The sequence below is a fragment of the Pseudomonas fluorescens genome, assembly GCF_005938625.1.
In the GTDB taxonomy this organism is placed as follows: domain Bacteria; phylum Pseudomonadota; class Gammaproteobacteria; order Pseudomonadales; family Pseudomonadaceae; genus Aquipseudomonas; species Aquipseudomonas fluorescens_BD.
Map to the genome: position 1 here is coordinate 1 of NZ_VCNJ01000044.1, position 97274 is coordinate 97274.

The window sequence follows — 97274 nt, forward strand, 5'->3', positions numbered from 1 at the left end:
GGGCGACGTCGGAAGGCTGAGTGGAGGGATTGATCCGGGGGTGGGAGCGCAGCGACCGTTTGGCGCAGCCAAACACAGCGAGAGGAGGTGCAGCGAAGCAAACCGTAGGCGCTGCGCCCGGATCGATCCCGGAGCGAAGGAACCCCGAGCGTTAGCGAGCGGGCCGCACGTAGGAGCAAGCCTTTTGGGTTACCTTTTCGGCGTTTGGAAAAGGTGACCCGCCGTAAGGGCGGAACCCTAAGTGGCCGTTACCGCAGCAATGGATATGTACCCAAAAAATATGTCGTTGCTGAAATCGATCCCCCTCACCCCAGCCCTCTCCCCCAAGGGGGCGAGGGGGAAGGGAGCCGATCTTCATGCAGTTCAAAATCTCAGCCCGGCTCGGTCAGTTGCTGAGAAACTCGGCTACTTTCTGCGCGGCGCTGGCCAAATGCTGCTCATGGGTAAAACCTGAAGCCTTGAGCGGTTTCAAATCATGATCCCCGGCCACCAGCCAAAAAACCTTGATACTCGGCGATACCGTATACGCCTCAACCGCCTCCCGATTGCCCAGCGCATCCCGCTCGCCCTGCACAATCAACGTCCGTGTCTTCAAACCAGCCAAATGCTCAACCCGAGGCTTCTCCGGCTTCCCCACCGCATAAAACGGATAACCCAAACACACCAACGCATCGGCACCCAATTCGTCAGCCAAAAGACTAGCCATCCGCCCGCCCATCGACTTCCCGCCAACGGCCAAAACCCCAGTGACATGACGCCGCACCTCGGCATACACCTCACGCCAACATTCCTGCAGTTTCGCAGCAGGATTCGGCGGCCGTTTAACCCCATCCACCCGCCGCTGCGCCATATACGCAAACTCAAACCGCAACACGTTCACACCCAGTGCAGCAAGGCGCCGAGCCATATCGTTCATCCAGTCACTGTCCATCGGCGCACCAGCACCGTGGGCAAGGATCAACGTCGCGGAAGTCTCACCACTGGCGGCATCCCAAAGCCACCCATGATCACGCACGCACTGCGCCCATTGATCCCCGTCAATACTGGCCTTGTGCTGTTTGTCCATGCTTGCCTCGCTTTTAGTCTGCCTATAACTCCAGACGAAGGATTCGCCGCGTGTTTTGCGCGCGCTCACTTCGGCTGAACCGTGGATGGGGAACCATGAACACTTCTATCAGTACCGCCTACAACTACAAGGTGGTCCGCCAATTCGCCATTATGACGGTGGTGTGGGGCATCGTCGGCATGGGGCTCGGGGTTTTTCTCGCGGCCCAATTGGTCTGGCCCGAACTCAACTTCAATTTGCCCTGGACCAGTTTCGGCCGTCTGCGCCCGCTGCACACCAACGCGGTGATCTTCGCGTTCGGTGGCTGCGCGCTGTTCGCCAGTTCGTTCTACTCGGTGCAACGCACCTGCCAGACTCAGCTGTTTGCGCCGAAAATCGCCGCGTTCTGCTTCTGGGGCTGGCAACTGGTGATCCTGTTGGCGGCGATCAGCCTGCCACTGGGTTACACCAGTTCCAAGGAATACGCTGAGCTGGAGTGGCCGATCGACATCCTGATCACCATCGTCTGGGTCGCTTACGCCATCGTGTTCTTCGGCACCATCATGCAGCGCAAGACCAAGCACATTTATGTGGGCAACTGGTTCTTCGGCGCGTTCATCATCACCGTGGCGATTCTGCACATCGTCAACAACCTTGAGTTGCCGGTGAGTTTCACCAAGTCCTACTCGGTGTACGCCGGTGCAACCGACGCGATGGTGCAATGGTGGTACGGCCACAACGCCGTAGGCTTTTTCCTCACCGCCGGTTTCCTCGGGATGATGTACTACTTCGTGCCGAAACAGGCCGAGCGTCCGGTGTACTCATATCGCCTGTCGATCGTGCACTTCTGGGCCCTGATCACCCTATACATCTGGGCCGGCCCGCACCACTTGCACTACACCGCGCTGCCGGACTGGGCGCAGTCGCTGGGCATGGTGATGTCGCTGATTCTGCTGGCACCGAGCTGGGGCGGCATGATCAACGGCATGATGACCCTCTCGGGCGCCTGGCATAAGTTGCGCAGCGACCCGATCCTGCGCTTCCTCGTGGTGTCGCTGGCGTTCTACGGCATGTCGACCTTCGAAGGTCCGATGATGGCGATCAAGACCGTCAACGCCCTCTCCCACTACACCGACTGGACCATCGGCCACGTACACGCCGGCGCCCTCGGCTGGGTGGCGATGATTTCCATCGGCGCGCTGTACCACATGATCCCGAAAATCTTCGGCAAGGCGCAGATGCACAGCGTCGGCCTGATCAACGCGCACTTCTGGCTCGCGACCATCGGCACCGTGCTCTACATCGCTTCGATGTGGGTCAACGGCATCGCCCAAGGCCTGATGTGGCGCGCGGTGAACGAGGACGGCACGCTGACCTACTCCTTCGTCGAAACCCTGGTGGCCAGCCACCCAGGCTTCGTCGTGCGGCTGATTGGTGGGGCGATCTTCCTCAGCGGCATGTTCCTGATGGCTTACAACACCTGGCGCACCGTGCGGGCCTCGCAGCCTGCTGACGTCGTCGCTGCCGCGCAGATGGCCTGAGGAGTCCGCCATGAAACACGAAACGATTGAAAAGAACGTCGGCCTGTTGATGTTGCTCATGGTGTTCGCCGTGAGCATCGGCGGCCTGACCCAGATCGTCCCGCTGTTCTTCCAGGACGTCACCAACAAACCGGTGGAAGGCATGAAGCCCTACACCGCGCTGCAACTGGAAGGCCGCGACATCTATATCCGCGAAGGCTGCGTAGGTTGCCACTCGCAGATGATCCGTCCGTTCCGCGCCGAAACCGAGCGCTACGGGCACTACTCGGTAGCGGGCGAAAGCGTTTGGGATCACCCGTTTCTCTGGGGCTCGAAACGTACCGGGCCGGATCTGGCCCGGGTCGGCGCGCGCTACTCGGATGACTGGCACCGCGCGCACTTGTACAACCCGCGCAACGTCGTACCGGAATCGAAAATGCCGGCCTACCCGTGGCTGGTCACACAAGCGGTCGACAGCAGCCACACCGAAACCAAGCTCAAGACCATGCGCATCCTCGGCGTGCCGTACACCGACGACGACATCAGCGGCGCGGTGGCCAGCCTCAAAGGCAAGACCGAAATGGACGCCCTCGTTTCTTACCTGCAAGTGCTCGGCACTGCGATCAAGAGCAAGAGGTGAGCACGATGATCATTGAAATGAGTGCAGGCCTGATTCGTGGCCTCGGAACGGTCGTGGTGTTCGTCGCCTTCGTCGGTTTGACACTTTGGGTGTTCAACCGCAAGCGCACCCCGGAGTTTGCCGAAGCACGTCTGCTGCCGTTCGCCGATGAACCGCAAGCCGACATTACCCCAGCATCTGAAACAAGGAGTACCCGGCCATGACCACCTTCTGGAGTACGTGGATCTGCGTACTGACCATCGGCAGCCTGATCGGCCTGACGTGGCTGCTGATCGGCACGCGCCGGGGCGAAACCAAGGGCAGCGTCGACCAGACCATGGGCCACAGCTTCGACGGCATCGAGGAATACGACAACCCGCTGCCGCAGTGGTGGTTCATGCTCTTCGCCGGCACGCTGGTGTTTTCCGTGGGCTATCTGATCCTCTATCCGGGCCTGGGCAACTGGAAAGGCATCTTGCCGGGATACGAGGATGGCTGGACCGGTGTGCACGAGTGGGAAAAGGAAATGAACAAGGCTGATGCCAGGTTCGGCCCGATCTTCGCCAAGTTCGCCGCGATGCCGGTGGAAGAAGTGGCGAAGGATCCGCAGGCGCTGAAAATGGGTGGCCGCTTGTTCGCCTCCAACTGCTCGGTGTGCCACGGCTCGGACGCCAAAGGCGCGTTCGGTTTCCCTAACCTCGCCGACAGCGACTGGCGCTGGGGCGGCGACGCCGACACCATCAAGACCACCATCATGGGTGGCCGGATGGCGGCGATGCCGGCCTGGGGCGAAGTGTTGGGCGAGGCCGGAGTGAAGAACGTGGCCGCTTATGTGCGTCATGAACTGGCCGGCCTGCCATTGCCCGCCGACAACAAGGCTGACCTGCAAGCCGGACAGCAGGCGTTCAGCACCACGTGCGTAGCCTGTCATGGGGCAACCGGCCACGGCACTGAAGCCATGGGTGCGCCGAATCTGACGCACCCGGCCGGGTTTATCTATGGCACCAGCCTGAACCAACTTGAACAGACCATTCGCCATGGTCGTCAGGGTCATATGCCGGCGCAGAACGAGCTGTTGGGTAACGATAAAGTGCAATTGCTCGCCGCTTATGTATACAACCTTTCAAAAAATCGCGAGCAATTGAGCGACAAGTTTCAAGCTGATAGCTCCAAATAAAATCAACAGCACTGTATACAATACTGCAGGCGACTTGAATCATCTTGTCGCTTGCAGCTTTCAACTCGCAGCTGCTTCCTTTTGTCGCACCCCTTAACACCCTCACCTTTCGGTTCCCCGGATTCGGGTCTACGCTTGCTCGATGCGGACTGGCTTGTGCCGGTTCCAGGTCAACGCTGACTGCTGTGTTCCGCGAACCGGCTGACTGATGTGGCCGCAAACGCCGGTAGATACCGGCTGTCGTGCCATTCACCGTCCGTCACCCGAACCGAGCGTTTGAACACACCCCGTTACAAGCGACCTGAACCCCTCGCTTTTTTCGTCCGCTGCGACATTTTGTCCGAGGCCGATTTTGTCCTTACGCGGCGCATGGAAAGGCCGCAGAATCAGCGTTGGAAAGCATTGACCCAGGTCATGGCGCGTTGCAATGACCCCCTGCTCTCTGCATACTTGCGGCCGATTTTAATCCTAATAAAACACCCAAACCGTGGAACCTTAGAATGAGCACAGCAATCAGTCCGACTGCTTATAACTATAAGGTAGTCCGCCAGTTCGCCATCATGACGGTGGTCTGGGGGATCCTTGGCATGGGGCTCGGTGTCTTCATCGCCTCGCAACTGGTCTGGCCGGAATTGAACTTCGGTCTGCCGTGGACGAGCTTTGGACGCTTGCGCCCGTTGCACACAAACCTGGTGATTTTCGCCTTCGGTGGTTGTGCACTATTTGCCACTTCCTACTATGTCGTGCAGCGAACCTGCCAGACGCGACTGATCTCCGACAGCCTCGCGGCCTTCACCTTCTGGGGCTGGCAAGCGGTGATCGTCGGCGCAATCATTACCTTGCCGCTGGGTTACACCACCACCAAGGAATACGCGGAACTGGAATGGCCGATCGCCATTTTGCTGGCCATTGTCTGGGTCACCTACGGCCTGGTGTTCTTCGGCACCATCACCAAGCGCAAAACCAAGCACATCTACGTGGGTAACTGGTTCTACGGTGCGTTCATCGTCGTCACGGCGATGTTGCACATCGTCAACCACGCTTCCCTGCCGGTGAACCTGTTCAAGTCCTACTCCGCCTATTCGGGCGCGACCGATGCGATGATTCAGTGGTGGTACGGCCACAACGCGGTGGGCTTCTTCCTGACCACTGGTTTCCTCGGGATGATGTACTACTTCGTGCCGAAACAGGCCGAGCGTCCGATCTACTCCTATCGCCTGTCGATCGTGCACTTCTGGGCTCTGATCACCCTGTACATCTGGGCCGGCCCGCACCACCTGCACTACACCGCACTGCCGGATTGGGCACAATCTTTGGGCATGGCGATGTCGATCATTCTGCTGGCGCCAAGCTGGGGCGGCATGATCAACGGCATGATGACCCTGTCGGGCGCCTGGCATAAGCTGCGCACCGACCCGATCCTGCGTTTCCTCGTGGTATCGCTGGCGTTCTACGGCATGTCGACCTTCGAAGGACCGATGATGGCGATCAAGACCGTCAACTCGCTCTCGCACTACACCGACTGGACCATCGGCCACGTACACGCCGGCGCTCTCGGCTGGGTAGCGATGATCTCGATCGGCGCGATCTACCATATGATTCCGCGCCTGTTCGGTCGTGCGCAGATGCACAGCGTCGGCCTGATCAACGCGCACTTCTGGCTCGCGACCATCGGCACCGTGCTGTACATCGCGTCGATGTGGGTCAACGGCATCACTCAGGGCCTGATGTGGCGTGCAATCAACGACGACGGCACCCTCACCTACTCGTTCGTTGAAGCGCTGCAAGCCAGCCACCCGGGCTACATCGTCCGTGCGCTGGGCGGTGCATTCTTCGCCAGCGGCATGTTCCTGATGGCTTACAACGTCTGGCGCACCGTGCGCGCCTCGAACCCGGCTGAAGCCGAAGCCGCTGCCCAGATCGCTGTCGTTGGAGCTCACTGATGAAGCATGAAGCTGTCGAGAAGAATATTGGCCTGCTGGCCTTCTTCATGGTCATCGCCGTCAGCGTTGGCGGCTTGACCCAAATCGTTCCGCTGTTTTTCCAGGACGTCACCAACAAGCCGGTCGAAGGCATGAAGCCGCGTTCGGCGCTGGAACTGGAAGGCCGCGACGTTTACATCGCCAACGGTTGTGTCGGCTGCCACTCGCAGATGATCCGTCCGTTCCGCGCCGAAACCGAACGCTACGGCCACTACTCGGTTGCTGGTGAAAGCGTCTGGGACCACCCGTTCCTGTGGGGTTCCAAGCGTACCGGTCCGGACCTGGCCCGTGTCGGCGGTCGTTACTCCGATGACTGGCAACGTGCGCACTTGTACAACCCGCGCAACGTGGTGCCTGAGTCGAAAATGCCGGCTTACCCGTTCCTCGTGGAAAACAAGCTCGACGGCAAGGAAACCGCCAAGAAAATGGAGGTTTTGCGCACCCTCGGCGTCCCTTACACCGACGAAGACATCGCCGGTGCTCAGGATGCCGTGAAGGGCAAGACCGAAATGGACGCGCTGGTGGCCTATCTGCAAGGCCTGGGCACCATCATCAAAAGCAAACGGTGAATTAGATGGATATCGGGATGATTCGTGGCCTGGGCACCGTTGTCGTGATGGTGGCCTTCATCGGTCTGGCGTTGTGGGTGTTCAGCCCCAAGCGCAAGTCGGAGTTTGAAGACGCGACCTTGTTGCCTTTTGCGGATGATCCCGAAGCCATCAAGCACGTCGAGCAAGCTTCTAGGAGTAACAAAGAATGACTACATTCTGGAGTCTGTACGTCACAGTCCTCAGTCTCGGTACGATCTTTTCCCTGACCTGGCTGCTGCTGTCGACCCGCAAGGGCCAGCGCAGCGAACAGACGGACGAGACGGTCGGGCACTCCTTCGACGGGATCGAGGAGTACGACAACCCACTGCCGAAATGGTGGTTCATGCTGTTTGTCGGCACTATCGTTTTCGCCTTGGGTTACCTCGTGCTGTACCCGGGTCTGGGTAACTGGAAAGGCCTGCTGCCGGGCTACAACTATCTCGATAACGACAAGCAGACCGCGTTCGCCAACGGCCAGACCGGCTGGACCGGCGTGCACGAGTGGGAAAAGGAAATGGCCCGTTCGGACGCCAAATTCGGTCCGATCTTCGCCAAGTTCGCTGCCATGCCAATCGAGGAAGTCGCCAAGGATCCGCAAGCACTGAAAATGGGTGGCCGTCTGTTCGCCTCCAACTGCTCGGTGTGTCACGGTTCCGACGCCAAGGGCGCTTACGGCTTTCCTAACCTGACCGACGCCGACTGGCGCTGGGGCGGCGAGCCGGAAACCATCAAGACCACCATCATGGGCGGTCGTCACGCGGTGATGCCGGCCTGGGCTGAAGTGATTGGTGAGCAAGGCGTTGCCGACGTCGCGGCATTCGTCGTGACCAACCTCGATGGCCGCAAACTGCCGGAAGGCACCAAGGCTGACCCGGCCAACGGTGGCAAACTGTTCGCCGCCAACTGCGTGGCCTGCCACGGTCCGGCCGGCAAAGGCACCCCCGCCATGGGCGCGCCTGACCTGACCCACCCGGGTGCTTTCATCTACGGTTCGAGCTTTGCGCAACTGCAGCAGACCATCCGTTACGGCCGTCAGGGCCAGATGCCGGCGCAGGAACAACTGCAAGGCAACGACAAGGTTCACCTGCTGGCGGCGTATGTTTACAGCCTGTCCCACGGTGAAAAAGCACCGGAAGCGAACGCCGAATAAGGCCAACGCTTGAAACAAAAAAAGGCCCCGCCAACGTTGATTGGCGGGGCCTTTTTTCATGCTGGCATTCATGCCTTGAAACGTCGCCCGATCTCCTGCGCCCCTGCCCTTTGGCAGGAGCGCTTTCGCCGGTGCCGTTATTCCATGGGTTGATCAGATGAACCCCGCTGAGTTGTGAGAACCCCGGATTAGCCGCCACGCTAAAACCGTCCATACTCAACAAGTCAATTGACCTGCATCAGGCTTTGCTGCATTCGCTACACCATTCAGGTTTTTTACCCAACGCGACCAAAGGTCGCACCCTTGACCCAGAGCGACCGGCGTATCATTGCGCCACTGCGACACCCCTTTTTGACCCCGGTCGGCACGTATCGACCGAGGCATTTTTCCACTGCCGTGGGATGCAATGATGAGCAACCAGATTCCGGTACACGACGTCACACCACCGAGCAAAAACGCAAACAACAGCGTTGACCTTTACGCCTCTCGAGAAAAAATCTACACCCGCGCTTTCACCGGCCTGTTCCGCAATCTGCGGATGATGGGCGGCGCCGCCTTGTTCCTGCTGTATTTCGGCACGGTGTGGCTGAACTGGGGCGGCCATCAGGCCGTGTGGTGGAACCTGCCCGAGCGCAAGTTCTTCATCTTTGGCGCGACCTTCTGGCCGCAGGATTTCATCCTGCTGTCGGGCCTGTTGATCATTGCCGCGTTCGGCCTGTTCTTTATCACCGTGTATGCCGGGCGCGTCTGGTGCGGTTACACCTGTCCGCAAAGTGTGTGGACGTGGATTTTCATGTGGTGCGAGAAGGTCACTGAAGGCGACCGCAACCAGCGCATCAAGCTCGACAAGGCGCCGATGAGTGCCAACAAATTCCTGCGCAAAGCCGCCAAACACTCGATGTGGCTGTTGATCGGTTTTGTCACCGGCATGACCTTCGTCGGTTATTTCTCGCCGATCCGCGAACTGGTCTTCGAGTTCTTCACCGGCCAGGCGGATGGCTGGTCGTATTTCTGGGTCGGTTTCTTCACCCTCGCCACCTACGGCAACGCCGGTTGGCTGCGCGAGCAGGTGTGCATCTACATGTGTCCGTATGCGCGCTTCCAGAGCGTGATGTTCGACAAGGACACGCTGATCGTCTCTTACGACCCGCGTCGCGGCGAAAGCCGTGGCCCGCGCAAGAAAGGTATTGACTACAAAGCCCAGGGCCTGGGCGATTGCATCGATTGCACGATGTGCGTGCAGGTCTGCCCGACCGGCATCGACATCCGTGACGGCCTGCAAATCGAGTGCATCGGCTGCGCGGCGTGCATCGATGCCTGCGACAGCATCATGGACAAGATGGATTACCCGCGGGGCCTGATCAGCTACACCACCGAACACAACCTGTCCGGGCAGAAAACCCATAAACTGCGGCCACGCCTGATCGGCTATGCCGTGGTGTTGCTGGCGATGATCAGCCTGTTGGTCACCGCGTTCTTCATGCGCTCGCTGGTCGGTTTTGACGTCAGCAAGGACCGCGTGCTGTACCGCGAAAACGCTGAAGGCCGGATCGAAAACGTCTACAGCCTGAAGATCATGAACAAGGACCAGCGCGATCACACTTACGTGCTGGAAGCCGCCGGTTTGCCGGATCTGCGCCTGCAAGGCAAGCGTGAGATCAAGGTCGCGGCTGGCGACATCGTCAGCATGCCGGTCGAGTTGTCGAGCGCACCGGAACAACTGCCATCGAGCACCAACGAGGTGAAATTCCTCCTCAGGGACGCCGATGACGACAGCGTCCACGTTGAAGCCAAGAGCCGATTCATCGGCCCACAAATCCGTTGAGAGAACTGAACATGCCCGCAGCAAACGCCGCAAGTCCCTGGTACAAGCACCTTTGGCCATGGATCATCATCGGGATTCTGGCCTGTTCGGTGACCCTGACGCTGTCGATGGTGACCATTGCGGTGAACAACCCGGACAACCTGGTCAACGACAACTACTACGAGGCCGGCAAAGGCATCAACCGTTCGCTGGACCGTGAATTGTTGGCGCAGAATCTGAAGATGCGCGCGGCTGTGCATCTGGATGACGTGACCGGTGAAGTCGATTTGCGCCTGAGCGGTGACAGCCAGCCGAAGACGCTGGAATTGAACCTGATTTCGCCGACGCAGCCGGAGAAGGATCGCAAGATCGTTCTGACACGCAGCGAGACTGAAATCGGCCGTTATATCGGTCAGTTGGGCGACAAGGTCGAAGGTCGTCGGTTTGTCGAATTGCTCGGCAGTCAGGATGATCACGTCTGGCGCATGTTCGAAGAAGAGCTGGTGAGCCATGACAAGGATCTGCTGCTCGGTGATGAGCCGCTGCAAGGTGCCGAAGACCTGAAGAAATAAGCCTTACTCTGATCGTTCCCACGCTCTGCGTGGGCACGCAGCCAGGGACGCTCCGCGTCCCAGCCGAAGCGGACGCGGAGCGTCCGGAGAGGCATTCCCACGCGGAGCGTGGGAACGATATCGGAACGCCTCATGACCAGCCCACTCCCCTGCTACCACTGCGCCCTGCCTGTTCCGTCCGGCAGCCGCTTCACCGCTGTCGTACTCGGGCAGTCCCGCGAATTCTGCTGCCCGGGCTGTCAGGCCGTGGCTGAAGCCATCGTCGCCGGCGGTCTGGAAAGCTATTACCAACACCGCAGCGAAGCTTCCGCCAACCCCGAAGCATTGCCGGTGCAACTGACCGACGAACTGGCGCTGTACGACCGCGCCGATGTGCAGCAACCCTTTGTCCGCCACGAAGGCGAGCTGGCCGAAACCACCCTGCTGATGGAAGGCATCAGTTGCGCCGCCTGCGGCTGGCTGATCGAAAAGCACCTGCGCACGCTGCCCGCCGTGGCCGAAGCACGCTTGAATCTGTCCAACCATCGCCTGCACGTGCGCTGGGCCGACGCGCAATTGCCGCTCAGCCAGATCCTCGCCGAACTGCGCCACATCGGTTACGCCGCCCACCCGTATCAGGCCGACCGTGCCAGCGAACAACTGGCCAGCGAAAACCGCCTCGCTTTGCGCCAGCTCGGCGTCGCCGGGCTGCTGTGGTTCCAGGCGATGATGGCGACCATGGCCACCTGGCCGGAATTCAATATCGACCTCAGCCCTGAGCTGCACACCATCCTGCGCTGGGTCGCGCTGTTTCTGACTACACCGATCGTGTTCTACAGCTGCGCACCGTTTTTCAAAGGGGCGATGCGCGATCTGCGCACGCGCCACCTGACCATGGATGTTTCAGTGTCGCTGGCGATCGGCAGTGCCTACGTTGCCGGGATCTGGACCTCGATCACCGGGGTCGGCGAGTTGTATTTCGACGCAGTCGGCATGTTCGCTTTGTTTCTGCTCGCCGGTCGCTATCTGGAACGTCGTGCGCGCGAGCGCACCGCCGCCGCGACGGCACAACTTGTGAATCTATTGCCTGCCTCGTGTCTGCGGTTGGACAACAACGGCCAGAGCGAACGCATCCTGCTCAGCGAGCTACGCCTCGGCGAGCGGATTCTGGTGCAGGCCGGCTCGATCCTGCCGGCGGACGGCAAGATCATCGACGGCCAATCGAGCATCGACGAATCGCTGCTCACCGGCGAATACCTGCCGCAACCGCGCGTACCGGGCGACTCGGTCACCGCCGGCACACTCAACGTCGAAGGCGCGTTGACCGTGGAAGTGCAGGCGATGGGACAGGACACGCGCCTGTCGGCCATCGTTCGCCTGCTCGACCGCGCCCAGGCGGAAAAACCGCGACTGGCAGAAATCGCCGACCGTGCCGCGCAATGGTTTTTGCTGCTATCGCTGATCGCCGCAGCGGCCATCGGCCTGCTGTGGTGGGAGCTGGATTCGTCGCGGGCATTCTGGATTGTCCTCGCCATGCTTGTCGCCACCTGCCCGTGCGCCCTGTCGCTGGCGACACCGACCGCGCTCACTGCCGCCACCGGCACCCTGCACAAACTCGGTTTGCTGCTGACTCGCGGGCATGTGCTGGAAGGTTTGAATCAGATCGACACGGTGATCTTCGACAAGACCGGCACCCTCACCGAAGGCCGACTGGTGCTGCGCTCGATTCGCCCACTCGGCGCGCAGGACAGCGATCAATGCCTGAGCCTCGCCGCCGCTTTGGAAAACCGTTCGGAACACCCGATTGCCCGCGCTTTCGGGCGTGCGCCGCTGGCCGCTGAAGACGTCCACAGCACGCCGGGGCTTGGCCTCGAAGGGCTGGTGGGTGGGCAGCGCTTGCGCATTGGCCAAGCGGAATTTGTCTGCGCCCTCAGCGGCACTGCAACACCGTCAATGCCGGACGAGGCCGGCCAATGGTTGCTGCTCGGCAACACTCAAGGGCCACTGGCGTGGTTCGTCCTCGACGATCGCTTGCGTGACGACGCCCCAGCCTTGCTCGCAGCGTGCAAGGCACGCGGTTGGCGCACATTGCTGTTGTCCGGTGACAGCTCGCCGATGGTCGCCAGCGTCGCCGCCGAACTGGGTATCGACGAGGCGCGCGGTGGCCTGCGCCCGGACGACAAACTGCAAGTCCTGCAACAGCTGCACAAGGAAGGTCGCAAGGTGCTGATGCTCGGCGACGGCGTCAACGATGTGCCAGTGCTCGCGGCGGCCGACATCAGTGTCGCCATGGGTTCGGCCACCGATCTGGCGAAAACCAGCGCCGACGCCGTGCTGCTGTCCAATCGCCTCGACGCCTTGGTCCAAGCCTTCACACTGGCGCGCCGCACCCGCCGGGTAATCATCGAGAACCTGCTGTGGGCGGCGCTGTACAATGGCCTCATGTTGCCGTTCGCCGCCCTCGGCTGGATCACTCCGGTGTGGGCCGCCGTCGGCATGTCGATCAGTTCGTTGACCGTGGTGCTTAATGCCCTGCGCCTGACTCGCCTGCCGAGTCCGCCGCCCGCCAGCACCCGCTCGCAAACCCGCCCCCTGCCGGCCTGAGCCGCGCGGGCGCCTGGAGTACCGATGCCAGCTCTCTACGTGATGATTCCGGCCGCCCTGCTGATCGTGGCCATCGCCGTGTACATCTTTTTCTGGGCGGTGGACAGCGGTCAGTACGACGACCTCGACGGCCCGGCGCACAGCATCCTCTTCGACGATCAGGATCCGAACCACACCGCGGCGGTGGACGAAGCCAACTCCAACAAACCGGACGACAAGGCCCCACCCCATGCTTGAACTGGCGCCCTTGCTGGTCTCGGCATTGATCCTCGGCCTGCTCGGTGGCGGTCATTGCCTGGGCATGTGTGGCGGTTTGATGGGCGCGCTGACCCTGGCGATTCCCAAGGAACAGCGCAGCCGACGCTTTCGTTTACTGCTGGCGTACAACCTTGGGCGGATTCTCAGCTATGCCACGGCGGGATTGCTGATCGGATTGGCCGGGTGGGCGGTGGCCAACAGTCCTGCCGCGTTGTTCCTGCGCGTATTGGCCGGGTTGTTGCTGATCGCCATGGGTTTGTATCTGGCCGGCTGGTGGAGCGGGCTGACGCGCATTGAAAGCCTCGGCCGCGGTCTGTGGCGCTATATCCAGCCGGTGGCGAACCGATTGCTGCCGGTGTCGAGTCTGCCCCGTGCGCTGCTGCTTGGCGCGTTGTGGGGCTGGCTGCCGTGCGGACTGGTTTACAGCACGTTGCTGTGGTCGGCGAGTCAGGGCAATGCGCTGGACAGTGCGTTGTTGATGCTCGCGTTTGGCCTCGGCACCTGGCCGGTATTGCTCGCCACCGGCCTTGCGGCAGAACGCGTCACGGCCATTTTGCGCAAACGCAGCGTGCGCATGGCCGGTGGATTGCTGGTGATTCTGTTCGGCATCTGGACTTTGCCCGGGCCGCATCAACATTGGCTCATGGGCCATTAAGATCAAAAGATCGCAGCCTGCGGCAGCTCCTACCTTTGGAATGCGTTTCCCTGTAGGAGCTGCCGAAGGCTGCGATCTTTTGATCTTATGCTGTTGATGCAAATCAACAGCCCCATCGCCGCACCCCGATAGACTCGCTCACACTGCCAGCCTATCCGGGGGAATGCCCGCATGCTCGACGCCATTCGTTGGGACTCTGATCTGATCCGCCGCTACGACCTGGCGGGGCCGCGCTACACCTCCTATCCGACGGCCGTGCAATTTCACAGTCAGGTCGGCACCTTCGACCTGTTTCATGCCCTGCGCGACAGCCGCAAAGCCCTGCGCCCCTTGTCGCTGTATGTGCATGTGCCGTTCTGCGCGAACATTTGCTACTACTGCGCCTGCAACAAGGTCATCACCAAGGATCGCGGCCGCGCGCAGCCCTATCTGCAACGGCTGGAGCAGGAGATCCAGTTGATCGCCTGCCACCTCGACCCCGCGCAGAAAGTCGAGCAGCTGCACTTTGGCGGCGGTACACCGACCTTTCTCAGCCACGACGAACTGCGTCAGCTAATGGCGCACCTGCGCAAGCATTTCAATCTGCTGGAGGACGACTCCGGCGATTACGGTATCGAGATCGACCCGCGCGAAGCCGACTGGTCGACCATGGGCCTGCTGCGCGAACTCGGCTTCAATCGGGTCAGCATTGGCCTGCAAGACCTCGATCCGGCGGTACAGCGCGCGGTCAATCGCCTGCAGAGTCTGGAAGAAACCCGCGCGGTGATCGATGCGGCGCGCACCCTGCAGTTTCGCTCAATCAATATCGATCTGATCTACGGTTTGCCCAAGCAGACCCCGGAAAACTTCGCCCGCACCGTCGAGGAAGTGATCAGCCTGCAACCGGACCGACTCTCGGTGTTCAACTATGCGCACCTGCCGGAGCGCTTCATGCCGCAGCGGCGGATCAATAGCAATGAATTACCAGCGCCCGCGCAGAAACTGGAAATGCTCGAACGCACCATCGAACAGCTCACCGCCGCCGGCTATCGCTATATCGGCATGGATCACTTCGCGTTGCCTGACGATGAACTGGCGATTGCCCAGGAAGAGGAAACCCTGCAACGCAACTTCCAGGGTTACACCACGCACGGTCATTGCGATTTGATCGGCTTGGGCGTGTCGGCCATCAGCCAGATCGGCGACCTGTACTGTCAGAACAGCAGCGATCTCAACGAGTACCAGAACACCCTCGCCGCCGCACAACTGGCGACCAGCCGGGGCCTGGTGTGCAACGCCGATGATCGCTTGCGCCGAGCGGTGATCCAGCAACTGATCTGCAACTTCAGCCTGGAATTCGCCGAAATCGAGCAACAGTTCAACATCGACTTTCAGGGTTACTTCGGCGCGCTGTGGCCGCAACTGCAAGGCATGGCTAGCGATGGTCTGATTGAGCTTGATCGCGAACGGATTGAAGTAATGCCGGCGGGACGTCTGCTGGTGCGTTCAGTGTGCATGGTGTTCGATGCGTATCTGGAGCAGCAGAACCGCCAGCGTTTCTCGCGGGTGATTTAATTTTTCATCAGCAGCGAACCGACTTTCATATTCTGATCCGCCGTCAGGCCCGACTGCCCCACCACTTTGGACAAGGCCAGGTTGGCCGTGATCAGACCCGTATTCAACGCGGCGATGGCGCCGCGCAGAGCCGCGACCTTATTGATCTTTTCTTCGTTGGAAAGGCGCTTGTCGGCCATGACCGCTTCGATGAGCGCTTTTTTCTCGGCAATCTGTTTTTGCAACTTGCGGATCATCTTCAGCAATTGCTGGATGTTCTCTGGCAGCCCACTGTCGTCGATGTCGCTGTTTTCACCACCGACACCGGCGGATTTTTCGATCGACGCACCGGACAGCGACACTTTGACGCCCTCGACCAAGGTCGGGGTTGCCTCTTCGGTCGAGCCTGGATCGCGTGCATTGCCAGACACTGTCTTAAACGTTTCCAGCACTGCCGCAACGTCGCTGCTACCGGGGCCCAGCGTGCCAATGGCGGCCATCGAATCGTTCCTTGTATGCACTTTGATACCTGTTTATCGGCTGCTGCCCCTGTGGCTTTATGGCTGTAGGGCAAAGTCGCCCCAGACTGGCCTGAATGTCCTCCCGTGGGTTACCCTTACGGCTTATGTGTGTTTTCCCACAAGGATCTAAGAAATGTCCGAGCCAGTTAAACTGCGCGCTCACAACCAGGCCCATTGCAAGGATTGCAGCCTGGCCCCTCTCTGCCTGCCACTTTCTCTGAATCTGGAAGACATGGATGCGCTGGACGAAATCGTTAAACGCGGCCGCCCGCTGAAAAAGGGCGAGTTCCTGTTCCGTCAGGGCGACACGTTCGATTCCGTTTATGCAGTACGCTCCGGCGCTCTGAAGACCTTCAGCCTGAGCGACAGCGGCGAAGAACAGCTCACCGGTTTCCACCTGCCGAGCGAACTGGTCGGCCTGTCCGGCATGGACACCGAGAAACATCCGGTGTCGGCCCAGGCGCTGGAAACCACCTCGGTCTGCGAAATACCCTTTGAACGCCTCGATGAACTGGCCCTGCAACTGCCACAGTTGCGCCGCCAGTTGATGCGCGTGATGAGCCGCGAAATCCGCGACGACCAACAGATGATGCTGCTGCTGTCGAAGAAAACCGCTGACGAGCGCATCGCGACATTCCTGGTCAATCTGTCCGCCCGCTTCCGCGCTCGCGGCTTCTCGGCCAACCAGTTCCGCCTGGCAATGTCGCGTAACGAAATCGGTAACTACCTCGGTCTGGCCGTGGAAACCGTGTCGCGCGTGTTCACGCGCTTCCAGCAAAACGAACTGATCGCCGCCGAGGGCAAGGAGATTCACATCCTCGATCCGATCCAGCTGTGCGCGCTGGCCGGTGGCTCACTCGAAGGTTAATGTCGATCCGCGGTTGAGCGAAGCGTTTCAGCCGCGGGTATACTGCGCCGTTTGCAGCCCTGCCAGGACACCTCGACGATGGTCTTCGACTCCTTCGACATCAAATCGCTTATCCGCCCTGTGATCGACTTCCCGAAACCGGGTGTGATCTTTCGCGACATCACCCCGCTGTTCCAGTCGCCAACGGCTTTGCGCCTGGTGATGGACAGCTTCGCCCACCGCTACGTAGAAGCCGACTTCACCCACATCGGCGCGATGGATGCCCGAGGCTTCCTGATCGGTTCGGTGCTGGCTTACCAGTTGAACAAGCCGCTGGTGCTGTTCCGCAAACAAGGCAAACTGCCGGCGGACGTGCTGGCCGAAGGTTACGCGACCGAGTACGGCGAAGCGTTTCTGGAAGTGCACGCCGACAGCCTGTGCGAAGGCGATTCGGTGGTGATGTTCGATGATTTGATCGCCACGGGCGGCACGCTGATTGCCGCGGCCAACCTGATTCGCCGCATGGGCGCGCGGGTGCATGAAGCGGCAGCGATCATTGATCTGCCGGAGCTGAACGGGTCGCAGCGTCTTGAGGACATGGGTATTCCTACTTTCTGCCTGACGCAGTTTGCCCTGACTGATAAGTAAGCGGCGCCCTTCAGGCCGCCATCGCGAGCAGGCTCACTCCTACAATTTGGAATGCGTTCCACTGTAGGAGTGAGCCTGCTCGCGATGAGGCCGGTCGCCTCACCAACGAATCAAAGCCCCATCTGCTTGCTGATGATCTCGTTCATCACCTCCCGCGTCCCGCCGCCAATCGACAGGATGCGGTTATCCCGATACAACCGCTCCACCAAGCTCTCGCGCATGTAACCAAGCCCGCCAAGAATCTGCACCGCCTCGGTGGTGATCCGGTCCGAGGTGTCCGTGGCAAAGTTCTTCGCCATCGAAATCTCCTTGATCACACTCTGCCCCGCCGCCATTTTCGCCGCTTGCCGATAGGTAAATTCCCGCGACACCTCCAGCGCCGTGGCCATCTCAGCCAACCGATGTTTGATCACCTGAAACTTGCCGATCGGCTTGCCAAACGCCTCACGCTCACGCGCCCATTTCAGGCTCTGCTCCAACGCCAGTTGCGCCGTCATGTTGGCCATCAGCGCCAACGCCAGCCGTTCGCCCTGGAAGTTGCCCATGATGCAGGCGAAGCCCATGTTCTCGGCACCGATCAGGTTACCGACAGGCACGCGGCAGTCGTCGAAGAACAACTCGGCGGTGTCCGACGCCCACCAGCCCATTTTTTTCAACTGGCGGCCAACGGTGAAGCCCGGGGTGCCCTTTTCGATCAGCAACAGGCTGATGCCGCCAAACCCCGGCGCACCGGTGCGCACCGCGACGGTGTAGAAATCGGCGCGCACGCCGCTGGTGATAAAGGTTTTGCTGCCGCTTACCCGGTAGAAGTCACCGTCACGCACGGCGCGGGTTTGCAGGTTGGCGACGTCGGAACCGCCACCGGGCTCGGTAACGGCCAAGGCGCTGATTTTCTCGCCGCTGAGCACTTGCGGCACGACGCGGTCACGCACGTCAGGGCGCGCCCATTTGACGATCGGCGGCAGGCCGATATCCAGCGAGCCCAGCCCAGCCACAAGCCCGCCAGAGCCGCAGCGCATCAGCTCTTCACTGGCGGCGACCTTGGCGAACAGATCGCCTTCATGGCTGCCACCCAGCGCTTCCGGGTAACCGATACCGAGGATGCCCGCCGCGCCAGCCTTCAGGTACAGCTCGCGGGGGAAGCTTTCGGCTTCTTCCCACTGGTCGATGTCCGGCAGGATCTCCCGTTCGACGAAACGTCTGACGCTGTCGCGAACCAATTGGTGGCTGGGGTCGAAGTATTCCTGAAAGGCAGGCATGGGCGAGCTCCACGGAAAGGTTCGCCGAACTTAACCGAGCGCTTGCTTGGTTTACAAGATGCAGAAGTTCAAAAGATCGCAGCCTTCGGCAGCTCCTACATTGGAAATACGCGTTTCCCTGTAGGAGCTGCCGAAGGCTGCGATCTTTTGATTTTTATCAGAGAGAAATCGGTTTACGCCCGGCAAACGAATGCGCCAGCGTGCCGCCATCGACCAGCTCCAGCTCGCCACCCAGCGGCACGCCGTGGGCAATCCGCGAAGCGATCAGGCCTTTGTTGCTCAGCAGTTGCGCGATGTAATGCGCCGTCGCTTCACCTTCCACAGTCGGGTTGGTTGCGAGAATGACTTCGGTAAACGTCCCCGCTTCTTCGATCCGCGTCATCAACTGCGGAATGCCGATCGCCTCAGGGCCCAGGCCATCGAGCGGCGACAAATGCCCTTTGAGCACAAAATAGCGCCCACGAAAGCCGGTCTGCTCGACCGCATAGACATCCATCGGCCCTTCCACCACACACAACAACGTGTCGTCGCGGCGGGTGTCGGCGCATTGCGGGCACAGATCGTCTTCGGTCAGCGTGCGGCACTGACGGCAGTGACCGACCCCTTCCATGGCTTGGCTCAGGGCCTGGGCCAGACGCAAACCGCCACTGCGGTCACGCTCGAGCAACTGCAACGCCATGCGCTGGGCGGTTTTCTGACCCACGCCCGGCAAGGTGCGCAAGGCGTCGATCAGTTGGCGAATCAAAGGGCTGAAGCTCATGGGTAAAAAGTCCGACAAAACAACGAGACGCGGTTTATACCCGCGCCTCCGGCCAGCGTCAAATACTCAGTCCTGGGCGACCTTCACCACCAGTTTGCCGAAGTTGCGTCCCTCCAACAGACCGATAAACGCCTCGGGTGCCTGCTCCAGGCCATCGACCACGTCCTCGCGGAACTTGACCTTGCCGTCGCGTACCCACGGCACCATGTGGCTGATGAATTCCGGCTGGCGATCGCCGTAGTCGTCGAACACGATGAAGCCTTGAATCCGCACGCGTTTGGTCAGCAGTGTGCGTTGCAGCATCGGCAGACGATCCGGGCCTTGCGGCGCTTCGGAGGCGTTGTAACCGGCGATCAGACCGCACAACGGAATGCGCGCCTTGGGATTGAGCAGCGGCACCACCGCATCGAACACATGACCACCGACGTTCTCGTAATAGATGTCGATGCCATCGGGGCAGGCCTTGGCCAATTGCTCAGCAAAATCGGGCGCCTTGTGATCGATGCAGGCATCGAAACCCAGCTCTTCGACCACGTACTTGCATTTGTCGGCACCGCCGGCCACACCGACGGCGCGCAGGCCTTTGATCTTCGCCACTTGGCCGACCACCGAGCCGACCGCGCCGGAAGCCGCAGCGACAACGAGGGTTTCACCTTCTTTCGGCTGACCGATGTCCATCAGGCCCATGTAGGCGGTCATGCCCGGCATGCCCAACACACCCAGGGCCATCGAAGGGCTCGGCAGCCCGGACGGGATCGGAATGATGTTGCGCCCGTCGCTGATGCTGTGGCTCTGCCAACCGGTGGCGCCGACCACCAGATCGCCTTTATGAAACTTCGGATGACGTGAGTCCTCGACACGGCTGACAGCGCCACCGGTCATCACTTCACCGATTTGCACCGGCGCGGCGTAGGACGGCGCGTCGCTCATGCGCCCGCGCATGTAGGGGTCGAGGGACAGGTACAGGGTTTTCAGCAGCACCTCGCCGTCCGCAAGATCCGGCAGCGCTTCGCGTTCGAGGCGGAAGTTTTCCGGGGTCGGCGCACCGACCGGGCGTGAGGCGAGGACGAACCGTTGATTGAGGGTCAGAGGGTCGGACATGTCAGCGTCTCCTGTGAATAGTGAATTCAGCGGGTATAGGGAGCAGACCGTTGAGGCTTTTGCGCGTTCGATGTTTATTCAGTTGGCCGGGATTGATCGTTCCCATGCTCCGCGTGGGAATGCCGCAACGGACGCTCCGCGTTCGGCTCTGTACTTGGGACGCGGAGCGTCCCGGGCTGCATTCCCACGCAGAGCGTGGGAACGATCAGTCAGAAACAAAAATGCCAGGCGCAATGCCTGGCATTTTGTGTAGCTCATCTGCCGCCGATTGGCGAATCAGAATGGCAGCTTCATACCGGCTGGCAGGTTCATGCCGGCGGTCATGTTGCCCATTTTATCCTGGCTGTTTTTTTCGATCTGACGCACGGCATCATTGACGGCAGCAGCGACGATGTCTTCCAGCGTCTCTTTGTCAGCGTCGTCCAGGCCCGGAATCAGGCTAGGGTCGATCATTACCTTTTTCACATCATGACGCCCGGTCATGACGACGCTGACCAATTTGCCACCGGCCACACCAGTGACTTCGGCGTTGGCCAATTCTTCCTGCATCTTGGCCATTTTCTCCTGCATCTGCTGCGCCTGCTTCATCAGGCCGGCCATGCCACCTTTCATCATGGGAATCACCTCAAAAGTACTTGGATCAAAACAGCGCCCGGCCAGCGCGGCCGGGCACCTTCAGTTATTAGCCTTGGGCGACCAAGGCATCGACAGGTTCAATAGTATCGTGCCGCACCACCGCGCCGAACTGCTGAACCATCTGCTGGATGAACGGATCACCGTGGATCGATTCCTCCGCCTCGCGCTGACGGTTGGCGCGGCGACGGGATGCGGCCTGGGCCGGGGTTTCCTGCTCGGGTTTGATCAGTTCGATGGTCAGGCTCAGCGTGCGACCGTGGAACTGGTTCAACGCGTCGTTCAGACGCCGCTGCTGCGTGGCGTTGAACAGTGCACTGTGCGCCGGGTCGAGGTGCATCAGCCAATGGTCGCCATCTACCGCGATCAATGTGCAGTTGGCGGCGATGCTGCCGGTCATGCCGGAAATCGGCAGTTTCGGGAACAGCTCCAGCCATTGCAACGCCAGACCGGTGGCCGGCGCGGCAGCAGGCTCTGGCTCGGGTTCCGGGGCCGGCTCGGCGGCGTGCTCACTGGCCAGTTCGTCGAGATAGCTGTAGGCCGAATCCATGTCCGGCTCGATGTAATCTTCGTCCAGCGGCGGCTCATCGTCCATGTCCATGCCCGGGGTAGCGGCATCGACGTCGGCGACCGACGGCTCGGGAATCGGCGCGGCGGCCCACTCAGGAGCCTCCGGAACGACGCTGTCCGGAGTCGGCAGCGGCATCGGCGGCAACTCGGGTTGCTCGGCGGTGGTTTCCAGTACCGGCTCGACGGCGGGTTGCTGTGCAGGTTCGGGCTCGGCCTCGGGTTCCACCGGGTCATTCCACGGCAGGTCGACGACTTCTTCAGCGACGACAGGCGCTGGCTCAGGTTCTGGCGCGGCAACAGGAGCAACCGGCGCCGGCTCGGGAGCCGGTGCTGGTGCTGGTGCTGCCACGGGTGCCGGAGCTGGAGCCGGCGCAACAGCCGCAGCCACTACCGGCGCAGGCTTAGGCCCGGCAGCCACGGAGTTTGCGGAATCAACTGTGGCCTGGCTGATCCCCACTGGCTTTAGCGGTTGCCTCGGGGCGTCCGCGGTATCGGCGGGTCTGAAGGCGAGCATCCGCAGCAAGACCATTTCAAAACCACCGCGTGGATCCGGCGCCAGCGGCAAATCGCGGCGGCCGATCAGGCCCATCTGGTAATAGAACTGCACATCTTCGGCCGGCAAGGCCTGCGCCAATGCCAGCACGCGATCGCGGTCGCCATGGCCGTTGTCGACGCCTTCTGGCAGCGCCTGAGCGATGGCCACGCGGTGCAATACGTTAAGAATTTCCGAGAGCACGCCGTTCCAGTCCGGGCCTTGCTCAGCCAAGTGACGAACAGCTTCGAGCAACGACTTGGCGTCGCCTTCGATCAACGAATGCAGGACGTCATAGACCTGACCGTGATCGAGCGTCCCGAGCATCGCCCGCACGTCGGTAGCGAGCACCTTGCCTTCACCGAAGGCGATGGCCTGATCGGTCAGGCTCATGGCGTCACGCATCGAACCGTCAGCGGCGCGGCCGAGCAGCCACAGTGCATCGTCTTCGAACGGTACGTTTTCGGCGGTCAGTACGTGGGTCAAATGCTCGACCACGCGCTCCGGCGTCATGTTCTTCAGCGAGAACTGCAGGCAGCGCGACAAAATCGTTGCCGGAAGTTTCTGCGGGTCGGTGGTCGCGAGGATGAACTTGACGTACGGCGGCGGCTCTTCGAGGGTTTTCAGCAGCGCATTGAAGGAATGGCTGGAAAGCATGTGCACTTCGTCGATCAGGTAGACCTTGAAGCGCCCACGGCTCGGCGCGTACTGCACGTTGTCGAGCAGTTCACGGGTGTCTTCGACCTTGGTGCGGCTCGCGGCGTCGATCTCGATCAGATCGACGAAACGGCCCTCGTCGATTTCACGGCACACCGAGCACTCGCCGCACGGGCTGGAAGTGATACCTGTCTCACAGTTCAGGCATTTGGCAATGATCCGCGCAATCGTGGTTTTACCCACCCCGCGCGTACCGGTAAACAGGTACGCGTGGTGCAGCCGCTGGCTGTCCAAGGCATTGATCAGAGCCTTGAGCACATGGGTCTGGCCGACCATTTCGCGGAACGAGCGCGGACGCCATTTACGTGCAAGAACCTGATAACTCATCGAAAACCGTCGCAACGAAGGAAGCTGAAGCGGCTAATGCTAGCGGAGCAAGGGCAAAATTGCATCCGGTGTCCTCGTCTAATATGGCTAAGCTGCATCAGCAGAGGCTTTTATCGGCTCGGGATCGGGAATTACCGGAGCGTTTATGCGTTGGGCCTTGGGGGCGTTGCTGGGAATCAGCCTGAATGTGACGGCAGCGCAAGCCCCGTTGCGCTTCGCCATGCCCGACAGCTGGGCGATGCCGATGGTGCAATACGAACGCGGCCGACCGACCCAAGGCATTCTCTACGATCTGATGCTCAGCCTGGCCACGCAGGTCGGCGTACCGGCCGAGTTTCACGTCCTGCCCCGCGCCCGCGTGCAGACGTCTATGGAGCACGGCGAGATTGATGTGCGCTGCTATGCCGCACAGTCTTGGCTGCCGAATCAGTCGGGGGATTACATCTGGAGTCTTCCGCTCTTCTTCCAGCGCGATCTATTGATCAGCCGCAAGGATCAACCTGCCAGCGCCGACCCCGCGCACCTGCCCCGCCAGTCCATCGGTACCGTTCTGGGCTACACCTACCCTACCCTGCAACCGTTGTTTGATGCTGATCGACTGCAACGTGAAGATGCGCGCAATCAGGAGCAGGTGTTGGAGAAACTGCTGGCCGGGCGTTATCGCTATGCAGTGAGCAATCAGTGGACGCTGGACTGGTTTAACCAGCGCCTGATGCCTGAGCAGCAGTTGCAAGGTGTCGCGGTGTTGCAGGAGCAGAAGGTCGGCTGCTATGTGCGGAACGATCCGAAAGTACCGGTGCAGCGGATTTTGCGCACGTTGTTGCGGATGAAAATGTCGGGGGAGATTGATGAGATTATCCGGTTGTATACCGGGTCCTCTGAAGCCACCCCATAACCCCTGTTGGAGCGAGCCTGCTCGCGATGGCGTCCTGTCCCCAAAAATGAGCTGACTGACACACCGCCATCGCGAGCAGGCGAAGGCCTACAGGGGATTTGTGTCGATTTGGCAAATCGCAGACACAAAAAAACCGCAGTGGGCGAAACCCATGCAGTTCTGGTTGAAGCGTTCGATTGTTCGTTAAGGTGGTAACCCCACCAGCCACACCCCGGCACACAATGTTCCCGCTGTGGCTGCTGCCTTCCGGCTCTGACCAGGTTCACGGGTAATCGTTGCGGGGGGACCGATGGGGTCACCATAACGACGCTTGCCTGTCGGCGAGCCGCGCCATTGTACCTATCTGAGATGAAGTTACAACCGTTGGTTGCAGATTAAAAATATGAACGGGCTCAAGGACATAAAGATCGCAGCCTTCGGCAGCTCCTACAGGGCCAGAACTTCATCCGCCCTGCCGCCCGCCTGCTGGATCACCAGATGAATGAAGTGCAGCTTGGCAATCGCCGCCGCTGGCAGCACGAACGGGTAGAAATCCGGCTGGCCCATGCTGCGTGACAACTCATTGAGCATGCCCGCCAGTTCGATCCACGCGTTGACGAACGACAGAAACGCCTCGCCGCCGGGATGCTCCGGGTCGTACAGCGTGCTGGGCGGAAACGGCTGGTAGTCGAAATCCATTTCCCGAGCGCTCATGCCGAAACCCAGCGCCGTGTCCACGGCGTCCATCATGTGCAGGTAATGCGCCCAGGTCTCCGCCCAGTCTTCCCACGGGTGCATGGTTGCGTAAGCGCTGACGTATTGCTGCGGCCAGTCGAGTGGCGCGCCTTGTTGATAATGGCGATCCAGCGCCTCGGCGTAATTGGCGCGTTCATCGCCGAACAGGCTGCGGAATGAACCGAGCCATGGGCCGTTGGCGATCAGGCGATCCCAGTAGTAGTGGCCGACCTCATGACGAAAATGCCCGAGCAGTGTGCGATAGGGTTCGTGCATCGCCGCCCTGACCTGCTCGCGGTGCGCGTCGTCGGCTTCTTTGATGTCGAGGGTGATCAGGCCGTTGGCGTGGCCGGTCATCGGCGCATTGCCTTCAAGGTCGACGCCGATGAAATCGAAGGCCAGCCCGGTGTCTTCATCGACGGTTTTCGGGGTGACCTGCAAGCCGAGGGTGATCAGTTGCGCGACCAGTCGCCGTTTGGCGATTTCGACTTTGCGCCAGCGTTCGGGGTTTTCCGGGTCGGACAGGTCGGGGATGGTGCGATTGAGGCTGCAGGCGATGCACAGGCTGTCGTGGTCGCTGGCCGGCAGCAGCCAGTTGCACGCGGCGGGTGTGTCGAGGTTGGCGCAGCGGCGGAACAATCCGGCGTCCGGATCGGCATCCAGTGCCCAGGTGCCGTTTTGCGCGCCGGGCGACAGCGAAGTGATGCGGCTTTCTTCCGGTTGATAACCGAGCAAAGCGTTACACGCCAGGCACTGGCTGTTGCGAAAGAACAGCGACTGGCCGCAGCGGCACGGCCAGACTTTGCTGTTGCGTGAGGATTCGCCCATGAACGGCGCGATGATGCGGGAACTGAGCTGCTCGAAAAAGCGGTGCATGGCGATCTCTCCCTGGGGCTTGCCAAGACTAGATCATTCCCGTGACAACATCGTTCCCGAGCTTTGCTGATCGTTCCAACGCTCTGCGTGGGAATGCATCCAGTGACGCTCTGCGTCACAGCGGACGCGGAGCGTCCGGGGCGGCATTCCCACGCGGGAGCGTGGGAACGATCAAACGTTCAGGCCGTGAGTTTTTAGGAAGGCGATGAAGGTTTCTTCGTCCATCACCTTCACGCCCAGTTCATTGGCCTTGGTCAATTTGGAACCGGCGCCGGGGCCTGCAACCACACAATGAGTCTTCGCCGACACGGAACCGGCAACTTTGGCGCCAAGGCTTTCCAAATGCTCCTTGGCGACATCACGGCTCATCAATTCAACTTTGCCAGTCAGCACCCAGGTCTCGCCGGACAGCGGCAAGCCTTCAACGACCTTCTTCTCGCTCTGCCAGTGCATGCCGAAATCGCGAAGTTGCTTTTCGGATTCTTCAGCCAGTTGCCGATGCTCAGGCAGGGCGAAAAACTCGCGCACCGAATTGGCCTGCTTCTCCGGCAAAGCCTGACGCATGTCCAGCCAGTCCGCATTCATCACCGCTTCCAGCGAACCAAACTTGTCCGCCAGTTTCTGCGCGCCACCGGGGCCGACCGAAGGAATGTGCAGTTTGTCGAGAAAGCCCCCGAGCGTGGTGCTGGCGGCAAACTCGGCGCCCAGCTCACCCTGATCCTGAATCTGCAAACCATGACCGAGCAATTCGGTAATCACCTGCTGGTTATGTGCATCTTCAAAGAAGCTGTGAATCTCGTGCGCCACTTCCAGCCCCACATCCGGCAGGTAGGTCAGCACTTGCGGCAGCGCCTGCTGCACGCGCTCCAGCGAACCCAGCGAGCGCGCCAGCACCTTGGCCGTCTCCTCGCCGACATCGGGAATGCCCAGCGCATAGATGAAGCGCGCCAGCCCCGGTTTCTTGCTGTCCTCAATAGCCGCCAACAGCTTGTTGCTGGAGACTTCGGCAAAGCCTTCCAGATCGACGATGTCGTCAAACTTCAGCGCATACAGATCCGCCGGCGAACTGACCAGACCTTCATCGACCAGTTGCTCGACACTCTTGTCGCCCAGCCCTTCGATGTCCATCGCGCGACGCGAGACGAAATGAATGATCGCCTGCTTCAACTGCGCACCGCAGGCCAGACGCCCGACGCAGCGATACACCGCGCCTTCGCTGACGGTTTCCTTGCCCTTGCTGCGTTTGATCAGTTGCGTGCGTTCGACGTGCGATCCGCAGACCGGGCAGCTCTCGGGGATTTGCACCGCGCGTGCGTTTTCAGGGCGGCGATCCATGACCACTTGTACGACTTGCGGAATCACATCACCGGCACGGCGGATGATCACTGTGTCGCCGATCATCAAGCCCAGACGCGCAACCTCATCCATGTTATGCAGCGTGGCGTTGGCCACGGTGACGCCAGCAACCTTGACCGGTTTCAGCCGTGCGACCGGGGTAACAGCGCCGGTGCGACCGACCTGAAACTCGACATCGAGCAATTCGGTGAGCTCTTCCATTGCCGGGAATTTATGTGCAATCGCCCAGCGCGGCTCACGGGCGCGGAAGCCCAGTTCGCGCTGATCGGCAATGCTGTTGACCTTGAACACCACGCCGTCGATTTCATAGGTCAGCGAGTTACGCCGCTCGCCGATATCGCGGTAGTAATCAAGACACTCGTCAATGCCTTTGGCCAGTTTCAGTTCGTGACTGATCGGCATGCCCCACTTCTGTAGTTGCTTGAGGTTGCCAATATGCGTGTCGGCAATATCGTGGGAGACCTGGCCGATGCCGTAGCAGCAGAATTCCAGCGGACGGTTGGCGGTGATCTTCGAATCCAGTTGACGCAAGCTGCCGGCGGCGGCGTTGCGCGGGTTGGCGAAGGTCTTGCCGCCGATTTCCAGTTGCGAGGCGTTGAGACGCTCGAAACCAGCCTTGGACATGAACACTTCACCGCGCACTTCCAGCGTCGCGGGCCAGCCTTCGCCATGCAGCTTCAGCGGGATGTTGCGCACGGTGCGCACGTTGACGCTGATGTCTTCACCCGTGGTGCCGTCGCCGCGCGTGGCGCCGCGCACCAGCACGCCGTCCTGATAGAGCAGGCTGACCGCCAGGCCATCGAGTTTCGGCTCGCAGCTGTATTCCACCGCCGCACTGCCGCCGAACAGATCGCCGGCGGGCAGATCCAGACCTTCGGTGACGCGGCGATCAAACTCGCGCATGTCGCTTTCTTCGAAGGCGTTGCCGAGGCTGAGCATCGGCACTTCGTGACGCACCTGGGTGAACGCGGTGAGCGCCACGCTGCCAACGCGCTGGGTCGGCGAGTCGCTGGTGATCAGTTCCGGGTTGGCCGCTTCCAGCGCCTTGAGCTCGTGGAACAACCGGTCGTACTCGGCGTCCGGAATGCTCGGCTCGTCGAGGACGTGATAACGGTAGTTGTGTTGATCGAGTTCAGCACGTAGCTCGAGAATGCGGTTTTTGGCGGCGGTCATGGGGTGTTCTCTCATAAAGCAAAAGAGCAGCCGAGGCTGCTCTAATTCATCTATCTGTGGCAGCAGAAGCAAAAGATCGCAGCCTTCGGCAGCTCCTACAGAAATCGCATTCCTGTAGGAGCTGTCGAGTGAAACGAGGCTGCGATCTTTTGATCTTGGCCTTAGCGCTTCTGGGTCAGGGCGCGACGTTCGAACTCAACGATGCGCTGACGGTAGTGCTCAATCGTTTGTGCGGTCAGAACGCTGCGCTGGTCATCTTTCAGCTCGCCGTTCAGTTCCTGCGACAGCTTGCGGGCTGCCGCCACCATCACGTCGAAGGCTTGCTTCGGATGACGCGGGCCTGGCAGGCCGAGGAAGAAGCTCACCGCCGGGGTGCTGAAATGGTCGATGTCGTCCAGATCAAAGATGCCCGGCTTGACCGCATTGGCCATGGAGAACAGCACTTCACCGTTGCCGGCCATGCTTTCGTGACGATGGAAAATATCCATCTCGCCGAAACGCAGACCGCTTTCAAGAATGTTCTGCAACAGCGCCGGGCCTTTGAAGCCGGCAGCGTCGCGGCAGATCACGCTGATCACCAGCACTTCTTCAGCTTGCGGCTGGTCTTTGTCGACCACCGCCGGCGCAGGCTTGGTGTCCTCAACGAAATCGTCGTCACGGCTACTGAAGCTCGGGCTATCGTCCAGATCCAGATCCAGGTTCAAGTCGCCCTGCGCCGAACCTTTGCCGCCACGCTTGCCACGTTTCGAGCCGGATTCGCGAGGCTCGCGTGCTTCGCGGGCCGGCATGCTCACCGACGGCAGATCGTGTTCGTCCAGTTGCGGTTCTTTATGGTTGTCCAGAACACGGGCCGGGCCCAACAGCTCAGCGCTGGTGTCCTCGTCCGGCAGGTTGGACAGACTTCGGTCAAGACGGAATTTCAGTTTTCCCTTGCCGCCGCGCATACGGCGCCAGCCATCGAAAAGAATACCGGCTATCACAATGATGCCGATGACGATCAGCCACTCGCGCAGACCGATTTCCATGTAATCCCGTGCCTCTATAAAAAATGCTGAAAAATAAGGGGTTTACATTGTGCAAACCGCTTTAAAACGTGGCGCCAACTCTATGTTCTGACAGGCGTTTTGCCCACGTATACGAAAAATTGACATTAAACTAGCACGACCAAAGACAACTTTACACCGTCTGTCGAAATCGCTGCGCAAATTGTGTCGATTTGCCACTTTCATTCAAATAGTCAGCCTGTTGTCATCTTTGCGCAGCTCAGCTGCAAGTCGCGAGCTATAAGCCACAAGCTCTTCTCTTGCAGCTTGCAGCTTATCGCTCGAAGCTGCGCCGCTAGGCGTCCACCATCGCCATCGCCTCCTCGACATCCACGGCCACCAGTCGCGAACAACCCGGTTCATGCATCGTTACGCCCATCAACTGCTCGGCCATTTCCATGGCGATCTTGTTGTGGGTGATATAGATGAACTGCACGGTCTGCGACATCTCTTTGACCAAGCGTGCGTAGCGTCCAACGTTAGCGTCATCCAGTGGCGCGTCAACCTCATCGAGCATGCAGAACGGCGCCGGGTTCAATTTGAAGATGGCAAAAACCAGTGCCAGCGCGGTCAGGGCTTTTTCCCCGCCGGAGAGCAAATGGATGGTGCTGTTCTTCTTCCCTGGCGGCTGCGCCATGATCGTTACCCCTGTATCGAGTAGATCTTCGCCCGTCAGTTCCAAATACGCGCGCCCACCACCGAAAACTTTTGGGAAAAGCGCCTGTAAACCGCCATTGATCTGATCAAAGGTATCTTTGAAGCGATTACGGGTTTCCTTATCGATCTTGCGAATGACGTTCTCAAGGGTCTCCAGCGCTTCGACCAGATCGGCATCCTGCGCATCCAGATAACGTTTACGCTCGGATTGTTGCGTGTATTCGTCGATGGCCGCGAGGTTGATCGCGCCCAGGCGCTGAATCCGCGCATTGATGCGTTCGAGTTCTTCTTCGGCTTCGCGTTCACTGGCTTGCGCAGTTAATGTCGCGAGCACGCCATTGAGATCGTAGCCGTCTTCAAGCAATTGATCCTGCAAGGCCTTGCGGCGCACGGTCAGGGCTTGCCATTCCATGCGTTGCTGCTCGAGCTGACCGCGAATCAGCTGCGATTGCTGCTCGGCCTGAGTGCGGCGTTTTTCTGCATCGCGCAATTCGCGGTCGGCGTCTTCGAGGGCGATCTGCGCGGTCTTGAGTTCTTCGTCGACGGTCATGCGCTTGTCGAGCAACTCTTCGAGTTTCAGGCGCAGCTCTTCCAGCGGCGCCTCGCCCTCCTCCAGGTTCAGACTCAACTGTTCGCGTTTTTCGGTGAGGCGCTCGGCCTGCATTTCCAGACGCTCCAGCGCCTGACGCGTCGAGTCATGCTGCGCGCGTAACGAGCCAAGACGCACGGCCAATTGATGGGCGTGATCCTTGTGCTGCCGCGCTTCCTGACGCACACGGTCGAGGCGTTCGCGCAGGCTGTCGCGCTGGGCCAGCAGCAACTCGCGCTGCTCGGTATCGAGCGCCATGGCATCCAGCGCGTCCTGCAATTGCATGCGCGCTTCGCCGATCTGTTCGTGCTCGAGTTCGCGTTGTTCGCCGAGTTCGACCAGTTCTTCATCGAGACGGGTGCGGCGCAAGGTCAGCTGTTCGGCCTTGGCTTTGCCGGCGGACAACTGCGCTTTCAACTCGCCTTGCTGACGCGCTTCGTCTTGCAGCAAACGACGCAAATGTTCGCGACCGTTTTCCTGTTGGCGCTGTTGCGCGCGCAGGGTTTGCAGACGGGTTTCCATGGCCTCGACCGTGGCTTCTTTCTCTTCGCGCTCAAGGTGCAGCGCTTCGATTTCCTGACCACGGGCGAGCATGCCGCTTTCCGCTTCGCTGGCACGACGCACGCGCAGGAAATGCCGGCCGACCCAGTAACCGTCGCGACTGATCAGACTCTCACCGGCGCTCAACTGACCGCGCAAGGCCAAGGCCTGCTCAAGGCTGTCGACTGGCTTGACCTGGCCCAGCCATGGCGACAGATCGATCTGCGCATCAACCTTGTCGAGCAAGCTGCCCGCAACACGCACGCCATCGCTGGCCGGGCTGAGCAAGCGCAGATCGCCCTGAGTGAAGCCGGACAAATCGAAACCGTTGAAATCGTCGACCAGCACCGCTTGCAGATCAGCGCCGAGCACGGTTTCCACCGCCAATTCCCAACCTGCTTCAACCTTCAGGCCTTCGGCCAGACGCGGACGCTCGGCGAGGTTGTGTTCCTTCAGCCATTCGGCGGTGCCGGTGCCCGGATCGAGCGCGGCTTGCTGCAAGGCTTCGAGGGACGCGAGACGACCGTTGAGCCGCTGCAAATCGCCCTGTGCCTGTTGCTGCGCGGTCAGCGCCTGCTGCAATTCCTGACGCAATTGTTCGAGCTTTTCGACCTGCGCTTCTTCGCTGGTCTGCAAATCTTCAAGCGTCGCTTCCGACTCGGCGAGCTGCTCGTTGAGTTCCATGATCGCCGCGTCTTCCGGGTCAGCCGAAAGCAACGCGCGCTCTTCGCCGAGACGCTTTTGCCGGTCAGCCAGACGCTCCATGCTGGTTTCCAGCTGTTGGATGCGCGACTGCTGCACTTCGGCCTGACGGCGCGGTTCGGCGGCGGTCAGGTTGAAGGCGTCCCACTGCTCCTGCCAGCCGTGCATGACGGACTCGGAGTCTTCCAGCGCAGCGGCGGCTTCTTCGGCGGCGGCGCTGGTGACTTCCTGCTCGGGCACGAGCATGTCCAGCTCTTCGCCGAGGGTAAGTAGCAAGGTGCGGTCGTGGCCCAGGTGCGATTCGGTTTCGAGGCGTGCGCGCTCAGCTTCTTTCAGATCGTCCTGCAACTGACGCAGACGTTGCTGGCCGTGCTGGATGCTCTGCTCAACCCGGGCGATGTCGCCGCCGACCGAATAGAAGCGCCCCTGCACCAGATTGAAGCGTTCGGACAGGTCATGGTGACCGTCGCGCAGGCGCTCGATGGCCGCGTCGGCATTGCGCTGCTCGGCGACCAAGGCTTCGAAACTGATTTCCTGGGTGCCGATGATCGACTCGCGCTGGCCGACCTGATCGTTGAGATCCTGCCAGCGCAGCGCCGACAGTTGCGCCTTGAGCTGACGCTCTTCAGCTTTGAATTCCTGATACTTCTTCGCCGCTTCGGCCTGGCGGTGCAGGCGTTCGAGCTGACGCTCCAGCTCATCGCGCAGGTCAGTCAGACGCGCGAGGTTTTCGTGGGTGCGGCGGATACGGTTTTCGGTCTCGCGGCGGCGCTCTTTATATTTCGAGATGCCGGCGGCTTCTTCGATGAAATTACGCAGGTCTTCGGGCTTGGACTCGATCAGCTTGGAGATCATCCCCTGCTCGATGATCGAGTAACTGCGCGGGCCGAGGCCGGTGCCGAGGAAGATATCGGTAATGTCGCGACGGCGGCATTTAGTGCCGTTGAGGTAATAAGTGGTCTGGCTGTCGCGGGTGACTTTGCGGCGAATCGAAATCTCGGCGTAGGCCGCGTACTCGCCGAGCAAGGTGCCGTCGGAGTTGTCGAAGACCAGTTCGATACTGGCCTGGCTCACCGGTTTGCGGCTGGTCGAACCGTTGAAGATGACGTCGGTCATCGACTCGCCACGAAGGTTCTTCGCCGAACTCTCGCCCATCACCCAGCGTACGGCGTCGATGATGTTCGACTTGCCGCAACCATTCGGCCCGACGACCGCCGCCATGTTACTGGGGAAGTTCACCGTGGTCGGGTCGACGAAGGATTTGAATCCCGCCAGCTTGATGCACTTGAGCCGCACGCTTAGGCAACCGTCAGGGCGGATACCACCAGATCGCAACTGCGCTGGGCGTAAGCCGTCAGCACGATGCGGATCTGCGGCAAATCACGGGCGAGCACGGCGGCCAGCAGGCGTTCGAACAGTTCGAGGAACTCGCTCATTGAAGCCTTGCGCTGTTCGAGGGCGAGGAAGTAAGCACGGCTCATCGCCGGTTGCAGGTTCTCGACCGTCTCTTGCAGGTACGGATTGTTGGCAAACGGATAGGCGGCACGCATCACGCTGAAGCTGTCGTCGACGAAGCTGCGGATGTCCTGACGCTCGTAGCTGGCGGTCAAGCGCTGCTGGATCTGCACGAACGGCGCCATGTCCGACTGCACTTGCCAGCCGTTCGCCACCGAGTTGCCGAGCAGAATGTACAGCTCGCTCATCAGCGTGCACAGGCTCTGCACCTTGTGCGGCGTCAGCTCGGTGACGTGCGCGCCGCGGCGCGGCAGGATCGCGATCAGGTGACGGCGTTCGAGGATCAGCAAGGCTTCGCGGACCGAACCGCGGCTGACATTGAGGGCCAGCGTGACCTTCTGTTCCTGGATGCGCTCTCCCGGCTTCATTTCGCCACGAATGATGCGTTCGGCGAGGTGGTGAGCGATTTGCTCGGCGAGGCTGTCCGGCGCCTTGAACGTCATGGTTGTCCTTCAAACTCTATCGATCTGCACAAGCGGCGCAGTGTAGCGCAAATGCACGGTCATGGCGGAGTGCCCACTCAGCGGTTTTTGGCACGATTCCCGCAAAAAAGCAGGGTGACCAATGAAGGTCAATACTGAATAGACACGTTGTTGATCGACGAAATGCATTTTCCTGACCTTTAAGTCAGAAAACCATTGACCGAAAAGTCAGACCTGCTAAATTCGGCTCAAGTCGGTTAACAACAATAATGAGTCTGCGAGGCCTTCCGTGATCCAGTTTTTACTTAACCAGGAACTCCGTAGCGAGCACGCCCTGGACCCGAATCTGACCGTGCTCAATTACCTGCGTGAACACGTTGGTAAATCCGGCACTAAAGAAGGTTGCGCCAGCGGTGACTGCGGCGCCTGCACCGTGGTGGTCGGCGAGTTGCAAACGGATGACGAGGGTCGCGAACACATTCGCTATCGCAGCCTCAATTCGTGCCTGACCTTTGTGTCGTCGCTGCACGGCAAACAACTGATCAGCGTCGAAGACCTCAAGCACAAAGGCGAACTGCACAGCGTGCAGAAAGCCATGGTCGAGTGCCACGGTTCGCAATGCGGTTTCTGCACCCCCGGCTTCGTCATGTCGCTGTTCGCCCTGCAAAAGAACAGCGATGCACCGGATCACGCCAAGGCTCACGAAGCGCTGGCCGGCAACCTCTGCCGCTGCACTGGCTACCGGCCGATTCTGGCCGCTGCCGAGCAATCCTGCTGCGGCAAGCAACCGGATCAATTCGATGCCCGCGAAGCGGACACCATCGCCCGCCTCAAAGCCATCGCACCGACCGATATCGGCGAACTCAACAGCGGCGACAAGCGCTGCCTGGTGCCGCTGACCGTCGCCGATCTGGCTGACCTCTACGATGCTTATCCACAAGCGCGCCTGCTCGCCGGCGGCACCGATCTGGCACTGGAAGTCACCCAGTTTCACCGCACCCTGCCGGTGATGATCTACGTCGGCAACGTCGCAGAAATGAAGCGCATCGAAACCTTCGAAGACCGCATCGAAATCGGCGCCGCCACTGCCCTCTCCGACTGCTACGAAGCGCTGAACGCCGAGTACCCGGACTTCGGCGAACTGCTGCACCGCTTCGCCTCGCTGCAAATCCGCAATCAGGGCACCCTCGGCGGCAACATCGGCAACGCCTCGCCCATCGGTGACTCGCCACCGCTGCTGATCGCCCTCGGCGCGCAGGTGGTGCTGTGCAAAGGTGAAACCCGCCGCACCCTGAACCTTGACGATTACTTCATCGACTACAAAGTCACGGCCCGTCAGGAAAGTGAATTCATCGAGAAGATCATCGTGCCGCGCGCCAGCGCCGAGCAGTTGTTCCGCGCCTACAAAGTCTCCAAGCGTCTGGACGATGACATCTCCGCCGTCTGCGCCGCGTTCAACCTGCGCGTCGAAAATGGCGTGATCACCGACGCGCGCATGGCCTTCGGCGGTATGGCAGCCATTCCGAAACGCGCTGCCCATTGTGAAGCTGCGCTGATCGGCGCGCCGTTCAACAATTCCGCGGTCGAACGTGCCTGCGCCGCACTGGCGGAGGATTTCACCCCGCTCTCGGACTTCCGCGCCAGCAAGGAATATCGCCTGCTCAGCGCGCAGAACCTGCTGCGTAAATACTTCATCGAACTGCAAACACCGCACATCGAGACTCGGGTGACCGCTTATGTCTAACCATCACGGCGTAGAGAAAACTCAAGCTGAACTGGCTGAATTGTTCGCCAAGGACCTGACTTCCGGTGTCGGCCGCAGCGTCAAGCACGACAGCGCCGCCAAGCACGTGTCCGGTGAAGCGCAGTACATCGATGACCGTCTGGAATTCCCCAACCAGTTGCACCTGTACGCACGCATGTCGGACCGCGCCCACGCGAAAATCATCAGCATCGACACCAAGCCGTGCTATGCCTTCGAAGGCGTGCGCATCGCCATCACCCACGAAGACGTGCCGGGCCTGAAAGACATCGGCCCGCTGATGCCGGGCGACCCGCTGCTGGCCATCGATGACGTGCAATTCGTCGGTCAACCGGTGCTCGCCGTCGCGGCGAAAGACCTGGAAACCGCGCGCAAAGCGGCGATGGCTGCAATCATCGAATACGAAGACCTCGAACCTGTGCTCGACGTGGTTGAAGCCCTGCGCAAACGCCATTTCGTTCTCGACAGCCACACCCATCAGCGCGGTGATTCGGTTTCTGCGCTGGCAACCGCTGAACACCGCATTCAAGGCACGCTGCACATTGGCGGTCAGGAACACTTCTACCTGGAGACGCAAATCTCCTCGGTGATGCCGACCGAAGATGGCGGCATGATCGTTTACTGCTCGACGCAGAACCCGACCGAAGTGCAGAAACTGGTCGCCGAAGTGCTCGACGTGTCGATGAACAAAATCGTTGTCGACATGCGCCGCATGGGCGGTGGTTTCGGTGGCAAGGAAACTCAAGCGGCCAGCCCGGCGTGCCTGTGCGCCGTGGTTGCACACCTCACCGGCCAACCGACGAAGATGCGCCTGCCGCGCGTCGAAGACATGCTGATGACCGGCAAGCGTCACCCGTTTTACGTCGAGTACGACGTCGGCTTCGACAGCACCGGGCGCCTGCACGGGATCAACATGGATCTGGCCGGCAACTGCGGCTGCTCGCCGGACTTGTCCGCCTCGATCGTTGACCGCGCGATGTTCCACTCGGACAACTCGTACTACCTCGGTGATGCGACCATCAACGGTCACCGCTGCAAGACCAACACCGCGTCGAATACCGCTTACCGTGGTTTCGGTGGCCCGCAAGGCATGGTCGCGATCGAAGAAGTGATGGACGCGATTGCCCGTCACCTGCAACTCGATCCGCTCGCCGTGCGCAAGGCCAACTACTACGGCAAGACCGAGCGCAACGTCACCCATTACTACCAGACCGTCGAGCACAACATGCTCGAGGAAATGACTGCTGAACTGGAAGAAAGCAGCCAGTATCACGAACGCCGCGAAGCAATTCGTCGCTACAACGCCAACAGCCCGATCCTGAAAAAAGGCCTGGCGCTGACTCCGGTGAAATTCGGTATTTCCTTTACCGCCAGCTTCTTGAACCAGGCCGGTGCGCTGATCCATATCTACACCGACGGCAGCATCCACCTGAACCACGGCGGCACAGAAATGGGCCAGGGTCTGAACACCAAAGTCGCGCAGGTCGTGGCCGAAGTGTTCCAGGTCGAAATCGACCGCGTGCAGATCACCGCGACCAACACCGACAAGGTGCCGAACACCTCGCCAACGGCGGCGTCCAGCGGTGCGGACTTGAACGGTAAAGCGGCGCAGAACGCGGCAGAGATTATCAAGAAACGTCTGGTCGAATTCGCTGCCCGCCACTTTAAAGTCACTGAAGAAGACGTCGAATTCCACAACGGTCACGTTCGGGTTCGCGACCATATTCTGACTTTCGAAGCGCTGATCCAGCAGGCGTATTTCAATCAGGTGTCGCTGTCGAGCACTGGCTTCTACAAGACGCCGAAGATCTATTACGACCGCAGCCAGGCGCGTGGCCGTCCGTTCTACTACTTCGCCTTCGGCGCGGCGTGCTGCGAAGTGATCGTCGACACCCTGACCGGCGAATACAAGATGCTGCGCACCGATATTCTTCACGACGTCGGCGCCTCGCTGAACCCGTCCATTGACATCGGTCAGGTCGAGGGTGGTTTCATCCAGGGCATGGGCTGGCTGACCATGGAGGAGCTGGTCTGGAACAACAAAGGCAAGCTGATGACCAACGGCCCGGCCAGCTACAAGATCCCGGCGGTGGCGGACATGCCGCTGGATCTGCGGGTGAAACTGGTGGAAAACCGCAAGAACCCGGAAGACACGGTGTTTCATTCCAAAGCTGTCGGTGAGCCGCCGTTCATGCTCGGGATTGCGTCGTGGTGTGCGATCAAGGATGCGGTGGCGAGTCTCGGTGACTACAAGCATCAGCCGCAGATCGATGCGCCGGCGACCCCGGAGCGGGTGTTGTGGGGGTGTGAGCAGATGCGTCAGTTGAAAGCGGTGAAAGCCGTTGAAGCTGAAACCGAGGTTGTTTGATGATCGTTCCCACGCTCTGCGTGGGAATGCAGCCCGCGACGCTCTGCGTCGCATCCTGAACAGCGGACGCGGAGCGTCCAGTGATGCATTCCCACGCAGAGCGTGGGAACGATCTGAGAGGTGTGTATGTACAACTGGATCGACGCCCTCGCCGACCTGCAGAACCAGGGCGAACCCTGCGTTCTGGTGACGATCATCGAAGAACTCGGCTCGACGCCACGCAACGCCGGTTCGAAAATGGTCATCAGCGCTAACCAGAGTTTCGACACCATCGGTGGCGGGCACCTGGAATACAAAGCCATGCAGATCGCCCGCGAGATGCTCGCCAGCGGTAAGCAGGACACCCATCTGGAGCGCTTCAGCCTCGGCGCCAGCCTGGGCCAGTGCTGCGGCGGCGCCACCGTGTTGCTGTTCGAACCGATGGGCCAGGTGCAGGCGCAGATCGCTGTGTTCGGTGCCGGCCATGTTGGCCGCGCCTTGGTGCCGCTGCTCGCCAGCCTGCCCTGCCGGGTACGCTGGATCGATTCGCGCGAGGCCGAATTCCCCGAACACATCCCCCACGGCGTGCGTAAAATCGTCGCCGAAGAGCCTGTGGATGAAATCGATGAGCTGCCCGTCGGCAGTTATTGCATCGTCATGACCCACAACCATCAGCTCGACCTTGAACTCACTGCCGCGATTCTCAAGCGCAACGACTTCGCCTACTTCGGCCTGATCGGTTCGAAGACCAAACGCGCGAAGTTCGAACACCGTTTGCGTGATCGCGGTTTCGACAGCAGCGTCGTGCAACGCATGCGCTGCCCGATGGGCATCGGCGAAGTCAAAGGCAAACTGCCTGTGGAAATCGCCATCTCCATCGCCGGCGAAATCATCGCCACCTATAACGCTAACTTCGGCCAGCAGACTGCCAGCGCCGAACCGATTGCCAAACTGCTGCCGGTTTCGCGGCGCAGTCAGGCGACCAAACTCAAAGCCTCAAACTGATTAGAGAACCCTCATGCCTCTGACTCGCAAAGCCTACCGCGCTGCCATCCTGCACAGCATTGCCGACCCCGCCGAAGTCGGGATCGAAGCCTCCTACGAATATTTCGAGGATGGCCTGCTGGTGGTCGATGGCGGCAAGATCAGCGCCCTTGGCCACGCCAGTGATTTGCTGCCGACCCTGCCGGCGGACATCGAAATCGAGCATTACCAAGACGCGCTGATTACTCCGGGCTTCATCGACACCCACATTCACTTGCCGCAAACCGGCATGGTCGGCGCCTACGGCGAGCAACTGCTCGACTGGCTGAACACCTACACCTTTCCGTGCGAAAGCCAGTTCGGCGACAAGGCCCACGCCGATGACGTCGCCGACATTTTCATCAAGGAACTGCTGCGCAACGGCACCACCACCGCGCTGGTGTTCGGCAGCGTCCACCCGCAGTCGGTGAACTCGTTTTTCGAAAAGGCCGAGAAGCTCGACCTGCGCATGATCGCCGGCAAGGTGATGATGGACCGCAACGCCCCGGACTACCTGACCGACACCGCTGAATCGAGCTACGTCGAGAGCAAGGCGCTGATCGAGCGCTGGCATGGCAAGGGTCGTCTGCACTACGCGGTCACTCCGCGTTTCGCGCCGACCAGCACCCCGGAACAGCTGACCCTCGCCGGCCAACTGCTGACCGAGTATCCGGATCTGTACATGCAGACCCACATCAGCGAGAACCTCAAGGAAATCGAGTGGGTCAAGGAGCTGTTCCCGGAGCGCAAGGGTTACCTCGACGTTTACGACCACTACCAATTGCTCGGCGAGCGTTCGGTGTTCGCTCACGGCGTGCACCTGTGCGACGAAGAATGCGCGCGTCTGGCAGAAACCGGCTCGGCGATCTCGTTCTGCCCGACTTCGAACTTCTTCTTGGGCAGCGGCTTGTTCAACTTGCCGATGGCCGAGAAGCACAAACTCAATGTCGGTTTGGGTACTGACGTCGGCGGCGGTACCAGTTTCTCGCTGCTGCAGACGCTGAACGAAGCGTACAAAGTGATGCAACTGCAAGGTGCACGCCTGAGCCCGTTCAAGTCGCTGTATCTGGCGACCCTGGGCGGCGCGCGGGCGCTGCGTCTGGAAGACAAGATCGGCAACCTGCAACCGGGTTCCGACGCTGACTTCCTGGTGCTGGATTACAACGCCACGCCGCTGCTGAGCTATCGCTTGAAGCAGGCCAACAACATTGCCGAGACGTTGTTTGTGTTGATGACGCTGGGCGATGACCGCACGGTGCAGCAGACGTATGCGGCGGGTGCGCTGGTGCATCAGCGCTAATTTCCCCCGGGCCATGATCGTTCCCACGCTCTGCGTGGGAATGCAGCCCGTGACGCTCCGCGTCACTGGACGCGGAGCGTCCCCAGAGGCGTTCCCACGCAGAGCGTGGGAACGATCAGACAGGCACAAAAAATCCCCCGCAACTTTTCAGCTGCGGGGGATTTTTCTATTGGTCAGTTAGAGCTTGGCCGCTGGACGCCCAGGCTTCTTGGTCTGCAACAAATGCGAGAACACCGCATGCAGATCATCCGACGCGCCTTCCTCGTCGAGGTTGAGCTTGCTGTCGATGTGATCCATGTGATGCATCATCAAATTCACCGCCAACTCACCGTCGCGTTTCTCGATCGCGTCGATCAACTGGGTGTGTTCGTCGTACGAGCAGTGCGAACGGTTGCCGCTTTCATACTGAGCGATGATCAGCGATGTCTGCGAAACGAGGCTGCGCTGGAAGCTGATCAACGGTGCGTTCATCGCCGCTTCCGCCAGTTTCAGGTGGAACTCGCCCGACAGACGAATACCGGCGCCGCGATCGCCACGGGAGAAGCTGTCGCGCTCGTCGTTGACCATCTGCCGCAGCTCAGCGATCTGCTCGGCAGTGGCGTGTTGCACCGCCAACTCAGTGATCGCGCGCTCGACCAGACGGCGAGCGAGAAACACCTGACGCGCTTCTTCTACACTCGGGCTGGCGACCACGGCGCCACGGTTCGGCCGCAACAGCACGACGCCTTCATGGGCCAGACGCGAGAGGGCGCGGCGAATGATGGTGCGGCTGACCCCGAAGATTTCCCCCAGCGCTTCTTCGCTCAATTTTGTGCCGGGCGCCAGACGCTGTTCGAGGATGGCCTCGAAGATATGCGCGTAGACAATATCGTCCTGGGTTCCGCTGCGGCCGGCTTTGCCTGCTCGCGGTTGTTTCTTGAGGGGTTGCAACTGTTCGTTCATGGGCACTCGAGTCGGGAGAACTGCGGCGAATAGACCGTGACTGTAATACGGCACAGTAGGTCGCTGGCAAGTATCGCGTAAAAAACAGCGCGATTGTACACAATGGAAGGTGGCAACACGACTGTACGGCTGTTTGTGACTTCGGCTGTATTGCAACGATCCGTTACGATTGAGTTTAGGCTTGATCACAGAATCCGCCGCCAGAACACCACCTCCCCTGTAGGAGCTGCCGAAGGCTGCGATCTTTTGACTTTGATTTTGAGAAGCAAGATCAACAGATCGCGGCCTTCGGCAGCTCATACAAGGGTTTGCGTCATGGCGGACATCTTCATTGGTATAAGGAACACCGTTGTCATGAACGACGCCACGCACACTCGACTGCGCCCCTTGGCCGACACGTCGCCCTCAGCGATCGTCGCCGGTTTCATCGCGATGATGACCGGCTACACCAGCTCGCTGGTGCTGATGTTCCAGGCCGGGCAAGCGGCGGGTCTCACCAGCGGGCAGATCTCTTCGTGGATCTGGGCGATTTCCATTGGCATGGCAGTGTGTTCGATCGGCCTGTCGTTGCGTTATCGCACGCCGATCACCATTGCCTGGTCGACGCCCGGCGCGGCCCTGCTGATTACCAGTCTGGGCGGTGTCAGTTATGGCGAGGCCATCGGTGCCTACATTACTTGCGCGGTGCTGGTGACCATTTGCGGGCTGACCGGCAGCTTCGAACGGCTGGTGAAAAAGATCCCGGCTTCGCTCGCTGCTGCATTACTGGCAGGGATTCTGTTCAAGATCGGCAGCGAAATCTTCGTCGCCGCACAGCACCGCACCGGGCTGGTGCTGGGAATGTTTTTCACCTATTTGCTGGTCAAACGCCTGTCGCCGCGTTATGCGGTGCTCGCCGCGCTGCTGATCGGCACAGCGCTGTCAGGCTTCATGGGTTTGCTGGATTTCAGCGGCTTTCATCTGGAAGTGGCGACGCCGGTGTGGACCACGCCGCACTTCTCGCTCGCCGCGACGATCAGCATTGGCATTCCATTGTTCGTCGTCGCGATGACCTCGCAGAACATGCCCGGCATCGCTGTCCTGCGCGCAGATGGCTACAACGTACCGGCGTCGCCGCTGATCACCACCACCGGCATCGCTTCACTATTGCTGGCGCCGTTCGGCTCCCACGGCATCAACCTCGCGGCCATCAGCGCGGCGATCTGCACCGGGCCGCACGCCCATGAAGATCGCAACAAGCGCTACACCGCGGCGGTTTGGTGCGGGATTTTCTACGGGATTGCCGGGGTGTTCGGCGCCACGTTGGCAGCGTTGTTTGCGGCGTTGCCGAAGGAACTGGTGCTGTCGATTGCCGCATTGGCGCTGTTCGGATCGATCATCAATGGCTTGAGCATTGCGATGACCGAGGTCAAGGAGCGTGAGGCGGCTTTGATTACCTTTATGGTCACGGCATCGGGGCTGACGCTGTTTTCCATTGGTTCGGCGTTTTGGGGGATTGTGGCGGGGGTTTTGACGCTGGTGATTCTGAATTGGCGCAAAGCTTAAAAGATCGCAGCCTTCGGCAGCTCCTACAGGAGATCGCGCTCCTCTGTAGGAGCTGTCGAGTGAAACGAGGCTGCGATCTTTTGATCGACGAAAAAAAAACGGCGACCCTCAGGTCGCCGTTTTTTTCAGTATCACTTAGCCGCGTTGATCGGCTTTTCCGGATACCAAACGTCCAGCAACGGGCTGACTTCGTACTTGGTCAGCTCGGAGCGGGTTTTCAGCCAGGCTTCAACGGCAGCGCGCTGCTCTTCGTTGACCGAGCCACGCTTCTGCAGGCAAACCAGACCGAAGTCGTCGCCGCCAACATAACCCAGACCATTGGCTTCCATGGCTTCTTTGATGAAGGCTTCGAGGAAAGCGTCAATGGCTTCTTCGGACAAGTCTTCTTTGAAGTCCAGGTTCAGTTCGAAACCCAGCTCTTGAAATTCATCAACGCACAGTTTTTTGCGCAGACGCTGGGAACGGTTAGTCGCCATTGGAACAATCCTCATAAGTATTAACGGCCGGCACTTTACCAGTTTAAGCCGTCGATTGCCCGCCTCTCTGGCCCCTGAAGCCGACCGCCTGTAAAAAAATAACGTATTGGCCGGCCCGGACAAGGCACAAGCTGTAACACCTTGGGGCATAATGCCGACACTTTCATGACCGCTGAGGGCTTTTTCATCCATGTCCTCGTTATTTTCCCCTCGACTGTAGGGTTTTATTTCATATGATCAAATCGTTGCGTCCACTGTTGCTCGCCGGCCTTCTTCTGCCTCTGGCCCTGCCTGTTTCTGCTGCCACCATCAATACTTCCCTGACCCCCAACGTTGAAAAAGCCCTCAAGGCGAGCAAATTGCAGCCCAGCGCCCTGTCGCTGGTGATGGTGCCGCTCGACGGCCCGGGCACGCCGACCGTGTTCAATGCCGACGTTTCGGTCAACCCGGCCTCGACCATGAAACTGGTGACCACCTACGCGGCGCTGGAAATGCTCGGCCCCAACCATCAGTGGAAGACCGAGTTCTATACCGACGGTGACCTGAACGGCGGCATCCTCAACGGCAACCTCTACCTCAAGGGTGGCGGCGATCCGAAACTGAACATGGAAAAACTCTGGCTGCTGATGCGCGACCTGCGCGCCAACGGCGTTACCCAGATCACCGGTGACCTGATCCTCGACCGCAACTTCTTTGTGCAGCCGGTGCTGCCGGAATTCAATGATGACGGCAATGACGAGAACAAGCCGTTTCTGGTCAAACCGGATTCGCTGCTGGTCAACCTCAAAGCCCTGCGCTTTGTTGCCCGCAACGACAATGGCCGAGTGCTGATCTCGGTTGAGCCGCCGATTGCCAGCATCCACATCGCCAACACCGTTAAAGCCCTGCCCTCCAAGCAATGCACCGGCGGCGTGCGCTATAACCCGGTGCCAGAGGCTGACGGCAGCGTGACCGTGACCGTGGCCGGCCAGTTGGGCGAAGGTTGCAGCTCGCAGACCTACCTGTCTCTGCTCGACCACGCGACCTACACCGCTGGCGCCGTGCGTGCGATCTGGAAAGAACTGGGTGGCAGCATTCAGGGCAAGGATCGTCTCGCGTCGACCCCGGGCAATGCCAAGCTGCTGGCCCGTGCTTACTCGCCGGATCTGGCGGAGATCATCCGCGACATCAACAAATACAGTAACAACACCATGGCTCAGCAGTTGTTCCTGAGTCTTGGGCAGAAATTCCGCAATGACGCCGACGGCGACGACGCCAAGGCAGCGCAGCGCGTGGTGCGCCAGTGGATGGCGAAGAAGGGCATCACCGCGCCGCACCTGGTGATGGAGAACGGCTCCGGCCTGTCCCGTGCTGAACGGGTCAGCGCCCGTGAAATGGCGGCAATGCTGCAAGCCGCGTGGCACAGCCCGTATGCCGCCGAGTACATCAGCTCGCTGCCGATCGCCGGCACCGACGGCACCATGCGCAAGCGCCTGAAAACCACGGCGATGCGCGGTGAGGCGCACGTCAAGACCGGTACTTTGAACACCGTGCGGGCGATTGCCGGTTTCAGCCGTGATGTGAATGGCAATACCTGGGCGGTTGTGGCCATCCTCAACGACAAGGCGCCGTTCGGGGCATCGTCGGTGCTGGATCAGGTGCTGCTGGATCTGTACAAGCAGCCGAAACTGGCGCAGACCGCTTCGGTTCTGTAACGCAGTTCAGGCAACACCACAAAACCCTGTGGGAGCGAGCTTGCTCGCGAAGGCGTCAGTACAGTCGATATCTTCCTTGACTGTTCGGGCCCCTTCGCGAGCAAGCTCGCTCCCACAGGGGATGGGTGTCAGGTCTAGCTCATCTGCTCGACGCGATCGCGCCCGCGCTGCTTTGCCATATACACACCCGAATCCGCTCTGAGCAACAGCGCATCCGCGCCCTCCCCCGGTCGCCAACTGGCGATACCGAAACTCGCCGTGACCACGCCGACCACATCCACCGGCGCACTGCGCAAACCCTGCCACAACTCAACCGCCAGCGTGTGCGCATGCTCACCGTCGATGTCCGGGCACAGCACCATGAATTCCTCGCCACCCAAGCGACAGAACACATCGGTGCGCCGCAAACGATGGCCAATGCGCTCGCACACCGCTTGCAGCACCCGGTCACCGACGGCGTGGCCATACTGATCGTTGATGCGTTTGAAGTGGTCGATATCGAGCATGATCACCGACAGCTCGCCGCCACCGCGCTCGACCCGGGCCATTTCCGTGGTCAGGCGTTCCTGAAAATAGCGACGATTATGAATGCCGGTCAGCGAATCGGTCACCGACAGCGCACGCAGTTCTTCTTCCACGCGCTTGAGGTCGGAAATGTCCGAAATATAGCCATGCCAGAGCACGCCGCCGCCCGGCAGCTCTTCCGGAGTCGCCTCGCCGCGCACCCAGCGCAGACCGCGCTCAGGCAGTTGCACGCGATACTCCTCGCGCCACGGGCTGAGGCTATCTGCCGAGGCGCGAATGGAAGAGCGCACACGAGTAACGTCCTGTGGATGAATGCGCGTGAAGATCGCTTCGGCGTTGAACAGCAGCACGTCCGGCTCCAGCTCGTAGATCTCGCGGATGCCGTCGCTGGCGTAGATCACACTGAAGCGCCCGTCGAATTCCATCTTGAATTGATAGATGCCGCCGGGTACGTGCGCGCTGAGTTTCTTTAGCAGCACGTCCCGCGCCGCCAGCACTTCGTGCACGCGCTTGCGCTCGGTGATGTCGATGCAGATCGCCAGGTGCCCGACCCACAACCCCTGCTCATCCAGCACCGGCGTGGCGAGCATGTTCACCGGCAGATGACTGCCATCGCTGCGCACCAGCGTCCATTCGCGGGCCTCGTGGCCACCGACTTCGCCGCCCTCGACCAGCATCGCGTGGCAGGTCGGGATGCTTTTGCCGTAGCGCGCACTCAATTCGGCAGCACGGGCCGTCAGCTCGCGGGGCAGGTGCAGGTTTTCCAGAGTCATGTGGCCGACGACATCGGCGCTGCTGTAACCGAGCATTTGTTCGGCGCCGGGGTTGAACGTGTTGATCACCCCGCGCAGATCGGTGGCGATGATTGCCACCTGCGTCGCCGCATTCAGCACACCGCGCAACTGACCGTGGGTGCCGCGCAACTCCTGTTCGCTGGCGTGCAGTTCCTGCGTGCGCAGTTCGACCATGCGCAAGGCGCGCTGACGTTGACTGACCAACACGTAGAGCAAGGCGCTGAGCAGCAAACTGAGCAAGCTGCCCAGAATAATCACACTGCCGACCGACGAATGATTGGCCTGAACGAACGTCTCACTCGGCAGGATATCGATCTGATAATCGTGATCGGCCATGCGCACCAGGCGCGTGGCGGTCAGGTCGCTCGGTGCCGCCTCGTTGGTCGACTCGAACAACACTTCATGCTGATCATTGGTCGACATGTCGAGAATGCGCACTGACAGATAGTCATGGAAGGCATCCGGCAAACCGTCGGCCAGCAACTGGCGCATGCTGATCACCGCCATCACGTAGCCAAACGATTGGCGCTCGCCTTTGCGGCTCACTGGCGCGACGAGCAGCACACCGCGCGCATAAGACGGTTCGATGCTGACCAGGTGCATCGGTTGCGACACCGCCAGCCCGCCGAGCTTGTCGGCGCGTTGCAGGGTGTCGCGACGCAGCGGTTGCGCGAGCAAGTCATAACCCAACGGTGAGCCGAGCCGACTTTGCGTCTGGCTGTAGAGCACCGGCACGTAGGCATCGCGCACGCCAGCCAGTTGCAGCTCGCCCTGTGCATTCAATTCACGCACGGTAAAGTTGCTCAGGCCTTCGTCACGCACCCGCTGCTCGAATGCAGCTCGCCCGGCACCGCTGACCTTGAGGGCAAACGAATAGGCCTGGGTACGCATCAATAAGGGTTGGGTATAACCGTCGAATTCGGCGCGGGACACCGATTCAGAGTTGGCGAAGAAGCGGCGCAGGCCGTCGAGGCGTTGCTCCTGATCCTGAAAGCGTTCTTCGATGCGACTGTAACGTTCGTTGGCCAGCAGTTGAAAACGCTGACGGGTTTGTTGCTGAAACTGATTGAGGGTGGCCCAGGCGAGCAGCCCCGTGAGAATCCCGCCGGCGAGCAATACCAGCAGCGCGACCAGCCAGGCCGAGACGTCTTCGCTGATGAAACCCAGAATCTTTGGGCGCACGGGGTGCAACGACATAAAGACAACTCACACTACGCCAGCATTTACGGGAAAACCCCATTGACCGTGTGTGAGTTATAGCTATTAGCCACTAATTTAGCTAGCGCGGGCAGATCCACGGAGCCTTTAAAAATCAAGGCTCTGTGGATCCAATATCGCAAAGCGTCAACGAGCCGTTATTTTCCAGGCGCGGTGGATCTTGGTGTTGCGGGCAAAATCCGGATCAATGGTCTGTGCGCTGATTTCCTCGACCGCGTAACGCTCGGTGAGGTTCTCTTCCAACTGGAACTTGCGGAAGTTGTTGGAGAAATACAGCACACCGCCCGGCGCCAGACGCGCCATGGCCAGGTCAATCAACTGCACCTGATCACGTTGCACGTCGAAGATGCCTTCCATGCGCTTGGAGTTGGAGAACGTCGGCGGATCGATGAAGATCAGGTCGTACTCGTCACGGCTGCTTTCCAGCCACGCCATCACATCGCCCTGCTCCAAACGGTTCTTGTCCGAGTAGCCGTTCAGCGACAGGTTGCGGCGTGCCCAGTCGAGGTAGGTTTTCGACAGGTCAACGCTGGTGGTGCTGCGCGCGCCGCCCTTGGCCGCGTGCACGCTGGCGGTCGCGGTGTAGCAGAACAGATTGAGGAAACGCTTGCCGGCGGCCTCCTTCTGAATACGCATACGCATCGGACGGTGGTCGAGGAACAGACCGGTGTCGAGGTAGTCGGTGAGGTTGACCAGCAGCTTCACGCCGCCCTCGCTGACTTCATTGAACTTGCCCTGCGCCGCCTGACGCTCGTACTGCTTGGTGCCGCTCTGGCGCTCGCGGCGTTTGACCACCACACGGCTCTTGTCGACGTTCAGCGCCTGCGGAATGGCCGCCAGGGCATCGAACATGCGCGCCGAGGCTTTTTCCGGGTCAATGGACTTCGGCGCGGCGTATTCCTGAACGTGCACCCAATCGTGGTACAGGTCGATGGCCATCGCATACTCAGGCATGTCAGCGTCGTAGACGCGGTAGCAATCGATGCCTTCGCGCTTGACCCACTTGCCCATCGCCTTGAGGTTCTTTTGCAGACGGTTGGCAAACATCTGCCCGCCTTCGCTCAAGCGCGGCTGTTCGATCACTGGCGCCGGGGCCGGCGTCGGCTTGATCGGGTTGCCGTTCTTGTTGAACTTGCGCTCTTGCGGCTCGTCCGGGGTCTGATCGTATGCCGCTTGCTCGCGCTCGGCCTGACGCTGCTCCGGGGTACGACGCTCGCCGGTGACGAACTGATCCGGCAGCACTTTGATCAACAGCAGTTTGCACGGCAACGCGCCGTTCCAGAACGAATACTGTTTGTGGCTGCGGATGCCCATGCGCTTGCCCAGATCCGGCGCGCCGGTGAACACCGCCGCTTCCCAGTTCAGGCAGGCCTGACGCAGACGCTCGCCGAGGTTCTGGTAGAGATAGAGCAGGCTGGCTTCGTCACCGAGACGCTCACCGTACGGCGGGTTGCAGATGACCAGACCTTTCTGGTTCTGGTCCGGGCGCGGCTCGAAGGTCGCGACTTCGCCCTGGTAGATCTTGATCCACTCGCTCAGACCAGCACGTTCAACGTTGTTGCGGCCCGGTTGAATCAAACGAGGGTCAGCTTCGTAACCGCGAATCCACAGCGGTGGCTTGGCCAGACCGGCAGCGGCACGTTCAACGGCTTCTTCGTGAAGTTTTTTCCACAACGCCGGAACGTGACCGAGCCACGCGGTAAAGCCCCACTGCTCACGACGCAGGTTCGGCGCCATGTCGGCGGCAATCATGCCGGCTTCGACGAGGAACGTACCAACACCGCACATCGGGTCAGCCAGCGCGCCGCCTTCGGCAGCAATGCGCGGCCAGCCGGAACGGATCAGGATCGCCGCCGCGAGGTTTTCCTTCAGCGGCGCGGCGCCCTGCTGCAAGCGATAGCCGCGCTGGTGCAGGCTGTGCCCGGAGAGGTCGAGGGAGAGAATCGCTTCGCCGCGATCCAGACGCAGGTGAATGCGCAGGTCCGGGTTGAGCTTGTCGATCGACGGACGGTCGCCTTGCGGGGTGCGCAGTTTGTCGACGATGGCGTCTTTGACTTTCAAGGCGCCGAAGTGGGTGTTGTCGATGCCGGAACCGTGGCCGCTGAATTCAACGGCCAGGGTGCCATCGCTGAGCATGTGATCCTGCCACTCGATGTCGAGCACGCCGTGATAAAGGTCTTCAGCGTCTTTCATCGGGAAACGCTTGAGCACCAAAAGCACCCGGTTGGCCAGACGCGACCAGAGGCACAGGCGATAAGCGGTTTCCATGGACGCCATGCCACGCACGGCGGAAGTGTGCTCGCGCGCTTCTTCAAGGCCAAGCCCGACGGCTTCCTCGATGAGCAGGCCTTCAAGGCCTTTAGGGCAAGTGAGGAAGAGTTCGAAACGGTCGGACATGGTATTTCCAGAGCCTTTGGCTAGTGAATCGGCAACGCATTGCCGATCCGGTTTTCAATCAGGCGCTTTTCTAAAAGAACGCCCGCGTGGCACGAAGGTGTGCCGTTCCATCCCCGCTGCTCGGGTTAAAAGAGCTTAGATGCCGGGACAGATAAAAAAGTTGATGAAACAAAAAGTCTTAAAGCGACCCTTCGTCGCTTTATACCCCAGCGCAAACGTGGGTCATTCTCACTAAAGAATTAACCCCATCATCCAGCGCGGGGCCGATCATACCGGGGTTTGCTGAAAAACCGTGCATGAAACCCGTCGTTACTTATGGCTGTAGCACTAATTTCGTTACGTCCTTATGACAAAACGATCATTCCCTCGGTGTGACTCATTGGTTAGAACTGAACGCAGGTTGACGTCGCAACGGCGTCAACACCTTGGCTCGCCACGCCGGCAGCGAGCCGCACCATGGCAGGTTTCTTCTGCCAGACCTCAGTTGAGGTCAACGCGACACAAAACAGTCAACAAGTGAGGGAAACACCCTATGAGAAGACTTAAGCGTGATCCGTTGGAAAGAGCATTTTTGCGCGGATATCAATATGGCGTTGGTGGCAAATCCCGTGAGCTTTGCCCATTTACTCTACCGTCGGTACGCCAAGCTTGGATTAACGGCTGGCGAGAAGGACGCGGCGACAACTGGGACGGTATGACCGGCACTGCGGGAATCCACAGACTCAACGAACTTCACGCCGTCGGCTGACACAGGGCATTAATTCCGACACGACAATCTGAATTTGTAACGACTTACCATGCACGTCCTTCCCGGACGGCGGGCTGCGGCCCAGGGGCTCCTTCGAGGAGCCCTTTTTATTGCATGGATTTTTGTGCCGAGCGCATAACCTGTAGGAGTGAGCCTGCTCGCGATAGCGGTCTGTCAGTCGCTGATGAAGTGACCGAAAGAAAGCTATCGCGAGCAGGCTCACTCCTACAAGGGAACAGTGGTGTCTATGGATCAGCGCAGGGCGGCGATCGCGTCTACCGACTCACGGATCAGCGCCGGGCCTTTATAGATGAAGCCGGAGTAGATCTGCACCAGGCTCGCACCCGCCGTGATCTTCTCGGCCGCATGCTTGCCTTCAGTAATCCCGCCAGCAGCAATGATCGGCAAACGCCCAGCCAATTCACCGGCCAGCACCTTCACAGTATTGGTGCTCTTCTCACGCACCGGAGCACCGGACAAACCGCCCGCCTCGTCGCCATGTTCCATGCCTTCAACACCAACCCGGCTGAGGGTGGTATTGGTCGCAATCACCGCGTCCATGCCGGTTTCGATCAACGCCTGAGCCACCTGCGCGGTTTCTTCATCGGTCATGTCCGGCGCGATCTTGATTGCCAGCGGCACATGCTTGCCATGACGCAAGGCCAGTTCTGCGCGGCGCGTGGCCAGATCGGCGAGCAATTGCTTGAGCGAGTCGCCGAACTGCAGGCTGCGCAGGCCCGGGGTGTTCGGCGAGCTGACGTTGACCGTCACGTAGCTGGCGTGGGCGTAGACCTTGTCCAGGCAGATCAGGTAATCATCGACCGCGCGCTCAACCGGCGTATCGAAGTTCTTGCCGATGTTGATGCCCAGCACGCCTTTGTATTTCGCTGCGGCCACCCGTGCCAGCAGGTTATCGACACCGAGGTTGTTGAACCCCATGCGGTTGATGATCGCCTCGGCTTCCGGCAGACGAAAGATCCGTGGTTTCGGGTTGCCAGGCTGTGGACGCGGGGTCACGGTGCCGATTTCGACAAAACCGAAACCCAACTGCGCGAAGCCATCGATGGCTGCGCCGTTCTTGTCCAGACCGGCCGCCAAACCCACCGGGTTGGGGAATTCCAGGCCCATGACGGTCACCGGGACTTTTGCCGGCGCCTTGCACAGCAAGCCGTTGAGGCCCAAACGCCCACCCGCGCCGATCAGATCCAGCGACAGATCGTGGGAGGTTTCCGGGGAAAGTTTGAACAACAGCTGACGGGCCAGGGTGTACATGGGCGGCGATGACTCGGGCGGCGAAAAGAGGCGGCGATTATAGCCGGGCATCGACCTGCGGCGCGAGGCACATGCGCAAATCGAGGTGGCTGGCATATGCCTTGCACTTTCATCGCTATCAGCCTGCAGGCCAATGGCGGCGTGTGGGTAAGGACAATGGCGTCGTCCCGGGTTTTGCCTGCGCAAAGTCCGCGACGACGTTTTTTTTCGAGGTAGCGTTGGATGAATGAATCTTCAGCAGGGCCGCTGGCTTGGGTCAACGGTAGCGATGCCCCGGAAAAAAGTGCAATCAACCTCGGCTTCATGGCCCTGAGCGATTGCGCCTCGGTCGTCGTCGCGGCGACACAGGGCTTCGCCCAGCCTTATGGGCTGACTCTGAACCTCAAGCGCCAGAGTTCCTGGGCCAGTTTGCGCGACAAACTGGTCAGCGGCGAACTGGATGCCGCGCACAGTCTGTATGGCCTGATCTACGCTGTGCACCTGGGTATCGGCGGTGTCGCCCCGACCGACATGGCCGTGTTGATGGGCCTGAACCAGAACGGCCAGAGTCTCAACCTCTCCCACGATCTGCAAAGCCTCGGTGTGACCAGTCCTGAAGCGCTGGACCGCCACGCGCACCAAAGCCGCGCAAAACTCACCTTCGCGCAGACATTTCCCACCGGCACCCACGCGATGTGGCTCTATTACTGGCTGGCGAGTCAGGGCATTCATCCATTGCAGGATGTCGACAGCGTGGTGGTGCCGCCGCCGCAAATGGTCGCGCACCTGCAAGCCGGGCGCATCGACGGCTTTTGTGTCGGTGAGCCTTGGGCCGCCAGCGCGGTGCAGCAGGATCTCGGTTTCACCCTGGCGACCAGCCAGACCATCTGGCCCGATCACCCGGAAAAAGTCCTTGGCTGCACTCGCGAATTTGTCGAGCAATACCCGAACACCGCTCGGGCGCTGGTGATGGCGATCCTTGAAGCCAGCCGTTTTATCGAAGAAAGCCCGGAAAATCGGCGCAGCACCGCGCAGTTGCTCAGCGCGCCGGAATATCTGGACGCGCCGCTTTCGTGTATCGAACCGCGTTTTCTCGGTGATTATGCCGATGGCCTCGGCAATCGCTGGCAGGATCCGCACGCCTTGCGCTTTCACGGCAACGGCGAGGTGAATCTGCCGTATCTGTCGGACGGCATGTGGTTCATGACCCAGTTCCGTCGCTGGGGCTTGCTGCGTGAGGATCCGGACTATCTCGCTGTCGCACTTCAGGTCCAGCAACTGGATATCTACCGCGATGCAGCGACGGCTGTCGGCGTGGCGGCGTGGGGCACCGACATGCGCAGCAGCCAGTTGCTCGACGGCAAGGTCTGGGACGGCAGCGACCCGGCCGCTTACGCGCGCAGTTTCAAGCTGCATGCGTTGAACGACGACGTCGCCCTTCTCGCCCGCCGCTGACAGGAGACCGCGAACATGTTGCGCATTCTGCTGATCAACGACACGGCGAAAAAAGTCGGGCGCCTGAAAGCGGCGCTGACCGAAGCCGGTTTCGAAGTCATCGACGAGTCCGGTCTGACCATTGACCTGCCCGCGCGCGTCGAAACGGTGCGCCCGGACGTGATTCTGATCGATACCGAGTCACCGAGCCGCGATGTCATGGAGCAAGTCGTGCTGGTCAGCCGCGACCAGCCACGGCCAATCGTGATGTTTACCGATGAGCATGACCCTGGCGTGATGCGCCAGGCGATCAAGTCCGGGGTCAGCGCCTACATCGTCGAAGGCATTCACGCCCAGCGTTTGCAGCCGATTCTCGATGTGGCGATGGCCCGGTTCGAGAGTGATCAGGCGTTGCGTGCGCAGTTGCAGGCGCGTGATCAGCAATTGGCTGAGCGCAAGCGCATTGAGCTGGCCAAGGGGTTATTGATGAAGATGAAGGACTGCAATGAGGAAGAGGCTTACACCTTGATGCGACGCCAGGCGATGAGCCGGCAGCAGAAGCTGATTCAGGTGGCGGAGCAGATCATTGCCATGAGTGAGTTGCTTGGCTGAAAAGTACTGACCGCTTGAAAAGCCCCTCACCCTAGCCCTCTCCCTCTGGGAGAGGGCTAGGGTGAGGGGCTTTTGATTTTCCGGCTGTTGGCACAAATCTCGCTATGTAAACGCACAGGTAACCAACGGCGGTTGCCCCACCCACGACAAAGACGTCGCTCACCCGTTCGCCCAACCGGCGCATCAGGTAGCGACGTTTTTGCGTTTTGGCCCCACAGCTCGGGGCCGGTGGTGCGGCCGTGGCGGCGCCCCACCTGCTGTTGCATGACTCCTTTCGAGACTCTTTTCAGCTGAGGTGCGCGATGAATTCAAGCTTCTGGAAATCCGGCCACACCCCGACCCTGTTCGCGGCCTTCCTCTATTTCGACCTGAGCTTCATGGTCTGGTACCTGCTCGGCCCGCTGGCGGTGCAGATTGCTGCTGATTTGCAACTGACCACGCAACAACGCGGCCTCGTCGTCGCCACGCCGATCCTCGCCGGTGCGGTGCTGCGCTTCGGGATGGGCATGCTCGCTGATCGACTGTCGCCGAAAACCGCCGGGCTGATCGGCCAGGTCATCGTGATCTGCGCATTGTTCGGCGCCTGGAAACTCGGCATCCACAGTTATGAACAAGCGCTGATACTCGGCTTGTTCCTCGGCATGGCCGGCGCCTCGTTTGCCGTCGCCCTGCCCTTGGCCTCGCAATGGTATCCGCCGCAGCATCAAGGCAAAGCCATGGGCATTGCTGGCGCGGGCAACTCCGGCACCGTGTTCGCCGCGCTGCTCGCACCGGTACTCGCCGCCGCTTACGGCTGGAGCAATGTCTTCGGCTTCGCCCTGATCCCGCTGATCCTGACCCTGGTGCTGTTCGCCTGGCTGGCAAAAAATGCGCCTGAGCGGCCGAAAGCCAAAGCCATGGCTGACTACTTCAAAGCCCTGGGCGACCGCGACAGTTGGTGGTTCATGTTTTTCTACAGCGTGACCTTCGGTGGCTTCATCGGCCTGGCCAGCGCCCTGCCCGGCTATTTCAACGATCAGTACGGTTTGAGCCCGGTGACCGCTGGTTACTACACCGCCGCCTGTGTGTTCGGCGGCAGTTTGATGCGACCGCTGGGTGGCGCGCTGGCTGATCGCTTTGGCGGTATCCGCACGCTGCTGGCGATGTACACCGTCGCGGCCGTCTGCATCGCCGCGGTCGGTTTCAATCTGCCAAGCTCCTACGCCGCGCTGGCACTTTTCGTCTGCACCATGCTCGGTTTGGGGGCAGGCAACGGTGCGGTTTTCCAACTGGTGCCGCAACGTTTTCGTCTGGAGATCGGCGTGATGACCGGGCTGATCGGCATGGCCGGCGGCATCGGCGGTTTTGCCTTGGCGGCCGGCATGGGCGCGATCAAACAAAGCACCGGCAGCTATCAACTGGCGTTGTGGTTGTTTGCCAGCCTTGGCGTGCTGGCATGGTTTGGCCTGCACGGCGTCAAGCGTCGCTGGAGAACCACTTGGGGTTCGGCGGCAGTGACGGCGGCGCGGGTCTGAATCATCGATGGCCCTGCAACTGAGTTTTGCCGAAGCCAGCGCCACCGGCCCGCGCGCAGAGAATCAGGACGCTTTGCGCCTGGTCACCCCCGCGCCGGCGCTGGCGGCGAGCAAAGGTTATCTGTTCGCCATCGCCGACGGCGTCAGCCAATGCGCCGATGGCGGACTGGCTGCGCGTTCGACCTTGCAGGCCCTGGCGCTCGACTACTACGCCACGCCGGAAACCTGGAGCGTGGCGCAGGCGCTGGATCGCCTGCTGCTCGCGCAAAACCGCTGGTTGCAGGCAAACGGTGGTGGGCAACCATTGCTCACCACGGTCAGCGCCTTGGTCATGCGTGGTCGGCGTTTTACCCTCGCCCACGTCGGCGATTGCCGGGTGTATCGCTGGCACGGCGATAATTTGCAGCGAGTTTCTGAAGATCATGTCTGGGATCAACCGGGCATGCAGCATGTGCTCAAACGCGCGCTGGGGCTGGATCAGCATCTGGTGCTGGACTTCCTTGATGGTGAACTGCGCGACGGCGAGTGCTTTGTTTTGCTCAGCGACGGAGTCTGGTCAACGCTGGGCGATACCGCGATTGCGGCGATTCTGCGTGATCAGCCGGATCTGCACAGCGCCGCGCAAACTCTGGTCAATGCCGCGCATCTGGCGGGGAGTCAGGACAATGCCAGTGCATTGCTGGTGCGCGTTGATGCGCTGGGTGAAGCGAATATCGGCGATGCATTGATTCATTTGCAGCAATGGCCATTGCCACCGCCGCTGAAACCCGGTCAGTCATTCGAGGGCTGGCAGGTCCAGGGGATTGTCGCTCAGAGTCAGCAATCGCTGCTGTATCGGGTTGTCGATGGACAAGGCCAAACGTGGTTGCTGAAAACCCTGCCGTCGCGCAGCGCCGATGATCCTCACGCCGGGCAGGCGCTGCTGTCCGAGGAGTGGTTCCTCAAACGCGTAGCCGGCCGGCATTTTCCTGAGGTCCATGCGTGTAATCAGCGTCAGCATTTGTACTACGTGATGCGGGAATATTCGGGGACGACACTGGCGCAGCTGTTTCAGCAGTCCGGTCCATTGCCGCTGGCGCAATGGCAGGACATCGCCGAGCGCCTGTTGCGCGCGGTCGGGCTGTTGCATCGGCGGCAGATTCTGCACCGCGACATCAAACCGGAAAATCTGCACGTGGGCGACGACGGCGAACTGCGCCTGCTGGATTTTGGTCTGGCGTATTGCCCGGGCTTGTCCGAAGACGCGCCGTCGACGTTGCCCGGAACCCCAAGTTACATCGCCCCGGAAGCGTTTCGTGGCGATCCGCCGAGTGTGCAGCAGGATTTGTATGCGGTCGGTGTGACCCTGTATTTCCTGCTCACCGGGCATTTCCCCTATGGCGAGATCGAAGCGTTTCAGCGACCGCGCTTTGGTCTGCCGGTAAGTGCCAGCCGTTATCGGCCGGACCTGCCGGAATGGCTGGCGCAGAGTCTGGAGCGCGGCGTTGCGGCTGATCCGCAGTTGCGCTTTGAAACGGCTGAGGAGTGGTTGCTGGTGCTGGAACAGGGCGAGCGGCGGAGTTTGAGTGTGCGGCCCAGACCTTTATTGGAGCGTGAGCCGTTGAAGGTCTGGCGGACGATGGCGTTGGTGGCGTTGCTGGGAAATCTGGTGCTGCTGGTTTTGTTGTTTCACAGTTGAACCGCGTCGCGCCATTCGCGAGCAAGCTCGCTCCCACAGGGGATTCGTGTCGTTCGCTAACCCCCTGTGGGAGCGAGCTTGCTCGCGAAGGCGCCCGCCTGATCACCACAAACCTTCCTGTTTGAACGCTCCACGAACGGGCAGTCCGCTTCGATACGGTGCAGAAAAACCTTAATTAGCACTGACGAAACCCAGTAAAACCGCGCTTCTCGTAGTTGGCACAACCACTGCATTACCCCACCCAACACACACATAAAGCCCAGCCTTCAACGACGAAGGCTGCGCTTCCCGAGAGAACGGGACCAGGACAAAGGCGTCCTCGCTAGGCAACTAGCGGGACGCCTTTTTTTGTTTGCGCAAAATTTCTCGAGCAAGGCCTGACTGCCCATAAGAGGCCAGCCGCAGCTCCCCGGAGAACCTGATGAAAAAACTCAAACTGGTGATGATCGGCAATGGCATGGCCGGGGTTCGCACCCTCGAAGAACTGCTCAAGCTGAGCAACGAGCTGTACGACATCACCGTCTTCGGCGCCGAACCGCACACCAACTACAACCGCATTCTGCTGTCACCGGTGCTGGCCGGTGAGCAGACCTTCGAAGAGATCGTCCTCAACGACCTCGACTGGTACCTGGAAAACCACATCAAGTTGCTGCTCAACCGCAAAGTGGTGGAGATCGATCGGGTCAAACGCCGGGTGATCGCCGAGGACGGCACCGAAGCCGAATACGATCGTCTGCTGATCGCCACCGGCTCGACACCGTTCATTCTGCCAATCCCCGGCAACACCCTGCACGGCGTGATCGGCTATCGCGACATCGCCGACACCCAGGCGATGATCGACACCGCGAAAACCCACAAGCACGCGGTGGTCATCGGTGGTGGTCTGCTCGGTCTCGAAGCCGCCAACGGCCTGATGCTGCGCGGCATGCACGTCACTGTAGTGCACATCGGCGAATGGCTGCTGGAACGGCAACTGGACAAAACCAGCGGCCAACTGCTGCAAACGGCGCTCGAATCCCGCGGGCTGCACTTCCGTCTGTGCGAGCAGACCCAGGCCTTGCACGACGCCGGCAATGGCCGGGTTGGCTCGGTGCAATTCAAGAACGGCGACATCATTCCCGCTGATCTGGTGGTGATGGCCGCCGGCATTCGCCCCAACACCGAACTCGCGGAAAAGGCCGGCATCCCGTGCAATCGCGGGATATTGGTCAACGACACCCTGCAAACCTACGACCCACGCATCTATGCCATCGGCGAATGCGCCAGCCATCGCGGAATCGCCTATGGCTTGGTCGCGCCGCTGTTCGAACAGGCCAAAGTCTGCGCCAACCACCTCGCACAATTGGGTTTCGCCCGTTATCAGGGCTCAGTGACGTCGACCAAATTGAAAGTCACTGGCATCGACCTGTTTTCCGCTGGCGACTTCATGGGCGGCGAAGGCACCGAAACCATCACCCTCTCCGATCCGATCGGCGGCGTGTACAAAAAACTGGTGATCAAGGATGACGTGCTGGTCGGGGCCTGTCTGTACGGCGATACGGCAGATGGCGGTTGGTATTTCCGACAGATTCGTGAGAATCACGCCATCGGCGAGATCCGCGATCACCTCATGTTCGGAGAAAACGCTCTCGGAGACGTAGGACATCAGGGCCAGGACAAAGCCATGGTCATGGCCGACACCGCTGAAGTCTGCGGCTGCAACGGTGTGTGCAAAGGCACTATCGTCAAAGCGATTCAGGAACACGGCCTGTTCAGCGTCGATGAGGTGAAGAAACACACCAAAGCGGCCAGCTCCTGCGGCTCCTGCGCCGGGTTGGTCGAACAGATCCTGATCAACACCGTCGGCGGCGCGGCGGACGTCAAACCGAAAAGCGAAAAAGCCATCTGCGGTTGCAGCGACCTCAACCACGGGCAGATCCGCCAAGCCATTCGCGAGCAACATCTGCTGACCATCGCCGGCACCCTGAGTTACCTCAATTGGCGCACCCCGAACGGCTGCGCAACCTGCCGCCCTGCCCTCAACTATTACCTGATTTCCACCTGGCCCGGCGAAGCCAAGGACGATCCGCAATCGCGCCTGATCAATGAACGTGCGCACGCCAACATCCAGAAGGACGGCACTTACTCGGTGGTACCACGCATGTGGGGCGGCGTGACCAATCCTTCGGAACTGCGGCGGATTGCCGATGTGGCTGACAAGTATCAGGTGCCGATGGTCAAAGTCACCGGCGGCCAGCGTATCGATTTGCTTGGCATCAAGAAGCAGGATCTGCCTGGCGTCTGGAAGGATCTCGACATGCCCTCCGGCCACGCCTACGGCAAATCCATCCGCACGGTGAAAACCTGCGTCGGTAGCGAGTTCTGCCGCTTCGGCACGCAGAACTCGACGCAACTGGGCATCGAGCTTGAGCACGACCTGTTCAACATGTGGTCGCCGCATAAAGTAAAACTGGCTGTCTCCGGATGCCCACGCAATTGCTCGGAAGCGGGGATCAAAGACGTAGGAATCATCGGTGTCGACTCCGGTTGGGAGATGTACATCGGCGGTAACGGCGGGATCAAAACCGAAGTCGCCGAATTCTTCGTCAAGCTGAAAACCGCCGAAGAAGTGCGCGAATACAACGGCGCATTCCTGCAGCTGTATCGCGAAGAAGCCTTCTACCTCGAGCGCACCGTGCACTACCTGCAACGGGTCGGCATGGAGCACATCAAGAAAGCCGTGCTGGAAGACCCGGAGCGCCGCAAAGCCCTGAACGAGCGCCTGCAATTCTCCCTGTCGTTCGAACAAGACCCGTGGAAAGAACGTCTGGCGCAGCCGCAACTGAAGAAAGAATTCGACGTAATCCCTGTGAAAAATCTGGAGGTGCCAGCATGAACTGGCTGGATATCTGTGCCCTCGACGAGATCAATACCCTCGGTTCGCGGATCATTGCCGGACCGAAAGGTGACATCGCGATTTTTCGTACAAGCGACGACGAAGTTTTCGCCCTCGACGACCGCTGCCCACACAAGGGTGGGCCGTTGTCACAAGGTTTGATCTACGGCAAACGCGTGGCCTGTCCGCTGCACAACTGGCAAATCGACCTCGAATCTGGCGAAGCGCAGGCGCCGGACATCGGTTGCGCGCACCATCACCCGGCGCGGGTCGAAAACGGTCGTGTGCAACTGGCCCTGCGGGACGCCATCTGATGAACCGCCAGACGACCGCCTCGACCTGCTGCTATTGCGGGGTCGGCTGCGGCGTGCTGATCGAGCATGACGGCGAGCGCATCCTCGGCGTCAGCGGCGATCCGGCGCATCCGGCCAACTTCGGCAAACTGTGCAGCAAAGGCTCGACCCTGCACCTGACCGGCGACCTCGCGGCCCGCGCGCTGTACCCGGAACTGCGTATGGGCAAAGGCCTGGCGCGCAGCCGCACGGATTGGGACAGTGCGCTGGAACATGCCGCCAACGTGTTCGCCGAAACCATCGCCGAACACGGACCGGACAGCGTGGCGTTCTATATCTCCGGGCAGTTGCTGACCGAGGACTATTACGCTTTCAACAAGCTGGCACGGGCACTGGTCGGCACCAACAACATCGACAGCAACTCACGGCTGTGCATGTCCTCGGCAGTGGTCGGCTACAAGCGCAGCCTCGGCGCTGACGCCCCGCCGTGCAGCTATGAGGATCTGGAACTCAGCGATTGCGTGATGATCGTCGGCAGTAACATGGCCTACGCCCATCCGGTACTTTTCCGTCGGCTGGAAGAGGCAAAAGCCCGACGTCCGCAGATGAAAGTCATCGTTATTGATCCACGGCGCACCGACACTTGCGACCTCGCTGATCTGCATCTGGCGATTCTGCCCGGTACCGATGTCGCTTTGTTTCATGGGATTTTGCATCTGTTGTTGTGGGAAGACTGGATCGACCGCGATTTCGTCAAAACGCACACGGAAGGCCTTGCTGAACTGAAGAGTCTGGTGCGCGATTACACCCCGCAAATGGTTTCGCAGTTATGCGGGATCAGTGTCGAGCAATTGCAGCAGTGCGCCGAATGGGTCGGCACTTCGCCGAGTTTTTTGTCGCTGTGGTGCATGGGCTTGAACCAATCCACGGTTGGCAGCGCGAAAAACAGTGCACTGATCAATCTGCACTTGGCTACCGGGCAAATCGGTCGTCCGGGTGCAGGACCTTTCTCCCTTACCGGTCAGCCAAATGCCATGGGCGGGCGCGAAACCGGCAGTTTGTCGAACCTGCTGCCGGGCCATCGAGACGCGGCCAACCCTGAACACCGCGCCGAAGTGGCGGCTTATTGGGGTGTGGATCAACTGCCGGACAGCACTGGGCTCAGCGCCATCGAACTGTTCGAGCAAGTGCGCAGCGGCAAGATCAAGGCGTTGTGGATCGCCTGCACCAACCCTGCGCAATCGATGCCCGATCAGAACGCGGTGCGCTCGGCGCTGGAAGCTTGCCCGTTTGTGGTTCTGCAAGAAGCCTTTCGCACCACCGAAACCGCAGCGTTCGCCGATCTCCTGCTACCCGCCGCCAGTTGGGGCGAGAAGGAAGGCTCGGTGACCAATTCCGAGCGGCGTATTTCCCACGTGCGCAAAGCCATCCTCCCACCGGGCGAAGCGCGGTCGGACTGGGCGATCACGGTAGATTTCGCACAACGTCTGGAGAAACGTCTGCGCCCCGGCGAGCCGAGCCTGTTTACCTTCAGCCAACCTGCGCAGTTGTTCGATGAATTCAAAGGCCTGACGCATGGCCGCGATCTGGATATGTCCGGGATCAGTCACGTGCTGATCGACGAGATCGGACCGCAGCAATGGCCCTTCCCTGTCGGTGCGCGGCAGGGAACACCACGACTGTACGAGGACGGGATTTTCCCAACCGCCAACGGACGCGCTCAGTTCATCGCAGACCCTTATCGCGCCGCTAAAGAACAGCGTGATGCGCGTTTTCCACTGACGTTGATCACTGGACGTCTGCGTGATCAATGGCACGGTATGAGCCGCACCGGTACGGCAGCGCAATTGTTCGGGCATGTCAGCGAAGCGGTGTTGAGCCTGCACCCGGACGAACTGCGCCGGCATCGCTTGCAGGCGGGAGACCTGGTCAACCTTAAAAGTCGTCGCGGCGCAGTGATCGTCGCAGTTGGCAGCGATGACAGCGTGCGTCCGGGACAAGCGTTTCTGCCGATGCACTGGGGCGACCGCTTTCTCAAGGGTGGTGTGAACAGCCTGACCCTGCCGGCCTTTGATCCATTGTCGAAACAACCGGAACTGAAACACAGCGGTGTGCGCCTGGAACCGACCAATCTGCCGTGGCAGCTTTTCGCACTGATTGAGGGTGATGTTCAACGGCATTTCGAGGCCCTACGACCACTCTGTGAGGCATTTTCCTACGTGAGTCTCAGCCTTGTCGGACGTGAACGATCGGCATTGCTGATACGCGCAGCCAGCAGCGAGGCGCCGGATGCGCAATTGCTCAGTGAAATCGACCGATGCCTGTCACTGATCGACGGCCCGGTATTGGCTTACGACGATCCACGTCGGGCCATCGGCAAGCGCGTGCGCATTGAAAGCGGCCGGATCACCGCGATCCGACTGGCCGGCGAAACCCTCGCCCGGCATTGGCTGCAGAGGTTGTGGCTGGAGGGCCGTGCGGACGAACAACTGCGGCGCTGGTTGCTGGCACCGATGAGTGCTCCGCCGGGCAGTGCCGGGGCGCAGATCGCTGCGGATAAAACCCTGTGCAACTGCCAGAACGTCAGCCTCAACGCGGTCTGCGCCGCCATCCGCCAGGGTCTGGATCTGCAAGGTTTGAAAAACAATTTGGGCTGCGGCACGCAATGCGGCTCCTGTGTCCCGGAAATAAAACGCTTGCTGGCTGCCAACGTGCAGCCAGTCGCCGTCATCTGATGAGGAAACACCATGAATGCAAAAGTCTGGCTGGTGGGTGCAGGTCCTGGTGATCCCGAACTGCTGACCCTCAAAGCGGTGCGCGCCTTGCGCGAAGCCGATGTGGTGCTGATCGATGATCTGGTCAACGACGAAGTGCTGGAACACTGCCCTGGCGCCCGCATCATTGCGGTGGGTAAACGCGGTGGTTGCCGTTCCACACCGCAGGCATTTATCCATCGGTTGATGCTGCGCTATGCCCGCCATGGCAAGTGTGTGGTGCGGCTCAAAGGCGGCGACCCGTGCATCTTCGGTCGTGGCGGTGAAGAGGCGCAATGGTTGCGTGAACGTGGCGTTGAGGTGGAGTTGGTCAATGGCATTACCGCTGGTCTGGCCGGGGCAACGCAGTGCGATATTCCGCTGACGTTGCGCGGTGTGGCGCGCGGGGTGACGCTGGTGACTGCGCACACGCAGGACGACAGCCAATTGAACTGGCAGGCGCTGGCGCAGGGCGGTACGACGCTGGTGGTTTATATGGGTGTTGCCAAGCTGGGAGCGATTCGCGATCAGTTGCTGGCGGGCGGGATGACGGCGGATACGCCGGTGGCGATGATCGAGAATGCGTCATTGCCCGGGCAGCGGGAATGCCGGAGTGATCTGGCGAGCATGAGTGATGATGCGTGTGCGTTTGGATTGAAAAGCCCGGCGATTCTGGTGATCGGGGCGGTGGCGGCTGTTGTTGTTGAAGAGCAAAAGATCGCAGCCTGCGGCAGCTCCTACTTTGGATCTGCGTGCACCCTTTAAAGCCAAATCGCAGGCAAAGAAAAGCCCGGCCTAAGCCGGGCTTTTCTCAGAGCGGCAGCTAATTACTTAGCTTGAGCTTCAACCTGCGCTTCTACGCGACGGTTTACAGCGCGGCCAGCTTCAGTTTTGTTGTCAGCAACTGGGCGGGATTCGCCGTAGCCAACAGACTGAACGCGGGACGATTCAACACCGTACTGGTTGGTCAGAACTTGCTTAACGGCGTTTGCACGACGCTCGGACAGTTTCTGGTTGTAAGCGTCAGGACCGACGGAGTCAGTGTGACCTTCAACAGTAGTGGTGGTGGATGGGTACTGCTTCATGAAGTCAGCCAGGTTCTTGATGTCGCCGTAGCTGTTTGGCTTCACAACCGACTTGTCGAAGTCGAACTTAACGTCCAGCTCAACACGAACAACTTCAGCAACTGCTGGGCAGCCGTCAGCGTCAACAGTTACGTTGGCTGGGGTGTCCGGGCACTTGTCAACGTTGTCGCAAACGCCATCGTTGTCGCTGTCGGAGCAGACTTCAGCTGGTGCTGGAACTGGAGCAGCAGCAGGCTTGGAGCCGCCACCGAAGTTCACACCGATACCAACGCTAGGAGCCCACTCGGTGTCGCCCTGGTCGATGTTGTATTGAGCTTCAACGCCAGCACGGGCGTAGAAGTTCTCGGTGAAGTACAGCTTGGCACCAGCGCCCAGGTTGGCGAAGGTGGAACGGTCACGACCGCCGGAACCGTTCTGACCGATGCTCTGATCGGAGAAACCAGCCGATACGTATGGACGCAGCATGTCGCCTGGGTTGTTGAAGTGGTACAGAGCGTCCAGAGCGGTGTTAGCGCCCTTGATGTTACGACCGTCGTCGGAACGCACGTTGTGCACTTCGTCGTAGCCCAGACGCAGTTCAACGTCGTCGGTCAGGAAGTAACCGATCGAACCGCCGAACAGGTTGCCGTTGTTCTTGAAGTTACGAGCGCTGTCGAATTGTTCTTTCTTTGCGAAGCCTTCGATTTCAACTGCGCCTTGGCCTTGTGCCAGAGCGCCGAACGAAGTGGCGGCAATCAGAGAACCAATGGCCAAGCCCAAGGTGTTTTTCAGTTTCATCCGTTAAATCCCCATCTGGTGATTGTGAAGCAGTCCCGCAAACCGGGGGACAACTCGGCGGCAAGTCTATCAGAACTTGCCTACACGTAAGAGATATTTGCGCTGAACTAAGTTTCAGCAATGCCTGCAAATTTCTCACGCAATTTATCTAGAGCACGTTTGTAACGCATTTTTGTCGCACTCAAACCCATGTGCATGATGTCTGCGATCTCCTGAAATTCCAGCTCTGCGACAAATCGAAGCACCAGAATTTCGCGGTCAATCGGGTTCACATACACCAGCCAGCGATCAAGTCCGCCCTTCTCCTCGGGTTTCGGCGCCTTTTCTTCGGACGCTTCCTCGAGGGGGTCAAGACTCAATGCGTCCATCAAGCGACGCTTTCGCCGTTCCTTCCGATACTGCGTAATACATTCGTTGTACGTGATGCTGTAGAGCCACGTTTTGAACTTCGATTTCCCCTCGAAGTTCTTCAGGCCGTACAGCACCTTTAACATGACTTCCTGACAGACATCGTCTGCGTCGCGATCGTTCCCAAGATATCTCGCACAAACGTTAAATAATGTTCGCTGGTAACGCCGCATCAGTTCTTCATAGGCGCGCGTTACGTGAAAAAGCTCGGTATGCGAGCGCGCGACCAACTCCTCATCAGAGAGCTCGCGGGGGTCGTAGCGCGTGGATAGCGTTTGGGCTTTATTCAAAACAAGTCGTGCCGACAGTCAGGTCAATGTCCACCGCAACCAGCATCAGCTGGCATTTTGCGGCGGCATACATTAGCAGGGTTTGCCGGATTAGCGGCTACTCACATGCTGTTCCAGCAGGATCCGATTGGAAAGAGAGACTAGCTCACCCTCATCGGTCAGCAATGTGGTTTTAACCGTGCCGATCTCTTCGATCTGGCCTTCGACCTCGCCAACACGCACTTGTTGCCCAACCTGATACAACTCACGCACATAGATTCCCGCAAGAATCTGACCGGCAATTTCCCGGCTTCCCAAACCCATGGCCAGCGCAACCGCCAGACCAACGGTAATCAAAACGATGACAATCACATGGTTCAGCAGGTCGGTCTTGACCTCAAGCTGACTGATCGCGACCGAGATGCTGATGATGATCACCAGCCCCTGAGCAATTCGCCCAAGCCCCGAAGCGTAGTCCAGGCCTACACCTTCTGCCGCCCCGCGCACCAGCCCGTTGGCCAGTTGTGCGAGCAAAACACCCACCAGCAACACCAGCGCCGCGCCGAATACTTTCGGCAAATAGAGCGCCAACATATCCAGCGTAGCTGAAACTCGCTCAAGGCCAAGGGATTCTGCTGCAGAAACCAGAAAAATGAGCAGAACGAACCAGTAAACGATTTTGCCGATCAGGGTCGAGATCGGGACTTGCAGCCCCGCACGCGACATCAATTTAGTCAGGCCGGTACCGCCCATCAGGCGATCGAGACCCAGTTTGGCGAGCAATTTGGACAGCAAGGTATCGAGCAGCTTGGCCACGACGAAACCCAACAGCAGCACGACCAGTGCGCCGAACAGGTTCGGGATGAAGTTGGCTACTTTGGTCCACAACGCAGTCATTGCAGTGACGAGGCTCTGAGTCCAGAGGTCGAGTTCCATATTCAATCAGCCTTATCAGCAGTGCGAGCGGTAGGTTTACGAAGACGGGAAACCGGCGAGACATGGGCCGATCCGTTATTCAGGGCGATCATCAGCGCGGGCAGCCAGCGGCCCAGCAGGCTGAACAGATCACCGGCGCCGACCTGGCGGTTGGCGGTTTTGAGTACGCGGCCCAGGCAAGCATCGTCGTCGCGGCTGGACGGCGAAGCGTTGAGCATGTCGCGCAAAGACTGTTCAAACGGATCGTGCATACGCACCTCTCGTGATGTCTGTGAAAGACGCGGGCAGATTTGGTCGGGTCACATGCGCCATGTTCAGACCCAGCGCAAACGACGGAATAACCACCACTGACCGAAGGCCAGGGCGAGCACCGTCAAGCAGGCGATCAGGAAGCCGTAAGGGCTGCTGGAGAACGGAATTCCGCCAACGTTGATACCCAACAGACCGGTGATGAAACTCATCGGCAAAAAGATGCAGGTTATGATCCCGAAGCGGTACATCGTTCGGTTCATGCGCTCGCTCAAACGCCGGTCTTCAGCCTCCAGCACAAGCCCCACGCGCTCTCGGGTCAATTCGAGCTCTTCGAGATATCGGGTCAGGCTGTTGTTCAATTCGTTCCAGTAATCAGCATCGTCGTCGACAAACCACGGCAGTTTGATCCGCGTCAGCTGCCCGAAAATATCCCGCTGCGGCGCAAGAAAACGCTTCAGCCCGGCAGCCCTGCGACGGATGTGCAAAATGGCGCCATGCTCGGGGGTATACCGTTCGTCGGCATCCATCTTTTCCTCTTCCTCATCGGCGATTTCCGAGAGGCAAGTGACCAGATCCTGCACCTTGTTGGTGAGGAACTGCGCCAGATAAAGGATCAGTTCAGAGGAGGTTTTCGGGCCTTTGCCGTCCGCCAATTGCACCAGCAGCTCATCGGTGGCGCGCAATGGGCGCAAACGCAGGGAAATCACCCGTTGGGGTGAAGCAAAAATCCGCACCGAAACCATGTCTTCCGGCTCGGCGCCCGGATTTAGGTTGACCCCGCGCAGAAACAGCAGCAGCTCGGCATCCGGCAGCGGCAACAGGCGCGGCCGCGTGTTCTCTTCCAGCAACAAGTCGCAGGTGAATTCGTTGAGACCGCTGGATTTGCGCAGCCAGGTCTGGGTCTGCGGATGGCTGCGATCCCAATGCAGCCACAGGCTTTCATGGGCCTGCAACTGCAAATCGTCGAGCTCAGTCCGGGCTATCGAACGCGCACCGCCTTTTCCGTCCAGCACCAGGGCATGCACCAGCCCCCATTGCGCGTTTTCTTCCTCGAACATCCGCATCCCTTTGTTGAAAGCTTATTCAGGCATCTTCAGCGGACTCGGCGAAACGATCACGCCGTTGTTGTCCGCATAAATGTACTGGCCCGGGTGGAACGTCACACCGGCGAAGGTCACCGGGACGTTGAGGTCGCCGAGGCCGCGTTTTTCGGTTTTCATCGGGTGGCTGGCCAGCGCCTGCACGCCCAGATCGGTCTGCGCGATGACGTCGACGTCACGGATGCAACCGTAGATCACCAGCCCTTCCCAACCATTTTTGGCAGCCTTCTCGGCAATCATGTCGCCGAGCAATGCACGGCGCAGCGAACCGCCGCCATCAACCACCAGTACCTTGCCGTTGCCCTTGAGGTCAGCCTGTTCCTTGACCAGCGAGTTGTCTTCGAAACATTTGATGGTCACGATTTCGCCGCCGAACGAATCACGACCGCCGAAATTGCTGAACATCGGCTCCAGCACCTGCACCAGCTCCGGATAGGCGTCGCACAGGTCAGGCGTAAGGTAATGGTTCATCGAAAAACTCCTGTAACAAGGAAGACGATCAAGGATGACGCATTCTGTTGAGACGAGATCCGGCGGTCGCTGTTTACCTTAGTCCATCCCATGGTCGCTGAACGAACCTGAACAAACCCTGAAACGTAATCGCTAAACAGCCACCAAAAATGACCAGAACCGCACAATGCGTCACATCTTAACCGCAAGCCAACCCGAACGAAATGCCCTTTTCAGGGCCTCCCGCTCAGACCGCAGCAGCTAAATCCGGCTTCTCGCCCAGCAATGGCGTGTGCTGATCGTTCAACCAGCGCGCCACCAATGGCCATACCTCAGTCTGCGCCGCTTTGCTCACCAGCATCTCGACATGGCCGAAATTATCGTTGAAGCCCTGCTCGCGGCCCAGATTGACGAACTGCTTGTGCTCCGAGCCGATCTGCTCGAACAGTTTGCGACAAGCCCAGGCCGGATCCTGATGATCCCCTGCTGCAGTCACCGCCAGCACTGGCACTTGAACATCGGCCAGCCCCGCCCACCAATCCTTGTCCTTGTCGCCAAAACGGCCGAACAAGCCGTACCAGCGCATGCTTTCCAGCGCCAGACCGATCGGCTCATCTTCCGGGCCACGCTTGAGGCGCGAACCCGACAGCTGCGCGAAGCGCTTGAGAATGAAGCGCCCGCTCCACTCCACTGGCGGAATTTTCAGCGGCCAGTAAGTACGGCTGACCTGGGTGCCGAAAAACGCTGCCGAGGCCACGGCAGGCTCGCCAAGGTATTCGCCACCGAGCGCCGCGGCCAGGGTGATGCCGCCCAGCGAATGGCCGATCCAGTGCGGAATCTGCCCGCTCTGCTCACGCACGAATGCGGCAATCGCCGGCAAGTCGTAACGGGCGTAGTCGGCGACACGATTGCGCCGGTATTCCTCGTTGCGCTGCGACAAGCCGTGGCCGCGCATCTCCGGAATCCACACGTCGAAACCCAGACGCGTCAAATAGGCGCCCAGGCCCAGACCTTTGGGTGAAAACCAGAAGCGTCGATTGGAAAAACTGCCGTGCAGCAGAATCACCGGCACACCGCGAGGCGCCGAGTCATCAGCCATGCCCAAGCGGGTCACAGCGATTTCCACGGACCAGTCGGGGCTGTTGCCGGGTTTCAGTCGATACACGTCTTCGCTCAGATCGCCGCGCCGTTCGGCGCTGATCAGGGCGACAGGAAACAGGTTGCTGCTGCTTTGCATAATGCTCTTGCACAAAAAAGGGCGGCATCTACAGGAGCCCGCCCTACTTCAATCTCAAAGCCCGCTCCCACATGGGAAGCGGGCCGTTCACATACCGATCAGGCCGGCGCTTGGCCTTCGGCGAGGAAGAACCAGGTTTCCAGCACGGTGTCCGGGTTCAGCGACACGCTTTCGATGCCCTGCTCCATCAGCCACTTGGCCAGATCCGGGTGGTCCGAAGGCCCCTGACCGCAGATACCGATGTACTTGCCGGCCTTGTTGCACGCGGCAATCGCGTTAGCCAAGAGCTTCTTGACCGCCGGATTACGCTCGTCGAACAGGTGCGCGATGATACCGGAATCGCGGTCCAGACCCAGCGTCAGTTGCGTCAGGTCGTTGGAACCGATCGAGAAACCGTCGAAGAATTCGAGGAACTCTTCAGCAAGGATCGCGTTGGATGGCAGTTCGCACATCATGATCACGCGCAGACCGTTTTCGCCGCGCTTCAAGCCATTTTCGGCGAGCAGATCGACTACCTGGCTGGCTTCGCCCAGAGTACGGACGAACGGCACCATGATTTCGACGTTGGTCAGGCCCATCTCGTTGCGCACACGTTTCAGCGCGCGGCATTCGAGTTCGAAGCAGTCACGGAACGATTCGCTGATGTAACGCGAAGCGCCACGGAAACCCAGCATCGGGTTTTCTTCTTCCGGCTCGTAGAGCTTGCCGCCGATCAGGTTGGCGTATTCGTTGGACTTGAAGTCCGACAGGCGCACGATGACTTTTTTCGGCGTGAACGCTGCAGCCAGGGTGCTGATGCCTTCCACCAGTTTGTCGACGTAGAAATCGACCGGGTCGTTGTAACCGGCGATACGCTTGTCGACGCTGTCCTTGATTTCCTGCGGCAGACCGTCGTAGTTCAACAGCGCTTTCGGGTGGACGCCGATCATGCGGTTGATGATGAATTCCAGACGGGCCAGGCCCACACCGGCGTTCGGCAGTTGCGCGAAGTCGAAGGCGCGGTCCGGGTTGCCGACGTTCATCATGATCTTGAACGGCAGCTCCGGCATGGCGTCGACGGAGTTCTTCTTGATGTCGAAGCCCAGTTCGCCTTCGAAGATGTAACCGGTGTCGCCCTCGGCGCACGAAACGGTCACGCCCTGGCCATCCTTCAGCAGTTGGGTGGCGTTGCCGCAACCGACCACTGCCGGAATGCCCAGCTCACGGGCGATGATCGCCGCGTGGCAGGTACGACCGCCGCGGTTGGTGACGATGGCGCTGGCGCGCTTCATCACCGGTTCCCAGTCCGGGTCGGTCATGTCGGAAACGAGTACGTCGCCCGGCTGTACCTTGTCCATCTCGGACACGTCTTTGATGATGCGCACTTTACCGGCGCCGATGCGCTGGCCAATCGCACGACCTTCCACCAGCACGGTGCCGGTTTCTTTCAGCAGGTAACGTTCCATGACGTTGGCCTGGGTGCGGCTTTTCACGGTTTCCGGACGCGCCTGCACGATGTACAGCTGGCCGTCGTCACCGTCCTTGGCCCACTCGATGTCCATCGGGCAGCCGTAGTGCTTTTCGATGATCATCGCTTGCTTGGCCAGTTCGCTGACTTCAGCGTCGGTCAGGCAGAAACGCGCGCGCTCAGCCTTGTCGACGTCGACGGTCTTGACCGAACGACCGGCCTTGGCTTCGTCGCCGTAGATCATCTTGATCGCTTTGCTGCCCAGGTTGCGACGCAGGATCGCCGGACGACCGGCCTCCAGCGTGCCCTTGTGCACATAGAACTCATCCGGGTTGACCGCGCCTTGTACAACGGTTTCGCCCAGACCGTAAGCGCCGGTGATGAACACCACGTCACGGAAACCGGATTCGGTGTCGAGGGTGAACATGACGCCGGCAGTGCCGGTTTCCGAACGCACCATGCGCTGCACGCCAGCCGACAGGGCGACCAGTTTGTGGTCAAAGCCCTGGTGCACGCGGTAGGAAATCGCACGGTCGTTGAACAGCGAAGCGAACACCTCTTTGGCGGCGCGGATAACGTTTTCCACACCACGGATGTTCAGGAAGGTTTCCTGCTGACCGGCGAACGAAGCGTCCGGCAAGTCTTCGGCGGTGGCGGAAGAACGCACGGCCACGGCCACGTCAGGGTTGCCGGCCGACAGCGCGGCAAACGCGGTGCGGATTTCGGCATTCAGTTTTTCGGGGAATTCGGCTTCCATGATCCATTGACGGATCTGTGCGCCGGTCTTGGCCAGGGCGTTGACGTCGTCGACGTCGAGCGCGTCGAGGGCCGCGTGGATCTGGTCGTTGAGGCCGCTCAATTCGAGGAAATCACGATAAGCCTGAGCCGTCGTGGCGAAGCCGCCGGGGACCGAAACACCGGCGCCTGCCAGGTTACTGATCATCTCGCCCAGGGATGCGTTCTTGCCCCCCACATGCTCAACATCGTGTTTGCCGAGCTTATCGAGGGAAACTACGTACTCTACCAAGGTGATCTCTCCACTAACTGTGTTGGAAAAGCTCAGAAACCGGCGGCCCGGGGGAGCCTTGGCCGGTTGTATGGCCTGGACCTGGAAAATAAGTGAGAATGCGGGCCAATCGCGGCCGACAAATCGCGCCTATCATATCCAGAAATACTGATTAGCTTAAGGCCCAAGGTGCAAATGAAACGATCTGCTTTCTTCATCTCCGATGGCACCGGCATCACTGCCGAAACCCTGGGTCAAAGCCTTCTGGCGCAGTTCGAAAACATTACCTTCAGCAAATTCACGCGACCGTACATCGATAGCGTGGATAAAGCGCGGGCCATGGTACAACAAATCAACAAAGCCGCTGAAACCGACGGCTTCCGCCCTATTATCTTCGACACCATCGTCAATCAGGACATCCGTGAGATTCTCGCAACGTCCAATGGTTTCATGATCGACATTTTCTCGACCTTCCTCGCCCCGCTGGAGCAGGAACTGACCGAGCATTCTTCCTACACCGTCGGCAAGTCCCATTCGATCGGGCACAACTCCAATTACATGGAGCGCATCGAGGCGGTTAACTTTGCCCTCGACAACGATGACGGCGCGCGTACCCACTATTACGACAAAGCCGACCTGATACTAGTGGGCGTGTCGCGATGCGGCAAAACGCCGACGTGTCTGTACATGGCCATGCAGTTCGGCATCCGCGCGGCCAACTATCCGCTGACCGAAGACGACATGGAGCGCCTGACCCTGCCGACGGCCCTGCGCGCCCATCAACACAAGCTGTTCGGCCTGACCATCGACCCGGACCGCCTCACCGCGATCCGCAACGAGCGCAAGCCCAACAGCCGTTATTCGAGTTATGCGCAGTGCGAATTCGAAGTGCGCGAAGTGGAGAATCTGTTCCGCCGCGAGAACATCCCCAATATCAACTCGACGCATTTTTCGGTGGAAGAGATTTCGGCGAAGATTCTGGTGGAGAAAGGTGTGGAGCGGCGGTTCAAGTAGCTCTGCATTGCCTGATCTGACGCCTTCGCGAGCAAGCTCGCTCCCACAGGTTTCTGTGTCTGCAAATTTTGCATTCACCACAAAACCCTGTGGGAGCGAGCTTGCTCGCGAAGAACGATTACACGGTCTCGGTTAATGCCCGCGCCAAAGCCTCGAATCCACTAAGCAACAACCGATCATCCCCCACCGCATTACACACACTCACCCGAATAAACTGCGGCACCGCTGCATGCCCCACCGCAAACGCTTCAGCCGTGGCTACCAGATAGTTGTCCTCCTTCAACTCCGCCGCAATCTGCGACGCCCGCCACAGCTCAGGCACTTCCACCCAGAAATGCGGGCTGTAAGGGTGAGTCTTGTAATTCAAACCCTGCAGAACAGGCGTCACCGAGGCTTTGCGCCGAGCGATCTCGCTGATCTGTTCGTCCAGCAAACGCTCGGCCATGCCGCTTTCGATCCACAGACTGGCCACTTCCATCGAGAGTGGATTGGCCATCCAGCACGTTGCGCGGATGGCGGCACTCAAACGGCCGATCAACGCCTGCGGGGCGTGCAGGTAACCGACGCGCAATCCGGCGGAAACAGCTTTGCTCAAACTGCCAATCAACACCGAACGCTCCGGCGCGAAGCAGCTGAGCGGCAACGGGCGTTGGCGATCCAGAACTGCATGTGCTTCGTCTTCGATAATCAGCAGATTATGCTGGCGGCAGAGGTCGGCAATCGCCTCGCGCCGTGGGATCGACATGACCGCAGCCGTAGGATTCTGGATCGTCGGCGTGCAATACAGCGCCGAAACACGATGTTGACGGCAGATGTCCTCCAGTGCCGACGGCAACAGTCCTTCGTCATCCATCGCTGCGCCGACAAGTTTTATCCCAAGCTGGCGTGCGACGCCGATCAATCCGGGGTAGGACAAATGCTCGGTGACCACTGTGTCACCGGCCTTGAGCAAGCCCATCAGCGCGCACAACAAACCATGCTGACCACCGTTGACGCACAACACCTGATCGGCGTGCGGCACGAACGCCCCATGCTGCAGCCAGACCGCCCCCGCCAATCGGTGCCGGGCCAACCCAGCTTCAGCGGTGTATCCGGTCAACTGCTGTAACACCCGCGGATCGCTGGCCAGCTCCTGCAGACTCTGGCTCATGAACGCCGCTTCCTGCGCGGGAATCGGCTGATTGCGGCTCATGTCGAAACAGGCTGACGGCTCATCGCTGACATTGCGAAAGCCTTTGTCCTGCGGCCGCTCCATCCCGCGCTGACAGACATAAGTGCCATCTCCGACGCGGGCGACGACCAATCCCACGCGTTCCAATTCACCGTAGGCACGACTGATGGTGCCGATGGTCACGCCCAGGCTGTCGGCCAGCAATCGGTGCGGCGGCAACTTGCATCCCGCATCGATCACCCCTTCCTCGATGGCTTGCTCTACCGCGTCAGCGAGGCGTTTGTACTTTACGCCGACGCCGTTGACGAGGCCGTCACGGAGGATTGACACCATGGCAATACTTACTTTGACAGTCATTCTCGCCCCGAATAGCGTGCTTAAAACAGGTTCAATCAGAAATATCCCGTTTCCGCGATCAGGTCAATTCCACCGTTCGGAGCACGCCACATGTCGACCGCCGTCAGCACACCGATGAATATCAGCAAACCCTGGCTCGCTGGACTGTTCACCAGCACGCTGTTTTTGATCGTCTGCCTTAGCTGGGGCACGACGTGGCTGGGGATCAGGATTGCGGTGGAAAGCGTGCCGCCGCTGACCGCCGCTGGATTGCGTTTTTTGATCGCTTTTCCGCTGTTCCTGAGCTTCGCGCTGTTGCGCAAGGAACCGCTGTTTTTTCCAAAGCAAAGTCGCGGGTTCTTTGTGTTCGTCACACTGTCGTACTTCAGCCTGCCCTACTACCTGCTCAACTACGGCGAGATGCACGTATCGTCCGGCCTGACAGCGCTGCTGTTCAGCTGCATGCCGGTGTTTATCCTGCTGTTCTCGGCGCTGTTTCTGCGCGAGAAGATCTACCCGTCGCAAATGCTCGGCATCGCTATCGGTTTTGGCAGTCTGTTCATGATTATTCGCAGTCAGGGCCTGCATCTGGATCAGGCCGAATGGCTGGGAGTGCTGGCGATTCTGTGCGCAGCGGTGATGCATGCGCTGTGCTACGTGGTGACGAAAAAACACGGCAGCGCCATCAGTGTGATCACCTACAACACGCTGCCGATCGGTATCGCCGGGCTGATGTTATTTATTGTCGGCTTGAGCATTGAGGCACCGGTGTTTGCGCAAGTGACAACGCGTTCGTGGGGCGCCCTGCTCTACCTTGGACTGGTGGCATCGGTCGGCGGATTCATCGTTTATTTTTTGCTGCTTAAACGCCTGAGCCCGATCATTCTGTCGTTCGTGTTTATCATCTTCCCGGTGTTCGCCGTGATCATTGGCGCCTGGTACGAGGGGCAGACCCTGTCCCGGGAGCTGATGATCTATTCGGCGATTTTGTTGAGCGGTTTTGCGATCACCAAATTGCCCATCGAAAAATGGCGCACGCGGCCCGTGTAGGAGCTGCCGAAGGCTGCGATCTTTTGATCTTGTTTTTTACAATCAAAGTCAAAAGATCGCAGCCTGCGGCAGCTCCTACAGGTTTTTCGTCAGATCACAAGTAGGTCGACGAAACGGTTTACCGGGGTGGACTCCAGAAGCGCCTGATCCTTGCACAACGCGAAGATCTCACCACTACGCTGGCCGGTGAACCGTGTGGCCAGATTGGCCTTGAACTTGTCTTCGAGTAACGGAATGCCCTCGACGCGACGGCGGCGATGACCGATCGGGAATTCCACCACGACGTTGTCGGTGCTGCTGTCGTCCTTGAAAAACACCTGCACGGCGTTGGCAATCGAGCGTTTATCAGGCTCCAGGTATTCGCGGGTGAAACGCGGATCCTCGACGATGACCATTTTTTCGCGCAGCACATCGATGATCGGGTGCGCCTTGTGGAAATCATCTTCGTACTGCTCGGCGACCAGATTGCCAAAGGCCAGCGGCACGGCGGTCATGTACTGGATGCAGTGGTCGCGGTCGGCGGCGTTGGCCAGCGGCCCGACCTTGGAAATGATGCGAATCGCCGATTCGTGGGTGGTGATGACGATGCGATCGATTTCATGCAGACGATTGCGCACCTGCGGGTGCAAGGTCACCGCAGCTTCGCAGGCGGTTTGCGCATGGAATTCGGCGGGGAAGCTGATCTTGAACAGCACGTTTTCCATCACGTAACTGCCGAACGGCCTCGAAAAACTGAAGGCGCGTTTGCCTTCGGGTTTCAATGCCAGATCGCTGTTGGCGTGGCTGAACAGGACGTCATAAAAGCCCCACTGTTTGGCAGTCAGCACGCCGGGAATGCCCATCTCGCCGCGCATGGCAATGTCGGCCAGACGCACGCCCCGACTCGATGCATCCCCCGCCGCCCAGGATTTTCGCGAGCCGGCGTTTGGAGCATGCCGGTAAGTGCGCAGCGCCTGACCATCGGCGAACGCGTGGGACAACGCCGACAACAATTGCTCGCGATTGGCGCCCATCAGTTTGGCGGTAACGGCGGTCGAGGCGACTTTCACGAGAATGACGTGATCGAGTCCTACGCGGTTGAAGGAGTTTTCCAGGGCGATCACGCCTTGAATCTCATGGGCCATGATCATCGCTTCGAGCACATCGCGAATAGTCAACGGCGCTTCAGCGTTGGCCAGACGCTTCTGCGAGAGGTGATCAGCCACCGCAAGAATGCCGCCCAGGTTGTCCGATGGATGACCCCATTCGGCGGCGAGCCAGGTGTCGTTGTAGTCGAGCCAGCGGACGATGCAGCCGATGTCCCACGCGGCTTTAACCGGGTCGAGGCGATGGCTGGTACCCGGCACCCGCGCGCCGTAAGGAACCACCGTTCCTTCGACCATCGGGCCGAGGTGTTTGGTGCATTCGGGGAAACGCAGCGCCAGCAGGCCGCAGCCCAGCGTGTCCATCAGGCAGTTGCGGGCGGTGTCGAGGGCTTCGGCAGAGGTGACTTTGAAGGTGAGGACGTAATCGGCGATGTCCTGCAGGACACGGTCGTAGTCGGGGCGGTTGTTCAGGTCGACGTTGGCGCTCATGTTCGATTCACTCTTGAAGTGGTTCGTTGATGGGACCTCGGTTCAGGGCTAACAATTTCTTATTGTTGAAATGCAATCCCTGTAGGAGCTGCCGAAGGCTGCGATCTTTTGATCTTTGTTTTTAAAGTCAAGATCAAGAGATCGCAGCCTTCGGCAGCTCCTACAGGTGAAGCAAGCCGGGGGGGGAGGCGCCCGGTGTGGTGTCAGAATGAATCGCCCGGGACGCGTACGTAGCCTTCCATCAGCACCCGAGCACTACGGCTCATGATGGCTTTTTTGACGATCCACTCGCCGTTTTCCAGACTGGCTTCAGCGCCAACCCGCAACGTCCCGGACGGATGCCCGAAGCGCACAGCGTTGCGCTCGACGCCACCGGCCGCAAGGTTTACCAAGGTGCCGGAAATGGCCGCCGCCGTGCCAATCGCCACTGCCGCCGTGCCCATCATCGCGTGATGCAACTTGCCCATCGACAACGCCCGCACCAGCAAATCCACGTCACCGGCGCCAACCGCTTTACCACTCGACGCCACGTAATCCGCAGGCTTGGCGACAAACGCGACTTTCGGCGTGTGCTGACGCTTGGCCGCTTCTTCCAGATTGGCAATCAGGCCCATGCGCAGCGCGCCATAAGCACGAATGGTCTCGAACATCTGCAGCGCTTTCGGATCACTATTGATCGCGCTTTGCAGTTCGGTGCCGGTGTAGCCGATGTCTTCGGCGTTGACGAAAATCGTCGGGATGCCAGCGTTGATCATGGTCGCCTTGAACGTGCCGATGCCCGGCACTTCTAGCTCATCGATCAGGTTGCCGGTAGGAAACATCGAGCCACCGCCGCCCTCTTCGTCCGCCGCCGGGTCCATGAATTCCACTTGCACTTCGGCCGCCGGAAAAGTCACGCCGTCGAGTTCGAAATCACCGGTTTCCTGCACTTCGCCGTTGGTGATCGGCACATGAGCAATAATCGTTTTGCCGATATTGGCCTGCCATACGCGCACCACCGCGACACCGTTGTGCGGAATGCGGCTGGCGTCGACCAGGCCGTTGTTGATGGCGAACGAACCGACCGCTGCCGAAAGGTTGCCGCAGTTGCCGCTCCAGTCGACGAAGGGCTTGTCGATGGAGACCTGACCAAACAGGTAATCGACGTCGTGATCGGCCTTGATGCTTTTCGACAGGATCACGGTTTTGCTGGTGCTGGACGTGGCGCCGCCCATGCCGTCGATTTGTTTGTCGTACGGGTCGGGACTGCCGATTACGCGCAGCAGCAAAGCGTCGCGAGCCGGACCGGGAATCTGCGCCGCTTCGGGCAGATCCTTGAGGCTGAAAAACACGCCTTTGCTGGTGCCGCCGCGCATGTAGGTGGCGGGGATTTTTATTTGTGGTGCATGAGCCATGAGTGCTCCTTCAAAACGACCAAAGGACTCATCATCCCTTGGTCGCTTAACATGATTTAAACGGCAACCGCCGACTCTTCAAGGAAGTCCTGAGCGAAGCGCTGCAACACGCCGCCGGCCTCGTAGATCGATACTTCTTCAGCGGTATCCAGACGGCAAGTCACCGGCACATCAACGCGTTCGCCGTTCTTGCGATGGATCACCAGCGTCAGATCTGCGCGCGGTTTGCGCTCGCCGATCACGTCATAGGTTTCGCTGCCGTCGATGGCCAGCGTGTGACGGTCGGTGCCCGGCTTGAACTCCAGCGGCAACACGCCCATGCCCACCAGGTTGGTGCGGTGAATGCGCTCGAAACCTTCAGCGGCAATCGCTTCGACACCGGCCAGTCGCACGCCTTTCGCCGCCCAGTCACGGGACGAACCCTGACCGTAATCGGCGCCGGCAATGATGATCAGCGGCTGTTTGCGTTCCATGTAGGTTTCGATGGCTTCCCACATGCGCATGACCTTGCCTTCCGGCTCGACCCGCGCCAGTGAACCCTGTTTGACCTTGCCGTTTTCCACAACCATTTCGTTGAACAGCTTCGGGTTGGCGAAGGTCGCGCGTTGTGCAGTCAAGTGGTCGCCACGGTGCGTTGCGTACGAGTTGAAGTCCTCTTCCGGCAGGCCCATTTTCGCCAGGTATTCGCCGGCGGCGCTGTCGAGCATGATCGCGTTGGATGGCGACAGGTGATCGGTGGTGATGTTGTCCGGCAGCACCGCCAGCGGGCGCATGCCCTTCAGCGGACGCGCCCCGGCCAGCGCACCTTCCCAGTACGGCGGACGGCGGATGTAGGTGCTCATCTCGCGCCAGTCGTACAGCGGCGTGACTTTCGGGCCGGTGTCTTCGTGGACGGCGAACATCGGAATGTAGACCTGACGGAACTGCTCAGGCTTGACTGAAGACTTCACCACGGCGTCGATTTCTTCGTCGCTCGGCCAGATATCTTTGAGGCGGATTTCCTTGCCGTCCACAACACCGAGTACGTCTTTTTCGATATCGAAACGGATGGTCCCGGCAATGGCGTAAGCGACCACCAATGGCGGCGAAGCGAGGAACGCTTGCTTGGCGTATGGGTGAATGCGGCCGTCGAAGTTGCGGTTGCCCGAGAGCACGGCGGTGGCGTACAGATCGCGATCGATGATCTCTTGCTGGATCACCGGATCGAGCGCGCCGGACATGCCGTTGCAGGTGGTGCAGGCGAAGGCGACGACGCCGAAGCCGAGTTGCTCCAGCTCAGTGGTCAGTCCCGCTTCGTCGAGGTACAGCGCCACGGTTTTCGAACCCGGCGCCAGCGAGGATTTCACCCACGGTTTGCGGGCCAGGCCGAGCTTGTTGGCGTTGCGCGCCAGCAGGCCGGCGGCGATGACGTTGCGCGGGTTGCTGGTGTTGGTGCAACTGGTGATGGCGGCGATGATCACCGCACCGTCGGGCATTTGCCCCGGCACATCATCCCACTGACCGGAGATGCCTTTGGCGGCCAGATCCGACACCGCAACGCGAGCGTGCGGGTTGCTTGGGCCGGCCATGTTGCGCACCACCGAAGACAGGTCGAAAGTCAGGCCACGCTCGTATTGCGCGCCTTTCAGGCTGTCGGCCCACAGGCCGGTGAGCTTGGCGTATTGCTCGACCAACTGCACTTGCTGGTCTTCGCGACCGGTCAGTTTCAGGTAATCGATGGTCTGCTGGTCGATGTAGAACATCGCTGCGGTGGCGCCGTATTCCGGGGCCATGTTGGAGATGGTCGCGCGGTCGCCGAGGGTCAGCGCCGCTGCGCCTTCGCCGAAAAACTCCAGCCAAGCGCCGACGACTTTCTGTTTGCGCAGGTATTCGGTCAGCGCCAGCACCATGTCGGTGGCGGTGATGCCCGGTTGCAGCTGGCCGGTCAGCTCGACGCCGACGCTTTCCGGAAGACGCATCCACGAGGCGCGACCGAGCATTACGCTCTCGGCTTCGAGGCCGCCGACGCCAATGGCGATTACGCCCAGCGCATCGACGTGCGGGGTGTGGCTGTCAGTGCCGACGCAAGTGTCGGGGAACGCCACACCTTCACGCACCTGGATCACCGGAGACATTTTCTCCAGGTTGATCTGGTGCATGATGCCGTTGCCCGGTGGGATCACATCAACGTTCTTGAAGGCCTTTTTGGTCCAGTTGATGAAGTGAAAACGGTCTTCGTTGCGACGGTCTTCGATGGCGCGGTTTTTCTCGAACGCCTGCTTGTCGAAACCGCCCGCTTCCACCGCCAGCGAGTGGTCAACGATCAATTGCGTCGGCACCACCGGGTTGACCTGCGCCGGGTCGCCGCCCTGCAAGGCGATGGCGTCCCGCAGGCCGGCGAGGTCGACCAGCGCGGTCTGGCCGAGAATGTCGTGGCAGACCACACGCGCCGGGAACCACGGGAAGTCGAGATCGCGTTTGCGTTCGATCAGTTGCTTGAGGGAATCGGTGAGCGTGGCCGGGTCGCAGCGACGCACGAGGTTTTCCGCCAGCACGCGGGAAGTGTACGGCAGGGTGTCGTAACTGCCGGGCTGAATCGCCTCGACCGCCGCGCGAGCGTCGAAATAATCCAGAGGGCTGCCGGGCAGGGTTTTGCGGAATTCTGTGTTCATCGGGTCAGGACTCGGGTCACGGTAGTTTCAAAGGGTGAGGCCTGACACCGATCTAAAAATCCCCTCTCCCTTGTAGGAGCTGCCGAAGGCTGCGATCTTTTGATCCTGATCTTAAAAACAAAGATCAAAAGATCGCAGCCTTCGGCAGCTCCTACAGGGATTTCGGTGAATCTCGGATCAGCGGCTGGCACTCACCATTTCAGCGACGTTCGATTGGCACGAACTTGCGCTGTTCAACGCCGATGTACTCGGCGCTCGGACGGATGATGCGGTTGTTGGCACGCTGTTCGAACACGTGCGCGGCCCAGCCGGTCAGGCGTGAGCAGACGAAAATCGGCGTGAACAGCTTGGTCGGAATGCCCATGAAGTGGTACGCCGAGGCATGGTAGAAATCGGCATTCGGGAACAACTTCTTCTGTTCCCACATGGTCTTGTCGATGGCTTCCGAGACCGGGAACAACACCTTGTCACCGACTTCATCAGCCAGCTGTTTCGCCCAGCCTTTGATTACTTCGTTGCGTGGATCGCTGTCCTTATAGATCGCGTGGCCGAAGCCCATGATCTTGTCCTTGCGCTCGAGCATGCCGAGGGTGCCTTTGATCGCCTCTTCCGGCGACGAGAAGCGCTCGATCATTTCCATCGCCGCTTCGTTAGCGCCGCCGTGCAGCGGGCCACGCAGCGAACCGATGGCCGCCGTCACGCAGGAATACAGATCGGACAGGGTCGAGGCGCAAACGCGCGCAGTGAAGGTCGAGGCGTTGAATTCGTGCTCGGCGTAGAGGATCAGCGAGACGTTCATGACTTTGACGTGCAGTTCGCTCGGCTTCTTGTCGTGCAGCAAGTGCAGGAAGTGGCCGCCGATGGTCGGCTCGTCGCTGACGCAATTGATGCGTTTGCCGTCGTGGCTGAAGCGATACCAGTAGCACATGATCGCCGGGAACGCGGCGAGCAGGCGGTCAGTCTTGTCGCGCTGTTCGGAGAAGTCTTTCTCCGGTTCGAGGTTGCCGAGGAACGAGCAACCGGTGCGCATGACGTCCATCGGGTGGGCGTCGGCGGGGATGCGTTCGAGCACTTCTTTCAGCGCTTGCGGCAGGTCGCGCAGCTTGCTCAGTTTGCCTTGGTATTCGTCGAGTTGCGCCTGGGTCGGCAGCTCGCCGTAGAGCAGCAGGTACGCGACTTCTTCAAATTGTGCATCGGCTGCCAGTTCGCGCACGTCGTAGCCGCGATAGGTCAGCCCGGCACCGGCCTGGCCCACGGTGGACAGTGCGGTTTGCCCGGCAACCTGGCCACGGAGCCCGGCGCCACTGAGTACTTTTGCTTCGGCCATTGCTGTCTCCAATTCTTGAATTTGTTAGGGAATCTGCAATTACGGTGTTGTTCGCAAAAGATCGCAGCCTCGTTGCACTCGTCAGCTCCTACAGGGAATGCGGTTCATGTAGGAGCTGCCGCAGGCTGCGATCTTTTGATCTTTATTTCTTCGCAGCAAACAACGCATCGAGCTTCTGCTCGAAGGTGTGGTAATCGATGCGATCGTAAAGCTCCATGCGAGTCTGCATGGTGTCGATGACATTCTGCTGCGTGCCGTCGCGGCGGATCGCCGTATAGACGTTTTCCGCAGCCTTGTTCATAGCGCGGAACGCCGACAGTGGATACAGCACCAGCGACACGTCGGCGCCGGCCAATTGCTCGGTGGTGTACAGCGGCGTCGAGCCGAACTCGGTGATGTTGGCCAGGATCGGCGCTTTCACGCGGTTGGCGAACAGCTTGTACATCTCCAGTTCAGTGATCGCTTCCGGGAAAATCATGTCAGCGCCAGCCTCGATGCAGGCTGCTGCGCGATCGAGTGCCGATTCCAGACCTTCCACCGCCAGCGCATCGGTACGCGCCATGATTACAAAGCTGTCATCGGTGCGGGCATCGACGGCGGCTTTGATGCGGTCGACCATTTCCTGCTGGCTGACGATCTCTTTATTAGGACGATGGCCACAGCGTTTGGCGCCGACCTGATCCTCAATGTGAATCGCCGCCGCGCCGAACTTGATCATCGACTTGACCGTGCGCGCGACGTTGAACGCCGACGAGCCAAAACCGGTGTCGACATCGACCAGCAGCGGCAGATCGCAGACGTCGGTGATGCGACGCACGTCGGTCAACACATCATCCAGACCGGTGATGCCCAGATCCGGCACGCCGAGCGAGCCTGCGGCCACCCCGCCGCCGGACAGGTAGATCGCCTTGAAACCGGCGCGCTTGGCCAGCAGCGCGTGGTTGGCGTTGATCGCGCCGACCACCTGCAATGGGTGCTCGCTGGCGACCGCATCGCGGAAACGCTGGCCTGGAGTGCTGTGCTTGGAACTCATGACTCACCTCGTTCAGTGGCTGTCTTATTGTGGGCGCCGTCCTGGTAATGACGGGCGATGTTGCGTTTCGAGGCGCCGATGTGACGGCGCATCAACAATTCCGCGAGCTCGCCGTCACGGTCCGCGATGGCATCGAGAATCCGGTGGTGTTCGGCAAAAGCCTGACGCGGACGGTTCGGCGTGGTCGAGAACTGGATGCGGTACATGCGCACCAATTGATAGAGCTCGCCGCAGAGCATCTGGGTCAGCGTGCGGTTGCCGCTGCCCTGGATGATCCGGTAGTGGAAGTCGAAATCGCCTTCTTGCTGGTAGTAGCCGACGCCGGCCTGAAACGCGGCATCGCGTTCATGGGTTTCCAGCACCCGGCGCAGTTCGTCGATTTCTTCGACGCTCATGCGTTCGGCCGCCAGGCGGCAGGCCATGCCTTCGAGGGATTCGCGGATTTCGTAGAGTTCGATCAGCTCGGCATGATTGAGCGACACCACCCGCGCGCCGACGTGCGGCACGCGCACCAGCAAGCGCTGACCTTCCAGGCGATGAATCGCCTCACGCAACGGCCCACGACTGATGCCGTAGGTGCGCGCCAGCTCCGGCTCGGAGATCTTGCTGCCCGGAGCGATCTCGCCTTTGACGATAGCCGCCTGAATGCGCCGGAAGACATTTTCCGAGAGAGTCTCGGAATCGTCGCCGCTGATAACCGGGGGATCGAGTTGATCCAGCATGATTGTCGACACCTTTAAATCCAGTGCGGCAAAAACTAGCCAATTCGCCCGCACCAGTCAAAGGATAAATAGATATTGTCGACAATCGTCTAATAACCTTAAAAGATCGCAGCCTTCGGCAGCTCCTACAGGGCGCACGCAAATCCAATGCAGGAGCTGCCGAAGGCTGCGATCTTTTGATCTTTTATAGACCGGCCCAAGCGCTGGCGCCATAAACCCACCGTGCTAGAATGCCGCCCGCATTTGCTGGCCATTTGTACGGCTTGTCATAAAAAGCTGATAGGCACACGAAGGGCCTTGCGCAAGTTTTGCCAAGGACCTGAACCGAAAACGGAACGCTGCGCACCAGGATTTATGAGACTCAAGCCTTTTCCCACATTCTTTGCCCTGTTTTGCCTGCCCGGCCTCGCCGCCGCGGGGGAAAAAACCGTGTACGGCCTCAACGAATACGCTTCGCTTGACGGCATCAATCTCGAAGTTGCGGCCAAACTTGATACGGGCGCGAAAACCGCCTCGCTCAGCGCCCGCGACATCAAACGCTTTAAACGCAACGGTGAGTCCTGGGTACGTTTCTACCTGGCCATCGACGCCGCGCATTCACACCCGATCGAACGGCCGCTGGCCCGGGTCAGCAAGATCAAGCGCCGCGCCGGTGACTACGACCCGGAAGAAGGCAAGAAGTACACCGCCCGTCCGGTGATCGAGCTGGATATCTGCATGGGCACGGCGCTTCGCAGCATCGAAGTGAACCTGACCGACCGAAGTGCGTTCCAATACCCGCTTTTGATTGGCTCCGAAGCGCTGAAACGCTTTGATGCGCTGGTCGATCCAAGCCTTAAATACGCTGCCGGCAAACCCGCCTGCACCATCGCCGCTCATACCGCCGAGTAATTTCCATGCGTTCTCTAACCTTCCACCTGAAAATCCTGATCACCATTCTGGTGCTCCTGGGCGTTTCGGTTACGGCCTATCAGATTTTCGTGCTCGGCATCCCGGTGACCGAAGACGCGACCGACGACTTGTGGAACATCGACGCCAAAGTGGAGTTCGTCGCCAGCACCAAGGATCCAGTGAAGATCCAGATGTTCGTGCCACCGTTGAGCCGCGATTACGTCAGCCTCAACGAGAGCTTTATTTCCAATAACTACGGCGTCGCGGTGAACCGCGTCGATGGCAACCGCAAGGTCACCTGGTCGGCACGCCGAGCCAAGGGCAACCAGACCCTTTATTACCGTCTGGTGCTGACCAAGCGCTACACCGCAGAAAAAACCAAGATCAAAGGCCCGACCTTCCGCGACAGCATCGCCATCGAAGGCCCGGAGAAAATCGCCGCCGAAGCCCTGCTCGCGCCGATCCGTCAGCACTCTGCCGACGTCGAAACGTTCATTGGCGAGGCGATCAAACGCGTCAACAACCTCAACGACGACAACGTGAAACTGCTGCTGGCTGGCGATCCGTCGACGCCGCACAAAGCCAAAATCGTCGAACTGCTGTTGTCCATCGCCCACGTGCCGGTGGAAAAAGTCCACACCATCCGCCTCGTCGCCGACCAGCCGCAAACCCCGGAACTGTGGCTGCGCAGCTTCAACGGCAACGACTGGCTGTACTTCAACCCGGAAACCGGCGAGCAAGGCCTGCCGACCGACCGCCTGCTGTGGTGGACCGGCGATGAAAACCTGATCACCGTCGACGGTGGCAAGAAAGCCAACGTGACTTTCAGCCTGAACAACAGCGAGATGAACGCGATTCGTCTGGCCAAGCTGACCGACGAAAACACCGACGCCAATTTCCTCGAATACTCGCTATACGGCTTGCCGCTGCAGACCCAGCAAACGTTCATGATCATGGTGATGATCCCGATCGGCGTGCTGGTGATTCTGATCCTGCGCAACCTGATCGGCCTGCAGACCCTCGGTACGTTCACCCCGGTGCTGATCGCCCTCGCCTTCCGCGAAACGCAGCTGGGCTTCGGCATTCTGCTGTTTACCGTGATCACCGCGCTGGGGTTGTCATTACGTTCGTATCTGGAACACCTGAAGCTGCAAATGCTGCCGCGACTCTCGGTGGTGCTGACCTTTGTCGTGGTGTTGATTGCGGCGATCAGTCTGTTCAGTCATAAGCTCGGCCTGGAGCGCGGCTTGTCTGTGGCGCTGTTCCCGATGGTGATTCTGACCATGACCATCGAACGCCTGTCGATCACTTGGGAAGAGCGCGGCGCCAGCCATGCGCTGAAAGTTGCGATTGGCACGCTGTTCGCCGCTTCTCTGGCGCACTTGATCATGACCGTGCCTGAGCTGGTCTACTTCGTGTTCACCTTCCCGGCGATCCTGCTGATTCTGGTCGGCTTCATGCTGGCGATGGGTCGTTATCGCGGCTACCGCCTGACGGAGCTGGTGCGTTTCAAGGCATTCCTGAAGAAGGCTGACGCCTGATGTTCGGTTTCTGGAAGACCTGGAAGGCGCTGGAAGCGCGGGGCATCATGGGCATCAATCGGCGTAACGCCGACTACGTGCTCAAGTACAACAAGCGAAGCCTGTACCCGATCGTCGATGACAAGATCATCACCAAGGAACGCGCGATCGAGGCCGGCATTCACGTGCCGGAGTTGTATGGCGTGATTTCCACCGAGAAGGAAATCGACAAGCTCGACGAGATCATCGGCGGGCGCAGCGACTTCGTGATCAAACCGGCGCAGGGCGCGGGCGGCGACGGCATCATTGTCATCGCCGACCGTTTCGAAGGTCGCTATCGCACGGTGTCGGGCAAGATCCTTGCCCACGAAGAACTTGAGCATCACATCTCGAGCATCCTCACCGGTTTGTATTCGCTGGGCGGCCATCGTGATCGGGCGCTGATCGAATACCGGGTAACGCCGGATCAGATCTTCAAAAGCATCAGCTACGAAGGCGTGCCAGACATTCGCATCATCGTCTTGATGGGTTATCCGGTGATGGCGATGTTGCGTTTGCCGACCCGGCAGTCCGGCGGCAAGGCCAACCTGCACCAGGGCGCCATCGGCGTCGGCGTGGATCTGGCCACCGGTCTGACGTTGCGCGGCACCTGGCTGAACAACATCATCACCAAACACCCCGACACCACCAACGCGGTGGACGGCGTGCAACTGCCCTACTGGGACGGTTTCATGAAACTCGCGGCAGGCTGTTATGAGCTGTGCGGGTTGGGCTATATCGGTGTTGATATGGTGCTGGATCAGGAGAAAGGCCCGCTGATTCTGGAGTTGAATGCGCGGCCGGGGCTGAATATCCAGATCGCCAATGACTGTGGGCTGACGTTGCGTACGCACGCGGTTGAAGCGCGACTGGAAGAATTGAAAGCGCGTGGGGTGACGGAGATGGTTGAAGAGCGCGTGGCGTTTACTCAGGAAATGTTTGGGCATATTCCAGCTGTGGAAGGCTAAAAGCTGAAAAGCCCCTCACCCTAACCCTCTCCCAGAGGGAGAGGGGACTGACCAAGGTGGATGTTCGAGGTACGCCGATCTGAAAGTCTTGAGTCGAACTCAGGTCTTGAAAGCATGAAGATCGGCGCCCTTTCCCCCTCGCCAGCTTGAGATATCAAGCCGAACTCGGATCTTGAAAAGCATGAAGATCGGCTCCCTTTCCCCCTCGCCCCCTTGGGGGAGAGGGCTGGGGTGAGGGGGGTAGGCTTTTGATTTTGATCTGACAGCCGAGAGAGGACTACAATCCCCACCCCGCCTCAACGGCCGATCTGCCCCGCCCATGTTGACCTGTTCCGTACACCCACTGCCCTATCGCGCCAATCCCGCCGACTACTTCGCGGCCATCCGCAACGCCCCCGGCGCCGTGCTGCTCGACAGCGGCCGACCGAGTGCCGACCGTGGCCGTTATGATTTGCTCAGCGCCTGGCCGCTGGAACAACTGGCAGTGTTGCCGAACGAGAGCGGCGATCACTTCCTGCAACGTCTGCGCGACAATCTGAATCGCCTCGGTGAGGCTGATTTGCCTGCCGGTTTCGAGCTGCCATTCGCCGGCGGCTTGATCGGCTATCTGAGCTACGACTTCGGCCGGCATCTGGAAAACCTGCCAAGTCAGGCGCTGGATGACCTGCAATTGCCGGATGCCCGGTTTGGCCTGTATGACTGGGCACTGATCAGCGATCACCAGACGGCCACCAGCCAATTGGTCTTTCACCCGACAGTGCTCGACAGCGAGAAACACCGGCTGATCGCGCTGTTCACCGAGCCGCACGCTGAGGCACTGGCACCGTTCAAACTGAACAACCCGATGACCGCCGACCTCTCGGCCGACGATTACCGTCAAGCCTTCGAACGCATTCAGCATTACATCCAGGCCGGCGATTGCTATCAGGTCAATTTCGCCCAGCGCTTCCGTGCGGCGTGTCAGGGCGATCCGTGGCAGGCTTATTGCGCATTGCGCGAAGCCTGCCCGACACCGTTCTCCGGTTTCCAGAGCTTGCCCGACGGCGGCGCGGTGTTGAGCCTGTCGCCCGAGCGCTTTGTCAAAGTCAGCCAGCGTCAGGTCGAAACCCGCCCCATCAAAGGCACTCGCCCGCGAGGTCTCACGCCGGCCGAAGACGCTGCCAACGCCGCCGAACTGCTGGCCAGCCCCAAGGATCGCGCGGAAAACCTGATGATCGTCGACCTGCTGCGCAACGACCTCGGCCGCACCTGCCGCATCGGTTCGGTGCGGGTGCCGGAGCTGTTCAGCCTGGAAAGCTATCCGAACGTGCATCACCTGGTCAGCAGCGTGACCGGCGAACTGGCGGATGATCGCGACGCACTGGATCTGATTGCCGGCAGCTTCCCCGGCGGCTCGATCACCGGCGCGCCGAAGATTCGCGCGATGCAGATCATTGATGAGCTGGAGCCGACGCGGCGTGGATTGTATTGCGGCTCGTTGCTGTATCTGGACGTGCGCGGCGAGATGGACAGCTCCATCGCGATTCGCAGTCTGCTGGTCAAGGATGGGCAGGTGTGTTGCTGGGGTGGCGGCGGGATTGTTGCCGATTCGGACTGGCCGGCGGAGTATCAGGAGTCGATCACCAAAGTCAGAATCCTCCTCGAAACCTTGCAGAACCTCTGAGTAATGATCGTTCCCACGCTCCGCGTGGGAACGCAGCCCCGGACGCTCCGCGTCCCAAGCGGACGCGGAGCGTCCATTGAGGCATTCCCACGCAGAGCATGGGAACGATCGTCAGATGGCGGGGTTTACAGGTTGAGATCGCGGTTGGAGGCTTTGAGGAATTCCTGCTTCAGCTCGGCAAAGGTGTGTACGGCAGGAAACTGCGGGAACTCGCGAATCACATTCTCCGGCGCATGAAACAGAATCCCCGCATCCGCCTCGCCCAGCATCGTCGTGTCGTTATACGAATCTCCCGCCGCAATCACCCGGTAATACAGGCTCTTGAACGCCAGCACCGACTGGCGCTTGGGATCTTTCTGGCGTAGCTGATAGCTGGTCACCCGCCCGGTCTCGTCAGTAATCAGACGATGGCAAAGCAATGTCGGAAAGCCCAACTGGCGCATCAGCGGCTGTGAGAACTCGTAAAACGTATCCGACAGAATCACCACCTGAAAGCGCTCACGCAGCCAGTTGACGAACTCCACCGCGCCTTCCAGCGGCTTCAGTGTGGCGATCACTTCCTGAATGTCCGACAGCTTCAAGCCGTGCTCATCGAGGATGCGCAGACGCTGCTTCATCAGCACGTCGTAATCGGGAATGTCCCGGGTGGTGGCCTTGAGGGATTCGATTCCGGTTTTTTCGGCGAAGGCGATCCAGATTTCCGGCACCAACACCCCTTCAAGATCCAGGCAAGCAATTTCCACAAGACACTCCCGTTTGTATTGATTATTTGAGTCGAGCGAGGCCGAACTCTAGCGACTCACATGCAGACGCGCAACGCACAGCACGCCCCCGAGCCGTGCAGCTTTTTGTTACCATCAGCGCCATATAGAGCGCCCAGCGCCACCGACCTGTAGGAAGCCGCCCTGATGAGTGCAACGTTCGACGTCGTGGAACTCGCCACGACCTATGCCAACAAATCCGCCCAGGACATTCTCAAACTCGCGTTTGCCGAGTTCGGCGATGACCTATGGATATCTTTCAGCGGCGCCGAGGATGTGGTGCTGGTGGACATGGCCTGGAAGCTCAACAAGAACGTCAAAGTGTTCAGCCTCGACACCGGCCGTCTGCACCCGGAGACCTACCGCTTCATCGATCAAGTGCGCGAGCACTACAAGATCGACATCGAACTGGTGTCGCCGGACTACACGAAACTGGAACCCTTTGTGAAGGAAAAAGGCCTGTTCAGTTTCTACAAGGACGGTCATGGCGAATGCTGCGGCATCCGCAAGATCGAACCGCTGCGGCGCAAACTGTCCGGCGTCAAAGCCTGGGCCACCGGCCAGCGTCGTGACCAGAGCCCGGGCACGCGTAGCGCTGTGGCGGTGATGGAAATCGATACCGCGTTCTCTACGCCGGAGCGTACGTTGTACAAGTTCAACCCGTTGGCGCAGATGACCAGTGAAGAAATCTGGGGTTACATCCGCATGCTCGAACTGCCGTACAACAGCCTGCATGAACGTGGCTTTATCAGTATCGGCTGCGAGCCGTGCACCCGTCCGGTGCTGCCGAACCAGCACGAGCGCGAAGGTCGTTGGTGGTGGGAGGAAGCGACGCAGAAAGAATGCGGGTTGCATGCCGGGAATATCATCAGCAAGGCATAAACCCCTGCCGTACTGCTTCCCCTTGTAGGAGTGAGCCTGCTCGCGATAGCGATGTATCAGTCGATGAATTTTTTGGCTGATACACCGCTATCGCGAGCAGGCTCACTCCTACAGGGGTTTGTAGCGACTCTAAAAATGTGTACACACGAATGTCACCATCGGTGCCATTTATGTGTGCACTTTTTTGTTTCCACGCCCTGAAAAGTTACATCCCGCCTGCAAATCCCTCTCTCTCGCCGTCCCTCTAAATCCCCTGCCAAAAATAAATACCTGCTCAACCGGTCAATTTTTAACCACTTATTTTCAAACACTTAGCTCGCTTCGATAACTTTTCGAAATGAGCAAAGCTGTCCATAGATCGCCAACTGGCACAAATCTGGCTTTAGTGCATACATGTTTTGTATACAAAACCGCAAAACATAAACTCACTTTCGATCCGCAAGCCTGAAGCGCCCTATCCCGTACAGGCTGCAGATGCCCCGTAACCAGTGATGCTTTCACTGCCGCGACGAAGATTTGTCGAGCCCTGTGGCTTATGCACAGTCATCGCGGCCTTGAACATCAGGAGCCTGCCGGAATGCGTACAAGTCTCTCCAACAACATCGCGCTGAATCTGCCCGCCTCTCCCGTTACCCAACCGTTACCCCATGACGGACTCACCGAGCCGTTGCAACTCAGTCCGCGCCTGCACAACAGCGACCTGGCACCGACCAAGGCCGAAGGTCGGCGCTGGGGCAAATACAGCATCTTCGCCCTGTGGACCAACGATGTGCACAACATCGCCAACTACTCGTTCGCCATCGGCCTGTACGCTCTGGGCCTGGGTGGCTGGCAGATTCTGTTGTCGCTGGGGATCGGCGCGGCGCTGGTGTACTTTTTCATGAACCTGTCGGGTTATATGGGGCAAAAAACCGGGGTGCCGTTTCCTGTGATCAGCCGGATCAGTTTCGGCATTCACGGCGCACAAATTCCTGCATTGATCCGGGCGGTTATCGCCATCGCCTGGTTCGGGATTCAGACGTATCTGGCTTCGGTGGTGTTCCGAGTGCTGCTTACGGCGGTCCATCCCGGATTCGCCGAATACGACCACAACTCGATTCTCGGTCTGTCCACTTTGGGTTGGGTGTGCTTCGTGGCGATCTGGTTCGTGCAGCTGGCGATTCTGGCCTATGGCATGGAGATGGTTCGTCGTTACGAAGCGTTTGCCGGGCCAGTAATTCTGCTGACCGTCGCCGCCCTCGCCACGTGGATGTACTTCCAGGCCGACGCGACCATCGCCTGGTCGATCCGCGAACCGCTGACCGGTGGCGAGATGTGGCGCAACATCTTTGCCGGCGGCGCGTTGTGGCTGGCGATCTACGGCACGTTGATTCTGAATTTCTGCGACTTCGCCCGCTCTTCGCCGTGCCGCAAGACCATCAAGGTGGGAAATTTCTGGGGTTTACCGGTGAATATTCTGGTGTTCGCTGCGATTACAGTCCTGCTGTGCGGTGCGCAATTTCAGATCAATGGCCGGATCATCGAGAGCCCGACCGAGATCATCGCCTCGATTCCCAACACCTTTTTCCTGGTGCTGGGTTGCCTGGCATTTCTGATCGTGACGGTGGCGGTGAACATCATGGCCAACTTCGTCGCCCCGGCCTTCGTGCTGAGCAACCTGGCGCCGAAGTACCTGACCTTCCGCCGCGCCGGGCTGATCAGCGCGACCATCGCCGTGTTGATCCTGCCGTGGAATCTCTACAACAGCCCGCTGGTGATCGTCTATTTCCTGTCTGGCCTCGGCGCCCTGCTCGGCCCGTTGTACGGCGTGATCATGGTCGATTACTGGCTGATCCGCAAAGGCCGGATCAATGTCCCGCAGCTTTATAGCGAAGATCCCAACGGCGCTTATTACTACAGCCACGGGATCAATTTCCGCGCGGTGGCGGCGTTTATTCCTGCCGCGTTGATCGCCATCGTCCTCGCGCTGGTGCCAGGTTTCCACAGCGTCTCGCCGTTCTCCTGGCTGATCGGCGCCGGGATCGCCGGAATGCTTTATTTGATCATCGCCAAACGCCAGCCGCACTACGCCGATATCAGCGGCGAATCGATAGCTGTCGACAACGTCTGCCATTAATTCCCTCGCGGCCCGGACTTCGGGCCGCCGAACTGCCCGCTATAAGGATTTCCCCATGCGTATTCTCGTGGTCAACGTCAACACCACCGAATCCATCACCGAAGCCATTGCCCGTTCGGCGCAGGCTGTCGCTTCAGCCGGTACCGAAATCGTCGGCTTGACGCCGTATTTCGGCGCCGACTCGATTGAAGGCAACTTCGAAAGTTATCTGGCGGCCATCGCGGTAATGGATCGGGTGATGTCCTACGATCAACCGTTCGATGCGGTGATCCAGGCCGGTTACGGCGAGCATGGCCGAGAAGGCTTGCAGGAATTGCTCAATGTGCCCGTAGTGGACATCACCGATGCGGCGGCGAGTACGGCGATGTTTCTCGGCCATGCCTACTCAGTGGTGACCACGCTGGATCGCACCGTACCGCTGATCGAGGATCGGCTGAAACTGTCAGGTCTGTGGGATCGCTGTGCCTCGGTACGGGCCAGTGGGTTGGCCGTTCTGGAGCTAGAGCACGAACCACAGCGAGCGCTGGAAGCGATCGTGCATCAGGCTGAACTGGCGGTGACGCAGGATAAAGCCGAGGTGATCTGCCTGGGCTGCGGCGGCATGGCCGGGCTGGATGAGCAGATTCGTCGGCGTACCGGGGTGCCGGTGGTGGATGGGGTGACGGCGGCGGTGACGATTGCGGAATCGCTGGTTCGACTGAAGTTATCAACCTCGAAAGTGCGGACGTATGCGACACCTCGGCCGAAGAACATCATTGGCTGGCCGGGACGGTTCGCCCGCTGAGGTCATCTTCGGAAACCGAGTCGCCCCATTCGCGAGCAAGCTCGCTCCCACATTTGGAATGCATTTCCCTGTGGGAGCGAGCTTGCTCGCGAAGGCCGCACGTCGGTCTGATGCCTTGCTCAGATGGCACTAAACCGCTGCGCCAGCCCCATCTCGGCAAACTGCTCAATCAAAAAATCTACAAACGCCCGAGTCTTCCCCGGCAACAACTTATGCTCGGCGTAGTAAATCGAGATGTTGCCATCATCAACAAACCAGTCCGGCAACACCCGCTGCAACGTCCCCGCCTCCAGATAGCCCACCGCAAACGGCATGCTCACCAGCGCAATCCCCAAGCCTTGCGCCGCCGTCCTGCAAGCAGCCTCGGAATCGCTCATGGTCATCCGCGCCTTGAGCATCAACGGCCGACAGTTCTGTGGATTACGTCCGGTCAATTGCCAGGAACGCACGCGTCCGGTTTGCGGCGAGCGGATCAGAATGCCGTCGTGGTGGCTGAGGTCGTCTGGTTCGATGATCTCGGGATTGGCCTGTAAATAGTCGGCAGACGCCACCAATATCCGGTGCGCCGGACTCAACTTGCGTGCGATCACGCCTTGCGGCAGTTCGAAACCGCCACCGATGGCCGCATCAAAGCCCTGCGCGATCAGATCGACCTGTCGATTATCGAAATGCCAGTCCGGATTGATCGCGGGGTATCGCTGCAGAAACTCACCGAGCATCGGCACGATATGCAGACAGCCAAACGCGGCGCCCATGCTGACTTTCAGCGTTCCCGCCGGCAGCCCTTCGACGCTGGACAGGTTGGCCACGGCATTTTGAATGGTGGTCAGACTACCGCTGACTTGATTCAGGAACAGTTGCCCGGCCTCGGTCAGTGTCAGGCTGCGTGTACTACGCTGGAACAGCCGTACGCCGAGCCGAACCTCGAGTTTGGCCACGCTCTTGCCGACTGCCGCCGGGGTCAGACTCAAGCGTCGCGCGGCCTCGGCAAAGCTGCCGACCTCGGCACTGCGCACGAAGCATTCGATGCTACTGAAGGTTTCCATGATCGCCACTATAAACTTTTGGTTTACACAGACTATAGCAATCATGGTCTACACAGTTGTCGATGCCACGCCGATACTCGCCACCAATACCAAGGCATTCCCGCCTTGAACATTCTGGAGATCGAACATGACCACTCAACACCTCAGCGGTAAAGTCGCTCTGATTCAAGGCGGTTCCCGCGGTATCGGCGCTGCCATCGTCAAACGTCTGGCCGCTGAAGGCGCTGCAGTAGCCTTCACTTACGTCAGCTCCACCACCAAAGCCGAAGAGTTGCAAAACAGCATCACCGCCAATGGTGGCAAAGCCCTGGCGATCAAGGCCGACAGCGCCGACGCTGCCGCCATCCGCCACGCCGTCAGCGCCACGGTCGAAGCCTTTGGCCGAGTCGATATTCTGGTCAACAACGCAGGTGTGCTCGCCGTGGCACCACTGGAAGACTTCAAACTTGAAGACTTCGACCAGACCGTAGCGATCAACATTCGCAGCGTATTCATCGCCTCGCAGGAAGCCGCCAAACACATGGGCGAAGGCGCGCGCATCATCAACATCGGCAGCACCAACGCTGACCGCATGCCCTTCGCCGGCGGCGGTGTGTATGCAATGAGCAAATCGGCACTGGTCGGTTTGACCAAAGGCCTGGCCCGCGATCTCGGCCCTCGCGGCATCACCGTCAACAACGTGCAACCTGGCCCGGTCGACACCGACATGAACCCGGCGCACGGTGACTTCGCCGAGAGCCTGATCCCTCTGATGGCGGTGGGTCGTTACGGTAAAGCCGAAGAAATCGCCAGTTTCGTCGCCTATCTGGCAGGCCCGGAAGCCGGTTACATCACCGGTGCCAGCCTGACCATCGACGGTGGTTTCGGCGCCTGATTTATCTGAATCGACTGAACGAAAAACGCCGCCCCTCTTCTCACAGAGGGGCGGCGTTTTTGTCTATCAGGTGTTCAGGCCCATTCCAGCGCCGGCAAACCACAGGCACTCGGGGTGAAGGCTTTTAGCGTACGAAGAATCCCGTCAGCGTGTGCGTATTTTTCATCGGCCATGGCCGCGTCCGGAATGGCGATGGCGGTCATGCCAGCGGCCTTCGCGGCAGTCACGCCAAACGGCGAATCTTCGAACACCAGGCAATCCTCAGGTGCGACACCCAGACGTCGGGCCGCTGTGAGGAAAATATCCGGTGCCGGTTTGGCCGCGCCGACTTCCGGATCGTCCGCCGTGACAATGAAATCGAACAGCGCAAACCAGTCGCGGTGCAGTGTGGTTTTCTGGCCGAACGATTGACGCGATGAACTGGTGCCCACAGCGATCGGAATATTGTGCGCCTTGAGGTGGCGGATCAACTCTTCGGCACCCGGCATCGCTTGTGCGGTGGGGAAGCGCTCACGCATCAGCGGTTCACGGATGACCAGAAACTCTTCGGCGGTGATCGGCAGATCCAGCGCCTGCACCACATAATTCGCCAGATCATTGGCCCCGCGACCAATGATGTTCTGCTTGATGCTCCAGTCGAAGGTGCGCCCGTAACGCTGGGCAATCAGCGAGGTGACCTCGGTGTAAATGCCCTCGGTGTCCAGCAGCAAACCGTCCATATCGAAAATCACGGCCTTGATCGGGCCGAACGCCTTCAGCGGTGCATTCATCATCGGATCCGTTAACAAAGACATCCCGGGCGGCACAGTTGGCGCCGCTACGCGGATCTGATTAAAGGGTTCAGCAGCATAACGAGCGTGACGGACATTGAGCAACGGGCAATGTCCATTGCAGCGATGAACGACTCGCAACAATTCAGCGAAATATCCTACAGACATCACCTACTCGCCCGACTTCTTTCCTGATTGATCCCCCGCAAAGTCCGCGCACCTTTTTGATGTGCGCGAGAGACTGCGAATGCTTCCAACCGATCGGCTGCTGGCCCTGAACAACAGCATCGGCCTGCTCATTGTTGCTGCCTTGAATCCCGATGAGCCGGACTTCGAACACCTGATCCGCGAGTTCCGCCTGTGCCTGAACAACTACGAGGCATGGGCCGAGCAGTTCTGGACCGGGACCGCGCTGGATGTCGAACAAGTCTTCACCGTCGGCAACGACGTACGCCTCAGCGCGCCGATCAAGTCGCGCCAACCGCTCAGTTCATCGGTAGTCATGTGCTCGGCCAGCGGGTCGCTGACGCTGGTGCACATGTTCGAGGCCGCGCGGTTTGTGCCGATCGGCAACACGCCGGTGACCCTCGAACCGGTGATTGCCGATGTCGGCGGTGTGCTGACTTTCGGCGAGCCGCTGCGTTACACCATCGGC

General features: G+C 59.8%; 78 protein-coding genes and 1 other RNA gene. 43 read left to right on the top strand and 36 right to left on the bottom strand.

Annotated elements, in window-relative coordinates:
* Positions 1 to 385: 385 nt before the first annotated feature.
* Positions 386 to 1066, bottom strand: coding sequence for an alpha/beta family hydrolase (locus tag FGA82_RS24200; protein ID WP_141129080.1), 681 nt, complete (start codon positions 1064 to 1066; stop codon positions 386 to 388).
* Positions 1067 to 1161: 95 nt separating this feature from the next.
* Between FGA82_RS24200 and ccoN (FGA82_RS24205) the strand changes: the two genes are divergently transcribed.
* The 14 genes from ccoN (FGA82_RS24205) (at position 1162) to hemN (ending at position 15509) form a co-directional block, all read left to right on the top strand.
* Entirely contained in the window at positions 1162 to 2586 is a 1425-nt protein-coding gene (gene ccoN, locus FGA82_RS24205; RefSeq protein WP_008082029.1) for a cytochrome-c oxidase, cbb3-type subunit I, read from the top strand.
* A gap of 10 nt (positions 2587 to 2596) precedes the next feature.
* Positions 2597 to 3205 carry a cytochrome-c oxidase, cbb3-type subunit II gene (gene ccoO / locus FGA82_RS24210; RefSeq protein ID WP_141129026.1) on the top strand — a complete coding sequence of 203 codons (609 nt, stop codon included), beginning with the start codon at positions 2597 to 2599 and terminating at the stop codon, positions 3203 to 3205.
* Positions 3206 to 3210: 5 nt separating this feature from the next.
* Positions 3211 to 3408, top strand: a complete 198-nt coding sequence (locus FGA82_RS24215) for a cbb3-type cytochrome oxidase subunit 3 (RefSeq protein WP_141129081.1) — start codon at positions 3211 to 3213, stop codon at positions 3406 to 3408.
* Positions 3405 to 4361: a cytochrome-c oxidase, cbb3-type subunit III gene (gene ccoP, locus FGA82_RS24220; RefSeq protein WP_141129027.1), complete on the top strand. Its 957-nt coding sequence runs from the start codon at positions 3405 to 3407 to the stop codon at positions 4359 to 4361. Before FGA82_RS24215 ends, ccoP (FGA82_RS24220) begins: the two co-directional genes overlap by 4 nt.
* Before the next feature lie 500 nt (positions 4362 to 4861).
* Positions 4862 to 6304 (top strand): cytochrome-c oxidase, cbb3-type subunit I, encoded by a 1443-nt coding sequence (ccoN, locus tag FGA82_RS24225; protein WP_064391308.1) that lies wholly within the window; start codon positions 4862 to 4864, stop codon positions 6302 to 6304.
* Positions 6304 to 6912 carry a cytochrome-c oxidase, cbb3-type subunit II gene (gene ccoO, locus FGA82_RS24230; RefSeq protein WP_007917161.1) on the top strand — a complete coding sequence of 203 codons (609 nt, stop codon included), beginning with the start codon at positions 6304 to 6306 and terminating at the stop codon, positions 6910 to 6912. Before ccoN (FGA82_RS24225) ends, ccoO (FGA82_RS24230) begins: the two co-directional genes overlap by 1 nt.
* Before the next feature lie 5 nt (positions 6913 to 6917).
* The gene (locus FGA82_RS24235) at positions 6918 to 7103 is read left to right on the top strand and encodes a CcoQ/FixQ family Cbb3-type cytochrome c oxidase assembly chaperone (protein WP_003175465.1); all 186 of its coding nucleotides are present in this window, start codon (positions 6918 to 6920) and stop codon (positions 7101 to 7103) included.
* Positions 7100 to 8083 carry a cytochrome-c oxidase, cbb3-type subunit III gene (gene ccoP / locus FGA82_RS24240; RefSeq protein WP_123463553.1) on the top strand — a complete coding sequence of 328 codons (984 nt, stop codon included), beginning with the start codon at positions 7100 to 7102 and terminating at the stop codon, positions 8081 to 8083. The genes FGA82_RS24235 and ccoP (FGA82_RS24240) overlap by 4 nt, the downstream gene beginning before the upstream one ends.
* A 409-nt stretch (positions 8084 to 8492) precedes the next feature.
* Complete coding sequence (gene ccoG, locus FGA82_RS24245; RefSeq protein WP_141129028.1) at positions 8493 to 9908, top strand: cytochrome c oxidase accessory protein CcoG; 1416 nt, start codon at positions 8493 to 8495, stop codon at positions 9906 to 9908.
* Between the two features lie 11 nt (positions 9909 to 9919).
* The gene (locus FGA82_RS24250) at positions 9920 to 10459 is read left to right on the top strand and encodes a FixH family protein (protein WP_141129029.1); all 540 of its coding nucleotides are present in this window, start codon (positions 9920 to 9922) and stop codon (positions 10457 to 10459) included.
* A gap of 132 nt (positions 10460 to 10591) precedes the next feature.
* Complete coding sequence (locus FGA82_RS24260) at positions 10592 to 13042, top strand: heavy metal translocating P-type ATPase (protein WP_141129031.1); 2451 nt, start codon at positions 10592 to 10594, stop codon at positions 13040 to 13042.
* Positions 13043 to 13066: 24 nt separating this feature from the next.
* Positions 13067 to 13279: a cbb3-type cytochrome oxidase assembly protein CcoS gene (ccoS, locus tag FGA82_RS24265; RefSeq protein WP_007918328.1), complete on the top strand. Its 213-nt coding sequence runs from the start codon at positions 13067 to 13069 to the stop codon at positions 13277 to 13279.
* Positions 13272 to 13955, top strand: coding sequence for a sulfite exporter TauE/SafE family protein (locus tag FGA82_RS24270; protein ID WP_141129032.1), 684 nt, complete (start codon positions 13272 to 13274; stop codon positions 13953 to 13955). The genes ccoS and FGA82_RS24270 overlap by 8 nt, the downstream gene beginning before the upstream one ends.
* 171 nt (positions 13956 to 14126) lie before the next feature.
* Complete coding sequence (gene hemN / locus FGA82_RS24275) at positions 14127 to 15509, top strand: oxygen-independent coproporphyrinogen III oxidase (RefSeq protein ID WP_141129033.1); 1383 nt, start codon at positions 14127 to 14129, stop codon at positions 15507 to 15509.
* On the opposite strand, the gene FGA82_RS24280 is transcribed toward hemN, so the two are convergent.
* A complete protein-coding gene (locus tag FGA82_RS24280) occupies positions 15506 to 15988 on the bottom strand; it encodes a hypothetical protein (RefSeq protein WP_141129034.1) in 483 nt (160 codons plus the stop codon). The two genes, hemN and FGA82_RS24280, sit on opposite strands and share 4 nt — an antisense overlap.
* A gap of 154 nt (positions 15989 to 16142) precedes the next feature.
* Between FGA82_RS24280 and fnr the strand changes: the two genes are divergently transcribed.
* Both fnr and FGA82_RS24290 read left to right on the top strand, forming a co-directional pair.
* Positions 16143 to 16877, top strand: coding sequence for a fumarate/nitrate reduction transcriptional regulator Fnr (fnr, locus tag FGA82_RS24285; protein WP_141129035.1), 735 nt, complete (start codon positions 16143 to 16145; stop codon positions 16875 to 16877).
* A 78-nt stretch (positions 16878 to 16955) separates the two neighbouring features.
* Entirely contained in the window at positions 16956 to 17504 is a 549-nt protein-coding gene (locus tag FGA82_RS24290) for an adenine phosphoribosyltransferase (RefSeq protein ID WP_038365388.1), read from the top strand.
* A gap of 110 nt (positions 17505 to 17614) precedes the next feature.
* Here FGA82_RS24290 and FGA82_RS24295 read toward each other — a convergent pair whose 3' ends face one another.
* The 5 genes from FGA82_RS24295 to dnaX form a co-directional block, all read right to left on the bottom strand.
* On the bottom strand, positions 17615 to 18763 hold the full coding sequence (locus FGA82_RS24295) for an acyl-CoA dehydrogenase family protein (protein WP_141129036.1): 1149 nt from the start codon (positions 18761 to 18763) through the stop codon (positions 17615 to 17617).
* A 157-nt stretch (positions 18764 to 18920) separates the two neighbouring features.
* On the bottom strand, positions 18921 to 19523 hold the full coding sequence (recR, locus tag FGA82_RS24300) for a recombination mediator RecR (protein WP_064116893.1): 603 nt from the start codon (positions 19521 to 19523) through the stop codon (positions 18921 to 18923).
* 66 nt (positions 19524 to 19589) lie between these two features.
* Positions 19590 to 20624, bottom strand: coding sequence for an NADP-dependent oxidoreductase (locus tag FGA82_RS24305; RefSeq protein WP_141129037.1), 1035 nt, complete (start codon positions 20622 to 20624; stop codon positions 19590 to 19592).
* Positions 20625 to 20900: 276 nt separating this feature from the next.
* A complete protein-coding gene (locus FGA82_RS24315) occupies positions 20901 to 21239 on the bottom strand; it encodes a YbaB/EbfC family nucleoid-associated protein (protein WP_007918338.1) in 339 nt (112 codons plus the stop codon).
* Between the two features lie 67 nt (positions 21240 to 21306).
* Positions 21307 to 23403 (bottom strand): DNA polymerase III subunit gamma/tau, encoded by a 2097-nt coding sequence (dnaX, locus tag FGA82_RS24320; RefSeq protein ID WP_141129038.1) that lies wholly within the window; start codon positions 23401 to 23403, stop codon positions 21307 to 21309.
* Between the two features lie 145 nt (positions 23404 to 23548).
* Here dnaX and FGA82_RS24325 point away from each other — a divergent pair, with 145 nt between their 5' ends.
* Positions 23549 to 24298: a substrate-binding periplasmic protein gene (locus FGA82_RS24325; protein ID WP_141129039.1), complete on the top strand. Its 750-nt coding sequence runs from the start codon at positions 23549 to 23551 to the stop codon at positions 24296 to 24298.
* A 195-nt stretch (positions 24299 to 24493) separates the two neighbouring features.
* On the opposite strand, the gene ffs is transcribed toward FGA82_RS24325, so the two are convergent.
* The 6 genes from ffs to FGA82_RS24355 all read right to left on the bottom strand — a co-directional run bounded on the left by ffs (position 24494) and on the right by FGA82_RS24355 (position 33906).
* An RNA gene (gene ffs, locus FGA82_RS24330) (signal recognition particle sRNA small type) lies at positions 24494 to 24590 on the bottom strand.
* A gap of 134 nt (positions 24591 to 24724) precedes the next feature.
* Positions 24725 to 25888, bottom strand: coding sequence for a zinc-binding metallopeptidase family protein (locus tag FGA82_RS24335; protein WP_141129040.1), 1164 nt, complete (start codon positions 25886 to 25888; stop codon positions 24725 to 24727).
* Between the two features lie 171 nt (positions 25889 to 26059).
* Entirely contained in the window at positions 26060 to 28417 is a 2358-nt protein-coding gene (gene ligA, locus FGA82_RS24340; protein WP_141129041.1) for an NAD-dependent DNA ligase LigA, read from the bottom strand.
* 161 nt (positions 28418 to 28578) lie between these two features.
* Complete coding sequence (gene zipA, locus FGA82_RS24345) at positions 28579 to 29442, bottom strand: cell division protein ZipA (protein WP_141129042.1); 864 nt, start codon at positions 29440 to 29442, stop codon at positions 28579 to 28581.
* Between the two features lie 313 nt (positions 29443 to 29755).
* Positions 29756 to 33244, bottom strand: a complete 3489-nt coding sequence (gene smc, locus FGA82_RS24350; protein ID WP_141129043.1) for a chromosome segregation protein SMC — start codon at positions 33242 to 33244, stop codon at positions 29756 to 29758.
* Between the two features lie 2 nt (positions 33245 to 33246).
* Positions 33247 to 33906, bottom strand: coding sequence for a GntR family transcriptional regulator (locus FGA82_RS24355; RefSeq protein WP_038365421.1), 660 nt, complete (start codon positions 33904 to 33906; stop codon positions 33247 to 33249).
* 268 nt (positions 33907 to 34174) lie between these two features.
* Here FGA82_RS24355 and xdhA point away from each other — a divergent pair, with 268 nt between their 5' ends.
* The 4 genes from xdhA to guaD all read left to right on the top strand — a co-directional run bounded on the left by xdhA (position 34175) and on the right by guaD (position 40317).
* The gene (gene xdhA, locus FGA82_RS24360; protein WP_141129044.1) at positions 34175 to 35629 is read left to right on the top strand and encodes a xanthine dehydrogenase small subunit; all 1455 of its coding nucleotides are present in this window, start codon (positions 34175 to 34177) and stop codon (positions 35627 to 35629) included.
* On the top strand, positions 35622 to 38015 hold the full coding sequence (gene xdhB / locus FGA82_RS24365; protein ID WP_141129045.1) for a xanthine dehydrogenase molybdopterin binding subunit: 2394 nt from the start codon (positions 35622 to 35624) through the stop codon (positions 38013 to 38015). Before xdhA ends, xdhB begins: the two co-directional genes overlap by 8 nt.
* A gap of 126 nt (positions 38016 to 38141) precedes the next feature.
* Positions 38142 to 38999: a xanthine dehydrogenase accessory protein XdhC gene (xdhC, locus tag FGA82_RS24375; protein ID WP_141129046.1), complete on the top strand. Its 858-nt coding sequence runs from the start codon at positions 38142 to 38144 to the stop codon at positions 38997 to 38999.
* A gap of 13 nt (positions 39000 to 39012) precedes the next feature.
* Positions 39013 to 40317, top strand: a complete 1305-nt coding sequence (guaD, locus tag FGA82_RS24380) for a guanine deaminase (protein WP_141129047.1) — start codon at positions 39013 to 39015, stop codon at positions 40315 to 40317.
* Between the two features lie 177 nt (positions 40318 to 40494).
* On the opposite strand, the gene FGA82_RS24385 is transcribed toward guaD, so the two are convergent.
* Positions 40495 to 41259, bottom strand: a complete 765-nt coding sequence (locus FGA82_RS24385; protein WP_007918375.1) for a GntR family transcriptional regulator — start codon at positions 41257 to 41259, stop codon at positions 40495 to 40497.
* 354 nt (positions 41260 to 41613) lie between these two features.
* On the opposite strand from FGA82_RS24385, the gene FGA82_RS24395 reads away from it, so the two are divergent.
* Positions 41614 to 42804, top strand: a complete 1191-nt coding sequence (locus FGA82_RS24395) for a benzoate/H(+) symporter BenE family transporter (protein WP_141129048.1) — start codon at positions 41614 to 41616, stop codon at positions 42802 to 42804.
* Between the two features lie 131 nt (positions 42805 to 42935).
* On the opposite strand, the gene FGA82_RS24400 is transcribed toward FGA82_RS24395, so the two are convergent.
* A complete protein-coding gene (locus FGA82_RS24400) occupies positions 42936 to 43280 on the bottom strand; it encodes a YggL family protein (protein WP_007916365.1) in 345 nt (114 codons plus the stop codon).
* Positions 43281 to 43513: 233 nt separating this feature from the next.
* Here FGA82_RS24400 and dacB point away from each other — a divergent pair, with 233 nt between their 5' ends.
* Entirely contained in the window at positions 43514 to 44974 is a 1461-nt protein-coding gene (gene dacB / locus FGA82_RS24405; RefSeq protein ID WP_141129049.1) for a D-alanyl-D-alanine carboxypeptidase/D-alanyl-D-alanine endopeptidase, read from the top strand.
* Between the two features lie 134 nt (positions 44975 to 45108).
* Here dacB and FGA82_RS24410 read toward each other — a convergent pair whose 3' ends face one another.
* Positions 45109 to 47490, bottom strand: coding sequence for a sensor domain-containing diguanylate cyclase (locus FGA82_RS24410; RefSeq protein WP_141129050.1), 2382 nt, complete (start codon positions 47488 to 47490; stop codon positions 45109 to 45111).
* A gap of 147 nt (positions 47491 to 47637) precedes the next feature.
* Complete coding sequence (gene rlmKL / locus FGA82_RS24415; RefSeq protein WP_141129051.1) at positions 47638 to 49908, bottom strand: bifunctional 23S rRNA (guanine(2069)-N(7))-methyltransferase RlmK/23S rRNA (guanine(2445)-N(2))-methyltransferase RlmL; 2271 nt, start codon at positions 49906 to 49908, stop codon at positions 47638 to 47640.
* Between the two features lie 532 nt (positions 49909 to 50440).
* Here rlmKL and rmf point away from each other — a divergent pair.
* On the top strand, positions 50441 to 50656 hold the full coding sequence (gene rmf / locus FGA82_RS24420) for a ribosome modulation factor (RefSeq protein WP_003223300.1): 216 nt from the start codon (positions 50441 to 50443) through the stop codon (positions 50654 to 50656).
* A gap of 252 nt (positions 50657 to 50908) precedes the next feature.
* Here rmf and FGA82_RS24425 read toward each other — a convergent pair whose 3' ends face one another.
* The gene (locus FGA82_RS24425; RefSeq protein WP_141129052.1) at positions 50909 to 51928 is read right to left on the bottom strand and encodes a quinone-dependent dihydroorotate dehydrogenase; all 1020 of its coding nucleotides are present in this window, start codon (positions 51926 to 51928) and stop codon (positions 50909 to 50911) included.
* A gap of 222 nt (positions 51929 to 52150) precedes the next feature.
* On the opposite strand from FGA82_RS24425, the gene FGA82_RS24430 reads away from it, so the two are divergent.
* The 8 genes from FGA82_RS24430 to cobA all read left to right on the top strand — a co-directional run bounded on the left by FGA82_RS24430 (position 52151) and on the right by cobA (position 63831).
* Entirely contained in the window at positions 52151 to 53362 is a 1212-nt protein-coding gene (locus tag FGA82_RS24430; protein WP_141129053.1) for a CmpA/NrtA family ABC transporter substrate-binding protein, read from the top strand.
* A gap of 15 nt (positions 53363 to 53377) precedes the next feature.
* Entirely contained in the window at positions 53378 to 53953 is a 576-nt protein-coding gene (locus FGA82_RS24435) for an ANTAR domain-containing response regulator (protein WP_007916390.1), read from the top strand.
* 302 nt (positions 53954 to 54255) lie between these two features.
* On the top strand, positions 54256 to 55467 hold the full coding sequence (locus FGA82_RS24440; RefSeq protein WP_141129054.1) for a nitrate/nitrite transporter: 1212 nt from the start codon (positions 54256 to 54258) through the stop codon (positions 55465 to 55467).
* Between the two features lie 7 nt (positions 55468 to 55474).
* A complete protein-coding gene (locus FGA82_RS24445; RefSeq protein WP_141129055.1) occupies positions 55475 to 57145 on the top strand; it encodes a bifunctional protein-serine/threonine kinase/phosphatase in 1671 nt (556 codons plus the stop codon).
* A gap of 421 nt (positions 57146 to 57566) precedes the next feature.
* Positions 57567 to 60020, top strand: a complete 2454-nt coding sequence (gene nirB, locus FGA82_RS24450) for a nitrite reductase large subunit NirB (protein WP_141129056.1) — start codon at positions 57567 to 57569, stop codon at positions 60018 to 60020.
* On the top strand, positions 60017 to 60334 hold the full coding sequence (gene nirD, locus FGA82_RS24455; protein WP_095120050.1) for a nitrite reductase small subunit NirD: 318 nt from the start codon (positions 60017 to 60019) through the stop codon (positions 60332 to 60334). The genes nirB and nirD overlap by 4 nt, the downstream gene beginning before the upstream one ends.
* Positions 60334 to 63048, top strand: coding sequence for a nitrate reductase (locus tag FGA82_RS24460; RefSeq protein WP_141129057.1), 2715 nt, complete (start codon positions 60334 to 60336; stop codon positions 63046 to 63048). Before nirD ends, FGA82_RS24460 begins: the two co-directional genes overlap by 1 nt.
* Positions 63049 to 63060: 12 nt before the next feature.
* Positions 63061 to 63831, top strand: coding sequence for a uroporphyrinogen-III C-methyltransferase (gene cobA / locus FGA82_RS24465; protein WP_141129058.1), 771 nt, complete (start codon positions 63061 to 63063; stop codon positions 63829 to 63831).
* Between the two features lie 62 nt (positions 63832 to 63893).
* On the opposite strand, the gene FGA82_RS24470 is transcribed toward cobA, so the two are convergent.
* The 8 genes from FGA82_RS24470 to ppsA form a co-directional block, all read right to left on the bottom strand.
* Complete coding sequence (locus tag FGA82_RS24470) at positions 63894 to 64928, bottom strand: OmpA family protein (protein WP_016985589.1); 1035 nt, start codon at positions 64926 to 64928, stop codon at positions 63894 to 63896.
* A gap of 107 nt (positions 64929 to 65035) precedes the next feature.
* Positions 65036 to 65626 carry an RNA polymerase sigma factor SigX gene (gene sigX / locus FGA82_RS24475; RefSeq protein ID WP_011333251.1) on the bottom strand — a complete coding sequence of 197 codons (591 nt, stop codon included), beginning with the start codon at positions 65624 to 65626 and terminating at the stop codon, positions 65036 to 65038.
* A 90-nt stretch (positions 65627 to 65716) separates the two neighbouring features.
* Positions 65717 to 66541 (bottom strand): mechanosensitive ion channel family protein, encoded by an 825-nt coding sequence (locus tag FGA82_RS24480; RefSeq protein ID WP_007916401.1) that lies wholly within the window; start codon positions 66539 to 66541, stop codon positions 65717 to 65719.
* 2 nt (positions 66542 to 66543) lie between these two features.
* Positions 66544 to 66792, bottom strand: coding sequence for a hypothetical protein (locus FGA82_RS24485; protein ID WP_008076827.1), 249 nt, complete (start codon positions 66790 to 66792; stop codon positions 66544 to 66546).
* Positions 66793 to 66855: 63 nt separating this feature from the next.
* Complete coding sequence (locus FGA82_RS24490) at positions 66856 to 67851, bottom strand: zinc transporter ZntB (protein WP_141129059.1); 996 nt, start codon at positions 67849 to 67851, stop codon at positions 66856 to 66858.
* A 21-nt stretch (positions 67852 to 67872) separates the two neighbouring features.
* Positions 67873 to 68364: a ribonuclease E activity regulator RraA gene (rraA, locus tag FGA82_RS24495; RefSeq protein ID WP_141129060.1), complete on the bottom strand. Its 492-nt coding sequence runs from the start codon at positions 68362 to 68364 to the stop codon at positions 67873 to 67875.
* A 226-nt stretch (positions 68365 to 68590) separates the two neighbouring features.
* Positions 68591 to 69580 carry an alpha/beta fold hydrolase gene (locus tag FGA82_RS24500; RefSeq protein ID WP_141129061.1) on the bottom strand — a complete coding sequence of 330 codons (990 nt, stop codon included), beginning with the start codon at positions 69578 to 69580 and terminating at the stop codon, positions 68591 to 68593.
* Positions 69581 to 69678: 98 nt separating this feature from the next.
* The gene (gene ppsA / locus FGA82_RS24505; protein ID WP_141129062.1) at positions 69679 to 72054 is read right to left on the bottom strand and encodes a phosphoenolpyruvate synthase; all 2376 of its coding nucleotides are present in this window, start codon (positions 72052 to 72054) and stop codon (positions 69679 to 69681) included.
* A 174-nt stretch (positions 72055 to 72228) separates the two neighbouring features.
* On the opposite strand from ppsA, the gene ppsR reads away from it, so the two are divergent.
* Positions 72229 to 73047, top strand: coding sequence for a posphoenolpyruvate synthetase regulatory kinase/phosphorylase PpsR (ppsR, locus tag FGA82_RS24510; protein ID WP_007916411.1), 819 nt, complete (start codon positions 72229 to 72231; stop codon positions 73045 to 73047).
* A gap of 118 nt (positions 73048 to 73165) precedes the next feature.
* Here ppsR and FGA82_RS24515 read toward each other — a convergent pair whose 3' ends face one another.
* Positions 73166 to 74575, bottom strand: coding sequence for a PLP-dependent aminotransferase family protein (locus FGA82_RS24515; protein ID WP_141129063.1), 1410 nt, complete (start codon positions 74573 to 74575; stop codon positions 73166 to 73168).
* Positions 74576 to 74689: 114 nt separating this feature from the next.
* Here FGA82_RS24515 and FGA82_RS24520 point away from each other — a divergent pair, with 114 nt between their 5' ends.
* Positions 74690 to 75604, top strand: a complete 915-nt coding sequence (locus FGA82_RS24520; protein WP_171057354.1) for a DMT family transporter — start codon at positions 74690 to 74692, stop codon at positions 75602 to 75604.
* Positions 75605 to 75693: 89 nt separating this feature from the next.
* Here the strand turns inward: FGA82_RS24520 and prpD are convergent, their stop codons facing one another.
* The 6 genes from prpD to FGA82_RS24555 form a co-directional block, all read right to left on the bottom strand.
* Entirely contained in the window at positions 75694 to 77178 is a 1485-nt protein-coding gene (gene prpD / locus FGA82_RS24530; RefSeq protein ID WP_141129065.1) for a 2-methylcitrate dehydratase, read from the bottom strand.
* A gap of 203 nt (positions 77179 to 77381) precedes the next feature.
* Entirely contained in the window at positions 77382 to 78572 is a 1191-nt protein-coding gene (gene prpF, locus FGA82_RS24535; RefSeq protein WP_141129066.1) for a 2-methylaconitate cis-trans isomerase PrpF, read from the bottom strand.
* A 56-nt stretch (positions 78573 to 78628) separates the two neighbouring features.
* The gene (gene acnD, locus FGA82_RS24540; RefSeq protein ID WP_141129067.1) at positions 78629 to 81223 is read right to left on the bottom strand and encodes a Fe/S-dependent 2-methylisocitrate dehydratase AcnD; all 2595 of its coding nucleotides are present in this window, start codon (positions 81221 to 81223) and stop codon (positions 78629 to 78631) included.
* Positions 81224 to 81422: 199 nt separating this feature from the next.
* Positions 81423 to 82550, bottom strand: coding sequence for a bifunctional 2-methylcitrate synthase/citrate synthase (gene prpC, locus FGA82_RS24545; protein WP_141129068.1), 1128 nt, complete (start codon positions 82548 to 82550; stop codon positions 81423 to 81425).
* Positions 82551 to 82692: 142 nt separating this feature from the next.
* Positions 82693 to 83583 (bottom strand): methylisocitrate lyase, encoded by an 891-nt coding sequence (gene prpB / locus FGA82_RS24550; RefSeq protein ID WP_007916432.1) that lies wholly within the window; start codon positions 83581 to 83583, stop codon positions 82693 to 82695.
* Positions 83580 to 84302: a GntR family transcriptional regulator gene (locus tag FGA82_RS24555; protein WP_171057355.1), complete on the bottom strand. Its 723-nt coding sequence runs from the start codon at positions 84300 to 84302 to the stop codon at positions 83580 to 83582. Before FGA82_RS24555 ends, prpB begins: the two co-directional genes overlap by 4 nt.
* A 357-nt stretch (positions 84303 to 84659) precedes the next feature.
* Here FGA82_RS24555 and FGA82_RS24560 point away from each other — a divergent pair, with 357 nt between their 5' ends.
* The 4 genes from FGA82_RS24560 (at position 84660) to pabB (ending at position 89386) form a co-directional block, all read left to right on the top strand.
* Positions 84660 to 85196 (top strand): ATP-dependent zinc protease family protein, encoded by a 537-nt coding sequence (locus FGA82_RS24560; RefSeq protein WP_008081000.1) that lies wholly within the window; start codon positions 84660 to 84662, stop codon positions 85194 to 85196.
* A gap of 5 nt (positions 85197 to 85201) precedes the next feature.
* Complete coding sequence (locus FGA82_RS24565) at positions 85202 to 86737, top strand: inactive transglutaminase family protein (protein ID WP_141129070.1); 1536 nt, start codon at positions 85202 to 85204, stop codon at positions 86735 to 86737.
* Positions 86737 to 87723 (top strand): alpha-L-glutamate ligase-like protein, encoded by a 987-nt coding sequence (locus tag FGA82_RS24570; protein WP_141129071.1) that lies wholly within the window; start codon positions 86737 to 86739, stop codon positions 87721 to 87723. The genes FGA82_RS24565 and FGA82_RS24570 overlap by 1 nt, the downstream gene beginning before the upstream one ends.
* 319 nt (positions 87724 to 88042) lie before the next feature.
* The gene (gene pabB / locus FGA82_RS24575) at positions 88043 to 89386 is read left to right on the top strand and encodes an aminodeoxychorismate synthase component I (RefSeq protein ID WP_141129072.1); all 1344 of its coding nucleotides are present in this window, start codon (positions 88043 to 88045) and stop codon (positions 89384 to 89386) included.
* Between the two features lie 125 nt (positions 89387 to 89511).
* Here the strand turns inward: pabB and thrH are convergent, their stop codons facing one another.
* Positions 89512 to 90129: a bifunctional phosphoserine phosphatase/homoserine phosphotransferase ThrH gene (thrH, locus tag FGA82_RS24580; RefSeq protein WP_141129073.1), complete on the bottom strand. Its 618-nt coding sequence runs from the start codon at positions 90127 to 90129 to the stop codon at positions 89512 to 89514.
* A 165-nt stretch (positions 90130 to 90294) separates the two neighbouring features.
* Between thrH and FGA82_RS24585 the strand changes: the two genes are divergently transcribed.
* The 3 genes from FGA82_RS24585 to FGA82_RS24595 all read left to right on the top strand — a co-directional run bounded on the left by FGA82_RS24585 (position 90295) and on the right by FGA82_RS24595 (position 93929).
* Positions 90295 to 91029 carry a phosphoadenylyl-sulfate reductase gene (locus FGA82_RS24585; RefSeq protein WP_141129074.1) on the top strand — a complete coding sequence of 245 codons (735 nt, stop codon included), beginning with the start codon at positions 90295 to 90297 and terminating at the stop codon, positions 91027 to 91029.
* A 577-nt stretch (positions 91030 to 91606) separates the two neighbouring features.
* Positions 91607 to 93145 carry an NCS1 family nucleobase:cation symporter-1 gene (locus tag FGA82_RS24590; protein WP_141129075.1) on the top strand — a complete coding sequence of 513 codons (1539 nt, stop codon included), beginning with the start codon at positions 91607 to 91609 and terminating at the stop codon, positions 93143 to 93145.
* A 55-nt stretch (positions 93146 to 93200) separates the two neighbouring features.
* Complete coding sequence (locus tag FGA82_RS24595; protein WP_141129076.1) at positions 93201 to 93929, top strand: aspartate/glutamate racemase family protein; 729 nt, start codon at positions 93201 to 93203, stop codon at positions 93927 to 93929.
* A gap of 119 nt (positions 93930 to 94048) precedes the next feature.
* Here FGA82_RS24595 and FGA82_RS24600 read toward each other — a convergent pair whose 3' ends face one another.
* Positions 94049 to 94975 carry a LysR family transcriptional regulator gene (locus tag FGA82_RS24600; RefSeq protein WP_141129077.1) on the bottom strand — a complete coding sequence of 309 codons (927 nt, stop codon included), beginning with the start codon at positions 94973 to 94975 and terminating at the stop codon, positions 94049 to 94051.
* Positions 94976 to 95102: 127 nt separating this feature from the next.
* On the opposite strand from FGA82_RS24600, the gene FGA82_RS24605 reads away from it, so the two are divergent.
* Positions 95103 to 95849, top strand: a complete 747-nt coding sequence (locus tag FGA82_RS24605; RefSeq protein ID WP_141129078.1) for a 3-oxoacyl-ACP reductase family protein — start codon at positions 95103 to 95105, stop codon at positions 95847 to 95849.
* A 74-nt stretch (positions 95850 to 95923) separates the two neighbouring features.
* Here FGA82_RS24605 and FGA82_RS24610 read toward each other — a convergent pair whose 3' ends face one another.
* On the bottom strand, positions 95924 to 96619 hold the full coding sequence (locus FGA82_RS24610) for an HAD-IA family hydrolase (protein WP_064116942.1): 696 nt from the start codon (positions 96617 to 96619) through the stop codon (positions 95924 to 95926).
* Positions 96620 to 96866: 247 nt separating this feature from the next.
* On the opposite strand from FGA82_RS24610, the gene FGA82_RS24615 reads away from it, so the two are divergent.
* Positions 96867 to 97274 (top strand): hypothetical protein (locus tag FGA82_RS24615; protein WP_141129079.1); only part of this gene is annotated, 408 nt, incomplete at its 3' end.

Bases quoted from the DNA above. Each gene is read 5' to 3' on its own strand.
- rmf (WP_003223300.1), top strand. From the start codon at position 50,441: ATGAGAAGACTTAAGCGTGATCCGTTGGAAAGAGCATTTTTGCGCGGA.
- FGA82_RS24605 (WP_141129078.1), top strand. From the start codon at position 95,103: ATGACCACTCAACACCTCAGCGGTAAAGTCGCTCTGATTCAAGGCGGT.
- FGA82_RS24610 (WP_064116942.1), bottom strand. From the start codon at position 96,619: ATGAATGCACCGCTGAAGGCGTTCGGCCCGATCAAGGCCGTGATTTTC.
- FGA82_RS24280 (WP_141129034.1), bottom strand. From the start codon at position 15,988: ATGGCCGCCATTGGCACGCTGGGCCCCGGTAGCAGCGACGTTGCGGCA.
- ccoG (WP_141129028.1), top strand. From the start codon at position 8,493: ATGAGCAACCAGATTCCGGTACACGACGTCACACCACCGAGCAAAAAC.
- hemN (WP_141129033.1), top strand. From the start codon at position 14,127: ATGCTCGACGCCATTCGTTGGGACTCTGATCTGATCCGCCGCTACGAC.
- FGA82_RS24560 (WP_008081000.1), top strand. From the start codon at position 84,660: ATGAGACTCAAGCCTTTTCCCACATTCTTTGCCCTGTTTTGCCTGCCC.
- FGA82_RS24585 (WP_141129074.1), top strand. From the start codon at position 90,295: ATGAGTGCAACGTTCGACGTCGTGGAACTCGCCACGACCTATGCCAAC.
- FGA82_RS24430 (WP_141129053.1), top strand. From the start codon at position 52,151: ATGAATGAATCTTCAGCAGGGCCGCTGGCTTGGGTCAACGGTAGCGAT.
- ccoP (WP_123463553.1), top strand. From the start codon at position 7,100: ATGACTACATTCTGGAGTCTGTACGTCACAGTCCTCAGTCTCGGTACG.
- acnD (WP_141129067.1), bottom strand. From the start codon at position 81,223: ATGAACACAGAATTCCGCAAAACCCTGCCCGGCAGCCCTCTGGATTAT.
- rlmKL (WP_141129051.1), bottom strand. From the start codon at position 49,908: ATGTCCGACCGTTTCGAACTCTTCCTCACTTGCCCTAAAGGCCTTGAA.
- FGA82_RS24590 (WP_141129075.1), top strand. From the start codon at position 91,607: ATGCGTACAAGTCTCTCCAACAACATCGCGCTGAATCTGCCCGCCTCT.
- ccoO (WP_141129026.1), top strand. From the start codon at position 2,597: ATGAAACACGAAACGATTGAAAAGAACGTCGGCCTGTTGATGTTGCTC.
- FGA82_RS24400 (WP_007916365.1), bottom strand. From the start codon at position 43,280: ATGGCGACTAACCGTTCCCAGCGTCTGCGCAAAAAACTGTGCGTTGAT.
- xdhB (WP_141129045.1), top strand. From the start codon at position 35,622: ATGTCTAACCATCACGGCGTAGAGAAAACTCAAGCTGAACTGGCTGAA.
- FGA82_RS24565 (WP_141129070.1), top strand. From the start codon at position 85,202: ATGCGTTCTCTAACCTTCCACCTGAAAATCCTGATCACCATTCTGGTG.
- fnr (WP_141129035.1), top strand. From the start codon at position 16,143: ATGTCCGAGCCAGTTAAACTGCGCGCTCACAACCAGGCCCATTGCAAG.
- FGA82_RS24305 (WP_141129037.1), bottom strand. From the start codon at position 20,624: ATGTCCGACCCTCTGACCCTCAATCAACGGTTCGTCCTCGCCTCACGC.
- FGA82_RS24595 (WP_141129076.1), top strand. From the start codon at position 93,201: ATGCGTATTCTCGTGGTCAACGTCAACACCACCGAATCCATCACCGAA.
- ccoO (WP_007917161.1), top strand. From the start codon at position 6,304: ATGAAGCATGAAGCTGTCGAGAAGAATATTGGCCTGCTGGCCTTCTTC.
- FGA82_RS24355 (WP_038365421.1), bottom strand. From the start codon at position 33,906: ATGACGTTCAAGGCGCCGGACAGCCTCGCCGAGCAAATCGCTCACCAC.
- ccoN (WP_008082029.1), top strand. From the start codon at position 1,162: ATGAACACTTCTATCAGTACCGCCTACAACTACAAGGTGGTCCGCCAA.
- prpD (WP_141129065.1), bottom strand. From the start codon at position 77,178: ATGAGCGCCAACGTCGACCTGAACAACCGCCCCGACTACGACCGTGTC.
- ccoP (WP_141129027.1), top strand. From the start codon at position 3,405: ATGACCACCTTCTGGAGTACGTGGATCTGCGTACTGACCATCGGCAGC.
- FGA82_RS24385 (WP_007918375.1), bottom strand. From the start codon at position 41,259: ATGAACGAACAGTTGCAACCCCTCAAGAAACAACCGCGAGCAGGCAAA.
- ccoS (WP_007918328.1), top strand. From the start codon at position 13,067: ATGCCAGCTCTCTACGTGATGATTCCGGCCGCCCTGCTGATCGTGGCC.
- FGA82_RS24250 (WP_141129029.1), top strand. From the start codon at position 9,920: ATGCCCGCAGCAAACGCCGCAAGTCCCTGGTACAAGCACCTTTGGCCA.
- prpC (WP_141129068.1), bottom strand. From the start codon at position 82,550: ATGGCCGAAGCAAAAGTACTCAGTGGCGCCGGGCTCCGTGGCCAGGTT.
- pabB (WP_141129072.1), top strand. From the start codon at position 88,043: ATGTTGACCTGTTCCGTACACCCACTGCCCTATCGCGCCAATCCCGCC.
- FGA82_RS24515 (WP_141129063.1), bottom strand. From the start codon at position 74,575: ATGACTGTCAAAGTAAGTATTGCCATGGTGTCAATCCTCCGTGACGGC.
- xdhC (WP_141129046.1), top strand. From the start codon at position 38,142: ATGTACAACTGGATCGACGCCCTCGCCGACCTGCAGAACCAGGGCGAA.
- FGA82_RS24260 (WP_141129031.1), top strand. From the start codon at position 10,592: ATGACCAGCCCACTCCCCTGCTACCACTGCGCCCTGCCTGTTCCGTCC.
- FGA82_RS24440 (WP_141129054.1), top strand. From the start codon at position 54,256: ATGAATTCAAGCTTCTGGAAATCCGGCCACACCCCGACCCTGTTCGCG.
- FGA82_RS24435 (WP_007916390.1), top strand. From the start codon at position 53,378: ATGTTGCGCATTCTGCTGATCAACGACACGGCGAAAAAAGTCGGGCGC.
- FGA82_RS24470 (WP_016985589.1), bottom strand. From the start codon at position 64,928: ATGAAACTGAAAAACACCTTGGGCTTGGCCATTGGTTCTCTGATTGCC.
- FGA82_RS24335 (WP_141129040.1), bottom strand. From the start codon at position 25,888: ATGCACCGCTTTTTCGAGCAGCTCAGTTCCCGCATCATCGCGCCGTTC.
- nirB (WP_141129056.1), top strand. From the start codon at position 57,567: ATGAAAAAACTCAAACTGGTGATGATCGGCAATGGCATGGCCGGGGTT.
- FGA82_RS24425 (WP_141129052.1), bottom strand. From the start codon at position 51,928: ATGTACACCCTGGCCCGTCAGCTGTTGTTCAAACTTTCCCCGGAAACC.
- FGA82_RS24200 (WP_141129080.1), bottom strand. From the start codon at position 1,066: ATGGACAAACAGCACAAGGCCAGTATTGACGGGGATCAATGGGCGCAG.
- nirD (WP_095120050.1), top strand. From the start codon at position 60,017: ATGAACTGGCTGGATATCTGTGCCCTCGACGAGATCAATACCCTCGGT.
- FGA82_RS24215 (WP_141129081.1), top strand. From the start codon at position 3,211: ATGATCATTGAAATGAGTGCAGGCCTGATTCGTGGCCTCGGAACGGTC.
- FGA82_RS24480 (WP_007916401.1), bottom strand. From the start codon at position 66,541: ATGGAACTCGACCTCTGGACTCAGAGCCTCGTCACTGCAATGACTGCG.
- rraA (WP_141129060.1), bottom strand. From the start codon at position 68,364: ATGAACCATTACCTTACGCCTGACCTGTGCGACGCCTATCCGGAGCTG.
- recR (WP_064116893.1), bottom strand. From the start codon at position 19,523: ATGAGCTTCAGCCCTTTGATTCGCCAACTGATCGACGCCTTGCGCACC.
- FGA82_RS24570 (WP_141129071.1), top strand. From the start codon at position 86,737: ATGTTCGGTTTCTGGAAGACCTGGAAGGCGCTGGAAGCGCGGGGCATC.
- FGA82_RS24270 (WP_141129032.1), top strand. From the start codon at position 13,272: ATGCTTGAACTGGCGCCCTTGCTGGTCTCGGCATTGATCCTCGGCCTG.
- FGA82_RS24395 (WP_141129048.1), top strand. From the start codon at position 41,614: ATGAACGACGCCACGCACACTCGACTGCGCCCCTTGGCCGACACGTCG.
- prpB (WP_007916432.1), bottom strand. From the start codon at position 83,583: ATGAGTTCCAAGCACAGCACTCCAGGCCAGCGTTTCCGCGATGCGGTC.
- FGA82_RS24500 (WP_141129061.1), bottom strand. From the start codon at position 69,580: ATGCAAAGCAGCAGCAACCTGTTTCCTGTCGCCCTGATCAGCGCCGAA.
- prpF (WP_141129066.1), bottom strand. From the start codon at position 78,572: ATGGCTCATGCACCACAAATAAAAATCCCCGCCACCTACATGCGCGGC.
- FGA82_RS24295 (WP_141129036.1), bottom strand. From the start codon at position 18,763: ATGCCTGCCTTTCAGGAATACTTCGACCCCAGCCACCAATTGGTTCGC.
- FGA82_RS24410 (WP_141129050.1), bottom strand. From the start codon at position 47,490: ATGTCGTTGCACCCCGTGCGCCCAAAGATTCTGGGTTTCATCAGCGAA.
- FGA82_RS24520 (WP_171057354.1), top strand. From the start codon at position 74,690: ATGAATATCAGCAAACCCTGGCTCGCTGGACTGTTCACCAGCACGCTG.
- FGA82_RS24460 (WP_141129057.1), top strand. From the start codon at position 60,334: ATGAACCGCCAGACGACCGCCTCGACCTGCTGCTATTGCGGGGTCGGC.
- ccoN (WP_064391308.1), top strand. From the start codon at position 4,862: ATGAGCACAGCAATCAGTCCGACTGCTTATAACTATAAGGTAGTCCGC.
- ppsR (WP_007916411.1), top strand. From the start codon at position 72,229: ATGAAACGATCTGCTTTCTTCATCTCCGATGGCACCGGCATCACTGCC.
- FGA82_RS24445 (WP_141129055.1), top strand. From the start codon at position 55,475: ATGGCCCTGCAACTGAGTTTTGCCGAAGCCAGCGCCACCGGCCCGCGC.
- FGA82_RS24235 (WP_003175465.1), top strand. From the start codon at position 6,918: ATGGATATCGGGATGATTCGTGGCCTGGGCACCGTTGTCGTGATGGTG.
- FGA82_RS24485 (WP_008076827.1), bottom strand. From the start codon at position 66,792: ATGCACGATCCGTTTGAACAGTCTTTGCGCGACATGCTCAACGCTTCG.
- ligA (WP_141129041.1), bottom strand. From the start codon at position 28,417: ATGACCGCCGCCAAAAACCGCATTCTCGAGCTACGTGCTGAACTCGAT.
- FGA82_RS24290 (WP_038365388.1), top strand. From the start codon at position 16,956: ATGGTCTTCGACTCCTTCGACATCAAATCGCTTATCCGCCCTGTGATC.
- dacB (WP_141129049.1), top strand. From the start codon at position 43,514: ATGATCAAATCGTTGCGTCCACTGTTGCTCGCCGGCCTTCTTCTGCCT.
- guaD (WP_141129047.1), top strand. From the start codon at position 39,013: ATGCCTCTGACTCGCAAAGCCTACCGCGCTGCCATCCTGCACAGCATT.
- zipA (WP_141129042.1), bottom strand. From the start codon at position 29,442: ATGGAAATCGGTCTGCGCGAGTGGCTGATCGTCATCGGCATCATTGTG.
- FGA82_RS24490 (WP_141129059.1), bottom strand. From the start codon at position 67,851: ATGTTCGAGGAAGAAAACGCGCAATGGGGGCTGGTGCATGCCCTGGTG.
- cobA (WP_141129058.1), top strand. From the start codon at position 63,061: ATGAATGCAAAAGTCTGGCTGGTGGGTGCAGGTCCTGGTGATCCCGAA.
- dnaX (WP_141129038.1), bottom strand. From the start codon at position 23,403: ATGAGTTATCAGGTTCTTGCACGTAAATGGCGTCCGCGCTCGTTCCGC.
- FGA82_RS24600 (WP_141129077.1), bottom strand. From the start codon at position 94,975: ATGGAAACCTTCAGTAGCATCGAATGCTTCGTGCGCAGTGCCGAGGTC.
- FGA82_RS24325 (WP_141129039.1), top strand. From the start codon at position 23,549: ATGCGTTGGGCCTTGGGGGCGTTGCTGGGAATCAGCCTGAATGTGACG.
- FGA82_RS24315 (WP_007918338.1), bottom strand. From the start codon at position 21,239: ATGATGAAAGGTGGCATGGCCGGCCTGATGAAGCAGGCGCAGCAGATG.